Raw genomic sequence first — 113,036 nt, 5'->3', positions numbered from 1 at the left:
GGAAATGGAGGTGAGTGTGGATGGCAAACTGAACAAGCTATCGTTTGGGCAGCAAAAAAAGTTTGTGATAGCCTTTGCACTGGCCTGCAATACGCGGGTGCTATTAATGGATGAACCTACGAATGGCCTGGATATTCCTTCCAAAGCACAGTTTCGTAAGCTTATCGCTTCGGTTATGAATGAAGATAGAATCATCTTTATTTCTACCCACCAGATACGCGATTTAGAAAATATGATTGATAAGGTGATGATTGTAGATAACGGCAATTTGCTGTTGCATTCTTCTATTGCTGATATTGCCGAAAAGCTTTGTTTTAAAACGGTTGCCGCAATACCAACAAATGTAAAAGTACTCTATGCAGAAAAAATGCTGCGAGGCACTTCGGTTATTATAGAGAACGTAGATGGCGAAGATTCTGCGCTCAACCTGGAACACCTTTTTAACGGCATCACCGAGAACCCCACCATGGCCAAACAATTATTCCCAATTAAATAAACTCACCAATCATGAACGATACGTTTAATTTAACACGCTTTGGCCTGCTGCTAAAAAAATCTGTTTTAGAGCGCGCTATGCAAATTATTGGATTAATGGTTTTTGTACTTTGCTTTACGCTTATGGCATATTCCATTTTTTTATACATTGGTGGCTGGGGCATGGCACAAAACCTTTCCTTTATTTGGGGCTTTGTAGGTGGCGGCACATTTATGGCATCTATTGTGTTTAGTTATTTTAATACTAATGCCGGAGGTTCGGCATATTTAACCTTCCCGGCATCCGCTCTGGAAAAATGGCTTTGCGGCGTGTTGATTACAGGCGTGTTTTTCTGCCTGATATTTTTTAGTTTTTACCGGCTTATCGACTATTGCTTTGTAACCGCCTACCACAACGGGCTCGACCGCAGCAGCCCGCTTTACCAGCGAATGTACAACTCGGTGAATCTATTCTCTTTCGAGGGCAATATCGTGAGGCAATCAACTATCCTGTTTGTTAATTTTGCCGGTGCTATGCTGGTAGGGTCACTTTATTTTAATAAAGTAGCTATCGTAAAAGTTGCACTGGTTGTATGCGGAGTAATTGCTGTGGTTTACTTTTTAAACCTGGCCGTAGCAGGTATTCTATTCAACAATATTGATATCGCCTTTCCTTACTATACCGTACTGATAAAAGTAGGTTCGGAAGTTGGCAATGTCGAACTGCCACCACGCGCGGGTGCCGTTGCCGACGCATTTTTACAGTACATTTTACCGGCAACCTTATGGATAACAGCCTATATAAGGCTACGAGAAAAAGAAATTTAGAAATGGAGTTTAGAGAAAACCAGGCGATATACTTACAAATAGCCGAATATGTGTGCGAACAATTGTTGCTTAAACTATGGGCGCCCGGAGGCAAAATAATAAGCATCCGCGATTTAGCAATACTGATGGAAGTAAACCCTAATACGGTTCAGCGTGCCTACGATTTTCTGCAACAACGCGAAATCATCGCCAACAAACGCGGGGTTGGCTATTTTGTAGAAGACAGCGCTATTGAAAAAGTGATAGGTTTTCGTAAAGAACAATTTATAGAAACGGAACTACCGGTACTTTTTAGAAACATGTACCTGCTTAACCTCCCTCCCGATGATATAGCGGAGCGGTACAAAAAATTTATTGAACAAAACTTTAACAATACTAACCATGAAAAATAAAACCACCTTAAAATTGAGTACCATTATATTGGCATCAACTTTTACATTGATGATTTTGGGGGTATTTGCCTCTAATCTTGCATTTAAGAATGTGTACGATAAGGTAGATAAAAGCGATTTGTATTGGAATTATAACAAAGTTTTAGAACAGCCTTTTAAACATTTAAAGATCGAAGGCGGCAATATCACCCAAATAAGGTTTGAACAAAACAAACACGCATCGGTAAGGGTACTTAACTACTGGCGCGAATATCAAAAAGACGTAACCTTTAAGGCCTTTGTAAAAAACGATACGCTTCACCTCATCTTCCCCAACAAGTATAAAAACCCGGGACTTAAAGACTGGATGCAAAACAGGGTACTTGTACGCCTGGCTTCGCCGGAATTATTATCTATTGATGGCAGCGACACCAATTTTGAACTACAGAAACTAAAACAAGCAAACATCAGTATAAACCTAAAAGGAAAATCGCGCCTGGAGGTAGAGAGTTACAACCACAATTTTGATACGCTGAATGTAACACAGGCAGATTCGAGCCAGGTTATATTCGAAATGGCGCCCGAATTAAAGGGCACCCAAACCATGAACTTTAAATATGTCGCCGCTAACCTTAAAGACTACACCTTACTGGATATTGGTCATGCCTATGCGGGCAAGCTAAATTTAAGTTTGGCAGATAGCTCGGCCATTATACTTTCGGGGAAATCTTTAAAAGCCATGCATCAATAAAAACTCACACGCGCTTGTTTAAACTAATTTTTTAGTTTAACTTTATTTAACATTTGTGTATTGCCCTTTGGTGTATTTTAGCTCAGCCTGAATATACTGGGAATTAAGGCAATACTACATCAACCAAACACCAAGCGCCATGTTAAAAAGCCACCTGAAAATTGCTGCTAAAAGCCTCCTTAAAAACCGGAACGTAACGCTCATCAATATTTTCGGCTTAGCGTTGGGCCTTGCCACTTGCCTGCTTATTATTTTTTATGTGGTTGATGAATTGAGCTACGACCGTTTCAACACCAATGCCAACCGCATCTACCGCGTAAACACCGATATCAACTTCGGCGGTAACGCCAGTTCTTATGCCATCGGGCCACCTCCGTTAGCTACAGAAGCCGCCAAAAACATCCCCGAAGTGGAAAAAGCCACGAGGCTTTTGATAGCTACGGAAATCCGGTTTAAAAAAGGAGGGGAAAACATCAGCGAAACAAAGGTTGGCTATGCAGATAGTACCCTGTTTGATGTTTTTACGCTGCCGATGCTTAGCGGTAATCCCAAGACCGCGTTAAAAGAGCCGCATACTATGATAATAACCAGGCAGGCGGCCATGAAATATTTCAACAGCATCGATGCAATTGGCAAGTCTATCGCTATCGTAAACGAAAACGCCGACTATAAAGTAACCGGCGTGATTGAAGACATGCCGAAGCAATCGCACTTCAATTTCGATTACCTGCTATCAATGGCCACCCTGGAGGGCAGTCGCGGTAATGTTTGGAACAGCTTTATTTATAGCACTTACCTTTTAGCAAAACCCGGTACCACACAGGCTACGTTAAGCAAAAAACTCGATGCCTTATTTCAAAGCCATTTTGAAAAACAACCCGGTTTTAATAAAGATGCTTTCGCCAAAAACGGCAATTATGTACGGGTGGACGTAACGCCACTTACTGATATTCACCTGCTATCCAACCGGCAGTACGAGCTAGGTGCAAACAGCAGCGTAACTTACGTTTATATCTTTTCGGCGATAGCCTTATTTATACTGCTGATAGCATGCATCAACTTTATGAACCTTTCTACCGCGCGTTCGGCAAACAGGGCGCGCGAGGTTGGCGTGCGTAAAGTTTTAGGCTCTCCGCGCAAGTATTTAATCATCCAATTCCTTGCCGAATCGGTGATGATTACGCTCGTTTCGGCAATTATAGCGGTGCTGGCAGCCTGGGCATTATTGCCATTGTTCAATCAGGTAGCAGGGAAAGAACTCAGTATCTCTTTGCAAACCATCAGCTGGCTTTTCCCGGCTTTGCTATTGATTGTTTTGGTGGTGGGGGTTTTGGCAGGTGCCTATCCGGCGTTTTATCTCTCGGCATTTCAGCCTATCACCGTATTAAAGGGCAAGCTTTCTGCAGGATTCAAAGGAGGAGGCTTCCGCAACTTTCTGGTGGTGCTACAATTTTCGGTATCTATATTTTTAATTATCGGCACCATCGTCATCTATAACCAACTCCATTATATCCAGCAAAAGGACCTCGGCTTCGATCGTAGCCACGTAATGGTTGTTAAAAACACCACCGGCCTTACTAATGCGCAAACCCTTAAACAGCAGGTACAACAAATTGCCGGTGTAAGCAGCGCCTCGTTAAGCGGCTTTTTGCCCACCGGTAGTTTGCGCCAGCCTAACTCGGTCTTCACCAGTAAAGTCCCTAATTCCAGAAACTCTTTGTTTACCGAAATCTGGCCTGTTGACGAAGACTACCTGCCTACTATGGGCATGAAACTTTCGCAAGGGCGCAATTTCCAGAAAGGCAATATCACTGATTCTTTAGGCGTCATCATCAACCAAACCGCCGCGAACATGCTGGGCTTCACAGGCGATGTTTCCAGCAAAAAACTCTATTATATCCCCGAAGGGCAAACTGATAACGCCATCAAAGAGTATCACGTAATCGGGGTGGTTAAAGATTTCAATTTTAAATCCCTGCGGGATAACATAACCCCCGTGGTGATGATGCTGGAGAACAACAGCGGTGCGCTGAGCATCAAAATGGAGGGTGCCGACGTTAAACCATTCATCCCTAAAATAGAGGCCGCCTGGAACCAGTTATCGCCCAACCAGCATTTCGAGTACTCGTTTATGGATGAGGATTTCAACGCCGCTTATCGTACCGAGCAACGCACAGGCACGCTGTTCCTGGTTTTTACCAGCCTTGCCGTCATCATAGCCAGCCTTGGTTTGTTTAGCCTTGCGGCTTACGCTGCCGAACAGCGCAATAAAGAAATTGGCATCCGAAAAGTGTTGGGTGCAAGCGTATCGGCCATTGTAGGGATGCTTAGTAAAGATTTTATCAAACTTGTCGTAATTTCATTTATCATAGCCGCGCCGCTTGCCTGGCTTGCGATGCATAAATGGTTAGAGGGCTTTGCGTACAGGCAAAACATGCAGTGGTGGGTGGTAGCCGTTTCGGGCGTTGGCGCAGTCGTCATTGCCTTTGCAACCATCAGTACGCAATCATTCAAGGCAGCTATAGCAAACCCCGCGAAGAGTTTGAAGAGCGAATAGTTATTGGCAATCGATTAATATTTAACCGCCGGAAATTCACTTTTTAAAGTTTAAATTTTTTTATTAAACCCACCGAAAGTACCATTTAAAGGCTAATTTTAAGGTATAATTTCCTTCGATGAAAAACTGCCTAAGCCTGTTATTTGCCTTTTTTCTATTCAATTGCGCTGCCTTTGCTCAAACGCAAAAACCATCCGATAACTTCGAATTGCATGGAACTTTATCCCATTCAAAAACGCGGGTTTTGTGGCTGAGGTATCGTCTATCTAACGAAAAACAAGTAGCATTTAAGGCACTTGTAAAGAAAGGTTCATTTACTTTTAAAGGATATATACCCAGCCCGCTTTACGCTGAATTTTACTTTGATTATCTTCCACAACCGAATAGGGGGCTTGGTCTAAATCCGATTTTTTTGAGTTCCGGGAAAATGTCTGTCTCGTTGGTGGAAAACGAGGCTGAGAAAACCAAAATTACAGGTTCAGCAATGCAGGATGATTGGGACAAACTCCAACTCCAAAAAGCCCCTTTGCAAAAAGAAGTGAATCTCAATGACTGGAATAAAATTCAAGCCGAGGAAAAACAAATTGATTACAAATTCATCGTAGCACATCCGAACTCTTACCTGAGTCCTTATTTAATTGACTACTATTTTGATGGGCAGGAGCTACGCCTCGACTCTGCAAGTAATTTTTATAAATCTCTTACCGCCGAAGTGAAAAGTAGCTTTGCAGCCAAAATATTAGCAGCTAAAATTTCAAAACATCAAGCGTCGGCAGCCGGCGGAATAGCACCACTTTTTTCCATTAAAGATATCCACGGTAAAATTCTTTCCCTAAAATCATTCAGGGATAAAAATTATGTTTTGGTTTATTTTTGGGCAAGCTGGTGCTTTTACAAAGGTAATGAAAGCGCGTTTTTGAAATCTTGCTATTCCAGATACCATACTCAAGGCTTGGAAATAGTTGGAATTTCACAAGATATATTTATGAAGGAATGGAAAAACAAAGTCCATAGTAAAGGTTTGGGAAGCTGGTATAATATTAGAACTATACCTGGTGGCGGCAGACTCGAGGAAACATACAACATAAAAAGTATGCCACCTATGGTACTTGTTCTAATTGATAAAGAGGGAAAAATCATGGGCCGCTATTTTGGCGAACACCCGGATTGGATTCACAAAACCGACAACGAGGGCACTCTTGACGATTTGGATAGAATGCTTGCAAAAACATTTGGATTGTAAATTGATTAAAGCGCGATATCGGAAGTTCAGTAAAAAAACTCAAACGACATGAAAGCCATCATCATCACCCGCCCCGGCGGCCCTGAAGTATTACAGCTTGCCGACCGCCCCACTCCCACTTACTCCGCGAACGAGGTACTGATAAAAGTGATGGCCGCGGGCATAAACAGACCAGACGTATTTCAGCGGAAAGGAAACTACCCACCGCCTGATGGTGCCCCAAAAGATATCCCCGGGCTTGAAATTGCCGGCATTGTTGCGCAAGTTGGTGCCGGAGTTTCCCGTTGGAAAGTTGGCGATAAAGTTTGCGCTTTGGTTATTGGCGGCGCCTATGCTGAATATTGCCCCGCGCCAGAAGGGCAATGCCTGCCTATACCCGCTAATTTGACGTTTGCCGAAGCTGCCTCCCTTCCAGAAACATTCTTTACCGTTTGGAGCAATGTATTCGACCGTGCCGGCCTGCAGCCTGGCGAAAGCCTGCTGGTGCATGGCGGCAGCAGTGGGATAGGCGTTACGGCCATACAAATGGCAAAAGCATTGGGCAGTACCGTTTATGTTACCGCGGGCAGTGATGAGAAATGCAAATTCTGTGAAGACCAGGGTGCAGATAAAGCCATCAATTACAAATCAGAAGATTTTGCTGATGCCTTACAGCAGCTGTCCAATAGCAAAGGCGTAGATGTGATACTGGATATGATAGGCGGCGATTACACACCGAAGAACATCAGCTCCCTGGCAAACGATGGCCGGCTGGTGATGATAAACGCCATGAAAGGCAGCAAGGTAGAAATAAACCTATCTGAAGTAATGCGCAAGCGCCTGGTGATAACCGGCTCGATGCTACGCTCGCGCGAGGTAACATTTAAGACCGCCATTGCCCAAAAGCTGGAGGAACACGTTTGGCCGCTACTGGCATCCGGCCAAATAAAACCAATTATCTATAAAACATTCCCCGCCGATGAAGCTGCCAAAGCCCATGAACTGATGGAAAGCAGCGAACATATGGGGAAGATAGTAATCAGTTGGCTGTAGCAGATTTGGTTGGCAGTGGGCAGTTTGCAGTTGGCACATATTACTGCCCACTGCAAACTGATAACTGCAAACTGGCTACGGGAACTTAACCCCATTATAAGCCGATACATTCGCTTTAGGGATGCTCGATCCGTATTGCTTATTGATGGCCTTAATAAATTCGTTGGCTACTATGGCATAGCCCCTCGGCGTTAAATGCACACCATCCAGCGAGAAAATGCCACCGCTGATAAAGTTGGAGTTCACGCTTACACCATCTATCACCATGCCGTTTGCCTTCAAATTATTCAGGAAGGTAAAGGCATCAAATACCGCAAGGCCTTTAGATGCCGCTGACGCCTTGATGGTTTTATTGTAATCGTCTACGTAATCTTTGGTCAAGGTTATTTCATTTGCATCCAGCACATACTGGTTCTCAATTGGTGCGTATGGCGTTAAACCGTAAGGTACGTTACCTACGCCGGGTACGGCTACAGGCTGGCCAATTTTAGTTGTAGGAAAAGTGAGTACTACCAAATCTGCGGCGGTTGCGGCACGCGGCGCATAGGTAGTAGTTGCGATATCAGCACTGCTGCGGGCATTAATGTACAAAGCTGCAACAGAAGGGTTTGCTTTTTGCACGCCAGCCAAAATTGCGCCAACAGTTACGGTAGTAAAGTATGGCACCGAAGTAACATCAGGTATAGTTGCTACTGCACCCTTTGCGCCACCTGCGGTAAGTTTACCTATCGAAAGGTTGTATAGCCCGGCAAATTGATCTTTAGGGGTAAGTGCATCTGCTGCGCCGCCGCTTGTCGCGTAACCTAAAGCATCGTTATTACCCAGCCAATCGGTAAAAAAGGTAAAGGGTTTGGCGGTAACAAAATCAATGTAGGCGGTTGTATTGGTACCTGCATTACCCGCAAGCATACGTTCGTAATAGCCGTTTAGGTTACCATAAGGCGCATAGGTTATCTGCTGTAGTTTAATGCCCGGTACGCCGTAGTTGTTAATTTCGCCGCTGTATTTGGTGTACAATATCACCGTACCGAAACCCGGTATAGTGGCTGTACCCCTTACTGCCAGGTTAGTAGTAACCGGCGCAGTAATGGGCGAGCCGGTTGCCGTAAAGCCAGTTAGTTTTACATAGCCCGAGCCGTTAGCCTGGTCGGTAGTGAATAGTGGTTGCGTAAAAGCGCCGCCGCCCACCTGCGCCATTTGTTTGGCTATGATGCTTGGGTAAGAGTTTAGCTGCCCTTCCAGATAAAGGCCGCCATCGGCATAGCCCGCGGTGAGGGAGTTACCTACCGAGATGTAACGCGAAAAATCTGCTGTACCCGCAGTTAATGCAGGGGTTTCAACGGTGGGTTTGCAGGATGCCAGCAACAGCAAGCCGGCAGATATGTATAGGTAATTTTTTATCGATTTCATGTGCTTAAATACTATAGGTTACCAATGATAAGAAAGGGCTACGCCGGGGATATACACATTGCTGTGGAAGGTGCCGGATAACTGTGTTTCGATATTGGTTTGGGTGCGGGTAAACAGGTGTTCAAACTCAAAAGAAAGGTCGATATCCAAACGTTTGGCCAGCTTATAGCCAATGCCGCCGGTTAAGTAGTAACGGTTGGCATCAGGTACTTCGGGAGTTACGTAGCCATCCTTAACAGGTGTTGCCGCATAGCCGCCGCCAAAGCGCAGGGCCAGTTTATCGGTGTATTTATATTCGGCACCGGTGCGCAGGGCAAAGGCGTTTTTATAGTTACGTGGCGAATAAGTATCTGCCAGCGCAGATGTATTAGAAGCATAGTCAAAAGCAAGCGCCTGGTAGCTACTCCAACCTACAAAATTCGCATCAAACGCTACGGTCCATTTATTTGTTGGATAAAAGCCCAGGCCTAATGATAAAGTAGACGGTAACGGTATACCCGCGTTAAACGTATTGGGCTGCGGAAAACTTGCGGCTAAGGATGTAGGTACTGTAAAAATGGCATCGCCGTTTTTCACTTTGGTATCCACCTTAGAACGGAAATCCAACCCCGCGGTAAACGTTTTGGTTTTCAGGAAGATGCCCGCGTTCCAGCCATAGCCTTTGCCGGTACCTTCTAATTTGGCCTGGCCCGGATTGCCGCTGGCATCGGCCAGAGGTATTGCCCTGCGCAAGTCAACACTGGCATGGTTGTAAACAAAGCCCGCGCCTACACTTAAGGCATTGGTTAATTTATAACTGAGCGTTGGCTGAAAGAATATCGCCTTTAGGTTGAGACTTTGGACCGCATACTTGCCAACCCAATCGGTACCCCAATCGGTAAGGCCACCGAAAGGTGTATAAATACCCATGCCGAATTTCCAGCGGGCATCTTTTGGGCCCCATACGCCATAAGCCTGTATAGGCGTGGCTACACGGTCTTTAGTAAAATACTTGTCGTTGGTGCCTGTTGGATTGAAACCCGATTTAAACCACAAAGGGCTTATGCCTGCCGATACGGAGTTTTGCGGCAGCATGGCAATAGCGCCCGGGTTAAAGAAAACAGAGGCTCCATCCTGCAGCAGCCCGGTGCCGGTATGGCCCATACCTATTTGTTTCTGGCCGCCCAGGTTTACCTGGAAACCCTGCGAATAAGCAAAAACAGGGGCACACCACATCAATAGCAGTAATAGTTTTTTCATTAATTAAGATTTAGCGTACAGAAAAATATGGTTTATAATTGGGTTTCAAAACTACAGAAATTGTATTAATAAAAACACCAAAAAAATCTTAGCATAACTATTTAAATATTTGGCAATAAACCTTAACTTTGCGCCTCTGAAATAGTGCCTTTACTTGAAAATAAAGGTTCTGTTTCATGTTAAATTTCTTTATAACACCAGGTAATATATGCCAAACATTGGAAAAATATCAAGGATCATCGGTCCGGTAGTTGACGTAAGTTTCGCTAATGACGCACATCTTCCTAAGATTTACGATGCGCTTGAGATCACTAAGGACAACGGACAAAAAATCATTTTAGAGGTTCAGCAGCACTTAGGCGAAGATCGTGTGCGCGCAATAGCGATGGACTCTACCGACGGTTTACTGCGCGGTATGAATGTTTTAGACACCGAAGCTGCAATCAAAATGCCGGTTGGCGATGCCATTAAAGGCCGTGTATTTAACGTAGTTGGTGATGCTATCGATGGTATCCCTAACCTTGACAAAACCAATGGCCGCTCTATCCACAACACGCCTCCACGTTTTGAGGATCTGTCAACCGAAACTGAAGCCCTTTTTACAGGTATCAAAGTTATCGATTTGTTAGAGCCTTATGTAAAAGGTGGTAAAATTGGTTTGTTTGGTGGTGCTGGTGTAGGCAAAACAGTATTAATTCAGGAACTGATCAACAACATCGCGAAAGCTTATGCAGGTTTATCTGTATTTGCTGGTGTAGGTGAGCGTACCCGTGAAGGTAACGACTTACTGCGCGAGATGCTTGAATCGGGCATTATAAAATATGGTGATGCATTTATGCACTCGATGGAAGCTGGCGGCTGGGATTTGACAAAGATCGACGCTGAAGCTTTGAAAGAATCAAAAGCAACCTTCGTTTTCGGCCAAATGAACGAGCCTCCCGGTGCACGTGCACGTGTGGCATTATCAGGTCTAACCCTTGCAGAGTACTTCCGCGATGGTGACGAAGAAGGCAAAGGCCGCGATATCCTTTTCTTTATCGATAACATCTTCCGCTTTACCCAGGCAGGTTCTGAGGTATCGGCACTATTAGGTCGTATGCCATCTGCAGTAGGTTACCAGCCAACGCTGGCAACAGAGATGGGTACCATGCAGGAGCGTATCACTTCAACAAAACGTGGTTCTATCACATCTGTACAGGCCGTTTACGTACCTGCGGATGACTTGACTGACCCTGCACCGGCAACAACATTTGCCCACTTAGATGCTACAACCGTACTTTCGCGTAAAATTGCCGAGTTGGGTATATACCCTGCGGTAGATCCACTGGATTCTACCTCACGTATCCTTAGCGCAGCTATATTAGGCGACGAACACTACAACACTGCTCAACGCGTTAAAGAAACCCTACAGCGTTACAAAGAGCTTCAGGATATCATCGCCATCTTAGGTATGGACGAGCTTTCCGAAGAAGATAAATTAACCGTATCTCGTGCACGCCGTGTTCAGCGTTTCCTTTCACAGCCATTCTTCGTGGCAGAGCAGTTCACTGGTTTACAAGGTGTATTGGTTGATATTAAAGATACCATCAAAGGTTTCAACATGATTATGGATGGCGAAGTAGATGAATACCCTGAGGCAGCATTCAACCTGGTGGGCAGTATCGAAGACGCTATTGAAAAAGGCAAGAAATTATTGGCAGAAGCTAATAATTAATAGAATCAAGAAATAAGAATCAAGAATCAGGACAGGAAAAAATCTTGTATCTTGATTCTTGGCTCTTTAATCTAACGCAACATGACATTAGAAATCCTTACTCCTGATAAAAAAGTTTTCGAAGGCGAAGCTACTTCGGTAATTCTACCTGGTACTTTAGGCTCTTTCGAGATCCTGAATAACCACGCGCCTATCATCTCTACCCTTAACGATGGCAAACTTGTGGTAAGGGAAGGCGGTAAAGAAGATACCTTTTTTATTAAAGGCGGCGTAGTAGAAGCTTTAAACAATAAAGTAACTGTACTGGCAGAAGGCATTACCCACAAGTAATCGTTTTTTGTACTGATATTGAAAAGGCCCGGACAGCGATGTTCGGGCCTTTTTTTGTGGGGTGCTTTTTGTGCTATGCTCAAAAAAAAGTAGATTTGTTTAAAGGGGATAGAGTTATGACTACATTAACCATGCGGCAAAAATTAATGAGTTATCTGGCGGATGCCGAGGACAACAAAGTAAAAGCTATTTATACTTTATTAGAAAGAGATATCGATGAAGAGGATGCCGTTCTATTATCTGAAGAACAATTCGACATTTTAGAGCATGAGCAAGAATTACATTTAACAGGCAAATCCAAATCTTACACCCGAGACGAGGCTATGCAAATAATTAGAAGGCAACGAGAACTGTAATGCCTCAATTGATTATTAAACCCCGGGCAATCCAAATGGCTCAGGAGGCATACGATTGGTACGAAGAACAGCAACAAGGATTAGGCGAATTATTTTTAAAGGAATTGCAGCGCTGTTTCGATAAAATTGAAGACTGGCCATTGTTATATGCAAAAATCAAAAAAGACTTTCGTCAGATAGTTTTACATACCTTCCCTTATGTTATTGTATTTGAAATTATGGAGGGTGACGTAATAGTTTACGCAGTCTTTCATACCAGCCGAAGTCCCCGCAAAAAATTCAGAAGATAGTTTGTCAACGACGATATTTCATTAATGATGCCATCTCTGCCTATCAGCTGGTATGGTCACACACAATCTTCCACTCACCCTTTATCTTCCTGAACCATAACGTAAAATACCCGCCGGGTGCGTCCTTTTCGCGTTTAAGGCTCCAGGCGCCCATTACAAAGGCATCGTTCTTGCCTAGCAGTTCTATCTTATCCAACCGGAAGGTAAGTTCGCCCATGGCGGCCTTATCGGGGTAGCCTTTTTTATAATTATCCAGCGTAACCTGCCAGCCGTAAGCCGGCCCGCGCTTGCCGATAAACATCAGCGAATCAGACTTCCAGTAGCCTTGCATAAAGCCTTCCAGATCGCCTTTGCTCCAGGCGATTTGCTGGTCGGCCATTAGTTTTACGATAGCCTGCCTGTCTTTATTCTGAGCGAAACAGAAACAAGAGGCAAGGATAAGGAGACAAGAGAGAAGATATCTTTTCATTCAACTAATATAAACACGATTTAAGGATTTTCTTGATTAACACGATTGAAAAAAAATCCTGCTATCTTTTTTCTGAACCATGATTTGCCTGATTAAAGGATATCCTGATGTAGCGGAATAATCCTATAATCCTTCAATCAAGTAAATCACGGTTCAGATAATTAAAAAATCTTGTCAAATCCTTAAATCCCTTAATCCTGTCCGTTCTTCCCAAACAAAAAAATCCTGTCAAATCCATAAATCTTTCAATCGTGTCAAATTTTATTAGCTTTATGCTTTAATCTTTCAGCTCAAAAACCAATTTATGAACAAACAAATCTTGTGCTTCGGCGAAGTTTTATGGGATGCCTTTGGCGATGTTAAAAAGGCTGGCGGCGCGCCTATGAACGTGGCACGCCACCTTGTGCAGCAGGGCAACAATGTATTGTTTGCCAGCAGCGTAGGCACCGATGCCTCTGGCAATGAACTTACGACCTTCCTGCAAGAGAACGGCCTTTTCAGCGAATTGATTCAGCGCGACGAAAAACTACCTACCTGCGAAGTAACGGTACAGCTAGACGAAAACAATACGGCCACTTATATCATACCTCAGCCGGTCTCCTGGGATAATATAGGCTTTACCGAACCTTTAGAGGCAGCCTCTAAAAAAGTAGGTGCGATTGTTTTTGGCAGCCTGGCTTGCCGCGAGCAGGCTTCTTTCGAAACGCTGCTCAACGTGCTCGATGAAAGCGACGCGCTTAAAATATTCGACGTGAACCTGCGCCCGCCTCATTTTACCATGAGTACCATAGAAACCCTGGCCGCACGTGCTGATGTAATAAAGATGAACGAGGAAGAAGCCGAACTGCTTATTCACGGCAGCAGCGGCGATCTGAAACAAAAGATAGAGGAGTTCCAAAGCAAGTTCCACACCAAAATTATCTGTGTAACCCGCGGCGAGCATGGTGCCATCATTTGGAATGATTACCAGTATTACGAGCACCCCGGCTGCAAAGTTTGCGTGGTAGATACCGTTGGGGCGGGCGATTCGTTCCTGGCAACGTTTATTACGGGCTTGCTTAACGGTACCCCCATGCAAGCCCTGCTGGAAAAATCATGCGCGGTAGGCGCGTATGTAACCACCCAGCGTGGCGCCAACCCGGTTTATAATGTTGAGGAGGTAGTAGCTCAGTTTTCTTGATACGGAGTACTGGTTCTTTTTTACTTTGATTTTCAATTAGTTATATACCTATTTAAAAAATAATTATAATGTCTATAGGAATTATAGATTTTATAATTATTTTTGTGATGTAATCGTTCTTTAAAAATACTTATCCAGAAAGACAGAGGGAAAGGCCCTATGATGTCTTAGCAACCTGTACCGGCTTCGCGCGTGGTGTAAGGTGCTAATTCCTGCTCCGCCAACGCGGAGACAGATAAGCTGATTTAAAAGAATAAAGGTATCCCCAACGATGTCCTTATCTTGCCGACGGCTCCCCTTTCTCCCACAAATTTTATTGGATAAGTTTTGACTATTGATTAACCTATAGCGTTATATTGCTATACAAAATATTAAAATTAAAACTTACAACTATGAGCTTACGAATTGGCGATGAAGCCCCAAACTTTAAGGCACAAACATCCCTTGGCGACATTGATTTTTACGAATACCTGGGCGATAGCTGGGGCGTATTATTCTCTCATCCTGCAGATTACACCCCTGTTTGCACCACCGAACTCGGTAAAACTGCCTCCCTTAAGGATGAGTTCGAGAAGCGTAACGTGAAGGTTATTGCGTTGAGCACGGATAACACCGAATCGCACAAAGGGTGGATAAAAGATATCAACGAAACCCAGGGCGTGGAAGTCACTTTCCCAATCATCGGCGACGAGAGCCGCGAGATATCCCAGGCTTATGACATGATACACCCCAACGCTTCGCTTACGGCTACCGTGCGCTCGTTGTTCATCATCGGCCCCGATAAAAAGATAAAACTGATCATCAGCTACCCGGCATCTACCGGCCGCAATTTCCAGGAGATACTGCGCGTGATAGATTCATTGCAGCTTACCGCTTACCACAGCGTAGCCACCCCGGCCGATTGGCAAGACGGCGAACAGGTGGTGGTACTGCCATCTATTAAAACAGAAGATATCCCCGCTAAGTTCCCTAAGGGCTTTGTAGAGGTAAAACCATACTTGCGCTTAACGCCGCAACCGAATAAATAACAAGAAAAGCATAAAGTCGCGTGGCCGAGAGGATAGGTGTGGGTCTGCAAAACCTTTAACGGTAGTTCGAATCTACCCGCGGCGTCTAAAAAAGTGGATAAATAATTAGTTTTCATTAGCGACAGGCAAGCAAGCCTGTCGCTTTTTTTGTATCGCCCTATTTGATTTACAGCAGGCAATACCTCACCTTTAAGGCATCAGTAAACCCAACACATGGCAATAGAAATACGCAAAGCAAGGCCTGCAGATTACGACGGCATCTGGGAGATATTCTCCACCGTAATAAAATCCGGTGATACTTACGCGTTCGACCCGGCAACAACACGCGAAGGCATGATGGAATACTGGCTTACGCCCGGTATGGAAACCTTTGCAGCGGTTGAAGATGGCAAGGTGATAGGCACCTACTACCTTAAACCCAACCAGGTTGGCCTGGGCAACCATACCGGCAACTGCGGCTATATGGTGCATCCCGGTGCACGGGGCAAGGGTCTGGGCGCCATGCTTTGCGGACATTCTATAGCAACGGCAAAGGCAGCCGGGTACCTGGGTATCCAGTTCAACTTCGTGGTTTCAACCAATGCAACCGCCGTTAAGCTGTGGCAAAAACTGGGGTTCACCATCATCGGCACTACGCCAAACGGTTTCCGGCATCAGCAATTAGGTTTGGTAGATACCTATATCATGTATCAGGCGCTATAAGCTACTATGTAAGGCGTGTTAAAAATATCGAAGACCGAATTTTGAACACCGAATAATGAAGTAAAGCTTCCAAAACTTCGGCGTTGGATATTCAAAATTCACTATTCGAAATTAAATTGCTGTTTGAATTTCGACCGATTAAACTCCGTTCTTCCTTACGCACCAGGTAGTCATACAGCGCAGGTTTTGCACGTTGGTGGTTTTAATAGGTTCAAATAACGCGCCGCCCAGCAAATGGGTGTACTCCAGTAATATCTGCTCGTTTACCAGGAAGCGTTCGCTGCCATCGGGCAGCAGGTAACGGCTGTTGCCCAAAGGGGTAACCAGCACTTCTATGCCTATATCCGATGCCAGACGGGCAAACAGGTAGCCCCCTGGTTTCAGCACCCTCCACATGGAGCGCAACATGGCATCGAATTGGTTGCTATCCTGCGCGAAATGCAAAACCGCACTGCAGATAACGAGGTCAAAAGCAGCGTCTGCAAAAGGCATATCCTCTGCCGGGCAGCAGGTAAAATTTCCTGCGGGATGATTGGGTGCCAGCATTGCCGATAAAGCCTGTGCATCTACTAGGGCGTCCGGGTTTGGGTCGATACCGTAAACCTCGTAACCATTCTGCAAAAAGTAAACGATATTGCGCCCGCCGCCGCAGCCAACATCCAGCACCTTATGGCAGTCGTCAAACCGGCCTTTCAGTAGCTGGTCGAACAGGTAGATATCGATATTACCGTATAGTTGTTGCAGGTTGTTTTGCATAGGGTAAAGGTAGTGTTTGTCTGAACCAGAATGATGTGCAGATTTCAGATTTCAAATGTGCAGATGAAACTTCACCACCGCATTGCTGATGTTCACAATCAAGGGACCATCAGAATTTGCACATCTGAAATCTGTACATCTGCACATTTAGCCGCTCATTTTTATTATTTTCGTACCCGCACATGCGCAATTAATAAAATGGACTATCAATTTAAGGATATAGAGAAAAAGTGGCAGCAGTTTTGGGCCGATAACCACACCTTTAAGGCCGAAAATAAAACCGACAAACCCAAGTACTACGTGCTGGATATGTTCCCTTACCCAAGTGGTGCGGGCCTGCATGTTGGTCACCCGCTGGGCTATATAGCTTCTGATATTTTTGCGCGTTACAAGCGCCTGAAAGGCTTTAACGTATTGCATCCCATGGGGTACGATAGCTTTGGCCTGCCGGCCGAGCAATACGCCATACAAACCGGACAACACCCTGCGGTGACTACCGAGGATAACATTGCCACCTACCGCCGCCAGCTTGACCAGATAGGGTTCTCCTTCGACTGGAGCCGAGAGGTGCGCACCAGTGAAGCCGGTTACTATAAATGGACGCAGTGGATATTTATGCAGCTGTTCAACAGCTGGTATAACAAGGATGCCGATAAAGCGGTATCGATAACTGATTTGGTCGCTCATTTTGAAAGCAAAGGCAGCGCCGGCATCAACGCCGTGTGCGATGAAGAGATACTGAGCTTTACCGCCGAAGAGTGGAAAGCCTTTACTGAACAGGAGCAACAAGCCGAATTGTTGAAATACCGCCTTACCTACCTGCGCGAAAGTACCGTAAACTGGTGTGCCGCCCTGGGTACCGTATTGGCTAACGACGAGGTAAAAGACGGCTTTAGCGAGCGCGGCGGCTACCCTGTTGAGCAAAAGAAAATGATGCAGTGGAGTATGCGCATTACCGCATACGCCCAGCGCCTATTGGATGGTTTAGATACCATTGACTGGCCGGAACCGCTAAAAGAAATGCAGCGTAACTGGATAGGCAAGAGTGTGGGCGCGAGCGTGAAGTTCCCATTGGATAAATCTACGCACCTTGCGGGTTTAAGCGCTGACTATATTGAAGTATTCACCACCAGGGTTGATACTGTTTTCGGGGTAACTTTTATGGCCATAGCACCAGAGCATGAATTGGTTGCTGCTTTGACCACACCCGAGCAGAAAAACGATATAGAAGCATACATTGCCAAAACCAAAAAGAAAAGCGAGCTTGACCGTATGGCCGATACCAAAACCGTATCGGGCGCATTTACGGGCAGCTACGTGCTGAACCCGCTGAATGGCGAGAAGATACAATTGTGGATTGCCGATTACGTGCTTGCCGGTTACGGTACAGGAGCCGTAATGGCGGTACCAAGTGGCGACCAGCGCGATTATTTGTTTGCCAAGCACTTTGATTTGCCGATAGTGCCGATTATCGATATACAAAACATAGAAACTGAAGCCGACCCGACCAAGGAAGGCAAATACATCAATTCGGAATTCATGAACGGTTTGGATTACAAGGCAGGTACTGCCGCGGTAATTGCCAAACTGGAAGAAATTGGCGCGGGTAAAGCCAAAGTAAACTTCAGGATGCGGGATGCTATTTTTGGCCGCCAACGCTACTGGGGAGAGCCGGTACCGGTTTACTTTAAAGATGGCTTGCCATACTTAATCGATGAAAGCGAATTGCCATTGATATTGCCCGAGATAGATAAATACCTGCCAACTGAGACGGGCGAACCGCCATTGGCGCGTGCCACCGGCTGGAGCTACAAGAATCAAGAATCAAGAGACAAGAAACAAGAAGAAGGCTTTTCTTACGAGCTAAGCACCATGCCTGGTTGGGCGGGCAGCAGCTGGTATTGGTACCGCTACATGGATGCCAATAACAGCGAAGAATTTGCATCTCAAGAAGCTATCGAATACTGGAAAGCTGTCGATTTGTACATTGGCGGTAGCGAACATGCCACCGGGCACTTGCTGTACAGCCGTTTCTGGAACAAGTTTTTGAAGGATATCGGCAAAACGCCCGAAGAAGAGCCGTTCAAAAAACTGATTAATCAGGGGATGATACAGGGACGGAGTAACTTTGTGTATCGTTTATTTTTACAGTCTGGCGAGGAGTTGGAAAGGAATTTCGATGAAATAAATAAAGGCAAGCCGCTATTTGTATCCGCTAAATATGCAAACGAGATATTATCGACAAAAATTTTACCAATTGGTTATACAAAAGAAACCAGTTTCAAGGATATTTTAATTGGACAACTTGGCAAAGACGCGCTAAGTGAACATGTTGTTGACAATTCGTTATTTGTACAAAAACTACATGTTGATGTAAACATAGTTAATAACGAAGTCTTAAATATTGAAGCTTTTAAAAAGTGGCGCCCGGAATATGCGGAGGCAGACTTTGTTTTAGAAGACGGCAAATACATCTGCGGTTGGGAAGTCGAAAAGATGTCGAAATCCAAGTACAATGTAGTTAACCCAGATGACCTGATTGAACGCTACGGTGCAGACACCCTGCGCATGTACGAAATGTTCCTGGGCCCACTGGAGCAAAGCAAGCCATGGAATACCAACGGCATCGAAGGCGTGTTTAAATTCCTGCGTAAATTCTGGAGGCTTTTCCATGATGCGGATTGGAACTTTAACGTAAGCAACGCCGAGCCAAGCAAAGCAGAGCTGAAATCGCTGCACAAGATCATCCAGAAAGTGGAGCAGGATGTGGAGCGTTTCTCGTTCAATACTTCTGTTTCCAGTTTTATGATAGCGGTAAACGAATTAACAGAATTGAAATGTAACAAACGCGCCATCCTGCAAGATCTGGTGATTACGCTGGAGCCATACGCACCCCATATTTGCGAGGAGCTTTGGGTATTGCTGGGTAATGAGGCCGGCACCATATCCTACGCCACCTATCCTAAATTCAACCCGGCTTATTTGGTAGAGGATGAGTTTAGCTACCCTATCTCTATCAACGGTAAAATGAAAACCAATATCGCGTTATCATTAAGCCTCGGTAACGATGAGATAGAGGCCACCATCCGTGCCCATGCCGATGTATTGAAGTACCTGGATGGCAAAGAGCCCAAAAAGGTAATCGTGGTAAAAGGCAGGATAGTAAATATTGTGGCGTAATACGTCTGAACTCGAATTTGTTGAATTTGGTGAATTGACAGAATTAAAGGCATTCTGTTAATTCGGCAAATTCCCCTAAAATTCGAGTTCAGACAAATTCCATTTCAGACAAATATTATACAGCCCCGTAACCGTTTGCATCAGCAGCGATTACGGGGCTTTTTTATTCTTCTGTTCAAAAGCCTATCGCACCGCCAAGATTGGTAAACCCACTCCTGGCCACAACCTTTCGGTTTCGGCTAAAAACTGATCAAATTAAATACCACCAGCATCACATACTGCAGCACCAGCACCCCATCCAGGTAAAAGAAATAGTAGTACTCGTTGCGCTCCCATTTAGCGCGAAAGATGAGCCAGCCCGTAAGAATGGCCGTAGTTGTAAGCGCAAAGAAATCGGTGCTGAAGCCATTATTGCGGAACATGAATAGCAGTACTACATAGCCGGTAAGCAATACCTGGCAAAACAGGTAGGCATTCCGTTCGCCCCAGGCAACGGGGATTGTTTTAAGTCCCGATTGCCTGTCGTGAAACAAATCGCGGATATCGAAGGGCACCGTTAGCGCGCCGATAAACAGGGAACGCTTGGCAATCAATACCATGGTATCGCGCAGGGATACATCGGCAAGGTGCAGGTTTTCAGCTTCAAGTATGGGCAGCAATACGCAGCTCAGTGCCCATACCAAAGTTATTAGGAAGGGTTTTAAACCCGGGATATTGCGCAAGCCAAACTTATGCTCGCCTATAGTGAAAAGCGGGATGCTATAGCAAAACGATAGTATGGAAAGGAATACCAGCAATATGCGGGCTTCCATCGATAACAGGAAGAACAATGGGATAAGCGACAGCAGCGATACGATGGTGAAGGTTACCATGAGCCGGTAATGTGCAAAGAACCAACGTACGCGCCTGTAGGGAGAAGCCTCGGGCTTGGCGGGCTTGGTAAGCAATATGCTGAAATTGTAGATGCCTAATGTAGAGGTAAACAATAGCCAGGCCACGGCCGGTATAGGTTTTGACCCAATGAGGTGGAAGGTTACCATAGCCTGCGCCACAGCACAAAGCGACATGAACAGGTTACTGAACAGGATGAAATCGAATACCGAACGGGCAAAGTTTTTCATTGGCAACCACTGTGGCTCGGCCCTGAGGTAATTTTAGGCTTTTAGAGATGGGTCGGCTCCGGCTTTTAATGTAAAAATAGTAATCTCCGGCAATATTCCAATCCGCCCGGGATAGCCTAAAAAGCCGTAACCCACGTTCACGTAAATCTGCTGATGCGCTTCGCGGTAGAGGCCTGCCCATTCGGTGTACACATATTCTATCGGGCTCCACTGGAAATCGGGCGTACGCACGCCAAACTGCATACCATGGGTATGGCCGCTGAACATGGCATCTATCTGTGGATACTTAGGTATTACCTCGGCCCGCCAGTGCGAAGGGTCGTGCGAGAGCAGCAGTTTTACGGGCAAATCGTCGGTATCTACTACGGCCTTATCCATGCGCCCGTATTTGGGGAAGCGGCTCATCTCGCCCCAATTGCCTATGCCCAAAATGCCTATTTCTGCGTTCCCCACCTTTAAGCGGCGGTTTACGTCGACTAGTAAATCCCAGCCCAGTTCTTTATGGGCGGCTACCATATCGGCATTATTTTTAGCTTTATCGGCAGGCGTCGGCCATTTGCCATAGTCGCCATAATCGTGGTTACCTAAAATGGAGTACACGCCCAGCGGGGCACGTACTTTGTTAAATACGTCTATATAGTGTTTAACCTCCCATGTCTGGCCGTTCACCAAATCGCCGGTAAAAAATATCACATCTGCTTTTTGTTTAAGCAGCATTTCTACGCCGGCTTTCATTTGCCATTTGCTATGGAAACTGCCCGAGTGGATGTCTGATATCTGCCCTATACGCATACCATCAAAAGCTTTGGGTAGGTTGGGCAGGTAAAGATCTATGTTTTGCACCTGATAATCGTACAGGCCTTTGCTCATGTTGTGCTTAATGCCGTACAAGGGTATAGCGCCGGCAAGCAGGCCCGCTTTCATCAAAAACTCCGACCGCGGGATAGATTTGAATGTAGGTTCTTCTGCAGCAACAGTAGCTTCATTAGTTGCAGTGGCGGTAGCAGTATTGGGGGAAGAGGTAGCAGTTGCCGCGGCGGTAGCAGTATCCTGTTTTTTGTTTTTACGGATGAGGTAAACGACAAATCTGCGTACATCATCTACCAAAATAAACAGAACGTAAAATATCTTGAAGATAAATGTAATGAAAAACAGGAACAACAAGGCACCGCGTAGGCCCACGCCACCCATTTGCACATATATTGCCGAAAACAGCCCCGTTATTAAAAATATCGAGGAGCCCCAGTAAAAACGGTTAAACCACTTTTTATGGATGAACTTCTTTTTATTGAAAGCCGTTTGCAGGCCACGCAGGATATAGTAATCTATAGCCAGCAGCACGATGATGAGCAGTATGGTAATTGCAGGTCCCTGCATTATGTATTAAGCTGGTGAAACGTTTTTGTTAGTAGCGGTCGTCGTCGATATCCATATCGTCGTCGGGCTGTAAGTTAAACAAGCTATTGAACATATCCGAGAAAGCAAAGCCATTATCTAAAAATCCCTTGTTCAGTTGCGAAAACTCAGCCAGCCCATGCAGTATAAACTCCTGTAACAGTAATGATTGGTTCTCGCTTAAACGCGGGTGGAATTTCTTCACGATTTCCTTTAGGCCCGGTACAGCGTTCAGTAATTTTTTGTATTCCTGCGCGGGTAGGCCATCTACCAGGGCTATGCTGTTGCCATCGCCAAACCAATTGATGATTTCGGCATAGGGGTTGGGTGCTTTTGCTTTCTTGGCTTTCTCCGGATCGGGGAAGAACTGCAGCAATAGGGTTTTGATGGCTTTACCAATCAGGATATTAGCCACTTTCCCCGGGCCTTCAAGCTCGCCTTCGTAAACCAGTTCTATTTTACCGGTGATGGCGGGGATAACGCCCAGGAAATCGGAGATGCGTACGAAGGTTGATTTTTCCCCATTGATAATCATCCTGCGCTCGGCGTTGCTGATGAGGTTTTCGTAAGCCGATATCGTTAAACGTGCGGATACGCCCGATTTTTTATCGATGTATTCTGATGCGCGTGCCTCAAATGCAATCTGCTCTACCAAATCCTTTACTAAACCATCAGCTTCGATATTGCTGCGCTGCTCTTTAGTGAGCATAGCTTCCTGCTGGGTTATCTTCCGCGATATTTCTACCGTGCGCGGGTAGTGGGTGAGTATCTGGCTCTCTATACGGTCCTTGAGCGGCGTAACGATGGAACCACGATTGGTATAATCTTCGGGGTTAGCAGTGAATACGAATTGCAAATCCAAAGGTAGGCGCAGCTTAAAGCCACGTATCTGTATATCCCGCTCCTGCAAAATATTGAACAGCGATACCTGGATGCGTGCTTGCAAATCGGGCAATTCGTTTATCACGAAGATGCCACGGTGCGCACGCGGTATCAAACCAAAGTGGATAACGCGCTCATCCGAGTAAGTCAGCTTCATAGTGGCAGCCTTTATCGGGTCAACATCGCCAATTAAATCAGCAACGGTAACATCCGGCGTAGCCAGCTTTTCGGTATAGCGTTCGCTGCGGTGTACCCAGGCAATAGGGGTATCATCGCCATGGGCTTCGATGGTGTTGTGACCATACCAACTGATAGGCGCCAATGGATCGTCGAACAATTCGGAGCCTGCTATATAAGGCACGTACTCATCCAAAAGGTTCACCAACAACCGCGCAATACGCGTTTTTGCCTGCCCACGCAAACCCAGCAGCAATATGTTATGGCGAGAGAGGATAGCCGTCTGCAGATCGGGGATAACGGTATCCTCAAAACCAACGATACCTTCAAAACCGCCTTCTTTATTTTGTAATTGGGTAATCAGGTTAGCCCGCAACTCATCTTTTACCGACCGGCTCACATAGCCCGTTTGCTTAAGCTGACCAAGTGTTGTTATATCTTTTTTACTCATGCTTCTTTTTTATTGTCACCGATTGCACCGATTTAATTGATTTCACCGATAACACCGATTATTTTTTATATCACCGATTACATTGATTAAAATGATTTCACCGATGGCTTTTATTTATTTCTTTTATCCTGATTCTTGCAGCGCTGCTTCTCAAAAACTCCCCCTTCAGGGGGTTGGGGGGCTCGCGCCTAACGTACGTTCTTCCTTCTGTTCTTCGCGTAATCCTCAAAAATGTATTCGCCTAAATTGTTCAGCGAGCTGTAGAAAGCTTTGCCGCCGTTAGTTTCGGTAAACTTACGCACAAACTGTTGCAGGTAAGGGTCCTTGGCTATCATAAACGTGGTGATCGGTATTTTGAGCCTCTTGCATTGCGCCGCCATGTTCAGCGTTTTGTTCACTACTTTCCTATCCAGCCCGATGCTGTTTTTATAATATTTGGTGCCTTCCTTTAAGCAGGTAGGCTTGCCATCGGTTATCATAAAAATCTGCTTGTTGCTCGTTTTACGGCGGCGAAGCATATCGGTGGCCAGTTCCAGCCCGGCGTAGGTGTTGGTATGGTAGGGGCCAACTTGTAAGTAAGGCAAATCCTGCAAGGTAATGGGCCAGGCATCATTGCCGAACACCACAATGTCTAGAGTATCCTTGGGATATTTGGTGCGGATAAGCTCGGCCAGGGCCATCGCTACCTTTTTTGCCGGGGTAATACGGTCCTCGCCGTACAAGATCATCGAGTGCGAAATATCGATCATCAGCACCGTAGAGGTAAGGGTTTTATAGTCCATCTCCTCCACTTCCAGATCTCGCTCGGTCATCATGAAATCGCTACCGATGCCGTGGTTTACCTGCGCATTCTGGATAGACTGCGTCATGTCTATCTGGTCCAAACTGTCGCCAAACTCAAATTCGCGGCGCTCAGCGTTTTTTTCATCGCCCTGCCCGCTTTGCGGAGAGCGGTGGTTGCCCTTGCCCGATTTCTTCAGCTTTCCGAAGATTTCTTCCAGGGCCGATTGCCTGATGCTTTGCTCTGTTTTGGCGGTGATGTTGAAATCGCCGCTCTGGTTGTCCTCATTCAGATAGCCTTTTTGCTTCAGCTCGTCAATGAAATCGCCCATGCCATACTCATCGTTGGTGAGGTTGTATTGCTTGTCGAGCTCGTTAAGCCAGGCCAAAGCTTCGCCGGCATCACCTGCGGTATAGTTAAGCAACTCTAAAAATAACTTCAGTAATTCTTCAAATCCGCCTTTGGGGATTTGGTTGGGTGTGAACTTCGTAAATCCGTAACCGCGCATGTTGTACCCTTTCTTAGCATAAAGTAACGGATTATTTCATTCAAAAGTTTGGGTGAACAGGCATTTAAACTCAATTGTTATGCTGATATGACAAACACATGTTGGTAAGTGTAATGCCACACTGATGATGTGCAGGCATAATGAGCCGAAAAACGCTCTCTCACTGAAAGCAAGCTATTTATTAAAATTAAGGGCATTCTTAAGGCTTTTATGAAACAGCCCAAAAAATGCCCGAAAAGTAAAAAAAGGATCATAAGAAGCGAAAAAAAAGCAGATTCTCGAAAGTTTTTTGTCCGAAGGACTTCTATGGAGAAACTTTAAGCCTGCTTTTGCGCTGCGTGATTTTCCGAATTTCTATAAAATAAAAACCGGACAAAACACGCTGCCCCAAAAGCAACCCAATAACTATGCATCACAGCCTATTTTCCGTTCAGTTTTTTAATAAGGTCAACCTCTTCCTGGCGGTAAGGCGTGCCATCTTTCCTAAAGATATCGTGAAACCATTCTTTCGGCTCGCTACCATCCGGGATAGGGTTATCCCAGGCGTATATGGTGTTGGTTTTACCCATCACAAAGCCCCAGTTCAGCGCGCCTACATTCTGCTTTTTCAGCATAGGCATTACGTTGGCAAATTTGCTACCCCGCGTACGCGCCATGTATTCGGTACAAATAAGGGGCTTGCCGTGACTTTTCAGCAACTGTATCGTTTTAAGGTGCGAGTTCTCGTCGCTATAATCGTGGTAGGTAATCACATCCGAGTTCAGGGCCTGGTAGGCGTTCAGCTTCTCGTAGCTCCAATCCCACAATCCGGCAGATATGGGCTGGTCGGGGTTAACCTCACGGGCCCAGGCAAACACTTTCACAAGCAAAGGCATCGAGGCTTCGCGCTTGCCAGAGTTGCCGGGCTCATTGAATAAATCCCAAAGCAGTATGCGCTTATCGTGTTTAAAGGTGGTCAGTACGTCTTTTACGTAGGCTTCCAGTTCGGGGAATATGCCTGCGTCTTTAATCCGGTTACCTGGGTCCTGCAACCATCCGGAATTGTGGACCCCTGTTTTTGGGGCAGGCTGCTTGCCAATTTTGGCATCAGCGTTCCAGCAATCGTCAAAAAACACAAACATGGTTTGTATGTGGTGCTTACTGGCAATGGCCAGGTACTGATCCATTCGCTTTTTAAAACCGGGTTTATCCTGCTTCCAGGCGAGGCTGTGCAAAAATACCCGCATGGTGTTGAAGCCAAGGCCTTCGGCATAGCCAAGTTCCCTATCTATGGTAGCCGCATCGAAGGTATCGGCCTGCCACATTTCCAACTGATTGATAGCCGTGCTGGGGATAAAATCGCTGCCGCTCATCCACTTGTGCTGCGCATACCAGGCATTGGCCTTAGCAGGTGCCCATATTTTGCCGGCGGGTGCTTTTTGCGCGAAAGCAGTAGCAGAAGTAATTGCGGCAATAATTATCGCCGAAAGAAATGCATAGTGTGTCTTTTTCATAAAATATAATTGGCAGCGATAAATATATAGCTTTAGTTGAGGGTTAACTTAGCATTATAGTCTCATTTTTAAAATCGATACAAATGCGCGAATTAAAACGCAGCGGCCCGCTGCTATTGCGTGTGTGCTGCTGCTTTTTAAGTCGGTTAATAATTATGCGGTAAATCAACCGTTGAGCAATGCACTGTCGCATATATAGCCAAATAATAATTACAACCCTTATCACTTTTCGCCGTATAAGCCCCTTACATACTTTTTAAAGTATGTTTGTTTTTAATGCTATAATGCTAACAATAAGGCTTATAAATTATGATATAATTGATAATTTAGCAGCCCTTTAAGTATCGTGCCAATTAAAGTAAAGCTATATTCCATAAAAATATTGCAACAATGCGGAGTTGTATAGGTTAATAAGGGACTTTTTTGGGCATGTTTATTCGTATTGACGCTATTGATTTTAACAGAACAGAGAACTAAGTACAGATGAGTTTTTTTGAGCATCATAATTTCTTTGGAGAAAACCCCGCTCATCTGGCGCGTTTAATAAATAATATTAATACCGGCGTATGGGAGTATAACACCGTTACCAAAAAAGCAAAATGGTCTGACGGGTTCTACGCTATTTTGGGATACGCCCCCGGCGAAATCGAATGCTCGTACCACAACTTCTTCGAAAATCTCCTTTACTACCACGATAAGCAAACCTTTTTAAAGGCGACTCATTACACAGGCCCCGGCGCTACCCCTATTGCACATATCCGGTTGCTCACCAAAGCAGGGGGCTACCAATGGTTCGAAACCTCGGCCTTGAAACATGATGATGGCGACGGTCAGTTTGTGTACGGCGTGCTTAATAACATCAACAACTATAAAATTGCAGAATTTAAGGCAGCACAAGCCGAATTCATGTGCTCGGAAACCGGTCGTATTGCGCGTGTAGGTGGCTGGGAGATAGACGCACCCTCCATGACCCTGCATCTATCGCGTGAGATATACAATATCTATGAGCTTTATGGCGACGTTCAATTAGACATAGAAGAAGCCATAAGTTTCATTGAACCACAGTACCGCCCTGTAGTTACCAAAGCTGTTGAAGATGCCATTAACCTAAGCAAGCCTTTCGATTTAGAAGTGCTTTTCAAATCAGCCAAAAACAATGTTATTTGGGTGCGAACCAAAGGCTTACCTATTATTGATAATTATGGCAATTGCATTGCGATAAGGGGAATATTTCAGGATATAGACATTATCAAAAAAAGCGGGCTCAGCATGCAATCATCCATTAACCTGTTGGATGACCAAAACAAACGGCTGCAGAACTTCGCCTACATTGTATCGCATAACCTGCGCTCGCATGCCGGCAACCTGAAGTTTATGGTGAACCTGTTCGAAGAAACCAAACTGGAGAACGATAAGCAGGAGATTTTTTCGCACATCAAAACCATCAGTGATAGCCTAAGCGCCACTATGGGCCATCTGGATGAGATAGTGAAGATACAATCTGAAATTGGCAAGGAGCGTAAATTGGTAACCTTCCGTACCATCTTTGATAACGTTAAAGCCATATTAAGAGCCAATATTGATGCCACAGCTGCACAAATAAACGCTGATTTCAGCGATGCACCGCAGGTGAATTATATACCTGCTTATCTGGAAAGCATTTTCCAGAACCTGCTTACAAACGCCATTAAATACAAACATCCCGACCGCCCCCCTGTAGTAAACTGCTACACACAAAGAGACGATAAACACACTTACCTGATATTTGAAGATAACGGGATTGGGATTGACCTTAAACGATATGGCGACCAGCTGTTTGGCATGTACCGCACCTTCCATCAAAATAAAGATGCCAAAGGCATCGGCCTTTTTATTACCCGTAACCAGATTGAGGCCCTCGGCGGCACCATAGACATAGACAGCACCGTAAATGTTGGCACAAAATTTACAATGAAGCTGATATAAAACTTATATAATTAATGATTTTTGAACGACAAATGGTGACAGCCTGTATAATTGATGATGATGATATTTTCATTTACGGCTTCAAAAAATTCATAGAGATAAAGGGCGTTTTTGCCCACATTCTTAATTTTAGCAACGGTAAAGAGGCTATAGAGTACCTAAAAAATCCAAACTACGCCGGCAACCTGCCTGACGTGATATTTGTAGATATCAATATGCCGGTAATGGATGGCTGGGAGTTCACTCAAAACTTCGAGGAAATAAAGCCCCTCTTCGGGAAAAAAATATCCGTATACGCAATAAGCTCATCGGTAGACATTAAAGATATTAACCGAGCCAAAAATAATCCGGTAATAAAAGATTATATCCTCAAACCAATAAGCGAATCGCACGTTGCAGATATCATCAACTCTTACCAGCCCAGGCCGGGTTTTGGCGGCTTAAACTAACTTGTTTCGGGCATGCCCCCGCCCGAACAAAAAAAAGACGCGGATTTAGCGCGTCTTGGTAAAGTTATGCAAAGAAAGCGCGCAGGCGCTTGCTAGTGAGCCAGTTTATTCGATGTAGCTTTCCAGTATCTTAAAACCAGTGGTGGTGGCAAGTTCTACCCTCTCTATAGTTTTTGGTAACAGTATGCATTCGCCCATCTTTACAGGGTATGCGGCTCCATCGTGCGTAATGGTGTATTCGCCTGCCACGCAAACGTGTATCACGAATGAATCGAGGAAGGAGTAATCTTTGGTTACCCCCTCGGTAAAATCCATAATATTGGTAGTGAAGTACGGGCAGCTAACAACGTGTACGGTTTCGTCTATCTGTGGGGTGTAAAGCGTTTTGTACTCATCGTAATGCTTATAGTCTATGGCTGCTAAGGCTTCCTGCGTGTGCAGTTCGCGTTTGTTACCCCGATCATCAACTCTATCAAAATCGTAAATACGATAGGTGATATCAGATGTTTGCTGTATTTCGGCTATCAACAGGCCTTTGCCAATAGTATGCACGCGCCCTGCAGGCAAAAAGTAAACATCGCCGGCGGCAACATTTTCCTTGTTCAATATATCCATAATGTGGCCGCCGTTTAAGGCATCCACATATTCCTGTTCGGTCATTTCGCGGTTAAAGCCGGTGATGAGCGTACTGCCCGGGTCGGCCTCTATCACGTACCACATCTCGGTTTTACCGAAAGAGTTGTGGCGTTCTTTGGCCAATTCGTCGTTAGGGTGCACCTGCACGCTCAGGTCATCGTTGGCATCAATAAACTTAACCAGCAGCGGGAAGATGTTGCCGAAATGCGCATACACCTTATCGCCCACCAACTGGCCCTGGTATTGCTCCAGCAAAGTGGCCAGCGATTGGCCTTCCAGCGCACCGCCATCTACTACAGATACATCGGACTTTACGCCCGATATTTCCCAGGTTTCGCCGCAATTGGGCAGATCGCCGATATCTTTATGCAGATAGGTTTGTATTTTGTGGCCACCCCAAATTTTGTCTTTGTAGATGGTTTTGAATTTTAGCGGATATAATGCTGACATGGGTATGCTTTGTTAGTGGCGGCTAAGTTAAAGATTTTGATGAAGCCCCAAATAACGTTTTTCTAAAAATGAATACCACTACCGCCATTAAGGCCGTGTGGACGTAAATAAAATCTGCTATTCCTAAAAAGTGGGCCTGAGGGAGCACTCCGGCTTCAATTACCTTACCCAACAAAATAAATTCATACAGCATCATGATAATTAAAGGCAAAACGCAAAATGCCGCTAAAACCCCAACGCGATGTTTGTTAGCCAGCCTTTTATAAACCATGTATAACGGCGGAAAAGCAAGAGAGAAAACCAGTACAAAACCAAGCGCCTTAATAAACCAAATAGGCTGGACTGCAAGCAGCGCCTTTAATACTGTAGTTTCATCGCCGCCGCCAAGTGCCGCGGTAAGCACGCGGGCAAACGCTACGTTACCTACCACCAATAAGAACGCGGCCGGCCAAAGCCTTTTGTTATCAGTACGTAACATAAAAAATCCTATCCACATGCATACATAACTAAACACAGGACCAAATATAGTAGGCACATATGCGTAAGTAGAGTTTTCGCACCCTACGCTCAAGGTCCATAAATTAAAATCGCGTTGGATACCTGGCTGGCCACAAACAAAATAGGCAGCAGTTAAATGGGCCGTTTCATGCAGTTGCCCGAACACAAAAACAAAGGCCATAAAGGCGAGGCAATATTGCCAGGTAAAAGGAATTTTCATGGCGGTGAGACGCGGGAAGTGGTGCGGAGGTTACAAGTTACAGATTAAGGCATCGCCAGAATTTCTAACTGTTTGCAAACCTTTTTACAAAGTAGATTATCTAGTTCGGTATGCCTGCCAACAGCTGATTGTTTCTGATTAGCAGGATTGATATAAATAGTGTGGTTACCACCTTCGCGTAACACATAGCAGCCGTTCCTTTCAAGGTGCTTTATTAAAGCAGAACGCTTCATCAGGTTAGTTCGAGTTCTTCTATAATTACCTTTTTACCTATATACTCTTTTTCAGTAATTTCCTTATTCGTGTCCATGATAAGCCTTAGGGCATCTAATAAATTATCCCTCAGCTCTTCTAACGTTTTGCCCTGAGAAATAGCAGCCGGTACCTCCTCTATCTGGCCAACATACCATCCGTTTTCGCCCTGCTCAATAATCGCTGTAAACTTCATAATCAAATATAAAAATTTACAAACAAAAAAGCCCACCCTTTTTTCAAGGATGGGCTTCCAAATATTAAAAGCGACTGATTATTTAGCCAGCTTCTTTTTCAAGTTCTCGTCAATGGCTTCCAAAAACTCTTCGGTGTACAGGTAATCGGTACCGTGTTCAACCTTTGGTTTTATAGTGATAGCCAAATCCTTGGTCATTTTGCCGCTTTCTACGGTTTCAATACAAACTGCTTCTAAGGCTTTACAGAAATCTATCAGTTCCTGATTGCTGTCCAATATACCGCGAAACTCTAAACCACGTGTCCATGCAAAAATAGAGGCAATTGGGTTGGTAGATGTTGGGCGACCAGCCTGGTGCTCGCGGTAGTGGCGGGTTACGGTACCGTGTGCAGCTTCTGCTTCCATCACGGTGCCGTCAGGAGTAACCAAGGTAGACGTCATCAAACCTAATGAACCGAAACCTTGCGCAACGGTATCTGATTGTACGTCGCCATCGTAGTTTTTACACGCCCATACAAAGTTACCGTGCCATTTAAGGGCCGATGCAACCATGTCATCGATAAGGCGGTGCTCGTAAGTAATGCCTGCTTCGGTAAATTTGGTTTTGTAATCTGCCTGGTAGATCTCTTCGAAGATATCTTTGAAACGGCCATCGTATTTTTTCAGGATGGTGTTTTTGGTAGACAGGTATAAAGGCCAGCCTTTCATTAGCGCTTGGTTAAAGCAAGCGTGGGCAAAGCCGATGATAGATTCATCGGTGTTGTACATGGTTAAAGCCACGCCATCGCCTTTGAAGTTAAACACCTCGAACGATTGCTCGGGACTGCCATCCTCTGGCGTAAACTTAACAGTAAGCTTCCCTTTACCTTTGGTAACAAAATCTGTAGCGCGGTACTGATCGCCAAATGCGTGGCGGCCAATGCATATTGGGGCAGTCCAGTTAGGCACCAAACGTGGCACGTTGCTCATCACAATAGGCTCGCGGAAAACGGTACCATCTAATATATTACGGATAGTGCCGTTAGGCGATTTCCACATCTGTTTAAGGCCAAACTCTTTTACCCGGTCTTCATCGGGGGTAATGGTTGCGCATTTTATGCCTACACCATATTGTTTAATGGCGTTTGCGGCATCAATGGTAACCTGGTCATCTGTCTCGTCGCGATACTCGATACCCAGATCGTAGTATTTTATATCCACATCCAGATAAGGGATAATCAATTTATCTTTTATGAATTTCCAGATGATGCGTGTCATTTCATCACCATCCAGCTCAACTACCGGGTTTTGTACTTTAATTTTAGACATACCTTACTATGGTTATTATTTTGATTTAACGGTTTCAAACTTACATAAAATTTTATTTGTAAATTTTCACAATACCGCCATAATTTTAAAAAATACGGGGTATGTAGGAGCCTCGGTTAAATTATTCGCAATTGCCTGCGGTAAAAATTCGTTTTCCCTATAAGCAAACAATAAAATAAATAGCGTATTTTAACAGCGGCAATTAATTTGGTGGCAGCGTTGCCATTTAAATTGCAGCCGCTAATTTTATAAAAAATTTATTATCCGCTATTTTACCTTAGCACTGCTGTTATATTATGATGAAGTTGCTTTTCAAACCAACATTTTTTACGCTTTTATTAACCTCTTTCGCGCTAATATCTAAAGCTCAAATTGGCTACGATTATGCCCAATACGATTTTGGCTTGGGTGGCTCGCTCAATAAGGTTTATGGCGATGCCGAAACCATTAAGAACAAAGCGGGCATAAATGTTGGCTTTACCTACAATGCTACACCGTTTGTAAATTATATTGTAGAGATACAGTCAGGCAACTTAGAGGGAGGCGATATACAAACAAAATCGGGTAGGTATTTCAAAAATAGCTACACTGCTTTTTTATTCAGGGGACAATTACAAGCCGGCGAATTGATAGATTATTCGCGCAGCGGTTTTATGAACGCAATTAAAAACCTTTACATATCGGGCGGGCTGGGTTATATCATCAACGATATTAAGGCTGTCAACCGCGTATCCGAAATCACGCCAGGTTTTTTTACCGATGGCCTGGATAAAAGCAACGAACTGCTGTTGCCATTGAGGTTAGGCTACGAACTTAAATTCTTTAACCAATATAACGAGCCTTCGTTTAAGATTGACCTTGGCGCATCGTACATACACGATTTTGGCGACAATATGGACGGCTTTGCCGCCGGCACGGGCAAAGATTTACTAATACAATACAGCGTATCATTTAAATTTGCCTTAGGCGGCGTTACTTCATACCGCAAACAGATACGTTATTAATCCCTGCTTTGTAATCAATGGCTTTTTGGCAGGGTTTTTAGTGTATAATAATGTACAAAACAGAAACCTATGATACCCAACAACGAGAACAACGGATTAAAAACTGACCCTGAATACAGGGAAGACGATCTGGAGAACAACGCAGAGGATACCGCCGATAGCGACGACCTTAATTTTAACGAAGCGGAAGACAGCTTTGAATACGATGTAAAAGGCGACGACCCGGATTACGACCACCCAGACCCTTACGACACAGCCGTTAAAAACGGCGACGATATCAACTCCAGCTACGATGAGGCAAACCCTTACGATACCAAGGGTGAGTATGATGCCGTACGATCTATAGAGACGGATGCCGATAGCCTTGGTATGCATATAGATAGCGGCAAAATAGTAGAACTTAGCCCGCTAGATACCAAGCTTGCCCATACCCCCGAAGATGACCGCGACGACCTCGACGAAGAAGGTTACCCTAAGAACGATAAGTAGGCAGGGGAAAGTTGGAGAAGCTATAAAGGTTGGAATTGTTCAAAAATTGCCAATTCAAAAATCTAATATATATAACAAAAGGGATGGTTCTGATGAGCCATCCCTTTTGTTATATATGCTAACTGCTGGTAATTGGTAAATTCAGTTCGTGGAATTCGTGTCAATCTAATCAAAGTCTAAATTAAATTTGTTCTTCAAATCAATTAGCTGAGGGTTTTTGGCAGCCATGTGCTGAAATTTCTCCAGCGAGGTGTAAGGTTTGCGCACTACGGTTGTTTCTTCTACACGGGCGTTTACCTCTATATCAAAGTTGCGCAGCGTGGTGCGCAAAAAATTAAGCAAGTTGGGTCGTTCTTCCCTAAAATCCTTTTCCTGTACTTTATTGGATACAAGCACCTCAAAATTGCCGGGCGAAAGCACCCTGGGGGTGACGGATGTAAAAATATTATACAAACTGGCCGATTTACCCTCCGCTTTCAGCTTCGCGCCATGGTTAGTCCATAGCTGCAAGAACTCGTCGATGGTAAAGGGTTCTTTGTCCTCGCCTTTTAAGTAAGGGTCTTCTTCTATCGCCAGTGCCTCTTCTACCTGTTTACCCAACTCTCTGAAATTGGGTATTTTGGTGGTTGTACCGCCCGATTGCAAATTGGCCATCAAAGACATCTTAGGTTTTCCGGCCAGCGTTACAGGTTCTTCAGGTGCAGCGGTAAATGCTGGCTTAGCAGTTTCCTGCGGCGGCGTACGGTTAAATACAGCGGAGTTATTGCGTAGCAAAGGCACCTCATCGGTGTTTGCAGGCGGTAAAGTATCGTTTTTTGTTACTGTATCAGGTTTTTTTTTTAGCTCCCCTTGCGGGGCAGCTACTGTCTGTGGCATCGGCGCGGTGGCCAGGCTAAATACCGAGAGCAGGTGGCACATCTTCAACAACGCCAGTTCTACCTGCAAGCGTTGGTTTTTACTTTGTTTATAAGCTATATCACACTGGTTGGCAATATTCATGGCCGAGAGCAGGAAAGACACAGATGCCGCCTGCGATTGCTGCAGATAACGCGCCTTTATCGTCTCACTCACCTCAAGCAGTTTGATAGTAGAGGTATCCTTGCCTACCAATAGATTACGGAAATGCTCGGAAAGGCCGGATATAAAATGGGCACCATCAAATCCTTTAGATAATATTTCGTCAAACAGCAGCAACGTTTGAGCATTATCCTCGCCTAGTAGCCTATCGGTTATGCTAAAGTAGTAATCATAATCAAGTATGTTGAGGTTATCAATAACTGAGCGATAGGTAACGTTGCCGCCGCTGAAGCTCACGATTTGATCGAACATGGAGAGCGCATCCCGCAAGCCGCCATCGGCCTTTTGAGCGATAATGTGCAAGCCGTCGTTTTCGTAGCTGATGCTTTCTTTTTGGGCAATATTAGCCAGATGACCGGCCATATCCTCTACCCTGATACGGTTAAAATCGAATATTTGGCAGCGCGAAAGAATGGTGGGCAGTATCTTATGCTTCTCGGTAGTGGCTAATATAAATATAGCGTAATTAGGTGGTTCTTCCAGCGTTTTCAGGAAAGCGTTGAACGCAGCCTGCGAAAGCATGTGCACCTCATCTATAATATATACCTTATACCTGGCAGCTTGGGGCGGTATACGCACCTGCTCTATCAAACTGCGGATATCATCAACCGAGTTGTTTGATGCGGCATCCAGTTCATGAACGTTAAAGGAGTTACCGTTGGTAAAAGCCCGGCAGCTATCGCAGGTACCGCAGGCCTCGCCATTGGGCTGCAGGTTGGTGCAGTTGATGGTTTTGGCCAGGATACGCGCACAGGTAGTTTTGCCCACACCCCTTGGCCCACAGAACAAAAATGCCTGCGCCAGCTGATTATTCTTGATGGCGTTTTTGAGTGTATTGGTTATATGTTGCTGACCAACAACCGTTTCAAACGTAGCCGGGCGGTATTTGCGTGCCGAAACAATAAAATTATCCACAGGTATAAAGGTAGCAAGAATTGGGCATTAAAAAACAGAGAAATTCACTTTCTACAGGTGCGGCCGGTGGAGTATTTGTTTTCAAACGCTTATCTTTGAAAATAACATTTGCCAACGAGATGCAGCTATCCGATTTAGATATCAACAAAACTTATACCTACGCCGACTACCTTAAGTGGACGTTTGATGAGCGATTGGAACTGATTAAGGGTAAAATATTTAAAATGAGCCCTGCGCCAGGTTCTGTACATCAAATTATTTTTGGTGCGGTATTTAATTCCTTATACAATCACTTAAAAGGCAAACCGTGCAAAGTTTTTTCAGCACCTTTTGACGTTCGATTGAAGAAACGCTTTTCAGATAATAAGGATATTACCACCGTGGTTCAGCCCGATGTTTGCGTGGTTTGCGACCCTGCGAAAATAGATATCCGCGGATGCTTGGGTGCCCCGGATATTATGGTTGAGATACTATCCCCGGGCAATAACAAAAAAGAACTCCAAAATAAATATGAAGTGTATGAAGAAGCGGGGTATCTGAATATTGGATTATCCATCCAGAAGAAAAAACATTTCTGAAATATAGCCTTGTCGACGGTAAATATCAGGCATCAAGACTACTCACAATAGGCGATGAGATAACAACGCCGATATTGCCGGGTTTTGTTTTAACGCTTGATGAGGTTTTTGCCGAAGTTTAATTTAAACCACTGACTGATAACACTAAATAATTCGAAGCAAATTCTTATCTATAAGTATATTAAAACAACGTTACTTTTGTCATAAACACCATCCTCCTATTTTAATGAAACCTGTTGTCGCTCCCAAAACCCAAACCAGTACCAAGCGGTCTAAAACTTACATAAAATACGAAAAACTTCTGGCCGATATTGAGCGGCAAAAGCAATTCAAAATAAATTTAGAAGAAGCTTTGCACAAGGCCTTCAGCAAAGTGAATACCGAACTTTCACCGCTAATAAAACAGAGCCACTTACTTAAGCGAGATTACATTATACGACTGGACGAGCTTGCCTTGGAAATTGGCATAGGCAAGATTAACCGCGAATGGATTGAACCTTACATGGCCGATGAATTGGAAGAATTGCTTGATATTTTTGGCCACGAGGACACCCTGTTGTCGAAACTATATGAAAAATACGCGAACGTTTCTATAGACGATGTAGCTGAAGACGAAGACGTTATAGCGATGGCTAACTCGTTAAGCGAGATACTTGGCTTTGAGGTGGATCCAAAGGAAATATTAGAAAAAGGACAAACAGCCTATTTCGAACAATACCGCGATCAAATTTTCGAAAGCTTAAACAACCGTCAGCGCGATTTTTCAGATGCCGAAGAAGAACACAGCACGCAGAAAAAACAGAAAGCGGGTAGTGCCAAAAAAACGGATGAAACCGCACAACTTGCAAAAGATGCCCGCAAGATATACATGGGGCTAGTCAAAAAGTTCCATCCGGATCTAGAAATAAACGCCGACATAAGGGACGAAAAAAACGAGATTATTAAACTGGTAACCAAAGCCTACCAGGAAAACGATTTTTTTGGCTTATTAAAACTCCATATCACTTACATGGAAGACAACGAAATAGGAGCCGAAGCAAATGCCGACGACATGCTAAAAAGGTACAATAAGTTACTGCAAAAACAACTCCGTGAACTAACGAACGCTATAGGCGAAATACATTTTTCCAGCGAAGCTATCATTGCAGACTTTATTGACAAAAACGGCAAATTCAGTCCACAGAAATACGCCGCAAGACGTAAGGCTCTGGAAAAACAAATTGCAGCCATGCAGGCAGATTTGGCGGGGTCGAAAAAACGCCCCAAAGGATGGTTTAAAGATCAGGTGAGCATGATAAAAGATATTGTGCAGCAAAGCATGATGGAAGGAATGTTCCACAACATGTTTAGCGGGTTTAGATAAATCAAGCCAAAAAAATCTATTGCAAATCGTCGTCCGGCAAATGGTCATCATCTTCCGGGTCGGGTTCGCGCACATCATCGCCAACGCGTATTTGGTGCATTTCGTCCCGGTCTTCTACCTGGTCGTCAAAGTCTTCGTCCTCTTCATCGTACCAGTCGCCCTCTAAAACTTCGTCATCTTCTTCTATCGGGCCTTGCAAAAAAAGCCTGTCATACATAAACCCCAATGTGCCTGTGTGTTGGTATCTGCTTTCAGAAAATTCCATAATGAAATTATTTATAACATAGATACGCTTAAACAGGCTATTAGTTTTTTGAGGGCGTGTAATAAAGCGTTCACAAATGTTCATAACCTTTACCTCCTGTAATGTTCATAACCTTTACCTCCTGTTAATATCCGCGCAAACACGGAACGTATTGAAAGGAAGGCCAATAATCATCAAAATTACCTTAAGATATAACTTGCATTACGATATTATTCTCACTACATTTGCAGCCCCGTAATAGCGGGTATTTAATTAAAAATCAAAGTATAACAATGCAACAGTACGAAATCGTGATCGTTCTAACCCCGTTGTTGTCTACAGAAACAGCTGCTGAGGCTATTGCCAAATACAGCAAAGTTTTAACTGACAACGGAGCCGAAATTGTCCAGGAGGATAATTGGGGTTTGAAGAAACTTGCGTACCCTATTCAAAAGAAGACTACAGGGTACTATCACTTAACTGAATTCAAGGCTCCCGGTGAAGTAATTAACAAAGTGGAAGTTGAATTAAGGCGCGATGAGCGTGTTTTGCGCTTCCTTACCATTGCTCTGGATAAACATGCAGTAGCATACAACGAGAAAAAACGCAGCGGCGCATTCAACAAAAAGCCCGTAGCTAAAGTGGAGGAAAGCAAATAATGGCAAACGACCAAATTAAATACGTTACCGCTCCAAAGGTGGAGGATAACCGTAAGAAATACTGCCGTTTTAAAAAGAACGGCATCAAGTATATCGATTACAAAGACGCTAACTTTTTATTGAAATTCATTAACGATCAGGGTAAAGTATTACCACGCCGCTTAACCGGTACTTCGTTGAAATTTCAGCGTAAAGTGGCCCAAGCCGTTAAACGTGCACGCCACATTGGTTTATTACCTTACGTTACAGACTCATTAAAATAATCGGGAGGTTTACAAAATGGAAGTTATTTTAAAACAAGACGTTAAAAACCTGGGCGATAAAGACGATGTAGTAAACGTTAAACCAGGTTATGGCCGTAATTTCCTTATCCCTAAGGGTTATGCCATATTAGCCACAGAATCTGCACGTAAAGTATTGGCAGAGAACCTGAAACAGGCTCAATTCAAACAAGAGAAAATACGCAAAGACGCTGACGCTATCGCTGCACGCCTGGAAGGCATTAAGCTTACCATTGGTGCAAAAGCTGGCGAAACCGGCAAAATCTTCGGTGCTATCAATACCATACAGGTAGCTGATGCCTTGAAGAAAGAAGGTTTCGAAGTTGATCGTCGCCGTATTACTTTCGATCAGGAGCCAAAATTCATTGGCGAGTACGTAGCTAACGTAAACCTGCATAAAGAAGTAAAAGTTCAGGTACCTTTCGAAGTAGTAGCTGAGTAATTTTAATTTCGGACTTCTAAATTTCGATTTCGGAATTAGCGTTTAGAATTTAAAAAAAAGGTGTTTTGCTTAGGCAAAACACCTTTTCTGTTTTATAGCGTTTAGCATTTCGAATGGCACGTTCCCGAATCGTCAAATAGTAAAATTCCGAAATCGAAATCACGAAATCCGAAATTTTCATAGCTTTGCATCATAATGGCCCCTAATACCCGCTCTGCAAAAAGCAAACCTTCTAAATCTACATTCCGCAAACCGCAAACACGTTGGGGTGGGTTTGGCCGGTTGGCGTTCCGCATCGTAAAACTTTTATTTATAGCATTTGTAGGTCTAAGCTTATTCGGTGTTATCCTTTTCCGTTTTGTAAACCCGCCGTTTACCTGGCTAATGGTACAACGCGGTTTTGAACAGAAAGCCGCCGGCAAAGATTGGAAAGTAGACAAACAATGGGTTGATTTTGAAGACATTGCCGACCCAATGAAGCGCGCTGCCGTTGCCGCCGAGGACCAGACTTTCTTAGAAAATCACGGCTTCGATTTTAACGCCATACAAAAGGCTATCCAGAAAAACGCCAAAAGTAAAAAGCTTATCGGCGGCAGCACCATTACCCAGCAAACCGCTAAGAACGTTTTCCTGTACCCAGGGCGCTCGTTCGTACGCAAGGGCCTGGAGGCATGGTTCACGGTGCTGATAGAGGCATTCTGGAGCAAGAAGCGGATCATGGAGGTGTATTTAAACGTAATAGAGATGGGCGACGGTATCTACGGTATTGAAGCAGCCGCGCAGGCATACTTTCATAAACCGGCAGCGAAACTCAACGCACGCGAGGCAGCGGCCATAGCGGTGATATTCCCGAGCCCGCTCAGATGGTCGGCAACTGATCCCACTACATATTTAAAGCACCGGCAATACCTCATCAGGCAAAACATGCGCAGGCTTGGGCCGCTGGAGTTTTAAGACGGCATTACACAAAATTACCGGAGAAAAATCAGTGTTTTTCTTCAAAAATCTTAAAGAAATCAGAACCTGTCTTGGCTTTTCGTAGCTCATCAATGTCAGGTATTAATGCCAGTAAAACATCGGGGCCTAAGCGTATCTTTCCGCTCCAATTTTAGCATCTATATCAATTTCCCTAACAGTTGTGGTGACAGCATTTTGCTACTTATATTTCCAGTGCCTCGTCTTGCCCTCGCTTATCCATTCCAGCCCTTCCATTAAACGCTTCCCGCGGGTGGCGTCGCTCTTGGCATCTTCAAACCAACTGATGTATTCCTTCTTTTGCGACGGACTGAATTTTTCGAAGTGTTCTTTGGCTGCAGGGGTTTGGTCGAGCAGTTCGGCAAGGTAGGCTGGGGTATCCATCGCTACGGCTGCGGGTTTGGCGGCAACCTTTTTTACCGCTGCAGGTTTGGCTGCCTTTAACGTGCCCTTTTGCGCTATAGCCTGGCGGATGTACCAAATCAGAATATCGTCCTCGGGTATATCAGCTACGGTAAATAACTTGCCTATGTTGCCGGCTGCTTCACCACCTTCGGTATGAAGTATCTGGTGCGGGTCGGGCAGTTGGTCGGCTTTCCAGAAACCAAAGCCGGCATGCTGCTTAAAAGCCATCATAAAACAAAGCACCCCGTTATATTCAAAAAAAGGAGCGCTCCATTTCATGGTTTCGGTAATCTCGGGCGAGGCACGGTGCACCAGTTCGCGCAGGTGTTTTAAAATGGGTTTTGCAAAATCTGCCGATTTCTCGATGTAGGCATCTACGCGGCTATCATATTTTTCCATGATTTAAGGTTGATAGAAGTAAATGTATAAAAAGGTGGTCAAAGATAAATCGCCCGCAAATTATTTATAAGACAATAGCGTGTTTTAAACCAAGTTTCCGCGTGCTAGCCACCAATGATGGTGATGGCATCAAGCACCTGGTGGTGGGCTCATTTAATATCGCGGAACAGGAAGGAATAAATTATGACAGGACAATAGTTACGTAAATTGTAATTATCAGTTATTTGTACAATTCCTTTATCAAATCAATAAGATACTTTTTGTCTATACTACCCTCATCTTATTTATCGTAAAGTGTAACCATATTGATTTTTGTATTGGAATCAACTTGCGATACTAAGTAGGTAATTACCCTATATCCACCACTTTTACCTTTTCCTTTACTTTTGATTGCTAATCTTACTTTATAAAGGCCGCCGCCTAAATCCGCCCCCTTGTCTCGGGTTTTCTAAAAGACGTTGCTCCAATTCTTCCAAATCAGAGACAAATGAGACGTGGCGTTTCTTGAGATTTTTTGCCGCATTAATAAACACCCTCGAATAGACAATAATATTAGCTACTATATATCTTTTAGAGATAAAGGTTCCATATTACCTAATTCCATCTCTTTAAGTTCTCTTAAAGCCGTTGCTATTTCCAGCGTAAGGGGACTTACTTCTGGCTCCTTAATCACTTTGGCTTTGAACTTTTTCAGCATACCCAAAAACAGTTCGGTATCGCTATCTTTAATTTGTACTGTAAAAGTTGTCATAAACAAATTTAATAAATATTACGCCACCACCAAATCGCCAAACAGCTGCTTGTGCCAGCTGTCTTTAAAGGGCACTTCCCATTTGGTTTGCAAATCGGCGAGGGTTTGGGCCAGGTTGTTGAAAACGATGGTATCTGAAGTGATTTTTCCCTGCTTCAGCAGTTCTTCAAACTGATTGCGGGGTACAGATAATATTTCTTCGCCACTGCGGTAAGCAAGGTTAAACCTATCGAAGAGGTTGATGCCGAACTGCTGCTCCAGCTGTTTCATAAAGTTTACCGATTTATCTATCGAGCAGCCGCTTGCGCCGGCCTGGCTTTCATCAACAAACAAAATCAGGAAGCGATTGTACTTGATTTCGGCTTTGGCTTTCAATTGGTTGTTGTGTGCCGCCCAGCCGGTGGTGAAATTATCCAGTAGCACCTGTATTTGCAGGGTTTCGGCATCGGTTAATTTACGGTCGGACTGGTACACCCAAACCCGAGAATGTGAAGAAAATTCCATAAAGCAAATTTATTCAATTTATTTACTTGGGTGTATTGTTTGTTGTCATGCTAAGATCACTTCTACCAAAGATGAAAAAAGCATCCTTTATTGCTATAGCATTGCTGATCATACCCCTCCTATACGGCTTTGCGGGCTTTATGGATGAGCAGGCATGGGTAAGCTGGGGCAACAGGGTGCTTACGGAAGCGTACGACCCATCCGGCGAGCCGAACATAGCCCATTGGGAAATAGCCCTCACTACCGACCATTTTATCCGCATCCGCAAAACTTATCAACAGGGCAATCAGGCGTATTATTCCTTCAATATCAAGCGCATCAGGGCGATGAATTACCAGCGCACTACAGCTGATACTTTAGCTGATACCTTGCAGGTGCGCACCCTTACCGATGATATCATCATCCAAACCTTTGACGACCCTAACGGCGATTTAGATTCGGTGGCTACATCGCTCAAAATCCCGGTGGTTAAACTAAGCCCTGCCAGGCTGGATAGTTTGAAGGAAGCCTTTACGTTTTTGAAGAAGAAGGGGATGTGACCATCCTCACCACCATGTCATTTCGATGAGCAGTGGGGAGGAAAAAGCGGTGGGGCGAAGAGAAAACTTATACGCGCAGCCGACGACTGAGCACATCGAATATGCATTGTGGTAATCGATGTCGTTCATATAGGGCAGTCATAGCACGCCGTATAAGTTTTCTCTTTCGCGCATTCTCGCACTCACCCCACCCCTGCTCTATCGAAATGACATGGGTGGTTGGGTTGGTTGTAGGAAGAACTGCCTACCCGCCAACCTCATCATTCAAAAACCTCCACTCAGGGTTTATGGATTCTATCAGGGCTAACTTCTTTTCCCTCCGCCATTTCTTAACTTCTTTTTCCCTGGCGATGGCCTGTTCGACATGCGTGAAATGCTCATAATAAACCAGGCAGTAGCAATAGTATTTGCCGGCGAAGGAGTTGTTCGTGCCACGGTTTTCTTTATGTTGGAAAGCACGGATACCTACATCGTTCGTCATCCCAACGTATAACGTGGTTTTACCGGGATTGGTTGTGATGTACATGTAGTAATTATGGTTCCACATGAGGTGAATATACAAAATCGATAAATAAAACCCCATGTCATTTCGACGAACTGAAGCGTGGGGCCGTGAAAGGGCGTGAGGAGAAAACTTATACGCGCAGCCGGCAATTGAGCAAATCCGGTATGCAGAGCTGTAATGGATGTCATTCATTCAAGGCGGTCATAGCAAACCGTATAAGTTTTCTCTTTCGCACCTCAGCGCAATGCCCCACCCATGCTCTATCGAAATGACATTGGGGTTAATTTTTAGAGGTATCCCCTACAACCCGTTCGCCCGCACGGTGATCTCGGCAATATCTAGTACTTTTATTTCCTGCTCTTTATCCATGTGCTTTACGCCATCGCTCAGCATCGTCATGCAGAAGGGGCAGCCGGAAGCGATGACATCGGCTTTGGCCTCCAGTACATCAAGCATACGCTCGTCGTTGATATCTTTATTGCCTTTTTCGGGTTCTTTAAACATTTGGGCACCGCCCGCGCCGCAGCAAAGGCCATTGCTTTTGCAGCGTTTCATTTCTACCAGTTCGGCATCCAGTATCTCTAAAGCTGCGCGGGGAGCTTCGTAAACGCCATTGCCGCGGCCCAGGTAACAAGGATCGTGGAAGGTAATGCGGCGGCCCTTGAAGCTTTCGCCGCCTTCGGCTTTTAGCTTGCCTTCGTCAATAAGGCCCTGTATCAGTTGGGTATGGTGTATCACTTCGTATTTACCACCCAAACCAGGGTATTCGTTGGCAATAGTGTTGAAGCAATGCGGGCAGCCGGTTACTATCTTTTTTACCTCGTAGGCGTTCAATAACTCAATATTGGTCATGGCCTGCATCTGGAACAGGAACTCGTTGCCTGCGCGTTTTGCGGGGTCGCCGGTGCAGCTTTCTTCGGTACCCAATACGGCGTAACTGATGCCTGTATGCTGCAGTATCTTGCAAATATCGCGGGTTATTTTCTGCGCCCGCTCGTCGAAACTGCCTGCGCAGCCTACCCAAAAAAGTATCTCGGGCGTTTTGCCTTCGGCAACCATCTGGGCCATAGTAGGAACCACGAGGATTTCGGATTTCGGGTTCCCGATTTTGGATTTATTTAGGATTTCTTCCATCTTCTGTTTTAAAACGGCCTACTGCAAACCGATAAAGCTAAATGTTGGGCTCTTCTTCTTCGCGTATATCGGCAATAAACTCGTTGATGCTGGCGTAGCTGTTAAACTTTATGGCCGAATTGATGACGTTCAACTGGTTGAGGATATCCAGCGCGACCTGCAGCGCCTGGGCCTCCTGCCCTATCATCCTGGGATCCCAATTGGTGCCTATTAGCGTTTCGTTCTCTGCCATACCCACGCACCACTCCTCCAGGAAAAAAGCCAGCGGAATTTCCGTAGGCGTATAATCCTTCCAATCATCGCGCGCGCTGGCCTTGGCGTACGCCCGCTCCGACCAAAACGGAATCACATCCACGTCTTCATCCTCTGCCGAAGAGGAATTTGCCCAGCCTTTTTTATCCTTTAAGCCCCATACTAATTTAGAGGCCGCTACTTTCCCAATAAACAATTCGTAACCTTTTTCCATTTTAAAATTTCTATATCATTTTCTCATTTGCACATCTGAAATCTGCACATCTGCACATCATTTTTCAACCCAATTAAACCTGTCGGCCTGGCTGTATTTCCAGGGGGCACCGTTATTTTCCATATTGCCGAACATATTATTGAGGCTTGCCGGTGCCTGCGATTCTTCCATCACCACGTAGCGGCGCATCTCTGTAATAATCTCCAGCGGATTAATATTTACCGGGCAGGCCTCTACGCAGGCATTGCAGCTTGTACAGGCCCATAACTCCTCTCGGCTGATATAATCATCCAGCAGGGTTTTCTCGTCAGTATAATCCTTGCCATGCTTATCTATATTGTTGCCCACTTCGGTTAGCCTGTCGCGGGTATCCATCATAATTTTGCGGGGCGATAGCAGCTTGCCGGTGATATTTGCCGGGCAAACCGATGTGCACCTGCCGCATTCGGTACAGGTGTAGGCCTCCATCAGGTTTTTCCACGTGAGGTCGGTAACATCTTTCACACCGAAACGGCTCACCTCAGTGGCTTCGGGCACGAAGGATGGATCGAGCATGGCCTTCACCTCGTTGGTGACCGATGCCATATTGGTAAACTCGCCTTTCTTGTTCAGGTTTGAATAATAAACATTAGGAAAAGCCAACAGGATGTGGAAATGCTTGGAATAGGGCAAATAATTCAGGAAGGCCAAGATGCCCACGATATGGAACCACCAGCAACTGCGTTCAATAAATTCGAGTGCCGCTGCGCCCGCTGGCAGTAATGGCGCTATAAGGCCGCTCACCGGGAAATTGCCTGCGGTAACGTAATGGCCAATGTGTAAAGCCTGTAGTTTATAATCGGCCGCGTTCATGGTGAGGAAGGCCGTCATCAGGAGGATTTCGGTAATGAGGATGTAGTTGGCATCAGATTTTGGCCAAGCCGTCATCTCTGTGCCGCTAAAGCGCTTTAATCTGATGAGATGGCGCCTCGCCAGAAACACCACGCAAGCTACCAGCACCAGCAAAGCCAGCACCTCGAAACTGCCGATGAGCAGCCCGTATAAGCCGCCCAGCAGCTTAGCGAATACCCGGTGCGCACCGAAGATACCGTCGATCACAATCTCCAGCACCTCCAGGTTAATGATCACAAAACCCACGTAAATGAAGAAGTGCATCACCGCAGCCGTGGGTCGCTTAACCATTTTGGTTTGGCCGAGGGCTACTTTGGCCATGACGCGCCAGCGGGCGGCAGGGTTATCGCTCCTGTCGGTATCTTTACCCAACAAAATATTGCGCCGTACTTTGGCTACGTTTTTACCAAACAAGTAAGCGGCTGCCAGTAGTATGATGATGAAAATTACTTGTCCAATCATTATGCATGCATAGTATTAAAGGCTAAAGTATAAATTAGTTTTAATGTTTGTGATAAATGTTGAAAGGTTGTAATGTTGCAATGTTAAAAAAAGTTAGAGGGTTAGAAAAGGTTAAAAGCGTTAGAAAGGTTAGAAAAAGTTAAAAAGGTTGTAGATGTTGCGAAAAGGTTAGAAAGGTTGAAAAGCGTTTCAGAAGTCAAACAAGTCGTTAGACGTTTCCAATTTTGACGAATCCAAAAAAAAATAAAAAAAACAACCGCCTTTAATTCCCTGAAAACCAACTTTTCAACCTTCCAACTTTCCAACTTTCTAACCCTCTCCCCAATAAATTTGAAAAAAAACTTTACAGGAATAAAAAAAACGCTACATTTGCATTCCCGAAAAGAACGGTATCATAGCTCAGTCGGTAGAGCAAAGGACTGAAAATCCTTGTGTCGCTGGTTCGATCCCAGCTGATACCACAAAAATCGAAAAGCCTCTTAGATTGCTCTAAGAGGCTTTTTTGTTGGGGCAATTATTTTGTTCAAAATAGAATGCAGACGTTGTTGAAATACTTAACCTATCATTTTAATTTACTTTATACCCACGTATTTTTACTAATAATATTAGCAATATATTAAAAACTTCATTATCTTGCAGGCGCAGTATTGACACACTTAAAAGGGCCCAAGGAAAAAATATAATCCTTTGATTTTTTGCTCTTGCTGCAAATAGCACAATGGACGGATTACGATTTAATCAAAGAAAACAAGGAAATTTGTTACTTTAGAGCAGTCCCGGTAAAAGTTATTTTTGATCGATATTGAAAATTAGAAATACTTCTCAATAGAAAATTACAGATAAAATATGAAATCAACGCAATCTCTGACAGTTATAGATCTTTTTTGCGGAGCGGGCGGGCTTTCAGAAGGTTTTAGACAAGCTGGTTTTAAAGTTTTAGTCGGTCAAGACTATGACGACCGTGCAGGAGAAACTTTTTCGGCGACCCATCCGGAAGCGACATTTATTGGCGGCCCGATACAAAATGTTTCCCCACAAGATTTATTGAACGCGGCAAAAGTTAAGCATGGTGAAATTGATATCATTGTAGGTGGACCGCCCTGTCAAGGCTATTCAATAAACAATCATCAACGAGGATTGGAAGATCCACGATCTGGTCTGTTTCGCGAATACTTAAGGATTGTGGAAGGTATTAAGCCACGTTGGCTTGTAATAGAAAACGTAACTGGAATTACATCTATTGCCGGAGGTAGCATAGTAAAGGAATTAACAGAAGGTGTAGAAAACCTTGGCTATAAGGTAGAAAAGAAAGTACTTCGAGCAGAAGAGTATGGCGTGCCGCAAGAACGGCGCAGAATTGTTTTCATCGCGACACGTACAGACGCTCCTATATTATTTCCAAAGCCTACGCATGGTGCAGGCCTTCAACCTTTTGTTACCGTTTGGGACGCTATTTCTGATCTTCCGAAACTTGAAAACGGAGACAAGAATGTCACTTTACATTATGCTACCTCTCCGAAGAATAGCTATCAGGCACAATTGAGAGAAGCTAGTTATCAGCTTTATAATCACTCCGCATCTAAACTATCTTTAGTTAACGAGGAGAGAATGAAGCATATTCCGCCGGGCGGATCATGGCGTGACATTCCCATACATTTGCTCCCCGAAGGAATGAAAAAAGCGAAACGTAGCGATCATACCAAGCGTTATGGACGACCTAAAAAAACCGATTTGTCTTGCACCGTTTTAACCAAATGCGATGTTCATTGGGGCGCTTATATACACCCGGAACAAAATAGATCATTCACCGTGCGTGAGGCCGCTCGATTGCAGTCATTCCCCGATTTTTTTGATTTCAAAGGTAGTCGTACTGAGCAATACGTGCAGGTTGGAAATGCAGTACCTCCACTTTTGGCAAAGAAAATTGCAGAGAGTATTCTTTTAGCAGAGAAGTCGTTAACTAAAAGACCTATATCTCAATTAACACAAACTAAACTACCGCTTAATAAGGATTATGCCATTGCATTTTAACCCTGAGCTAATTATAGGGGAATTACTCGGTGAAAAGGCGTACAAAGGGATTGACCCATCTTCGAATAATTTCGAGTGTCCTTTTATTAAATCCCGTTGCACAAAGCGAAGCACTAACTTACCTAACGAACCTTATCCGGTTTGTAGTATATGGCGCAAAGGCGATGGGAACGCAGACCCAAAGCAGGACTTGATTTTCGTATGTCCAAAGCGTTTCTATGCCGTTGATTTTCTGACTGACGTAATAGATCATTGTTGGCCTGGCGAAAAACCCAAAAATGCAAGATTTGCGCCTGAAGTTAAAATGGCTGATTTTGGTAATGTAGACTTTGTAATTGCTGACGTTCAAGATGACGGTGAAGTGGGGAATTTTCTGTCAGTTGAATTGCAGGCTATAGATATCACTGGTTCTGTATTCAAAGCTTATCAAGCTTTGCGCGAGGGTAAGGATTTAGATAGAAGTCCTACATTTGGTTTAAATTGGGATAACGTTTACAAACGCTATGTTACACAACTCATAAGGAAAGGCTATTTTCACCACCATTGGAAATCTAAGATCGTTGCTGTAATTCCGGATCAGGTGTATAAATACATTACATCCCGTGCGGATTTTATGCGTTCAACCGATGTTAAAAACAACCCTCAAATAAATATAATTTTCATGACTTATCGGTTGGAAATTGACCCGAACCATTCAGGCAAATACAAGCCTACATTGGTAACGGTAGAAGGTACAAGCCATTCGAGTTTACAACATGCAATAATGTATAAGGATGCACCTTTAAAAGAAGCATTTTTCGCACAAATTAAAAAATCATTGGTTAGAGCAGTAGACTTGGCTGGCCTTATTAAGTTAGGTGAAATCCCATTAGACACAGGCATTTCAGAGGGAAATAATGACAATTGATAAATCGCATCAATCACTATTTTAGGTTGTAAAAATTATGAAATTTGTAAAGCCACCACAAAAACCAAACGCCCCTTAGAGAAATCTGAGAGGCGTTTTTGTTGGGGGCTAAGTGTTTGCATGCCATGCGCATCAATAATCATATCTTGATGTAGAATATTGCTCTTTATATGCAAAATGACGATAACTATTATCACCTTTTGCAGCTAATTCCTTGTCGACTTTATCGTCTTTTAAATTATAATGCCGTTTGTTTAAGAAGCCGACAGATCTTATAGTCGGGTGCTCAATTAACGGCGTCAAATCACCGTCGAGAATATTTGTATCAACAAACCTAAAATCGATCAAATTAGGGAAGTGTTTTAAGAATGACAGATTTTCTATTGGTCCGCAGGCGTTTAAGCAAAGAACCCTTAACCCTTTTAAACATAATAATTCATCGGTAAAGGTGAACTTTTTAGACTGACCAATATAAAGGTATTGAAGGCTCGCACTCAATTCCGATAATCCCAAATCGGTTTCAAGCTTCAAACAATGACGCAGTTCAAGTCTTTTTAGATTTACAAACTTGCCAACACCTTGAAGGTCTTTTAGATTTGCCGAATTGAGTTCCAGATAAGATAGCTTATCAGACCCGGGCAGGTTGTCAAATGCACTTTCCTTGTGCCTTAAATACCAAAGAATGGCATATTCAACCCTTGTAAAGCTTTCATCTATTTTAGGCTTTTCCTTTAAGTCCTGATTAAGGTAATTACCAGCTGCTAACTGTTCAAACCAAATCGTATTATATCGCCAATCCATGGTTTAAATATATCGCTTTAGTTGCTATTTGATTAATAGATTAAACCAATTACTTTACGAATTACAGACATATTCGTCCAGTGCAACCTTCAGTATTTATCAAGCTTTTTTGATATCAAAGCCCTGTAAATAAGATATCTTCCATTTACCACCTTCCTTTTTCACGCTGAATTTATAGGTGACGGTTCTCCAATCGGGTGATACGTCTTTAGGTAGGCTACCCCACGTCCAGTACATTCTTCCGCTTTCCTTGTTTAAATTAACTATATGCACCTCTACTAAATTAGCCGCTACGCTAAACGCATTGGCGCCGTCATATGGCACATCCTGGCAATCGCACCATGGGTCAACATCACTATCAAAAGCAAATGGAGGTATTTCTCCTGTTGAGAAAGGTGCAATCTCCTTATCTCTCATCTTCCCATCAAGCACTTGAATAATTTGGTTGTAGTTGTCGATAAATTCCTTCGAGAAAAAGCCGGTTATTCTTAAACTGTCATCAACTCCTTTTAATTTACCCAAGTCAAAGCCTGTAACCGTACTATCCCGTGGATTTATCACAAATGGAAGTAAATCAGGGACTTTTTTTCCTTCCTCCGCCCATACAAGCAGATTACGCATGAGTTTTTGAATCTCTTGTTTATCCTTTGTGGTATCAGCCGTTGCGGGTGCACTAACTTTCAAGATCGCTTTTGCTTGCTTTTCAGTTGCTTTCGGTTTGCTGTTTTCTTTACAGCCCAATAGGCAAACTACTAAAACTACGATGGAAATTCTCAGACAGGTCATACTGCAATTTTATAAGGTTTCGAGAAGCTAATATACCCTTCGAATTATAATCGACAATTGACTACAAGATAAATTTCCGGCGTTGATAAAACGCCCCATTTTCTTTCGATTTGCGAACATTTAAGAATATCCCTTTTGCTAAGGCTTTAGCCAGTGCGTTCCTATTTCAATATTGATCTAAAAACTCGTCGATTTGGTCCTCGCTATCAAGGTTCTGAATAGCATTTCCCAGTTTGATGTGGCCTTTGGCAATTGCGATAGCAGTAAGCGCTGCTGAAGCCGTACTTAGATCCCAATTTTCTGATAAAATGCTTGCAGCAATGCCCGATAATTCACTCAAAGTATTTTGATAGGTAGTGTAAAGGGCCTTGGGTATGGTTGGATTATCCTTATGGCGTTGTATTTCGATTAACGACACCAGGCCTAACACGTTCCAATCTATTATTCCATTCTCTTTTGCTATCCGAACCATATGTGGAACAGCATAGTACGAGGCAATTCCAACATCTCCCTGATGATGAAGTTCAACCCACAACTCTAGGTATATTTCTTGAGTTTGATAAACATTGCATGCCGCCTCCAATCTTTTTAATGCTTTTGAAGCATCATAGCAAACTCCTCTGTAACCACCCTCAAGCTCCTCCCAACGAGGATCGTTCAGCCCTAGAAATGGTTCATCTACTGTTTTTTTTGGGAAAAAATCGCCAAGTTTGAAAGTCATATAATAAATGATAAGATAGCATAAATATATAAAAGATTAGTTTGAACCTATTCATTATTAATCCCGACCCTCCTGGAAAACACTGACTGAGGGTAATTTGGGAGTTATAGCACCGCCATCACGAAAACCAAAACTCACACTTTGCTGTAATCGTGTAAATAACAAGAAGCTGCGAAATAATTCCCAAATCCGCTTTTATTTTTAGGGACTAATTACCCGCCTTGTTGTGATACAATGATAAGGCTTGCGTGAATCTTTATAAAAACATTCAATCCTTCTGTTAAGCAATAAAGGCTATATTTGAATAGCTACGCCATAAGGCTGCTAATCCCAATAACATTGGACATGTTCGAAATTCTGTTTTTACATCTTTTAAAAAAGGTTTCACTCTCCCACGAAGAACAAGATATCATCAAATCATTTTTCATTGTTAAAAAACTACGAAAAAGGCAATACCTGCTCCAGGCTGGCGACGTGTGTAAATATTTATGCTTTGTGGAAAAAGGCCTGTTGCGGTCATATAATGTAGATGACAAAGGCATTGAGCATATGAATATGTTTGCCTGGGAAGGCTGGTGGACCTCAGATATGTACAGTTTTTTTACCGGTGAAAAGGCGGTTATCAATATTGATGCGATAGAAGATACCGAGCTTTTAATGATAACGATGGAGGGTTTTGAAAAAATGACGCTGATAGTTCCGAAAATGGATAGGTACTTTCGCATTCTTTTTCAAAACAGTTTAATTACAAAAGAGCGCAGGCTTATTAGTTCCATAACGCACACCGCCGAAGAAAAATACACTAACCTGGTTGAAAGCAACCCCACACTGGTTCAACGGGTGCCGCAAAATCTGATTGCCTCGTATCTCGGGCTTGCTCCTGAAACTTTAAGCAGGATCAAGAAAAACATTGCCCTCCGCAAATAATGTCACTTGATCTGGATCAAGTGTGTTTTCTGATTTAGGTCAACTGCCGCTAATTTGCCAAGAGGTAATTTTGCGCATGTCAAATTCCAAAGTTCCAAGAATCCTCATCACCGGGGCAACCGGCCAGGTAGGCAGTAAAACGATTGATTTTCTGCTTGATAATAAAGACATAGCAATTATCGCCGCCGTACGCTCCCCCGAAAAAGCCGCTCCTTTTACAGCAAAAGGAATAGCAACCGTAATACTTGATTTTGATGATGAAAGCACGCATTTACCGGCATTACAAGGTATTGATCGCGTACTGATAGTTACGGGCTACACCGTTGACATGCTAAGGCAAAGTAAAGCGCTGTTAGATAATGCTAAGAAAGCAGGCGTTGGGCACGTGGTTCATTTAGGCGCATGTGGCCGGGATGATACCACCGTTGCGCATTGGGCCTGGCATCAGCTGATTGAACGATATATAGAATGGTGCGGTTTTTCTTATACCCATTTGCGCCCGGAGACATTTATGCAAAACATGTTAAGCTACGGTGGCAAGAAAGCCATTGAAAATGGGATAGTTCATGCCTATGTGGAAGGCGCCCGTTTGAGTTGGGTTGATGTGGAAGACGTGGCACAGGTGGCCGCTGTATCATTAGCACATCCCGAAATTCATGCAGGGCAAACCTACAGACTGGGGTACGATGCCGCAACGTTCGATGAGATAGCGGCGATGATGACGACTATTGTGGGTAAGCCGTTTCGGTATGAGCCGCTTGCTCCGGAAGTATTCTTACAAAACATGATCAATGCCGGTGCAGAAATGGCTTATATGGGCTGTGTATATGAGCATTGGAAACGCTATGCGGCAGGAACAATCCCGGGTGCAGATGATACGTTTGATAATTTCCCGGTAATCACCGGAAAACAGCCGACAGGACTAGCTGATTTTATTGAAAAGCATAAAACCGCATTCGATTACTAAGGCGCTCCCAGGGATCACAAAAACCTAAGGCTAAAGAACATTAAAAACAGCAGAGAAGCATACACCTCAAAAGCACTGTAATACAGATATTTTACTGCAGAAAACCCACGTGTAAAAACAAGTGGGTTTTCTATTTCAGGGCGAATTTTTTTAATTAATTTCGTTATGTGCGTCTGGCAGCCCTTTTATTTGTTCATGTGTAAAATAGGGTCATTCTTTTGTGCTTCCGGGTCAATAACCACGTTTTCTCCGGCGGTCATCAGCCATTTACCATTCTGTTTTACATACACAAGCAAGGCAATATTATCTCTGCCAGGCATTTTATGCCCATCGGGCGTGGTAAATTCGCTTACATAACTTTTTAAGTGCACCAATGCCGTTGTGGGGTTAATGATACGTACAAACACGCCTTTGTTGGTCATGGTGGTATGCTTAAATATATTGGTATGATAAAACTGTATCGCGTATTCAACCTCTTTCAGGTTCTTCCACCACATACCTACAATATTCACCCAGCTGCAGTCGGCAGTGCAAAAGGTCTGCATATCGCTATGGTCGTGCTTGTTCCAGCTGTTAACCAAGGCATCAACCTTTTTTTCAATTGCTTTAACATCAGCATTTTTTGTTTGTGCCTGCGCAGTTAAGCCAGATAAAATAATTCCGAATAGTACCATTGTGCGTTTCATGATGATAAGTTTTTTTTGGTAAAACTAGGCCATCACCACCGTTGCAAATAGTAAAAAAACGACATCTTATATCCGCATGTGTTCCTGTAAAAGTGCAGGCGCTTTGTTGATTTGTTTGGCAAGCGTACCGGGTAATACGCCTGCAAATTCTTTGAAGTCTTTGATCAGGTGCATCTGATCGTAATAACCACAAGTATAGGCTATATGGGTCCAGCTTAAGCTTGGCCGGCTTTCTTTTAACCGATAAGCTTTAGAAAACCGTACCAGTCTCGAAAAAATCTTTGGTGAATAGCCCATGATCTCTTTGGTGCGTCGTTCGTATTGCCTCAAACTGAGGCACGCTAATGAAGCTGAATTTTCTATGGTTATATGGCCTTGCAATTGAGCCTTCATTGCGCACTCCCAAGGCAGCAAATTCGAATGCTTAAGTTTCTTCATCATGTAACGTTCAACCACGTTTTTCATTTCAATTGCTGTCTGGGCCGCTTGCAGTTGTTCATTCACTTCGGCCATTTCGTACCCCAATAGCAGGGTGGCATCAAAGGGCTCATCATACAACTCGTGCATGGGCATTTTTAACAGCCTATGCATACCGCCCGGCATAAATGCTACCGAAACAATAACGTGGTGTGCACCCATAGCAATGTTAACCCTACTAACTTGCGGACCGATAATGACACTTGCCGGGAGCTTTTGAATATCATTATTGATATGCGCAGTAACGGCATCCCTTGGATAAAAATTGATGGTATGTTGCGGGGCAGGTGGAAAAGGGCTGAATTGGAGCGAGGCGTGATCAAACCTTGCCTCAACAACCATCATATGGCTGATGTAACCGCTCAATGCCGGATGAGGAGCAAAAAAAACCGGTGCCAGATTCATATACTAAAGTTAGGCACAAAATCTATAAAAGCGTTGGTGAACTCCAGATATATCAGGGGACTTTCATTTTTATCTTCTTCTATCCCGCATCATCCTATCGAAACCAAACTATACAAGGGTGGTTTGGCTTTGCTTCGTTGTATCACGTTCCGGGCTTCCAGATCGAGTTTTACGGTTTCGCCGTACCATTGCGCATTTCCCGAAAAATGGCCGTGTATATGCTGGTGAATCGCTTCCATCAGATCGGTATGGCTTAAGGGGCCTTTTTGTAGGATATCCAAAATAGCCGACCTGATCACTTCATATTTCTCCAGTGAAATAAGCTTGTTGATTTTATCAGCATCGGGATGCAGGGTTTGGATCTTGGTGTCTTTCATACTATTGAAAGTGGTTATAAATAAAACAGAAAGGTCGGCAAATAAGCAAACACTTGCAAATGAACGGATAAAGCGTTATAAACTGTGCCCGGATTGCCTGACGCGCAACACAAAGTTTTAGTGACAATAATTTCAAGATATTTTACCCTCTTTGTAATATTCCGCTCCTTACTGATACTTATTGTGAAAACAATGATATGAAGACTATATTAACCCAATCAGCCCAATTACGATCGGTAAAAATTAACCGCTTAGCGTATGCAGGCCTACTGTTTGCCGCAATTGTTTTCTTGATTTTGAAGGACTGGCAAAATGGTTTCTGTATGCTGGGGATAAGCCTGGTGGCTGATCCTTTCGACTACCGGGTTACCTGGGCAAAACGCCCGCTATGGCAACGGAGCTGGCTCATAGTACACCTCGCCATTTTATTTGCGGCGATGATTTACCTTTTAATATCCAAATTTTAATTGGGCGAGCAAGAGTTTCTAACGCAGGTAAAGCTATGCCACGGGCTCATCTTGAAATTGATAGGCCTGTATGCCTATTCTTTAAGCGACCGTAACGATTTATACCAGGAAATTTTGCTAAACGCCTGGAAAGGGCTCGGTAGGTTCCGCAAGGAGGCAAAGTTTAGCACCTGGCTGTACCAGGTAGCCATCAATACCATATTTACGGCCAACCGTAAGGCAAACGCCATCAGCTATTCTGATTGCATGGAAGATTTCATTATCCCGGTATTGCCACAAAGCGAGCAAAAGGAAGATGTACAACGGCTTTACGCCGCCATAAGGCGGCTGGCAGAGGTGGACCGCGTAGTAATAACCATGCACCTGGAGGGCTACGGCAACCCCGAAATTGCCGAAGTGCTGGGCATCAACGCAAATTATATAGGCGTAAAACTGCACCGGGTAAAAAACCAATTACAAACTATTTTAAGAAAAGAATAAGTCATGGATATAGAACAGGTGTGGAAAGGGCATATGGCCGAAACAAGCAGCTTGCCGGATATGCAAAGCATTGCGCAGCTAAAACCAGCTAATCAAAGCAATCCTTTAAAAAAGATGAAGAAGCTACTGGTAAAAAACATGGTTGGGGTAGCGTGTTGCATTGCATTCTATGTTATAATTATTTACTTTTTTAATTTTTGGCAAATCCGTGTTTTAATAGGTATCACACTGCTATTTACATTGTGGGCACTGGCAACAGCCTGGCAACTTTACCGCTCGGCTGACGACCAGGTATCGGCCACTAATTTACTGGACGAGCTAAAACGCAACCGGGACGCGCTCAACTTGTGGATGCGGATACAAATGCGGGTGTCGGTATTTATTTATCCTTTTAGCGCGGCGGGCGGGTATTTATGGGGTGGTGTACTGGGCTCGGGTAAAGATGTAGCGGCTTTTATGAGCAAACCAATAGCCGCCTGGGCATTAATAGCCTGTATTATCGTGCTAACGCCGCTTGGCTACCTCGCCGGCAAATGGATGTTTAAAAAGACGTTTGGAAAGGTTATTACACAACTCGACGAAAATATAGCAAGCCTTTCTGCTGATGCTGCCTGAGTTACACGCTGCAATCCAATAAAGAAAAAATTACCCCCTAAACTCAAGTTGCAAACAGGTATTATGGCTGGCTTTATTTTCAACACCGGTTTATTATGGGGGATGGATAATCGCCTCGACGTAGTATTGCCTTTCATATTGTTCGCCTCCATAATATTTGTAGCTGTTAACCTGGCCCTTAGCAAACCTGCATCTGCACCGCAAAAACATTGATGGCAATGCTAAGCAAAAGGCCGGGCGCATTCCGCCCGGCCTTTTGCCGAAAGATAAGCACTACCCGGCAGCATCAATTTACTATCCGTTTGTCTTTAGCGGCAAAGCGGGCATACACCAGCAGCGCACCTACGATCATTATGTTCCGGAAGATATTCAGCATATCATTCTTATCGGCAGCACGGGGGATGTGCACCAAAAATATCATCAGGAAAACGTAAAGCGCCATTAATAATGTGGCCAGCTTATCATACTTGCCAATAAGGCAGCTAATAATAAATGCAAGTATGCATACCCCCGTAAAATAATCCCAAAATAACGGGAAAGGTATCCAGGCCGGCACAAAAGCTGCGCCCATGTCTGCATTACCAAAATGAAGCTCCACGTATAGCAGGAAAGATAGCGGGAAAAGCCATGTCCCTATTTTTGTAAGTTGGTCTGTCATGGTTCTTCTTAATTTATGGGGAATGGAACCAATGGCCTGATTTCTACGCTGCTGTTAGGGTATTTTAGTATGGGGCAGGTTTTGCTCCATTCCTGCACTTCCTCAAGGCCTTCGGCCTTGCAAATAAGGTAACCGCTAACCATTACATTATCTGCCTCTTTATGCGCTGCGTTCTCCGCACCATACCTGAACACCAAATTCCCTGCAAATTCTACCGGTGCTGTAGAAATGAGCTTGCCCTGCATGGCAATGCCGCCTATCCATGCTTGCCATAGCGGCATATCGGCGGCCATGTCCTCCGTGGTGGTCAGGTAACCCTCGTCGCCCGCACTGTTCCTGAATAATAAAAGATACTCTTTCATGATGATCAATTTTAGTTTTTTTAACACCCTAAAATTCATCAAAGCAATGCGCAAAGGGCGTTGACAAAAGTCAACGTTTTTAAATTTTTGCTTTAAGGCGGCTAAAGGTTTCCTGAGAAATACCCAGGTAAGATGCGATGAGTTTGTTTGAAAGGCGGCTCATTAGTTTAGGGCGGTAATCCATCAGCCACTTGATCCTATCAAGCGCCGAAAGCGATACGAAGGTATTGATGCGGTAAACAGAATTGGCATAAGAGGCCTCGAGTATTTGCCTGTACACTTTATCAAACTGCGGCACGGTTTGCATCAACTGCTGAAAATTGGGGCGACTTACGGCTAAAAGCACACAAGGTTCAACCGCTTTGATGTTCTCGGCAGAAGGCTGGCCGCTGCCAAAGCTGGTGAGGTCGGCACACCAATTATCTTCGGTAACGATGTCCCGCGTGTTTTCGTTGATATCAGCATCATAAATAAAAACCTGCAAGCAGCCGGTGGCGATGTAATACACATAGGTGCAGCAATCTCCTTGCTTCAAAACCAGTTCGCCGCGCTTAAAGTGGCGCTCTTCAAAAGTAGCCAGTACCTTATCCAGGCCCTCAACATCATCGCCGAGCCGGTTTTGTATATGTTGCCGTAAAAGATGAATCATGCATTTTTAGGTGTTTTCAGTCTAATTATCTAACATGTTTTTTCTTATCCACCAGCGGCTCATCATCATACAAATCAATACCGCCAGCTCTTCAAATCTGCGCCTTTGGGTGCGCGCGTGGCAATTTCGCTTACCCATTTTTTGATAAACATTTGATGATAGCGCAGGCGGCTGATATAATTAGGTTGGGTATGGTCGCCGTTCCAGCAGTGTTCGGCGCGGTCGCCGTAATCTACCTGGCAGCCACAATCGGGGTTGCTTAGCTTCTTCAGCATGTCTTCAGCGGTGTAAACAGCGTTGTTGAGGTAATAACTATCCATATCGCCTACGTAGATTTGTATCTTCCCTTTTAGCTTGTTGCCTATTTTGGGCCAGTCGCGCTTGATGATGTGGGTAAGGTCGAAATTCTCCCGCCAGTAAGCCGCTACCGTGGTATCTATTGTGCCGGTGTACTTATCGTAGATGCGTTTGGGGTAACCATCCTTATCCATGGGCGAGAACACAGCTTCCCAAATGTCGAACTGGTCGCCGCTGCGGCTACGGGTACCCAGGGCAAGTTCGCGCTGGTTTATCTCCTGCAGCGTAGCAGATACGTGCCCCAAATAATCGCGCATGCCGGGGCGCGGCGTTTTCTTAAAATCGCTGGTGGGGAAATACGCATTCTTATCCTCGTAGATGTTCATGGTGGTGTAATGGTGAAAGTCCACCGGGTCGGGGCAGGCTGCGTAGCTGCCGTTGTATTCATCCGGGTAAAGAACCTGCACGGCCAGCGCTTCCCAACCGCCTGTAGAGCCGCCGTAAACAAACCTGGCCCAGCCCTTGCCAATACCTCTGAAACGTTTCTCTATCTCGGGTATCAATTCATAGGTTATCGCATCGCCATAAGGGCCCAGATTTGCCGAGTTTACGGCGTACGAATCGTCGTAGTATGGATTGGCGTGCTGTATCTCTACCGCCAGTACCCGCGGAAACTTAGCGCCCGTCCACTGCCTGTAAAAATCGTAGGCCTCCTGCTGCTCTATACGGTTATAGCCGGTGATATGGAAACGGGCGGAAGTATCGGGCTTTAGGTTAGCATCTGGCACCTCGGTTCGGAAACCCTCGAAATCGGCCGGAAAATGCCCGTGGAAAATAGCCAGCGGGTATTTCACCTTCGGGTGCTCGTCGAAACCACCAGGCAGTAAAATATTGGCACCGATGTACATCGGCCTACCCCAAAATTCCGTAAGCAGCTTGCTTTGTATGCGGATGTGTTTGATGTATTTGGTATCGGCGGGTTGCGCAATGGGCGGGATGATCTTATCGATAGTGAGCGCAATTTCATGATTAGCCATCGGGTTGATATGGAACTTTACCGGCTGCGAATAAATGTTGCCGGGCGCAATATTCCAGTGCTGGCCCTCGCCCCTATCCATCGGCAGCTTTACCGTTTGGCCTGTTTTAAGGTGAAAGGTTTCGTATTTGTGCAGCAATACCTGTACATAATAATCGCCGGCGGGCATATTTTTTAAACGCTCTACCGGGTAGCCAAAGGCCTGTACATCTACCAGTTGGCTGGTGCCCGGCTGCCAATTCTCCACATCTACACCAAAAACCTGCTGGGTTTGCGCGTTATCGGCTACCTGGAAACGGGGCTCGGCATTGTTATTGTTAGATAGCAGCAACAACAAACGACCATCAAGCACCGCCTCTTTCAAAGAAGGATCTATAGTAACCCTGAAGGTTTGGGCATGGGCTGAAACGGCGAAGAAAATTAACAAATAAAGCAGCTTTTTCATGATGGGAGGTTTTACCAAATATAATAAATACAACCCCTGTTAAACCTTCGGCCCTAAAAATATTCCTACTGATATAAACACCACAATAATATATGAAACGAATTCTATCTATCGTATGCCTGGCAATCGTTGTATTGACGGCATCATCCTGCCAAAAAGAAACCGTTGTTGCACCAAACAACAACCTAACCATCCAAACAAGCGTAAGCACCAATAACTGGATAACCCTCGATAACGGCAAAACCTGGAAACAATCTATCAGCGTACCCGAACTTGACAGTTACGCCAACGATAATGCCGGCGTACTGGTTTACCTATCGTTCACCAATGGTGTTTATGAGCAGATACCCGAGGTATTCAATGGCGTAAGTTATAGCTACATCCACGAGCGCGGTTTGCTTACCATTTACGCCCAGGCTTATAGCGGCAACCTAACCACTCCAAATCCCGGCAGTGGCAACGTAAAAATCGTATTGGTTGATTCGAACCCATGAGGCTCCACCAGCCTCCTAGCTATGGAGGCTTCTATATATACGTTCAATAATTTTCAAAATGAAAAAGGCACCGATTGGGTGCCTTTTTTGTGAGCCAGCCCCCTCTAATCTCCCCCGGTAGGGGAGACTTTTAAAAGCCGCTTATTCTTTAAGCCCTCCCTTTCAGGGAGGGTTTGGGTGGGGCTTATTTCTCCATCTGCTCTATCACAGACTGTGTTACGCCGGTGAAAGAGAAACCACCATCGTGGAACAGGTTCTGCATAGTAACCATACGGGTAAGGTCGCTAAACAGGGTTACTACGTAATCTGCGCATTGGTCAGCATCGGCATTGCCCAGCGGACTCATCTTTTCAGCGTAGTTTACGAAGCCATCAAAACCTTTAACACCGTTACCGGCTGTAGTGCGGGTTGGCGACTGCGAAATGGTATTCACACGTACGTGTTTTTTTACACCATACTGGTAGCCAAAATTGCGGGCAATGCTTTCCAGGTAAGCCTTGTTATCGGCCATGTCGTTATAATCAGGGAATACGCGCTGCGCCGCTATATATGTTAAGGCCAATATAGAACCCCACTCGTTAACAGCATCAAGCTTCATAGCTATCTGCATTACCCGGTGAAAGCTAAGTGCCGATATATCAAAACCCTTGTGGGTAAATTCGTAGTTGTTTTCGGTATAGTGAATGTTCTTGCGCACGTTTACGCTCATGCCAATCGAGTGCAGTATAAAATCAACACCGCCGCCAAAATGCTCCATACTTTTGGTAATCAGGTTGGTAACATCTTCGTTGCTGGTAACATCAGCAGGTATAACAGGGGCATTACATTCCTCTGCAAGTTTATTCAGTTCGCCCATGCGCAGTGCCAGCGGCGAGTTGGTTAAAACTATTTCGGCACCTTCGGCCACGCAGCGCTGAGCCACTTTCCAGGCTATCGACTGCTCGTTAAGCGCACCAAAAATAATCCCCTTTTTACCTTTTAATAAATTGTAAGCCATTGTTCGTTGGTTTTTATAATGTGGCAAAGTTATGTTTTTTTGTTGGAAAAGGTTATTAGAAGTTGGAGAGGTTAAAAAAGCTGGAAGGTTGGAAGGTTGGAAGGTTGGAAGGTTGGAAGGTTGGAAGGTTGGAAGGAACCGTCTCTATCGAACGTTGTTTTAATATTCTGAAAAATTGTTTTAATTCCTTGAAATTCGAGTTCAGAAAATGACAATTGCGATGCCTTCGGCCCGGGCTATCCGCTCATACTGCACAGGCCTTATCCACAGGCCGGTATCCGCTGCTATCCCCATCGCAGTTCTGAACCGTTGATTTTATTGATTAAGTGATTCCGTTGATTGTCTGAACCCTGATTTATAGGATTAAAAGATTTCTTGATTCTTATCCTCCTCAAAAATCAGGGATTCCTAAAATCATTGAATCAAGGTTCAAAAAAAAGAAACCCCTACCCAAACAGCCCGATTTTCACCCCTAAAAGTTCCCTTGCATTCTGCAATGCGCTCTCACCAGGCCTATCGCCGCTGAGCATTTTGGCAATCTCCAGCACACGCTCGTCGTCGCTTAGTTTTTTGATGCGGGTTTTGGTAGCTACGTCTGTATCGTCTTTATAAACAAAGTAATGGCTTTTGCCTTTGCCTGCTATTTGCGGCAAGTGGGTTATGGTAATTACCTGCAGATTTTGCGCCAGGCGCTCCATTACCTGCCCTACTTTATTGGCCACTTCGCCGCTTACCCCGGTATCAATCTCATCGAATATGATGGTAGGCAATGCGGTATATTCTGCAATGATCGATTTGATGCTGAGCATCAACCTGCTTAACTCGCCGCCCGAAGCCACCTTGCTCATATCCGCCAAAGCATGGCCCTTGTTCGCCGAAAACAGGAAGCGGATAACGTCGATACCATTAGGCCCAAGCACTACTCCACCTGCTCCCCCTTTAGGAGGCTGGGCGGCCTGCCCCTGCTCAATTTCCAATACAGAATTGTTCATACCCATTTCGGTAAGGTTGGCCAGCACCTTTTGGATGATAACCGGGATGGCCTTTTTGCGGTTGACTGATAGTTGGGCAGCCAGCTTTTCCAGTTCTTTTTGTGCCGAAGCTATTTGCTTTTGCAGCTTATCTATGGCCTCGTCGCCAAAAACAGCCTGCGCAATTTTTTCTGACAGGTCTGCCTGAATAGCGAGTAATTCCTCGTTGCTATTAACGCGATGCTTTTTCTGCAGGTTGTATAGCAAACTGAGGCGGGTGTTTACTTCTTCGGCACGGGCATCATTGGTGATGGTGCGCTGCTCAATAATTTCTATCTCGGCGGCTATATCCTTCAATTCTATCAGCGTGCTATTCAGCCGCTGGTGCAGTTCTTCCACCTCGTTATCGTATTTTTCAACGATAGACAATTGCTGCCCGGCTTCGCGCAGTTGGATAATCGCCGAGGTTTCGCCCTCGTGCATGAGGTAGTGTGCGCCCAGCAGGTTGCGTTTTATTTCCTCGGCGTTGTTAAGCGCGTAAAGTTCTTTCTCCAGGCCCTCCTGTTCATCGGCAGCTATGCCTGCTTTTTCCAGCTCATCAAACTGGAACTGGTAATAATCCAGGTCGGCTTTGGCTTTATCGCTTTGCTCTATCAGTTGCTGCAGGGCCGAGAGTGATTTGCGGTAGGCTTTGTATTTGGTTTGGTAAGCGGCCAGCAACTCGTGGTGGCCGGCCACGCCATCAACCACCAGCAACTGAAAATCAGGGTCGTTTATCTCCTGCGTGGCATGTTGCGAATGGATATCGATGAGCTTTTCGCCGAATTGCTTCAGCAAGGTAAGGTTAACCGGTGTATCGTTGATGAATGCCCGCGATTTGCCATCACTCGATATCTCGCGGCGCAAAACGGTATCGTCCTCATGGTCGAGGTCGTTATCTTCAAAAAAGGAGTTGAGGTGGAAGCCCGTTATTTTAAACGAACCTTCTATCACACATTTTTTTTGCTGGTTAAAAAAATAACGACTCTCGGCACGTTGCCCCAGTAAAAGCGACAAGGCACCCAGGATAATGGATTTACCCGCCCCGGTTTCGCCCGTAAGGATATTGAGGCCCTTATCGAACTTAATCTCGAGGTTATCAATCAGCGCGTAGTTTTGTATGGTTAGCTTTTGAAGCATAAAAAATACCTTTTTTTGGACGCACTAAATTACGAAAAGATACTTAGCTAGGCATGCTTACATGAAAATTACTAAAAAAAATAGCAATATGGTCAGATTTTTACCAGCCTAATACTTATTTCTTTGCCAGCCGTTTCATATACGCCCAGTTAAAGCCTATTACCACAATCAAAATCACCAGGCCGAAGAACTCACGACTTTCTTCTATCCATGGTTTTTCGGCTTTCATGGTTTGCACCATGCTTTCGTGGTTATGCTCGGTAACCCAATCAATAACGCCGGTTTTATCAAAAAACAAGTACGCTGCATAAGCTCCGTACACAATCAAACCGGCCAGATACGCCTTAGGGTAGAATTTCTTTTGCGATGCCAGGTAGCAAATGGCGGCACTGTACAGGTAAATAGGCGCCCAGATGTAAGGGTCGGGGTCGTTATACTGCAGGGCTGCAAAAACGATGAATATAAAAACGAATACCAAGTTGAAGATTTTCATGTTGTTTTGAAGGGCTTAATTCAAGTTTACGTTAATTCGGTGGCGATAAATTTCGGAAATTGAAGCTTATTTTCAGTAAAATTTGCAAACTATACAAAGTTTCCTTTTTTGCGATTTTCCCGAGCGCGCATGATTTAAAATTATGCGTATATTTGCTTTTATGAAAAGCAGATTAAATCTTACTATCGAAGAAAGCTTGTTGCAAAACATCAAGCAATATGCCCGTAAACAGCAAACGAGCGTTTCTGATTTGGTAGAAACTTACTTTAAAATCATCACCAAACCTGCAAAACAGGTAACCTTTATGGACCTGGTTGAAGAGCTTGGGCCACACAACATCGACCCAAAAGCTGATTTAAAGGAACTTTATTATCAAGACAAAAAACATGGCTTATAAAATTTTTTTAGATGCGAATGTTTTGCTTGATTATATCTTGAAACGAGAGCATCAGGAAGATGCAAAGGCAATTATAGAAATGGTTCAGGATGGCTATGTTGAAGGGTTTATAACTTCGTCGGTACTACACATTATCGGGTACTGGATAGCAAAAGCCTACGGAATAGAAAAAACCAAAACGTTGTTGTTAAATCTATTAACGAATGTAAAGGTTATTGATATAACACATGAGGTTGCTTTGATTGCGGTACACTCTAAAATAGATGATATTGAAGATGCACTACAATATTACACCGCTATACATCACAAATTAGATTACTTTATTTCCAGGGATAAGCAATTAAAAAAAGATGGCATCCCTACGTTGCAGGTTTACACGCCGCAAGAATTTATTAATAGAAGCCTTTAGCGATTTACCCCTCTCTCAACTTCTTCTTCTCCCGTAACATCATCCCATAATCCATCCTCCGCAAGGCGGCATTAACGGTGCTGGCTATCCTGTTGGCACGTGTTTCCTCCGTTTTGGCATCGTTTATCCATTTAATAAAATACCCCTGGTGCGATTTGGTGATGCTGTTGAAATAGTCCGCAGCCTCCGGCTCAAAGTCGAAACATTCCTGCAAATCCTCGGGAACTTCCCGCTTAAAATCAGCGTCAAATTCCAGGCGCACGCGCAGCATTGCACCCTTGCTTTTGCGGATGCCCTTACGCATTCCCTCGTTAAGCGGCAATATAAAAGTACCATCGCCATGCGGCAATAATGATTTGCCTGCAATGGCCAATTCATCCAAGAATCCGCGTACCCTAAACGAGCGTTTATCATTAGGTTTTAATAGCAAGGCACTGTCGGCAGGGATGACAATATAGGTCCAACCGGTTTTATCACCGTATTCACCAAACTGCAGGATGAGCGTATCAAAATCAACCATAGCCAAATATAGGGCATGCCGTCGGCAATTGTTAAATGTTTGTTAAATCAAATAATTTAACACTTATGGGTGTAACACTTCGATTGCCGATAGCATCTTATGAGTATAAAATCAACCACATAAATTGAAAATCATGAAAAACTTAAAATCAATCGTACTCGGCTTAGCCCTTTTATTGATATGCGGAGCCGTTAACGCAAAACCAACCAACGACAACGAAAGCCTTACCGCAAACCACGCCATAAATACCTATGTTGACGCCATTACCCGCGGCAAACTAAATGGGCTGAACGACGTGTTGGATCAGTCGGTAAAGTTTAGCATGCTGCGCGGCAAAAAAGTATTAAGCTTTGATAAAAAGCAAATGATGGAATTTTTCAAAGGCGATAAAAACGTAGAGCAGGCCTGCACCACCAGCACCGAAATTGTGGAAAGCAATGCCGATGTGAAATTGGTAAAGGTAGATATGAAATTCGACGGCTTTACCCGCAGCAATTATGTAACCGTGGCAAACACCGGCGATGGCTGGAAGATTACCAACGTGTACAGCGTTTTTAAATAATTTATTAGTTTAGTTTAGTGTTTAAGTGTGAGGCCTCCCCGAAGATTCGGAGAGGCTTTCTTATTTTACAAAAGGTTGCAAAACAGCCTGCCATTTATCGTAACCGGTTTTGTTGAGGTGCAGCAAGTCGCTCTCAAACAGGCTCGAATCGGGCTGCATGGTGGCGGGCTTCAATACTACCGATGCCACGTCGATATAATGACCTTTCCTTTTACCGGCCAAAAACGTCTTTATCTGTGCGTTGGCAATATTTACCTCGTTTAGATATTTGGCGCGACTTGGGCTGGGTTTAATAGCCATAAAATAAACCTCGGCCTTGGGCAGTTTACTGCTGATGATGGCCCAAAGTTTGGTAAACTCATCCGCCACGAAAGCACCCGATTTGCCTGCCGCAATATCATTCTCTCCAGCATACACGAAAATCTTCTTTGGCTGATAAGGAAGCAATATATAAGGCGTATAATAAGCCACCAGCTGCTCCAACGTGCACCCGCCCACCCCGCGCCGGATGATGGGTTTATCGCTAAAGCGCTGCTCCAGATCGGTCCATTTACGGATAGACGAACTGCCGATGAACAGGATGCCCCCCTTCGGCGGGAACTTGAGGCTGTCCTGATGCCTGAATTCTCGTATCTCGTTATCGAAAGGGAAACCTGTTTGCGCCCGGGCAATGCCGGTAGCGGCTAAAATAAAAAGTATTATGATCTTGATTTTCATACTGCTTGCGATAATCTATCCTCGAAAAACATGAAGGGCATCAGGCTATGTACGCCATCTATGGCCCAAACCGGGCCGCCTATGCAATACAACAACATTTTAAAAGGGCTGTTTTGCCGTTTTTCGCATTCGGCCATTACCTGCAGGCAGGCCCCACAGGAGGTTACAGGTTTTAAAAGTTCGAAATCGTCGGTTTTAGCGGTTACGGCCATAGCAACAATGGGGTCATCAGCGTGGCTGGTACCCCAATGGAACAGGGCCACACGCTCGGCGCACAGGCCGCTTGGATAGGCCACGTTCTCCTGATTGCTGGCATGGATCACCTTTCCGCTTTTTAACAGCAGCGCCGCGCCTACCCTGAATTTGGAATAAGGCGAATGTGAAGAGGCCAGCGCTTTTACAGCCTCCTGGCACAGGTTATGGTCTTCGGCGTTCAACTCCTCAACCGTATCGTATTCTTTAAATGAGATTTTTATTTCGTGTTTTGTCATCTTGGTAGCCCATCTGAAAAAGAGGGGGATACAAGATAAGAAAAAAAACTAAGGTTCAAATTATTGTCCGAAATAGTAATATATTTAAATCTGATATGAAAAACCTCAAACCATTCGCAATTGCCGCTATCGCACTGTTGCTATTTTCCTGCCAGTTTAATGGCACCTATGTAAACCGGGAAGAAGACAAAACCGCTGCAGAAAAAATAACCAAGCAATATTTCGAGCTGCTTAAAGCAAAAAAATACGATGAATCGTTCCCATTGTTCAGCGACAAGTTTTGGACGGTTACCTCGAAAGAAAAAGCCAAAGAAATATTCACAGCAACCAATAATAAACTTGGTGCATTGGTAGATATTAAATTAGACCATTGGGAAACGAGGAGAGTAGAAGGCACGAACCCTTCGGCGGAATATATTTTGTATTACCTGAATAAATATGAAAAATACGACGCCAAGGAAACGCTAAGCCTAACCCGAGAAGCCGACGGCAAAATAAAAATTATTGCTTTTAATATTAATTCAGAAGGCTTCTTTAAATAAAAAAAAACGAGGCACCTGCCATTGCCAGGCTTCACCTGCGAATCTAAAGGAAGAAAAATATATTATTCAAACCACGCCTTACCCTTTTCTAATCGGCAAAGCGTATCCGAAAAGGAATCACCAATATGAATATGGTCCGCACTATCTAAACCGATAAATGGGGAAATAACGATTCTGTACTGCTGATTATTGAATTCAATGCCAATAAATTCTCCACTGCCGTTGCTACCAATGGCTATCGTTTCGGAGAACGAGGATAAAATTTCATAATCTTTGTTTAGTTGCAGCAACTCGGCAACATCCCAAAGAACTACATATTCTAATCCGATAAAACCCTCAAACCTTTTATAATTCAAAACATAATACAGGTAGTCCGCAGGCAGTGGAAATCCAATTTCCCTTTGTATTAACTGAATATTTTCAGCAGGCGTAATCCTTTTTTCAAAATTATACCTGGCAAAAAGGGCATTCAGTTCCGTCATATCAAACTTTCTAACTCGCTACCGGTAATTCGCTGCTATCCAGATGCTCGGCTATCAGTGGATTTACGCTTTCGTCGTCTTTTTCTACCCGCAGGTTGTTTACGATGTGCATTTGCCGGGCCGGGGTGTTCTTGCCCATAAAGTATTCCAGCAGGGCCTTGATGTTGGCATCCTTCAGGAACACCGGATCCAACCGGATATCTTTGCCGATGAACAAGCCGAACTCATCGGGCGATATCTCACCCAAACCTTTGAATCGGGTTATCTCGGGCTTATTGCCCAGTTTGGCTATGGCGTTGCGGCGTTCTTCATCGCTGTAGCAGTAGATAGTCTCCTTTTTATTGCGCACGCGGAACAGCGGCGTTTGCAGGATAGATACGTGGCCTGCCTTCACCAAATCGGGGAAGAACTGCAAAAAGAAAGTCATCAGCAGCAGGCGGATGTGCATCCCGTCCACATCGGCATCGGTTGCGATCACGATATTGTTGTAGCGCAAGTTATCTATGCCGTCCTCAATATTCAGCGCGTGCTGCAGCAGGTTAAATTCCTCGTTCTCGTAAACCACCTTTTTTGTCAAGCCGAAACAGTTCAACGGCTTACCCTTTAAGCTGAACACCGCCTGGGTTTGCACATCGCGCGATTTGGTGATACTCCCGCTGGCCGAATCGCCCTCCGTGATGAACAAGGTGGTATCCTGCTTCCGCTCGTGGTTATCGTCGAAGTGCAGTTTGCAATCGCGCAGCTTACGGTTGTGCAATGATGCTTTCTTGGCGCGGTCGTTAGCCAGTTTCTTGATACCGGCTATGTCCTTGCGCTCACGTTCAGATTGCAGTATCCTTGCCTTCAAAGCATCGGCAGTAGCCTGGTTCTTGTGCAGGTAGTTGTCCAGTTCGCGTTTTACAAAATCGCCAATAAACGTACGTACCGATGGCCCATCCGGCCCCACATTCTGCGAGCCAAGCTTGGTTTTGGTTTGCGATTCGAAAACCGGCTCCTGCACTTTGATGGCAATGGCGGCAACAATGGATGCGCGTATATCTGCGGCATCGTAGTCCTTATCGTAATGTTCACGAACGGTTTTTACCACCGCCTCGCGGAAGGCAGCCTGGTGGGTACCGCCCTGCGTGGTGTTCTGCCCGTTTACGAAAGAGTAGTATTCTTCGCCATAAGATTGGCCGTGCGTCATGGCTATTTCAATGTCGTGCCCCTTCAGGTGAATGATGGGGTAACGCAGGTTCTCGGCATCAGCGTTGCGCACCAGCAAATCGTACAAGCCGCGCTCCGAAAGGTATTTTTTACCGTTGAAATTGATGGTAAGCCCCGAGTTCAGGAACACATAATTCCATATCATATTCTCCACGAATTCTGGGATGAAGCGATAGTGGCGGAAGATGGTATCATCGGGTATGAAGTTGATGGCCGTGCCGTTGCGCTGCGATGTCTCTTTTTCAGGTTCGTCGCGCGTAAGCTCGCCTTTCTCAAACTCGGCAATCTTGGTGCGCCCATCTCGGTAGCTTTGTACGGTAAAGAAGTTAGAAAGCGCGTTAACGGCTTTGGTACCTACGCCGTTCAAGCCTACCGATTTTTGGAAGGCTTTGCTATCGTACTTACCGCCGGTGTTTATCTTGGATACGCAATCGATAACCTTGCCCAGGGGGATACCACGACCAAAATCGCGCACGGAGACCTTATGCTCGCCCATGTTTATCTCGATGGTTCTGCCCGAGCCCATCACGAACTCATCTATCGAGTTATCTACGATTTCTTTCAGCAATACGTACACGCCATCGTCGTACGCCGAGCCGTCGCCCAGCTTACCGATGTACATACCGGGGCGTAAGCGTATATGTTCTTTCCAGTCGAGCGACCGGATACTGTCGTCATTATAATTACTCTCTGCCATAAATCTCCTTAAAAACCGGCGCGTAGCAGCACCGATTGCAAAAATAAACGTCCCGCATTTAAATCCGTATGAAAATGCGCTAACTTATCAACATTCGTATTACTATCGCTCGCAGATTGACTCAGCCCGAATGCGCTTCGCTATTCAACCCTCTCTAACTCCGTTAAAGAGGGTAAAGAAAAAAATATTGAAGCTACCATCTTTGCGGAGCAGGGAGGATGGTCGAGCGGAGCAAAGACCGGGCCTGCCTGTCGGCAGTCAGGTGCATCAACTCGCGTCGCGGACGTTTGCGGCATGTTTCAAACACTAAAGCCTGCTGTAATTCCTCTCCCCTACTTGAGGTTGAACTTGATGCAGTTGCTGGCCCTATCGATGTTCTTGAAAAACTCCGGGCCTTTATCATTGGTAAAACAAACGGCTATAATGGTGCCTGTATGGGCCTTCTGCAGGGTAATAAGCAAACCGTACTTATAATGTTTGGTAACGGCCATATTCTGCAGGTTGAGCAGGTAGCTGCGGCCGGCATCCGCGTGATAGCGTGCTAAATACGAGGGCGGGATGCTTCGCTGAAAGTAACCGCTTTTATCGCCGGTAAAGCCCATGGCCTCTGCAGTGCCCATGCCCTGGTATAAGGAATCGGGGTTGTCTTGCCCGCTTTCTTTGCTGCCTATATTGCGCAGATAGGATGCATAGTTTTCTTTTTGCGATTTTACCCGGAACCATATCTCGAACTCCTTGCCGGGCAATTCCATGGCATAATCGTAGGAGAAATCTTCATCATCGGGTGCGGGTATCTCCCTGAAGCCCTTCGGGAAGGTGAACACAGCGTTGGCGCGCCTGGCTATCTCCTTAAAATTCTTTAATTGCGGGCTATCGTATTCCAGCTTTTGGGCAACAGCAGTTTTTTTCTTGCCTATTAGGTGCTTTTTACCCTGTGCAATTGCGGGCGCAACGCAAAACAACAAGATGCCGGTAAGCAATATTTGTTTAATTTGCCTCAAAATAGTTTAATCAAGCAGGTAACACTAAAAATCAACAAACGAATTTAATCGAATTTAAGCAGTATTTACAATTTACCTATAATATAAATTTAAAAAATAAACGATTAGCTAAATGAGCATAAAGCCCAAATTGAGCCGTTTCGATCTCACCATGATTGTGATAAGCCTGGTAATAGGCATGGGTATTTTCGGCACGCCCAGCGATGTGGCGACAAGAGCGGGCAATACCCCAGTCTTTTTTGCCGCCTGGATTTTTGGCGGCCTGGTTACCCTTTGCGGCGCCCTTACCTTTGCCGAAATTGGTGCCCGCTACCCCACCACAGGTGGATTTTATAAAGTTTTTTCATATTGTTATCATCCCGCATTCGCTTTCATGATCAACTGGGTGCTGGTTATCAGCAACGCGGCATCCGTTGCGGCGGTGGCACTATTGGGTTCAGAATACATCAGCCCCTTGTTATTGCCACAAAGCCTGCAAAACAGCACCGGCACAAAAATTACCACTATTGCCATGGTGCTGCTGTTATATGTCATCAACTTTTTGGGGATTAAAATGAGTGCCCGTGCGCAAAACGTACTTGCTATTTTTAAGGTTGGGATGATTTTGCTGCTGTGTACCGCCATATTCCGGCACGATTATATTCCTTCAGAATGGGTAGCAACTCCTCATCAAGGTAGCTTGATCACCGCATTCGGACTCAGCCTCGTTCCTGTATTCTTTACCTATACGGGCTATGCGCAAACCATTAATTTTGGTGGCGATATCATCAACGCAAAAAAGAACATCCCCCGGGCTATTTTCATCGGGATAGGTATCGTTATTGCTTTATACCTAGCTATCAACTATGCATATTTTTCGGTACTAGGGTTAGGCGGTTTACAGCATACCCACACGCTGGCTGCGGCCATGTCGTCCGTTATTTTTGGTGCTACTGGTGCTAAGGTAACCTCAATACTTACTTTCGTATCAGTAGTGGCTTATGTAAACGTAAATATACTCTCCAGCCCCCGTGTTTATTATGCCATGGCCGAAGACGGCATTTTACCGGCAATATTTAAAAAAATCAACCCCAAAACACAGGTACAGGAATTTGGCATGAGCTTTTTTGTTGCGGCCATTTTGGTGATCCTATTTTTTGTGAGCTCATTTAGCGAGATGCTGAACTATGTAATGTTCTTCGAGATCATTGGCGTAACAGCGGCAGCGCTATCCATTTTTATCCTGCGAAAGAAAACCCGCGACCTGGATATCACCGGCATTTATACCATTAAATGGTTTCCACTGGTGCCGGTCGTTTTTATTATATCTTACTGCTTTGTTATCCTTAACATCTTCATCTCCTTTAAAGAGAGCCCTTACGCCGCGCTGTTTTGCCTGGCGGCTTATGCGCTGGGATTTGGGATTTACTATTTGAGCGTTAGGAACAAGCGGGAAGCGGCTTAAAGTGCATAAGGGTTTGCTATCGCTAAGCCCGAAATGACAGGTTCAATAGAAAACAATAGACTTTAAACATCTTCCGGCAACCGTCCATTAAAAAATCAATCAATACATTCGTATCAATTAAATATCTCTGTCCCATTCGTTACGGCATTTTTCTACTTGCTTATGTAACTCGTTAGCTGTTTCATCGCTAATGATTCCCCAAAAATCCGCCATTCCGCGTTTCTTTGGCTCTTCATCAATCAACTCATCAACGGCGTATACCAGCACTTCTAACTTTTTGCCAACATACTTTTCAGGCACAGATATACTGATATCTGTTTGCTGTGGGGTGATGCTCGTTTTAACCATCGCTATAATATAAATTATGAAGATAAGTAATTAAAAAATGGTTTGAATTGATGGCAAAGTAAAAATTAAATCTTCTTAAATTATTTTAAGAAGTATTTTGTTTTTTCAGATCAACTTTAGTAAGTTTGCATGGATGATGAATTTGATATCATTAAATATCGCGTACTTCTTTTCCTCGTTAAGGGAATTAAATTTTATAGTTAAATTGGTTGGTAAATCCCCGCTTCGGTGGGGATTTTTTTTTGCCAATTTTTTGAATGTTAAACACAAGCAAAATATATCTGAATTTTTATGGCAAGATTAAATTTACTGGAAGAGACACGTTATGAGAAGCTGCCGGTTAGCGTTTACGCCGACCAGAAAGCGGCATCGCTGGCGGTAGCGGCACGCATAGCGGCTTTGATTCGCGGCAAACAGGCTTTGGGCCAGCAAACCGTTTTAGGTTTAGCCACCGGCGTTACGCCTATTGGCGTTTATGCCGAGCTTATCCGCCTGCACAAGGAAGAAGGGCTATCTTTCAAGGATGTCATCACCTTCAACCTGGATGAGTACTACCCCATGAAGCCTGATGCTGCCCAGAGCTACGTCACTTTCATGAACGAGAACCTCTTCGACCATATCGATATCGACAAAAACCTGGTACATATCCCCGATGGTACCCTGGAACAGGAAGATGTTGCTGCTTTCTGTTTGGATTACGAACGCCAGCTGTCGGAACTCGGCGGCTTGGATTTGCAATTACTGGGTATTGGCCGTACCGGCCACATCGGTTTCAACGAGCCGGGTTCCGCCCCTAACTCGGGTACACGTTTGGTTACGCTTGATGATTTGACCCGCCGCGATGCTTCCCGTGATTTCGGTGGCAAGCAGAATGTGCCCACCAAAGCCATCACTATGGGGGTTGGTACCATCTTCAAGGCCCGCGAGATCATCCTGATGGCCTGGAGCGCTAAGAAAGCATCCATCATACGCAAAGCCGTAGAGGGCGAGATATCAGGAGACGTGCCTGCTACCTTCCTGCAGTTGTCCGACCATGTGGAGTTCGTGCTTGACGAAGGCGCAGCATCGGGTCTTACCCGCTTCGACACCCCATGGCTGGTAAAAGATTGTGTTTGGGACAATAACCTGAAGAAGAAAGCAGTGATCTGGTTATCCTGTGCCGTAGGCAAGCCGATACTGAAACTGACCGAAGAAGATTACAACAACCATGGCATGGCGCAATTAGCCGTAGAGCAAGGGCCGGTGTACGACATCAATATCGATATCTTCAACCAGATACAACATACCATCACCGGCTGGCCGGGCGGTAAGCCGGGTGCCGACGATAGCCAGCGCCCTGAGCGTGCCGAGCCGGCTCGCAAGCGCTCTATTGTGTTCTCCCCCCACCCTGATGATGATGTGATTAGCATGGGCGGTACTTTTATCCGCCTGGTAGACCAGGGGCATGATGTGCATGTAGCTTACCAAACATCGGGCAATACCGCCGTTTGGGATGATGATGTGCTAAGGTATGTCGAGTTCGCCATCGACTTCAAAGAAAGCGTGGGCGAGGATGCATCGGAACTGAAGAAATTGTATGGGGAGATGCGCCACTTCATCGAGAACAAATTGCCTAACCAGATTGATACCCAGGAAATACGCAACGTAAAAGGTTTCATCCGTAAAACGGAGGCCATAGCGGGCGCAAGGTTCGCGGGCGTGCCCGATAGCAACATCCATTTCCAGGCCCTGCCTTTTTACGAAACAGGCAAAACCAAGAAGAACGCTGTAGGCGAAGAGGATATTTTGTTAACTATGGAGCTTCTCCGCAAGGTAAAGCCGCACCAGGTATTCGCGGCAGGTGACTTTGCAGACCCGAATGGTACGCATATCGTATGCTTCAACGTCATCCTGGCTGCCCTGCAACGCTTAAAAGAAACCGAGGATTGGGTGCAAGATTGCTGGATGTGGCTGTACCGCGGGGCATGGCACGAGTTCGCTACCCACGAAATAGAAATGGCGGTGCCGCTTTCCCCTGCCGAGGTTTTGCGCAAGCGCGATGCCATCTTCAAGCATCAAAGCCAAAAAGACCGCCCCGTGTTCCCCGGCGACGATGCCCGCGAGTTTTGGGTGCGCGCCGAGGACCGCAACCGCGAGACTGCCGTAAACTACGACAAACTCGGCATGGCCGAATATGCGGCCATGGAGGCCTTTGTGAGGTATCATTACTAAGCAGCGTATAATTTAAAAACACAAAAAGGCGCGATTTGCGCCTTTTTGTGTTTTTCTCCAGATTTTGCTGTTCTCTTCTAATACATACCTCTTACAAAAATCAACAGTTCAACCATTACCTGTATTAAAGTGCAGATTACTAACGCCTTAACCACTTGCTCCTGCATCCTCCAAAAGGTATTCGATAATTCGTTCCCTGGGGTTAAAAGGGGCAAGTTGATCTAGCCCCATCTTTTTGATGGCTAGTTCAACCAGCTCCGGCTCGCCAGGCTCCTGCGCAAACTCCTCCTCTTCTGCAAAATACTTACCGGCATCAAGCATCGCCTTTAGGGGTATCAACCCTATCAACTCGCTGCCGGTTACACGTGTACCGTACGCAGCGGCTTTGCTGCAAACTTCAATAAAAGCCAGGTGTATAGGCGCAACCGCTATTTGGGTAAGGTTCATAGATACCTGTGCCATACCATATTCCTTGATGTACCAGCCTATCGCTTTTACACTCTTTAGGGTGCCTGTCAGCCTCTTGGGCTTGCCATCTTCATCGGTTATCACCTTGCCAGCTACCGGGTCGCCACTGCGCATTACCCGGCCAGACTCACGCACATCAAAAGCAATAGCATTGGCAACACTTACGCTATCGGTATCCAGGTTTACGTTGTAGGCTATCAACAAATCGCGGGCACCTATTACGGTGGCACCACGCTTTACATCGTTCTCTGCCGGGCCATAATCAGGCTTCCATTGAGGCTGTTTCATCTTTGTAAAAAAACCCTCATACTCCCCGGCGCGGATTACCGAAAGGTTACTCCGGCTTCGATCCGCCTGCGAATGCTCGTACAAGTAAACGGGGATACCCAACTCCTCACCTACGCGTATAGCCAGCTGCCGGGCGTATAGCATCGTCTCTTCCATAGTCATATTGGCGATTGGTATCAGCGGACAAACATCAGTGGCCCCCATCCTGGGGTGCTCGCCTTTCTGCTTGCTCATGTCAATTAGTTCGCCCGCTTTTTTTATCGCCAAAAACGCGGCCTGTATCACCGCCGATGGTTCACCCACAAAGGTTACTACGGTGCGGTTGGCAGCTTTGCCCGGGTCAATATTCAATAAAAAAACGCCATTGACCGATATAATCTCGTCCGTAATTTGTTTGATAATATCCAGGTTAACGCCTTCGCTAAAATTGGGTACGCATTCTATTAGTTTGTTCATTTGTTCACTAGTTCACTGGTGTCGGCTTGTTTGAGCGGCAAATTTGTTAAGCAAATCAACCGCATCAAAAACGCCTTTATAAATGAGCGATATGATATTTAATCGCGAATATACGTGCTTCAAAGAGCGCTTAAAGGGCGATAAATTAGCCGTGTTGTAAAATTCATGTTGAACAAATTTTAGTCATCTGCAAATATGTACTTTAGCATCATGACAAAAATAGCCCTTATCTTTTTAATATGCCTTATTGGGCAAACTGCCTTTGCTGCAGGCGATGAAATCATCAAAAAAAACGGTTATACGCTCATCGTATCAAGTAACGACGCGCATTTCGATAACGCCCTGAAAGAGAAACTCATCAACACCTTCTTTACCGTTTATCCGGGTATCGTAAAAGAATACAACAAGAAAAGTCTTAAGAAGGTTCGATTTTTTATCGATACCGCTTACCACGGCGTGGCCGCTACGGATAACGGCCGGGTCGTTTTCAGTTCGGCCTACATGACTGCCCACCCCGGCGACATTGATGTAGTTACGCATGAGGTGATGCACATTGTACAAGATTACGGCGATAGCAACGGCCCAGGCTGGCTCACCGAAGGCATTGCCGACTACGTGCGCAACGAGCACGGCATAGCTAACGAGGCGGCCAACTGGCGCCTACCTGCCTATAAAGCCACACAAAACTATGATAACGCCTACCGTGTAACTGCCCGCTTTTTGCTTTGGGTAGAAACCTATGTTAAAAAAGGCAGTGTGAAAAAGTTAGATGGCATTATGCGCAAGCATACTTATAATGATAATACCTGGAAGGATGTTACCGGGAAAAGTGTTGATGAGTTGTGGAAGGAATACGCAGTGGCGAGCCCCCCAGCCCCCTAAAGGGGGAGCTTTTCATTAGCCGTGTAGCTTGCCCTAAAAATTATTTTGTATCTTTATCATGCTTAATTTTTGTTTATGACCACAATGACACTTCAGGTTCCGGATGTTCTCGAAAAAGAGCATGACGAAACCGTCCGTTTTTTGGCGGCAAAATTATATGAGGCTGGTAAATTATCATTAGGCCAGGCAGCAGAAATGTGCGGTATGAGAAAGTGGGATTTTCCGGAGGTGCTTGCTCAATTCGATGTTCCATACTTCCAGTACACCGCTGAAGATGTAATCAATGAAGCCAATAGTATCCGCTAGGGCTGCTTTAGTTATTACGGATGCCAGTTGTCTAATTCTACTCGATAAGATTGGTCATCTTGATTTACTTCCCATATTATTTTCAAAAGTAATTACGACACCCGAAATAATTTCAGAGTACGGAAGCGCTGCACCTCATTGGATGCTAGTAATAACTGTTTTTAATAAAAAACTGCAAAGTCAATTTGCAGATATTGTTGATGCCGGAGAAGCCAGCGCGCTAGCTCTCGCACAAGAAATAACAAACGACTATGTGATAATCGATGATATGCAGGCGCGCAAATTGGCTGCAAAGCTTGGGTTAAATATTATAGGAACTTTAGGCATTTTGTTAAAAGCTAAACAAGCGGGATTGATAGCAGTACTGAAACCTGTACTTGAAAAAGTAGAAAAAACAAATTTCAGAACCACAAAAGCGCTAATTGAATCTATTTTACGATACGCGGGAGAATAGCATGAAGATGGCAAATCTCCTAACAAGAGAGGCTTTCCAAATGGAAAGCCTCTCTTGTTTATGCCATGGTGATCTTGTCGAACTTATCAACCACCTAGTGCAGCTGCACCGCTTACGATTTCGGTAAGCTCAGTGGTGATGGCTGCCTGGCGGGCCTGGTTGTATGAAAGTTTAAGAGCTTTCAACAAATCGCCGGCGTTTTCTGTTGCCTTATCCATTGCGGTCATACGTGCGCCGTGTTCAGATGCATTTGAATCTAATACTGCGCGGTATAACTGTATTTTAATGTTCTTTGGTATCAACTGCTCTACTATCTCTTCCTGCGAAGGTTCCAGTATATAGTCTACTTGTGCTTCAATCTTGCCTTTTACCTGTTCCTTTGGCTTAGCCTCAGATTTCGGTACAGGAAGCAATTGCTCAGTAATCAGGTATTGTACCGCTGCGTTACGGAAGTGATTGTACACCAATTCTACGCGGTCGTAGTCGCCATTTACAAAGCCCTGCATTATCGATTCGGTGATCTTCGATGCATTGATAAAGTTCAGATCCACGTACAGATCGTTATTGTTGCCAATAACGTTGTACTTACGGCGCTGGTAATATTCCTGGCTTTTTTTACCGATGGCTACGATAGATACATTGCCCGCCTTAAGCTGTTCGCTGTATTTCTCTGCGATGAGGTTATTGGCCGTTTTGATCACATTGGTGTTGAACGCACCAGCCAAACCACGGTTTGATGATACAACCACAACCAATACACGTACCGGCTCACGTTCCTGCAGGTATGGCGATGCGCCATCCTCTAAACTAGCCGATAGATTTGCCAACAAGTCTTTCAACTTATTAGCGTAGGGGCGCAATTGTACGATAGCATTGGTTGCTCTTTTCAGCTTTGCTGCCGAAACCATTTTCATGGCTTTGGTAATTTGCTGGGTAGAGCTTACTGATGATATCCTGTTCCTTACTTCTTTTAAATTAGCCATTCTTTTAAGATGTGCAAATTTTAGATGTGCAGATGTGCAGATGAATGCAGCATTACACGATTATTTAAATGTGCAAATTTCAGATATGCAGATGTGCAAATGATTGCAATGCTACACGTATATCAATATGCAGATGTATATTTCAGATGTGCACATAATTTGCACATCTGAAATCTGCACATCTGAAATTAATATTTCCCTGCCAGTTCTTTAGCTACCGTTTCCAGTACGCCGGTCAACTGGTCGTCGAATTTACCTGCTTTAAGGGCGGCCAACACTTCCGGGTGGCGTGCCTCTAACTGGCTGGTGTATTCGCTTTCGAATTCTTTGATTTTATTAACCGGTACGTTACGCATCAGGTTTTTAGTACCTAAGTAGATAATAGCAACCTGTTTCTCAACCGTTACCGGCGAGTACTGCGCCTGCTTTAAGATCTCTACGTTACGTGCACCTTTGTCAATTACGTTCTTGGTAGAAGCATCCAGATCGGAACCGAATTTAGAGAAAGCCTCTAACTCGCGGTATTGTGCCTGGTCAAGTTTCAACGTACCGGCAACTTTCTTCATCGATTTGATCTGCGCGTTACCGCCCACACGAGATACGGAAATACCTACGTTAATTGCGGGACGGATACCTGCCAGGAACAAGTTCGACTCCAGGAATATCTGGCCATCGGTAATCGAGATTACGTTGGTTGGGATATATGCTGATACGTCGCCTGCCTGTGTTTCGATAATTGGCAATGCAGTTAATGAACCACCACCTTTTACGATGTGTTTGATAGACTCCGGCAAATCGTTCATTTGCTGCGCGATGTTATCGTTAGCATTTACCTTTGCGGCACGCTCTAATAAACGGCTGTGCAGGTAAAAAACGTCACCAGGATAAGCCTCACGGCCCGGTGGGCGACGAAGCAATAAAGATACTTCGCGGTAAGCTACAGCCTGCTTAGAAAGGTCATCATAGATGATCAAAGCAGGGCGACCTGTATCGCGGAAGTACTCGCCAATTGCAGCACCTGCAAAAGGCGCAAAGAATTGCATGGTAGCAGAGTCAGAAGCATTGGCAGCAACAACAATTGAGTAAGGCATAGCACCGTTCTCTTCAAGCGTGCGTACAATGTTTGCAACGGTAGAGGCTTTTTGGCCGCAAGCTACATATATACAAGTTACCGGCTTACCGGCCTCGTAAAATTCTTTTTGGTTGATGATGGTATCGATGCAAACCGCAGTTTTACCTGTTTGGCGGTCACCAATAACCAACTCACGCTGGCCACGGCCAATAGGGATCATTGCATCGATAGCTTTGATACCTGTTTGTAGAGGCTCGGTTACCGGCTGGCGATAGATAACACCAGGAGCTTTACGCTCTAAAGGCATTTCGTACGTTTCGCCAAGGATAGGGCCTTTACCATCAATAGGGTTACCTAAAGTATCAACAACACGGCCAAGCATACCTTCACCTACGTTGATAGATGCAATACGATTGGTACGTTTTACGTTGTCGCCTTCTTTGATATCGTCAGACCTTCCCAGCAATACCACACCCACGTTATCTTCTTCAAGGTTCAAAACGATACCTTGCAAACCGTTATCAAATTCAACCAGCTCACCTGATTGTACTTTAGTTAGTCCGTAAACACGTGCAATACCGTCACCCACCTGGAGTACGGTACCCACTTCTTCTAATTCAGATTCTGACTTAAAGCCTGCTAACTGCTGGCGCAATATGGCCGATACTTCGTCTGGTCTTACCTCTACCATTTTTTGAATTTATTTTAGAGTTCTAATTTATTCTAATTTACTGCAACCTGTGCAAATTCTTTCTTCAATTTCTTTAAGCTGCTTAATACGCTGGTATCAACACGCCTGTCGCCTATGGTTAGTACAAAGCCGCCTATCAGTGCTTTATCAACCTCGGTATGTAACTTAATAGTACCACCAATCGCAGTCTGTATTTGGTTTGCCAATTCTGTTTTGTTAGCTTCAGACAGTGGCGTTGCAGAAACAACTTTAGCATAAGTAATGTGATTTTTCACATCATATAGTCCAATAAATTCCTGAGCTGTACCATATAACACAGCAGCACGACCTTTATTCACCATAATGTTGAGCAAAGCAATGCTTACTTTATTCATGCGTTTGCCGAATATCTCTGCCAAGATACTTACCTTTTTCGAATGTGAAATGATAGGGTTAGCCAAAACAGAATTCAGCTCCGGGCTTCCTTTCACAGTTTTATAAAAAAGGATCATATCATTCTTTACCTCCTCAAGCGCGTTTTGCTCCTGGGCAAGGTCAATCAATGCTTTTGCGTATCTTAATGCTACGGTTATTTCTGACATATCTTAGTTAATGGTGGGTGGTGAGTGGTGAGTGGTTTTAAAAGCCACCCTCTATTTACCATTCTCTACTCTCTACTACAATTTCACTTCTTTAAGCAAATCGGCAACTAATGCATCCTGTTTGCTGCTATCTTCAAACTGCTTGCGCAATACCTTTTCGGCTATCTCGAGCGATAAGCTCGCAACCTGATTTTTAACATCGGCCATTGCAATAGCTTTAAGGTTATTTATCTCTATGCGGGCAAGTTCTATCATACGTGCACCTTCTTTTTGTGCATTGTCTTTAGCGTCCGCTACAATCTGGTCCTTCAATACCTTAGCTTCTTTCAGTATCAGGTCGCGCTCGGCACGTGCTTGTTTCAAAAGGGCATCGTTCTCGTTAGTTAAACGGGCCATTTCATCTTTAGCAGCTTCGGCTTTCAACAATGCATCTTCAATTGAACGCTCGCGCTCGCTTATGGCACCCATAATAGGCTTCCAAGCAAATTTGGCAAGAATTATGAACAGGATAAAAAACGATACCGAGGTCCAAAATACTAAGCCGATCTCTGGGGTAACTAATTCCATTTCTATATAAAAGTTAAAAAGTCAATTCTTTAAAATAACCGTAGCTGCGGCCAATCGCAACAGCCTACGGTTAAGATTTTGCCGGGAGCAGATATTATCTTAAACCCAGGAATGATACAACCACACCGAACAAAGCAGCACCCTCGATAAGAGCGGCAGCGATGATCATTGCAGTTTGGATCTTTGAAGCAGCCTCTGGCTGGCGAGAAATACCTTCCATAGCTTTTCCACCTACCTGACCGATACCGATACCGGCACCAATTACTGCTAAACCTGCACCTAATGCAGCGATACTTCCAATCATTGTTTTAAAATTAAAGTGAATATATAATATATAGTTATTTGCAATTATTAGTGGTGATGTTCTTCAATAGCCGTACCGATGAACAACGCAGTAAGCAGGGTAAAGATAAACGCTTGCAACGCTGCCACAAGCAACTCAAGAACATCCATGAATACCACAAACGGTACCGAAACCAACGATACTGAAGCAGCCTTGAACACAAAGATGAGCGATATTAAGCTTAGTACGATGATGTGACCCGCAGTAATATTTGCGAATAAACGTATCATCAATGCAAAAGGCTTTGAGATAATACCCACCAGCTCTACCGGCCACATAATAGGATACAACCAAACAGGTACATCAGGCGCGAAAATATGTTTCCAGTAGTATTTATTCCCATTAATGTTAACCACAACCAGGGTGATAAAAGCCAGAACAAAAGTAACAGCTATATTACCCGTTAAATTAGCACCACCCGGGAAGAATGGAACTAAACCGATAAGGTTATTCACCCATATAAAGAAGAATACCGTAAGCAACAGGGGCATGAAACGTTCGTATTTATAACCAATGTTGGGGCGCGCAATATCATCACGAACAAACATAATAATCGGCTCGATAAACGACTGCAGGCCTTTTGGCGCTTTGCCTTCGCGCTTTTTATAAGCCGATGACACGCTCAGGAAGATAATGAAGATGATCAGCATAGACATCCACATACTTACTACGTTGCGGGTGATGGAAAAGTCTATCAGTTTTTTATTCAGGCTCAATACCGTGGCAGCTGGTAATAAATTATCAGTACCTTCAACTATAGCAACCTTATCTTTTACCAAACGATAAGTGTAATGTTTACCGGCAAAATCTTTATGCCCATGTTCGAAGTTTGCCGCAGAAAAAACTTCTAAACCCTTGTCGGTATAAAGTATTACAGGCAAGGCAATACTGGCGGTACCCCACAGGTGTATCGAGTGCGAATCGGCAATGTGTTCCAGTATAACTTCACTGGGGTTAAATGCTTCTTCATGTCCGCCTTCGGTGTGGGCAGGTTGTTCAGTTTCAGGGGCGTGTTCGGCCTGTGTAGCAAAGGTTTTACAAGTGCAAAAAGTCAAAAAAACGCCCAAAATAAGGCTTAGAGCAATTTTTTTTGATTTCAAAACGTGGCTAAAATGCATTGAATGAGTGTTTTTTACTTTCAATTTTGGTTGCGCAAGTTACGCAACAAAACATAAACTTCAAAGCCGGTATTTAGAAAATATAGATAAAAGAAGTTAGCTAAAAATGCGCCGTGCCCTATGTGTAGTTTTAACACAAAGATGAGTGCCAGCCCCATGCTCATCATCATCTTCACAATGGTAGCAATAAGGAAGGCCTGGGCATACATTTCGGGTTTTAAAAACCGCACTATTTGCATTCCCGTGAGTAACATAAAGGTAAGTACGCCAAAGAAGCCAAACAGCACCCAAAACTGCGGTATAAGCAGTGGTGCATAACCGCTATAAACCAGGCAAACGGGCAATAAGGCCAGCAGCACCAAAAAAATGCCTGTCTGTAAAAATGTTTTTAAAAACTTCACTTCCCTACCGTCCTTATAACTAAATAAAGTGAAGCAAAAACCCCGGCCAAAGACAACGCTGCGGTTACCCATTTAGTAGTATGCCCCGCACTTTCGTCAATTTTGTAGCCTGCAAAAGTAAATATACCTATAATGGCAATCATTTGAAAAGCAAGGCCCATGTATTTGGCATACGAACCGGCTTCTTTCGCACGTTTGTCTAATCTTTCTGGTTCATTTTTTGCCATGTCGCAAATTTATCAATCCTATTGCATACTATTTAGTATATTAGCGATGCTTTTTATAATACTTGGTTAGCGAGCAAATAACAAAGATTGACTGCGAAAATAATTTCTCGCAAAGCCGCCAAGGCGCAAAAGGAAGAAAAGGAACTGTTGCGTTTTTGTGGGAAAATCAAACTCTAACTGCATTATTATGGGGTTTATTCGTTATAACCGGGAGGATATTGATACTTTAATGAAATCTAAACCATTAACAAAAACCGACGTTAAGTTCCTTAAAGAGTTAAGGCAATCTGTAAAGGAAGTTAACCTATTCAAAGTCGGTAAACTCAATGGCAAACCGCTGGATACCTTGCTGAAACAATTATAATCCACCTATAAACATCATCTCTTGAGGCGCACATCTACCTGTATTTTATCAAAACAACGCATCCTTGCCTTATTTGCGCTTGTACTTATTATCGCGGGCTGTTCGCTCGAAAAGAAGAGTGCAGTTAACCGTGCGCTGCAAAACCTTACCGCGCATTATAATATCCTGTTCAACGCACGCCAGATACTACAGCAAAAACAGGAAGGCTACGCAACTGCCTTTGTAGATAACTACGCCGAACTGCTGGCCGTTTACCAGGATACCGTTGCCGGCGGCGGTGCACCCGATAAGGATTTGGATGCCGCCAAACAAAAGGCCAACGCCATTATCAGCATAAAAGAACAAAGCCATTACATACCCGATGCCTATTTGGTGCTGGGTAAGGCCAATTACCTCAACAATAACTATTTCGATGCGGTGGAGTATTTCAATTACGTTGTACTTACCGCCCGGCCCAAACAAACCCAGCTAAAGCAGGAAGCTTTGATGTGGAAAGCGCGCGCACTGCTATACCTTAATAAAATAGCCGAAGCGAAACTGGTCATTGATACTGCTATCCAAAACATCAATCCTAAGAAAAGCGTACCAGCAGATGTTTACGCTACCCTGTTACAGTACAATATAGCTATACAAGAATATCCCGTCGCCGAAGAAGCTGCCACAAACGCCATCAAGTACAGCCACGGCAACCTGCAACGCATGCGCTGGACCTTCATATTGGGCCAGCTGCAGGAACTGAACGGTAGACCCGCCGATGCCGCCGCCAGCTACGCCAGGGTAGCCAAAAGCAACGTCACCTTTGATATGGCCTTCAATGCCGATCTTAACCGCATCCGCATCGAAGACAACCGCAATGGGGTAAAGATAAGCCGACTAGACCGACTGCGCTCGCTACTGAAAAATCAAAACAACGCTGATTTTACCGACCAGATTTATTACCAGATAGCCCAGCTGCAATACGCCGAACACCAAACAGACGAAGCCATAAAAAGCTATAAACAATCTACCAGCTACAGTCAGCGCAACCAAAACCAAAAAGGCCTGTCGTACCTGCGGCTGGCTGATATCTACTTTAAAGACGAAGCCGATTACACCTTGGCCAAAACCTATTATGATAGTACCCTGGCTACCCTGCCGCCGACTTATCCGGGTTACATCACCATACAAAAAAAAGCAGATAACCTGCAACTGCTTACAGATAACCTGAAAACCATAGCCCGCGAGGATACCCTGCAGATGCTGGCTGCCCTGGACGAGCCCGACCGTATAAAACGAATTGACGAGATGGCTAAACACCAGGCCATACAAAAACAAACAGCAGCTGCTGCCCCTTTGGTAAATAACGGCGCGAACAATTCCCTTGTCGATCCCTTTACCGATACGCCCTCGCCGCAGGCCAGCGTACCCAATGGTGGTAACTTTTATTTTTACAATACCAATGCGGTAAGCCAGGGTTTCAGCGATTTCAAGCGCGTTTGGGGTAACCGTAAACTGGAAGATAATTGGCGGCGCAGCAACCGCCAAGGCAGCGATCTTACCACCAATACCCTCAACACCGCAAAAAACGTAGATGTAAACGCCCTGCCCGATTCTATGCAGCGCAGCCCCGCCGAGGTGGAAGCAAATAATTTTAAGCAGGATCTGCTGCAAAATCTACCATTAACGCCGCTTCAACTGGCGCAATCTAACATCAAACGGTATGATGCCTACCTGGCTATAGCCAATTTTTACCGCGACGTGCTGGATGATAAAAAGGAGGCCGCAGCAGCTTATGAAACGATATTGGCGCTCTTCCCCAATAATGATAGCAAGGCGGCCATCTATTATAACCTGTATCGTTTGTACAGCGAAAGCAATGTAGCCTTATCTGATAAGTACAAGGCCTTGGTGTTGAAGGAATACCCGGAAACGGCTTTCGCCAAAACCATCCTCGATCCTGATTACGGCAAGCGTCTTAACGATGCCGATACAGGCTTCGGCGTGCTGTACAACCAGGTTTACGACCTTTACGCCGCCAAAAAATACGCTGAGGTAATTACCTCGACCGATGGTTTATTGAAAACTTATCCTAATAACAAGTATGCATCGCAATTGGCTTACTTAAGAGCCTTTGCTGCGGGCCATCAGGAAAAGTTGGACCCGTTTAAGGCCGAACTGCAGCAAATAGCTTCAAAATACCCCGACGACCAACTGATAACGCCGCTGATAAAACAGCACCTGGCCTACACTGATGCCAACCAAACGGAACTGGCTGCCCGCACCTTCGTGATAACGGATAAAGACATTAGCGAGGGGCTTTTTACTATACCTATTGTTTATCAGCAGGAAAGCCCCTACCGCAAGCCCTATACAGGAGGCCCTATTACTATAGTGCCCGATGTGCGCAAGCCCGAGAAAAAACCGGTTGTGGCCCCGGTGGTAGTCGCCAAGCCGTTGCCGCCCACGGTTAAGAAACCGGATACCCTTGCAAAGATCGCTGTGCAGCAACCTGTTAAAGAGCCGGTAACTGCGCAACCAAAAGCCGATACAGTAAAGGCTCAGCCGGAAATTACCTTAGCCGCTCCCCCCATACAGCCGCCAACAACGCCGGTTGCGCTACCGGTTGTTAAAAAGCCATCAATTTTTAGCCTGCGCGATAGTACGCATTACTTCTTCGCGGTAAATGTGGCTTCGGGTACAACTAACTTGTCTTCCTCACGTTTTGGTTTTGGGCAATTCAATAGGGTGCAGTATCAGGGCCCAGCTATCAACCACAAGTTAAAAAGTGTGGGCAACGATAACCAGTTGATATATGTTGGCGGTTTTGCCAGCCTGGAAAAAGTTAAGCAATATGCACGCAGCATTGTACCACTGTTGCCCAATATTATGAAGGTGCCGCAGGATAAATACAGCTTTTTTATTATTACCGAAGAAAATCTGGATAAATTAGCCGACTCAAAAACATTGGATAGCTATATAGAATTCTATCAGCAAAACTATTAAGGTAAAATGATTATCACCAACAATAACCGCAACAATAAAAACAAGCTTACCACACAGGATATAAAGCGTTACAACTGGTATATATGGCGTTTTGTTATCGGCTGTTTCGCCATGTTCGTTATCCTGATATTGCTTGTGGCGTTCCAGGTGTTCGGTCCGCTACCGTCTTTCCGCGAATTAGAGAACCCCAAGAGCGATCAGGCTTCGCAGGTAATTTCTTCAGATAGCCAGGTAATAGGCAACTATTATGTAAAAAACCGCACCAGCGTTACCTATAAGCAGTTATCGCCAAACGTTATCAACGCCCTGGTTGCTACAGAAGACGCCCGCTTTTACGAGCATTCGGGTATCGACTTCAAACGCACGTTCAGCATCATATTGTATAACCTCATCGGCAAAAAGCAGGGCGGCAGTACCATTACGCAGCAATTAGCGCTCAACCTTTTTTCAGAACGTTCGCACAATCCGGTTAAACGTATCATCCAAAAACTGCAGGAATGGATAACCGCCGTAAAACTCGAGCGCAACTACACCAAGGAAGAAATCATCACCCTGTACATGAATACAGTAGATTTTGGCGCTTACAATACTTATGGCATCAGCGCAGCATCGCGCACCTATTTCAATACCACGCCAGATAAGCTTACACCAGATCAGGCTGCACTGTTGATGGGCATGATCAACGGTCCCGGCATTTACAGCCCGATCAATCACCCCGATAATGCGCTCAAACGCCGCAATTTCGTACTGCGCCGTATGTACGAAGAAAATTATCTGAGCCAGGGACAGGCTGAAGAATTCAAGAGTAAACCACTTGGCCTATCCTTTAAAATAACCGACCATAATGAGGGTATGGCTACCTACTTCAGGGCCGTATTGAAAAAAGAGGTGCAGAAGATATTAGTAGAGAAATCTATCCTGAAACCGGATGGCGTTACCCCTTACGACCTGGACCGCGACGGTTTGAAGATATACACCACCATCAATGCCACCATGCAGCAATATGCCGAAGATGCGCAACAGGAATATATGCGCAATCTGCAAAACCAGTTTAACACACACTGGAAAGGCATAAACAAGTATAAAGCGATCCCAACTTTTGCGAGTTTGCTAGATAAAGGCATGCATCGGTCTGACCGATACCTGAGCCTAAAGCAGCAAAATAAAACAGATGAAGAGATAAGGGAAGACTTCAACACACCTGCCAAAATGAATATCTTCACCTGGCATGGCGATATCGATACATTAATGAAACCTATCGACTCCATTGTTTATTGCAAAATGATGCTGCGCAACGCCTTGATGAGTATGGACCCTACCACAGGCTACATCAAAGCATGGGTAGGCGGTACCAACTTCGAGCACTTTAAATACGACCAGGTAAAAATGGGCACGCGGCAGGTAGGATCAACGGCTAAGCCATTTACCTACACAGTAGCTATAGAAAACGGCTTTTCGCCTTGCATGCAGGTAAACAACGTGCCAATCACCATAACCGGTTACGGTGCAGATTGGTCGCCGCGATCTTCGCCATCAGAAACCGTACCGGGGGTTATTACTTTGCGCACAGCATTGGCCCGGTCGCAAAACTGGGTTACAGCTTATGTAATGAACGAGGTAAAGCCACAGCCTGTGGCTGATCTGATAAAAAAGATGGGCATAACCAGCAATGTGCCCCCCTATCCTTCTATATGCCTGGGTACCTTTGATGCATCGGTTTTTGATATGACGGGAGCTTACAGCGCCTTCGCCAACGAGGGCGTTTGGACGGAGCCCACCTTTTTGCTGCGTATAGAAGATAAAAACGGCAACGTACTTTATAACAATACACCGCGCGTGGTGCAGGCCTTAAACCCACAGACTGCATATGTAATGACCTATATGCTTAAGGGTGTTATACAGGAAGGCACGGGCTATCGTTTAAGAAGAGATTATCATATGATGAACCCTATAGGCGGCAAAACCGGCACCACTAACGATAATTCTGACGGCTGGTTCATTGGCATAACGCCGCAGTTGGTTACCGGCGTATGGACAGGCTGTGAAGACCGCGACGTGCACTTCCGCAGCACACGGCTGGGCGAAGGTGCCAACACCGCTTTGCCTATATTTGCAGGCTACATGAAACGCGTTTACGCCAATAATAAACTTGGCATAAAAACCAATGTAGATTTCGTTCCGCCAAAAACCGGCGCAGCCATCACCTTAGATTGCGGTGCTTATAGCCAACAGCAAAAAGGAACCAACGAGGTAGATAAGAAGTTAGATTTTTAAGTTTGCAGTAGGCAGTTTACAGTTAGCAGGAAATTCAGTTTTGCAACTGCAAACTGCCCACCGCAAACTGCAAACTGAGCGCCATGGACAAATTCGATTACCGCGAAGCTTTAAAAAACATACCGCACAAACCCGGGGTTTACCAGTACTGGGATGTTGCGGACGAGCTGATATACATTGGCAAAGCTAAAGACCTGCGCAATCGTGTAGGTTCGTACTTTAATAAGGACACCCAGATAAATGCCAAAACGCGGGTGCTGGTATCCAAAATACGTAAAATAACTTTTACCATAGTTGATACCGAGGTTGATGCCTGGCTGCTGGAGAACAGCATGATCAAAAAACATCAGCCGCGCTACAATGTAATGCTGAAGGATGATAAAACCTACCCCTGGATCATCATTAAGAACGAGAATTACCCCCGCATCTACTGGACACGCCGTATCATACGCGATGGCTCAAAATACCTCGGCCCTTACGCTTCGGTGAGCATGATGCACACCATACTGGGGTTGATAAAGGAGACTTACCCCCTGCGTACCTGTAGCCTTAACCTTACCCGCCAAAACATTGAGAAGGGCAAATTTAAGGTTTGCCTGGAATACCAATTAGGCAACTGCAAAGGCCCCTGCCAGGATTATCAATCTGAAGCGGATTACGATAACAGCATCAACGAAATTAAAGATATCCTTAGCGGCAAAATAGGCACCGTAGTGCGCAATTTAAAAGCCGACCTGGAAAAAGCCGTAAGCGAACTGAACTTTGAGCACGCGCACCGGCTTAAACGCAAATCGGAATTACTGGAGAACTACCAAAGTAAGTCTACCGTAGTAAACTCCTCTATTACGGATGTGGACGTATTCAGCATTGCATCCGAGGAGAAATACGCCTTTGTAAACTACCTTAAGGTGATGAACGGTACCATCACCCAAACCCAAACTATCGAACTAAAAAAACGGCTGGACGAAACCGACGAGGAACTGCTCACCATCGCCATTACCGAGTTTCGCAGCCGGTACGAAAGCGATTCGAAAGAGATTATTGTTCCATTTGAAATAGACGTGGAAGACTCTAAAATTAAATTCACCGTACCTAAGCTGGGCGAGAAACGCAAACTGCTGGACCTATCGCAAAAGAACGTGATGTTCTTTAAGAAAGAGAAGATAGATCAGTACGAAAAGCTGAATCCTGATGTGCGCACAGACCGGTTGATGGAACTTATGATGAAGGAACTGCGCATGAACCGGCAGCCCCGCCATATCGAATGTTTTGATAACTCCAACTTCCAGGGCAAATACCCGGTATCGGCTATTGTGGTGTTTAAAGATGGTAAACCATCTAAGAAAGACTACCGCCACTTTAATGTTAAAACCGTGGTTGGTCCGGATGATTTTGCTACCATGGAAGAAGCTGTACACCGGCGCTACCGCCGCCTGCTTGACGAAGGCACCGAACTACCGCAGCTAATTATCATCGATGGTGGCAAGGGCCAGCTATCTTCGGCCATGAAGAGCCTGAAGTTGCTGGGGATAGAAAAGCAGGTTACTGTTATTGGCATTGCCAAAAGGCTCGAAGAACTCTTTTACCCTGGCGACCAGTACCCTATGTACCTGGATAAACGCTCGGAAACGCTGAAAATAATACAGCAGCTGCGCGATGAGGCCCACCGCTTCGGTATAACCTTCCACCGTAAAAAACGCGACAAGGGCACCCTGGCCACCGAACTGGAACTGATAGAGGGCATAGGCAAAACTACCGCCGAAAAGCTTCTGAAATACTTTAAATCTGTAAAAAAGATACGAGAAGCCAACGAAGAAATCCTGCAGGAAGTAGTGAACCTTAAGCAAGCGAAAGCTATTACCCAATATTTTAATCCCGCTGTGAGTGATATTGGTGCCTAAGTTTGCGTAACTTAACACTATGTTAAGGCACCTGGGTACCAAACGCACATATGCGCATAATTTCAAACTAGCCTCCCTTTTAGGGATCACGGCCGACTTTGTTAACGCAGCAGGGTTTTTAGCCTTCGGTGTATTAACTACAAACGTTACCGGGCACGCCGCGTTGTTTGCAGAGCGCATTGCGCTGCACGACTGGAAGACCGCCCGCGTTGTGGCGTTATGGATGTTTTTATTTTTGGCAGGAGCTTTTATTACCGGCGTAATTGTTTCGCGCGTTGGCCGTAATCAACGGTATTCTTACGTTATACCTATTTTAATAGAAATCCTGATTTTAACAGTAGTTGCAACCGGCGGTTTCCGCTACGATGGCAGCTTAATAGCGAAAGAGCTTTTCGCCGGAAGCTTATTATTTGCCATGGGCCTGCAAAATGCCCTTGTTTCGATGGTATCCGGTTCTGTTGTAAGAACTACGCATCTTACCGGCACATTTACCGATCTGGGTATTGACCTTGCGACCATCCTGAAAAAAAGCGATACAGACAGAACCGTTATCAAAATCAGGATAAAGTTACGGGTAGCTATTATCCTCTTTTTCATGACCGGGGCACTCGGCGGGGCGTACCTTTTTGGCTATTTCAGGTTCTATTCATTTTTTATCCCCTGCGCGCTTTTGTTATTCACGCTCGTATATGATGTTTTCAGGATAAAGGTTGCCCGCTATTACCGGCAGTTGCAAAATCACTACAGGCAAACCGGGCAAAACGAATAGTGCCAAAAATTACAGAGACAAATGAAAAAGCCCCTGCAAGTAATGCTTGCAAGGGCTTATATATTTTACATCGGCAACTAATCTCTAATCACCAACCTCCAGTCTCTAAATTAATATTGCCACAAGTTAAGTTCCCAATCCATCAATTTCTTTTTGATATTTTCAGATTCGTACAGCTTATCTATTCCTTGTGCATAATCGCGGATACGCTCGTCTTTGTCGTTAGATTGTTTTACGATGTAACTGGTAAACAAGCGTTTCATAAATACGTCGTCGAAGCTTAAGCCTGTAGCATCGTTGTTACGGCTAACGGCTTCTTTAACGGCCAATACCTGCCTGGCATCAGGGAAGTATATCCAGAATGCGGGTTGGTATTCGTTGTTGACAACTCCGGAAACTTTTAATTTAACCAATGGCGCTATGCCAATAATGCGTGGCTCGAAAATAGAACGTTGCCTATCGAACACCCAATCTTCCTTAATGCGGAACTTGATCAGGCTATCAGCCAAAAACTCGCCCGGAACTTCATGTGAGCCTGTTTTGTCGCCTGTTTTTGGGTCGATGATATCAACTACGGTGGGCGAAGCAAGCTTGCCGTGTGCCTGTACCGCAGTCAAGGGCTTAGAAAAGCCATCGCCGTTAGGATCTTCTACCGTACCACCTGTAGGGTCAAATGCGGTAAGCTCTCCATTATCTATAGCCGCCAGCAAGATATCAATAAGGCGTTGTTTTGGCGAATTGAGATATTGGTTCATCTTCTCGCGCATATCAATTTCACGCCAAATACGTTTTGCAAAAGCCACGTCAGATTCGCGGAGGTTGGCATAAGGGGTAACCTTTGCGCTCAGGATGTTGGTTTTTTTGTAGTAACCATCCAGCGGCCTGTCAAAAGGCTTCACCGGGCCGCCTGTCACTTTCCTGGTGGTATCCAGCACAGATGGTTGTTGCGCCGCGGCACCACCATTGGCACCCGCGCCTGCGGTAAGCGTATTATTTGGTTTACGGCCTGCGGCAGGCTTTTTTGTACTAGTCGTTTTGGCCTGCACTTTTTTCTTAGCTGCGGGTTTCTTTTTGGATTGCGCAAATGATAAGCTGCAAAGCAGGCAAAGCGCGATAACTAAAAATCTTGTTTTCATCTTCTAATCCTTAATTAGCCGTTAATACTATTGCGTCCAGGCCGCGTTGCGTTCCGTCTGGCCCAACAGCCAAAATATTTTGTATTACTACCGTAGTGCCCGGTGTTACGCTATTCATTGCGGTACGCATCTGCGCTGTCAACTCCGCACTTGTTGAAGTATAGCTAACAACATCCTGGCGCGGTTTAAGTATAATCAACGTAAACCTGGTTACTTCAAATTTTGCATCGAACTCGAATTTCTCCAGTTTGGCAAATACTCTATCCTGTGATCTTAAGTTAGCAGCGCCGGTGCTTCCGCCGCTGCGGCCCGCAAACTGCGGCTTTGGGTCTGGTATACGTTTTACACGGAATAAAGTTGAGCCTAAAAGCTGGCTTTTCCCGGGTGCTAGTTCGCCGGAAACCGAAACGGTTGCTTCGCCTTCAGAGCTAACTGTGGCGGTGTACTTTCCACCGCTTCCGCTAATGCTGCCACTAGAGATACTCACATGCAATTTCTCTTTAGGGATACCGGGAGCCGAAACCGAAATTGGGTTTGGCACGCCAATGTATAGCACGTTCATCTTATCAGGAGATACCACCGCCGATGGGCGTGCTACCTGGTAAGTTTGTGTTGGCGTATCGTATGTTTTTGTGGTGCCATCGGCCTGTTTAACTGTTACGTGACCAATCCAGGTAAAAACACCTTCGGCACCGGTGTTTACCGAATATTTACCCCGGCCATCAGATACTTGCAGATTAGAACCGTTTGCAGTTATGGTTGGTGTTGATTTAGAATCGGATGCTGTTAAAAAAACCTCCGCCGTGTACGGCTGACCTGCTATCACATAGCTTGATGGTGCAACAGCAACAGCACTAAATTTATCCAGATTAACTACGGCCTGATCTACCTCACCTAATATCTTTTTAACAATCTCATTCTCTGCGTTCTTAGTATCCGCCTTAATTTTTGCAAGGGTAGTCAATGTAGCGCCTAATGGTATACCATCGCCAAAGTAGGCTTGCTGCCATGTTTTTTTGCCATCCCTTCCTTTTGGCGGATCTTCTGCTGTAAGCGATAAATTAACACCTGTACGTTCTTTATCTGTAAGCAATGCTAGTAATTGGTTGCGGGTAGCATCTATTCTGTTACGCAGTTTGTCAGCGTTGCCATTGGCAATCATTACTCGCGGAGATATATCCAGATTGTCTCTGCCATCAACGTCCTGTATTTCGGGATTAATACCGCCGCCTTCTTTTATCAGTTGTGCAGTTAACCCATCTATATAATCAGTTAAATCGGTAGCCAACTTGCTAGCTTTTTTTGCTTTGTCGTAAACAGGCTGCGCTCTTTCCTTTTGCTCTTTTAGCTTTGTTTTCTCGAACGCTGAGTATGTATTATCTATACCTGTGGTTACATTCTTGGTAGACGTATTTAAACTATTCGTGATATTTTTGAATGCATCCAGCAAGCTATCCGGCACGTTTAAGGCAATTAGCCCTAAAAGCACCAGGTATAGTATACCTATCATTCGCTGTCTTGGGGTTTCTTTACCTCCGGCCATGCTCTTTTATGTATCTTATTAGGTAATATTAATAATATTGATTAACCACGTGGCTGGTTCATGGCGCTAAGCATGTTGCCGTAAACAGAATTAAGCGATGCGAGGTTCTTAGCCAAACGCCCAACCTCGTCTTTAAACTGACGCGAATCGTCTAAAGATTCGTTGAAATTGTTCATGGTTGAAGAAAGGTTCTTATAAAAGCTGTTCATGGCTTTAAGATGCGCGCTGGAATCCTGCAATTCCAGTTCATAAACGCCATTAAGTTCGGCAAGGTTCTTTGCCAGTTTATTCACCTGATCATGGTACGATTTAGAATCCGTGTTGGATGCAGCCATCTCTGATAAGTTGGCCGATGCTTTATCAAAAGCAATGCTTAAATTATCGTAGCTGGCAGTTGCTGCTTTAACTTTATTGGTAAAAGCAACTGTAGCTTCGCCTGCATCGGTTACGCGGGATATAGCGTGTACTTTATCTCCGAAATTTCTTAATCCTTCGCCCAGGCTGCTGATCAACTCGGGGCCTATCTTGGCATCTGTCATCATCTTATCCAACGCAGCAGTATTAGAAAAACCAGTGTTTGCCAAAACTGGTTTTGCAGATGATTTCGGCAACTCGCCGGAAAAATTTTCGTCAAGTTCGGGGTAAACGCGTACCCAATCGATATCTTTATCTTCGCGTTGAAAACCTAGCATAAAGAAAAGCAGAGCCTCTGCCGATAAACCGACAGTAATGAATTCAGTTGCGAATTTCCAGTGCTGTATCTTAAACAAAAGACCTATGATAACCACGGTAGCTCCCCATGACACGATATTACCTATTCCGTAAGGTTTTTTCTTCCCAGCCATAAATTTTTAGTAAAGTAAATTTTAATGATTTTTATAGTTTTTTATTAGCGCTTATCCCTGATATCGCGACCCAAATAATGAGACACGCAACGGAATCCGATGTAAGATTTAGCAGTATCCTGGTATTCGTAAGTACGGGTGGAGTTCTGTAGGAAGTAACCGATATCTTTCCAAGAACCGCCGCGTACAACCTTCCGTTTCAACACTTCCGGATCGTTTGGTTTGGCTTCGTAATTAAACGTAGGGGAAAGATCATGTACAAATGTGGTAGCAGATTCATCATAAGCCGACATCGTCCACTCGGCTACGTTACCTGCCATATTATATAAGCCGAAATCGTTGGGGAAATACGAGCGTACGTTTACTGTGTAAGCACCGCCGTCGTCGGTATAGTTACCACGGCCCGGTTTAAAGTTGGCCATTAGGCATCCTTTTGCGTTTTTAATGTAAGGGCCGCCCCAAGGGTAATCGGTACCTATCCTGCCGCCACGGGCAGCGTATTCAAATTCGCCATCTGTAGGCAGTTCAAATGGTAGATTAGCATCCTCGCCACGAGCGTGCTTAGCACCTTCGCTAAGGCGGGTACGCCATGCCGTAAAGGCCCTTGCCTGGCGCCAGCTAACACCTACTACAGGGTAGTTACGGTATGCCGGGTGCGAAAAATAACCCTCAACCATCGGCTCGTTGGCAGCGTAAGAAAAATCGCTCAACCAAACCAGCGTATCAGGATAAATTGGTACGGTATCGCGAAGGATGAAATCCGAGCGTTTTTTTGTTTTGTCGTTTTTGTAATTGGCAGCATCACGAAGCACTACCATGGAGAAGTTATATTTCAGCAAGCGTACATCGATCTCGTTACGATCGAAAACGCGGTCATCGCCCTGGTAATACAGACCTTGCAGCTTCTGAGCATTGGTGGATGCATTTTTTCCGCGCCTGCTAAAGATAGGATTACTGCGTACATAGGCCCAGTTAATGTATTTTTTACCGTTTGGATCGGCAGCGATGCCCTTTTTAGGCTGTAGATAATATTTTTGATCGTTAAGATAGTTGGTTATCGCTATAGAATCGCGTACCCAAAGCACAAATTGCTTGTATTTGGTATTAGATAACTCGGTTTCGTCCATAAAAAACGGAGAAATGGTAACCTGTTTGGTTTGTGAGGTTTGCGAAAAGGTAACATCCTGATCTGTTTGGCCCATAAGGAAAGTACCGCCTTTAATATACACCATATTCAGCGGCGTTGTTGCCCTGAAAGCGCGCTGGCGTACGCCAACAACCTCGCCATTGCCGGCACCGCCGGTACTACATCCTGCTAAAACGGAACCCGCTAAAACTACTATCAGAAAGTATAATTGCTTCATTTTTTATTAAAAATCGTTTACCTGCTATGAATTCAATGCATCGCAACGCACCTCCGAATATATTAAATATACTTCATTACAATGCAAAAATGTTTTAATTAACCAAGATAAGGCCGCTTAAAATTACAAATCGGCAAAAATCAGTTAATTATTTACGCGTGAATTAACAAGCCGCAACATCTATTTAATTGATAAATATTAGGGTGTTATACGCAGTAGTTCAATTTTTGTTGCGAAGGGTGTATGGATTAAATAAAATTATTTATTTACTTGTTTTACATACTGTTCTATAGCCATCGTCATGGATGGGGCGGCCGGGGTTGGCGCGGGGATATCAAGTATTAAGCCTGCCGCCAGCACCGCTTTGTGGGTAGTTGCCCCAAAAGCGGCAATGCGGGTGTTGTTTTGCTTAAAATCGGGGAAGTTTTGATAAAGCGACTGGATACTCGACGGGCTGAAGAACGCTATCACGTCGTAAAACACTTCGGCCAGATCGCTAAGATCGCTGCATACGGTACGGAACAGCACCGCAGGTGTAAAGTTATAGCCGTTATCCAGCAAAAACTTTTGTGTTTCTTCGGCGGCTACATCTGAACATGGGTAAAGGAATTTCTCGCCCGAGTGTTTCTTAAGCACCTCGGCCAGGTCGGCAGCGGTTTGCTTGCCAAAGAATATCTTGCGCTTACGGTATTGAATATACTTTTGCAGGTAAAGGGCAATGGTTTCTGAAAGGCAAAAGTATTTCATTTCTACCGGCACCTCGAAACGCATTTCCTCGCAAATGCGGAAAAAGTGGTCGGCAGAATTACGGCTGGTGAAGATAACGGCAGTAAAATCGGCCAGGTTTATCTTCTCCTTACGAAAATCTTTTGCTGGCACGCCTTCAACATGAATAAACGACCGGAAGTCGATCTTTAAATTCAGCTTTTTAGCCAGTTCAGCGTACGGATTTTTATCATTTTCAGGTTTTGGCAGCGTAACCAATATGCTCTTAACCTTTTTCTTTCTGTCTTCCAATGCTATACGTTATAAAACTAACTACTTGAAACCTATATTAAGTGCCTTTACCAGTATTAAAATCGGGCAAATTTCGAGGGCACAAAGATACGTAAATAAATAAAATTTATGAAATCGAAAATTTGAAATAATACCCACGCTGCTTCGCAGATACTGCCATATAAAAATTATCACGGTTAATAATAGTGTAATGGCCAACAGGTAAGGGAAAAACTTATCGGCAATTAGGCTAAAACACAAGGCCACAGGCAAAAACACAAACGTGATATTAAAATACGTTAACGATAGTGCTTTGATATACTCACTTACCACCTTATTGATATCGAAAACAAAGCCCAGAAATTTCAACACCAGAAATTTTACCGCGAATAAGCTTATTATGACTGCTGATAAGGCACCGAATAACTGGATACCGCTTATAGGATAATAAACTTTATAGTAGCCTGTGGTAAGTAAATACAAAAATATACCTAAAGTAAACCCAAAGAGCAGGAACAAGCCGATGAACGTCCAGGCGTTTATAGGGCTATCCTCCTTGCCGGCCTGGGTATTGGTTCGTTTGTAGTAGAAGGCCAAAAACACGTTGCTCATATCTTTTGCCGAATAAATATTAAGCACTGGTATGAACAAAATAAGCACCACGATAACGGCAATAACCCAAGGATCGCGCGAGGGCCGTACATGGCCATAGCCTTTTATACTGGGTTTGGTTTTAGAGGCCGATGCCAGATCGAGGTAATGGTTGCCGCTATAAACGGCGCTTCTTAATATACTATCTACAAATAAGTTGGTGCTGTTGCTATCCGGCCGACGCAGGTACACCATAGCAAGCGAATCGCCTACGATTTTTTCTTCCAGCGCCATGGCGTGGGCTACAGAATCGAGCACCGTCATGGGGCGTGGCATGCGTATATAATGTTGCGGGGTATCAGCGGGTGCGCCGGTGCTGTCCTGCTGCGCAAAAACGGCGGTACATCCGGCAAAAAACAGTAATATCGTACAAATAAACCTGCGCATGATATATCGCCCTGTTAAGGCGGTGCAAATTTACCTTATTAATTGGTGCTTATGCAAAGGTTATGTTAAATGTTTAAACAATTAAGCTTAGCATACTTGCCTAAACGTTAAACTGGCGCAGGTGATGGTCAATGTGTTTATAGGCGAGTTGGCCAATTTGCTGATGTGTCATTTTGCCAAAGAAAGGGTGCACGAAACCATGTATAGGATTTGCGGCATTGTAGTTTACAAGCTCCATGAATTTAGCTTTCTCTGCGGCGATATCCCCGGATGCATCCTGTACTATCGTCTCCGGTGCCGAGGGTGAGTTTCGCCTGATAGGCTCCTCATCTTTCAGCACGGCCTTTAATATTAGTTTGCCTATTATACGGCCAATAAATATCCGCTTAGCCTGCAAAGTGCCGTTTGCTAACTCTTCCCAACGCCGCAGGTGTTTAATCATTTGATAGGCGTTCATTTTACCCCATTGGGCAGGGCTGTGTTCATGCACGCTACTTACGCGTTTTATAAGCCCGTCTCGGGTTGCTTTATCAAGTGTGGTCTTCATTGGTTATTTGCGGTTTAATTAGATTTATAAAGCTACAGCTTAGCAGCTGGTGCTGTACGTGGTAATACGACAAATAAAGGGGCTAAATGCGGCAAAATATTTTTTTTTACGGCGATGGTTTTAGATGCAGGCTTATTACCTTGCGTAACGCTAATTTACTTATTGCTAAATCGTTTGTAGCCAGCGGTTATGGGTTTGCCTTACGGAACGCGAATCATAATTGAAATGAGCTACCCAACACCATTAACATGAATATCGGCATTTTTACGTACGGCACCCGGGGCGATGTACAACCATATATAGCCTTGGCGCTTGGGCTGATGCAAAAGGGGCACCAGGTAATGATAGCCGCACCTGAAAACTTCAAAGAACTCGTAGAGGAGTACGGGATAAACTTTCATGCGCTATACGGCAACGCAGAAACCATGATGAATTCGGCCGAAGGGCAATGCGTTTTACAAACGGAGAACACCATTAAACTGATGCAGTACTTTTTTAAGGTATTGCATGATATCAGGGTGCCGTTGCGCGAAAGCTACAAAGCAGGCTTCTACAAGGTGGATTGTATTATAGCCAACGCAGCCACGCTGCCCATCACTAGCGCCCTTGCCGAGAAACAAGGCAAAAAAATAGCGCTCACTTATTTTATGCCCCCGGTAGTGCCTACAACCGAGTTGCCGCTGGGCGATTTCGATTTCCTGAATTTCCCCTGGTACAATAAGTTGACTTATAAACTGGCGCATCTCTTTTTCTGGAAATTTGTGAAACAGGAAACCAACGAGTGGAGGCGGGAATTGGGCCTGCCGATCTTGAAGGAAAACCTGTTAACCCATGTAGAGAAGCAAAAGCCACTCGATTTGTATTGCATCAGTCCTGCGCTTATCCCCCAGCCCAAAGACTGGGAAAGCCACCATAAGATAACCGGCTTCTTAACCGTGCCGGAGCGCGTGCCCATAATTGCGGATGATGAATCGGTTATGGAGCTAAACAATTGGCTGCAACAAGGGGCTCCACCCGTTTACATGGGTTTTGGCAGCAACGGGGTAGGCAATACTGAAAAGTTCGTGGCCATAATAAACCAAATACTGAGCAGCACTACAGAGCGGATATTGTTTTGCAAGGGCTGGTCGGTTTTTGGCGATTTGCCCCGACACCCCAACCTATTTGTGGCCAAGTATGTGAATCACGCACAGATATTGCCAAAATGCAAAGCGGGCATATTCCATGGTGGCGCGGGCACGCTTGCGGCGATGTTAAGGTATAACCTGCCGGTAATCATCATCTCCTTTTACACCGACCAACCCACTTGGGGCAAGATTATCGAGCGCAAGCAATTAGGGGTACATATCCCGGTGAAAAAGCTAACTACAGATAAGCTCATATCGGCTATAGGCAAAGTTCAATCTGCAGCAATAAGAGCCAACGTGGAGATGATTAGCCAGCAGATAAGGAATGAGGATGGGCTTAAAAGAGCGGTGGAAGAGATGGAAGTCTTTTTTGGGAAATATAACCAAGCATGAGCTTCATCAGCTATCCAGAAATGCCGACAGGACCATGCCAGTCAATTTTCTTAACCTTACCCCTTGTAGTTATTTAATATCTATTTTATAAATATTGATGATAATAAAAGCCGAAAAGTAAACCTGACAAGTAAATTCCCAAAAGCCTTATACCCGAACACAAATGTTCACTTACGCAAGTTGATGTAAAAAATACGCAACATTAGCCATGTGTCTGAAAATCAATGCGCAATAAAATAATTTCACTTTTGCAATATTTTATTGATTTCTCAACCTAAATACTACGTCAATCTGGTGAAAAAATATTTTCGTAAATTCGTTTCACCAACATTTTTTTAAGCGAATTCAAGTATTGCTATGATTAATAGTGAAAATAAAAGAATTGAAGAAGTTAACCAGTTTTTACCACTCGACTTCACCAGTAATTCAGAATTTCAAACTTTGGTAGATCTGGCTGCGAAACTTTGCGAAACACCTGTGGCTATACTGACCCTTTTGGGAGAACATCATAATTACTTAAAAGTGAGATCGGGTGTTGAATTTGAAGTAATGCCGAGGGAAACCTCGTTTTGTCAATACGCCGTTGAACAAGAAGGCGTATTTATTATACCCGATGCAACCGAAGATGCAAGATTTGACAACAACCCGCTTGTACATGATGATCCAAAGGTTAGATTTTATGCCGGCGCACCTTTAATAACAAGCAACGGTTCAAAACTAGGTACGTTATGCCTGTTTGATTTGAAACCTAATAATTTGACCGACTTACAGCAGGATGTTTTACGGTTGCTAAGTAAACAGGCCATAACCTTTATGGAGTTGGAACTGGGGCGCGAGGAACTCAAAAGAGAGATAGTGGAGAAAGATGAAAGAAACCAATCTTTGATCAAAATTGCCAGTTTGCAGTCACATCAGATCAGGCAACCGTTAACTTCTATTATGGGCCTGGTAAACCTTGTAAAAGATGGCCATTATGAAGTGGACGATGAATGGTTGAAATTATTTTCAAGCGCTACTGAAAACTTTGATTCGATAATTCAAACCATTGTAGCTGAAACGTTTGCAGAGAAAGACCTGAAGTCTATTCGTTTTTACAAAATGGTTGAGGAGATTGATGATTGTGCCATTCTGCTTCTTGATAAAGAAGGGCATATTGAGAATTGGAACAAGGGAGCAAAGAAAATTAAAGGGTACAAAGCAAGAGAAGTAATTGGCAAACACTTTAGCATTTTCTACACGGATTACGACCAGGAAAACAACCGCCCACAGCGACTTATTGATGAAGCAGAAAAAAATGGCGTTGCCAGAGACGAAGGCTGGCGCGTTAGAAAAAACGGTGAACCTTTTTGGGGAAGTATCGCTATTACGGCGATATATGATAACGACAAAAATGTAATAGGTTTTACCAAATTCACCAGAGATCTTACGGATATAACTGATATACGCGAGTCGCTGAGTGCTTCAGCAGAGCTGAATAAATACCTTATTGAGCAAACCAATAAAGTTGCACGAGTGGGCGGCTGGGAACTTGACCTGATAAAAAACGAATTGACCTGGACATCAACCACCAAAAAAATTCATGGAGTAGACCAGGATTACGTTCCCGATTTAGGCAATGCGATTAATTTTTACAAGGAAGGGTATAGCAGAAATAAAATTTCAGAAGCGGTTACGCTTGCAATTGTTGAGGGCCAGCCCTGGGATATTGAACTTCAACTGATAAATAGCCAGGGGAAAGAGTTATGGGTTAGAACCACAGGGAAATCGAACTTTAAAGATGGAAATTGCACAAAGGTTTACGGCACCTTTCAGGATATAGATGCAATCAAGCTTCCCAAATAACAAATGGCAATAGAGCTGATGCTGTGTTCGTATATAAGGGTTATTTAAGCGTTTCTATAAAGACTTAACAGGCTATAAAACAGACATTTAAAATAGGTTTCGTGATGCTCTGTCCGCAATAAAAGCCCCAACTTAATCGGTGCCCGCGTAAGCTTCATTCATCTTTTTAACGAATGCTACTACCCTATAAACTGCGCCTTTTTCATACTATTGGCTTCCTCAAAAATTGACACTAAAACATCCAATTTCATAGGTTTTGATATATAACTATCCATACCCGCACTTATGCAAATATCCCGGTCTTCTGAAAGGGCATTTGCCGTCATTGCAACAATATATGGCTGCAGAATGTTAAGTTTCCGAATGCTTTTTGTGGCTTCCAATCCATCCATTTCCGGCATTTGAATATCCATCAATATCACGTCGAACGATTTTTCACCTATCTTCTGCAACGCCTCAAGCCCGTTGTTCGTAACATCTGCATTGTATCCCAATTTAGCCAGGATGCGTTCGATCAATTTCTGGTTAATAGAGTTATCTTCGGCTATCAAGATGGTCATTGGATGTACTAAAGCGAAACCGGAATCAAGAGCGTTACGCTGCTTTTCCTCAACCTTTTCAATTTTTGTGCGGTCTCCAAGCTCGGCACAAATACTCTTTAGGAGCTGATTTTGTTTAGCCGGCTTTATCAATATCGCCGAAAACAATCCGGGATATTTTTTCCTGCTCGTATCAACTATTGAACTCAATAGAATTACCGGAACGGGATTCGGTCCGTTTTTTATGGCCAGGGCTAAACCCGCGCCATCCATTCCGGGCATTTCCATATCAGAAATTACAAGGTTAAACCCCTTATCTGATGACAAAATGCCCAATGCCTTTTTTGCGGACGAACAAGTTACCGTTGTAAGGTTCCATTGCTCCATCTGTGCTTTTAAAATAATGAGATTGGTTTTATTGTCATCAACCAGCAAAACCCTTTTACCGTTCAGGTTAGATACGCCTGGTAACAATAGTGGCGTTGCGGATTGTTTATTGCTTTTTTTGGCTCTGATAGTAAAGTTGAAGGTCGAACCTTCGCCAAGACTGCTCTCTACCCATAAATCTCCGCCCATTAATTTCACTAGCCGTTCGCTGATGATGAGCCCTAAACCGGTGCCGCCGTATTTACGTGTAGTAGATGAGTCTACTTGTGAAAATGCTTTAAACAAACTCGAGAGTTTATCGCCCGGTATGCCTATTCCGGTATCCTTCACACTGAAGCCGATCTCGAGTTCACTGTCAGAAATTGGCTTAGAAAGAAATATCTTAATAAACACCTCGCCCTTGGCGGTAAACTTTAACGCATTATTAATAAGGTTAATGATCACCTGTTTAAGGCGCAGGCTGTCTCCTATCAAATTGCCGGGAAGGCTATAATCGATCTCGTAAACTAATTCAAGGCCTTGTTCGGCTGCTTTAGGTGAGAACATGTCCATTATTTCCTCAGTACTTTGGCGCAAATCAAAATCTTCTTCTTCAATGTCCATTTTCCCTGATTCTATTTTAGAAAAGTCGAGGATATCATTAATCACATTCATCAGGCTCTCGCCGCAGTTTATAATCGTTTCCGTATATTCATGCTGCTCATCGCTCAAATCTGTTTCTGCAAGCAGGGAGGCCATACCAATAACGCCGTTCATTAGTGTTCTTATTTCATGGCTCATTGTTGCAAGAAAAACACTTTTAGCCAGGTTTGCTTTATCTGCTTCCCGGCGTGCAAGCTGCTCCTGGTTCTTTTGTTCCTCTAATTCTTCTGATTGCGCCTGTAGTTCTTCGTTTACTGCCTGCAGTTCATCAGATTGACGCATCACTTCTTCTGTCCGCTCCTTTACTTCGCGCTCTAATAATACCTTTTGATTAATAATACTATTAACCCGAAAACGGTATATACCGTAAACAAAGCCTGCAATTACAATAACCAACAGCGATCTAAACCACCAGGTTAGCCAATATGGAGGAACAATAATGACATTTAAGCTTAAAATATGCGGTGACCATACCCCTGCGCTATTTTGGCTTTTTACTTTAAAAACATAATTGCCGGGTGGAATATTGGTATACACAGCTGTGTTTTTATCCTCAACATAATTCCAACCTTTATCAAAGTCTTCCATTATGTACGCATATCTCTTCTTGTCCGGCGACAAGTAATCTAAAGAAGCGTATTCAAGTGATATTACCGATTGATCATGAGACAATGTTATCGATCTGGTTTCAGAAATATCTTGTTTTAACGGAGAAGGATCCATGTTGTTTTCCGCGACCTGCACGTTTCTATTAAACAGCTGAAAGTTTGTTAAAACCATGGGAGGGTCATAAGGCACCTGTAATATCTGATCTGGAGTAAAGGAGTTAAAGCCATTTACCCCACCAAAATAAAAAATACCACTACGGCTTTTAACAGCCGAATGGGCTTTAAACTCGTCGGCCTGCAGGCCATCTTCAGTTGTAAAGTTTTTAAATTTTTTTGTTTGCGGGTTATACATCGAAATCCCCTTATTGGTACTTATCCATAAATGCCCTTTATTATCTTCCAGAATGGCTTGTGTGTAATCGTTTGGCAAACCATCATTCGTTTTAAAAACTGTGAAACGCCGGGTTGTTGGATCAAAAAAGTTCAACCCGCCCAATGTGCATACCCAAATATTACCAAGATGATCCTCAAGCAGGTTAAGGATGGTGTTATTACTGATGGCGTTATTTTTGTTATCATCGTGCATAAACCGGGTGAAACTGTTCGTTTTCGGGTCGAAAAGATTTAGCCCCGCATCATTGGTACCCACCCATAAGTTCCCTTTACTATCGCTCAGTAGCGAGTTTATCCTGTTGCTGCTAAGACTTTTAGTGTCGTTCGCATTGTTTTTGTGATGTATAAAGCTATTTGATTTTGGGTCATACAAATCAAGCCCGTCGCCAAATGTTCCAATCCATATCTTTCTATCGCGGCTAAGTGTAATAGCGTAAATATTATCTCCGGCAAGGCTAGTAGCGTTGGATGGATCATGTTTGAAAGACCTAAAGATGCCGGTTTGAGGGTTCATTACGCTAATACCGTTGCCCCAGGTGCCAATCCATAGATTCTTTTGCGCGTCTTCTTTAATATCTAATACATTATCGCCGCTTATGCTGCTTTTATTGGATTCCTGATGTTTGTATGTAGTAAACTTACCCGTTTTTACGTTGAACAGGTTCAGGCCACCGCCATCTGTCCCCACCCAAAGGTTGTTTCTGCTATCTTCAAAAAGGCAGAGAACAAAATCATTAGAAAGGCTACTTGCCGACGAATTATGCTTGTAAAGCGCAAAGTTGCTTTTTGCTTTTTTATACAAACTTATGCCGCCGCCAAAAGACCCCAACCACATATTGCCCACATTATCTTTTGATACCACGTCAACGGAATTGCCGCTTAAGCTGCTGTTATCTATATCATCCCGGGAATAGTTGCCAAAATCCCCGCTCAAAAAATTGTAAATGCTTAAGCCTCCGTTTTCAGTCCCTATCCACAAATTGTGGTCAGCATCACTGGCAATGCTCTGTACACTGTTGCCCGCCAGTGACCTAACGTTGCCGGGATCGTTTTTAAAATGCCTGAACGTACCTAACTCACTGTTAAAAAGGTTCAACCCGTCCTTCCGCGTACCAATCCATAACCGGTGATCCTTATCTTCAAAAATAGAAGTAACCAAGTTGCCCGAAAGCGATGCACTGACGTTTTCGAGGTGTTTGAAATTTGTAAAGCTATTTTTTTTACGATCAAATAAACTCAGTCCGCTATTAACCGTTCCAATCCAGATATTATTCCTGCTGTCTTTATAAATTGCCGATATGTCATTATCGCTAATGCTGCCCTGATGATGGCTATCGTACAAATAATGTATCCAGCGGCCGGTTTTGGGGTCAAACAAATCCAAACCCTTTTTTACTGTACCTACCCAAATTTTCCCGGAACTTTCGAAAACAATTTTATTCACAAAACTGCTTGAAATACTATTCCTGTTTTTTTCATTATGGATATAACGGTGGAAACGATTGGTTTTCCTGTCCAACCTGTTTAGCCCGCCGCCGGCTGTTGCTACCCATATATTTCCACTACTGTCTTCAGCTATATCCCTGATGTTACTGTTGCCAATACTCGTAGTATCCTTAACATCATTTCTGAATATCTTAAACTTATAGCCGTCATATCTGTTTAATCCATCTTCGGTACCAATCCAAATAAACCCACGGCTATCCTGTAATATACAGTTTGGCGTTAGCTCAGAAAGGCCGTTTGCAGTCCCCATATGGTCAAAATGCAATTGCCGAGTTTGGGCTAATAAACTGAAAGAAATTGTCAGCAAAAAGATAGTTAAGGAGTATTTTGGAGGTATCGGCATCAAAAATCCGCTCATTTATTTGTTTCAATAGTAATTAGGAATAAACTTCTCAATAGTAGCTTATTGATTGAACTATTCATCATTATTTTATCAATTTCGTTATACGTAAGCTACTTTTTTTTGTTTTGAAACTTGTGGAGTTAAATTCGCTCTCTCAACAAAGCTTAGCTTACCTTTGCCCCCATGGCAGGCATCTACTTACATATCCCTTTCTGCAAACAAGCCTGCCATTACTGCGATTTCCATTTCAGTACTTCGCTGAAGTATAAGGACGAAATGCTACAGGCCTTGCGCAAAGAAATTGCCCTGCAAAAAGATTACCTGGCCGGCGAAACCATCGAAACCATTTACTTTGGCGGCGGCACGCCATCTGTACTGGCTCCCGACGAAATAACCAGGCTAATAGATGCCATTACCGGCATACACACCGTAGCCGCCAATGCGGAGGTTACCCTCGAGGCTAATCCCGACGACCTCGACGGCCAAAAGCTCAGCGGCCTGCGGGCTACGCCTGTCAACAGGTTCAGCATTGGTATACAATCTTTTTATGATGAGGATCTGCAGTGGATGAACCGTGTGCATCGCGCGGCCGAAGCAGAAGCATCGGTAATGCGGGCCCAGGATGCTGGCTTCGAAAACATCACTATCGACCTGATTTACGGCTATCCCCTGCTCACGGATGCAAAGTGGAAGCATAATCTCAGCAAGGCTTTCGATCTGCAGGTTCCGCATATCTCGGCCTATAGCATGACGGTGGAACCCCAGACAGCTCTGTCCGCTTTCATCAGCAAAAAAAAGCAGCCGCCCATGAGCGAGCAGCAAAGCGCCGAACAGTTTACCATCATGACCGATGCGATGGAGCTCAAAGGTTTCGAACAATACGAAATATCCAACTTCTGCAAGCCGGGGCACTACTCGCGCCACAATTCCAACTACTGGCGGGGCGTAAAATACCTGGGGCTTGGCCCATCGGCGCACTCCTTTAACGGCGACACCCGGCAATGGAATATCGCCAATAACGCCCGCTACATGGCTGCAGTTTTGCAGGAACGTAAACTGCCCGCAGAAGTGGAACAGCTTAGCGAAGAAAACCGGCTAAACGAATACATCATGACCGCCCTGCGCACCGCCTGGGGTTTGGATACCAACAAGCTCGAAGCCATTGCCGCGGGCTCGGCTGATATCCTGCTAAAGGCAGCGGAACCCTACTTTACCGACGGGCAAATACAACAAACGGGCAGCATCATCACCCTCACCCAAAAGGGCAAACTGTATGCAGACAACATAGCCGCCGGGCTATTTTTCTGAAGCGCGAGTACGTAATTTACAGACACGACAGATTGAATTTTGTTAACCGTTTTTGGTGTAACAACATTGGCGCAAAACTAAATCCGGGCCTCGTGTTACGGCGTATCTTCTCATGAATTAACTTATAAAAACAGTACATCTCATGAAAAAAATGATTATCGCGGCTCTTGCATTAGCAACTATAGCAATTGCCCCAAAAACTTATGCACAAACTAAAATGGTGGGCGGTGCGGCCATGTACCCAACCAAAAACATCGTAGAGAATGCGGTAAACTCTAAAGACCATACCACGCTTGTTGCCGCTGTAAAAGCTGCCGGCCTGGTAGAAACACTACAATCAGCAGGCCCGTTCACCGTGTTTGCGCCAACCAATGAGGCTTTTGACAAACTGCCTGCCGGTACAGTAGAAACTTTGGTTAAGCCCGAAAACAAGGCTACCCTAACCAAAATATTAACCTACCACGTTGTGGCCGGCAAAGTAAGCGCTGCAGACCTGCTGGCAAAAATTAAAGCTGGCGGCGGCAAAGCCGAACTGAAGACCGTAAGCGGTGGCACCCTTACCGCTATGGTAAAAGGCAAAAAGATTTACCTGGTTGACGAAAAAGGTGGCCAAAGCTGGGTAACCATTGCCGACGTTAACCAAAGCAACGGCGTTATACACGTAGTGAACACCGTGTTGATGCCAAACTAATTGATAAGTGAGTGGTGAATAGAGAATGGTGAGTGGCTGTAAAGTCGCTCACCATTTTTTTGTATTAAACAGTATGATGAAGAAGCAAATTCTGGTTTTGGTTGATGCTATCAACTTTAAATTTTTTTTGCATTCGGCAACAGGAAGTCCCGTTTTTACTAAATTCATTACGTAAATAGCCGCATTATTTCGTTATTTTGTAAATTCGGGTATTAGTTACGGCCTAATGGTAACTGTTAAACTATCCGATTGGTTAAGATATGAGTTTTAAGCTAAGCCCAATTGATACGGTTGATACCATATCTCCCGAAGACTTCCGCGAAAAATACCTGACGCCGCGCCGCCCCCTGGTGATAAAAGGCCTTACCAAAAACTGGCCCGCCCGCGAGAAGTGGACACCCGAATACCTCAAGGAAGTAGTGGGCAATAAAGTGGTGCCGCTGTACGATAACTCCAAGGCCGACCCTTCTAAACCAATCAATTCATCGGCGAAGGAAATGCCTTTCAACGAGTATATCGATTTGATACGCAGCACCCCCACCGAACTGCGCATCTTCTTTTTCAATATATTTAAACAGGCCCCGCAATTGTTAGACGATATTGTTTTGCCGAAAGATTTGATGGGTGGCTTTTTGGAAAGCATGCCTGCAATGTTCTTCGGCGGTTCTAATTCGGTTACCTTTTTGCATTACGATATCGATTTGCCGCACATCTTCCACACCCACTTCGGCGGGCGCAAGCATGTGATACTGTTCGAAAATAAGTGGAAACGCCGCCTGTATTGCATACCCAATGCTACCTATGCTTTGGAAGATTATGATGTACAAAACCCGGATGTAAAGAAATTCCCCGCGCTTAATGGCGTAGAAGGCATAGAAGTGTTTCTGGAGCATGGCGACACCCTGTTTATGCCCACCGGCTACTGGCACTGGATGAAGTATATAGATGGTTCGTACTCGCTTAGTCTGCGCGCCTGGGATGCCAGCATTACCCGCAAAGCAGCCAGCCTTTATAACCTGGCCATAAAAGGCGGGGTGGATAGCTTGCTGAAGATGGCTTTTAAAGGTAAATACGCCAAATACCGCGAAGCACTGGCCATTAAATGGGCCGAGAAAGAACTGGCTGAAGGGAAACCGTTATAGTAGTAAACAAAACGTCATCCTTGTTTCAGGCCCCCATCATAAAAGTGACCACAATGCTAACCGAGCTTTCAGATTTGACAACTTTTTAAAAGTTGTCAAATCTTCACCCATCATAAAAGTAACCACTATACATAAACCGCATTTCTACTGCGCCGTTGCGCATTGCAGCTTAGCCTACACGCTAAACTCTTGCTTAGCCAGCTGGCTTACTACTTCGTTGCGGCTTTTGCCATCTATCAGCATCAGAAATTCTACCGGGCCACCTTCTGCGCCACAGCCCATACATTTAAAGTAATTGCTTTGCGCAATGATCATCAGTGAGGTTGTTTCATCGTTATGAAAGGGGCAGCGGCCTTTGAGTGCTTTGCGGCTTTGCTGTAAAAGAATATGTTTAGAAGCGATTTCGACTAGGTCCATAGCCTGCAAACTTAAACACTGTGGTTTTGCCCTGCAATGGGTGTGGATAAGTTGAGGGGAAACGCCGTTAAAAAAGCAGAAAGCTATTTTCGAGGTTTGTCGTTAACGTTGCGGCGATAACACCGCCGGCAGGCTAATCAGGAAATACTTGTTTATTGTTCTAATTATTCCATATTTTTTATTACAATTGATCATGACCTCCCATCAAATTAAGATATTGGATAAGATGAAAGATTAAAAATATGGAGCACTTAGCTTCGATTTTGCATTTAATCTAAGTAATGAATCTGAAAGGGGTGCTATTTTAATAGGAACTGCCAAAGTTGAAATCTATTTGGAAAAATTGATTGATGTCATCCTCCCCTCGAAAACGAAAGCTTATAAAAGCAGACTTACAAATTATCCAGGCCCTTTAAGTTCGCTGTCAGGTAAGATAGAGCTTCTATATGCTTTTAGAATCATTGATGAACAAGTGTATCAATCGCTAAATGCTTTACGAAAAATAAGAAATGATGCCGCACATAGCGCCAACATTTTTTCGTTAAATGGGCTGAAAGACCAATTGGAAAAAGTATACAATTTTGAGTATGGGTTTCCGGAAGCAACCCAGCAAGTGGCATATGACAATTTAATCGCATGGAAACATCATCTAATTAAAGGAAGCTTTGAAAAGTCCAAGTTTACAGACTACGATTGGAGAACAATATGGGATGAGAATTATCCTGAGCCATTAGAAAATGAAACAATTGCAAGTCAATTTATAATCTGGAAATTGGCCTACGGGCTCACCTTTTTGTGTCTAAAAATAGAAGTTGTTACCGATGAAATAGCGAATTTTTGTTCAACCGCTGGTACCTGGATTCAACTCTCGTTATAAGTCATTAGATTCTTGGCATAAATTTAAACCCTTGAGAATGAAAAAAAACCAAGTAATTAAGAATAACTTATTCCGCATTTTTTCACAAAATTTTGAATATGTCAATGAGAATAATGGACAGCTTAAATTCGTTCCTTATATCGCAAATACTTACATGTGTCCGTTGGTTTTGAGGCGTTTCTTGAAAAGGATTTG

The 113,036-nt window shown here is 44.5% G+C and carries 117 protein-coding genes, 2 tRNA genes, 1 pseudogene and 1 riboswitch (2 of these 121 running past the window's edge); of the genes and pseudogenes, 58 read left to right on the top strand and 62 right to left on the bottom strand.

Annotation, left to right across the window (positions count from 1 at the left end; translation table 11 throughout):
• The 7 genes from E2R66_RS01330 to E2R66_RS01300 form a co-directional block, all read left to right on the top strand.
• A protein-coding gene (locus E2R66_RS01330; RefSeq protein ID WP_133229613.1) for an ABC transporter ATP-binding protein crosses the window boundary here: on the top strand, positions 1-496 show its 3' portion. Its footprint begins 344 nt before the window's first position; only the last 496 of its 840 coding nucleotides appear in the window; its start codon lies beyond the left edge, outside the window; the stop codon is at positions 494-496.
• An 11-nt stretch (positions 497-507) separates the two neighbouring features.
• The gene (locus E2R66_RS01325; protein ID WP_133229615.1) at positions 508-1,302 is read left to right on the top strand and encodes a hypothetical protein; all 795 of its coding nucleotides are present in this window, start codon (positions 508-510) and stop codon (positions 1,300-1,302) included.
• A gap of 2 nt (positions 1,303-1,304) precedes the next feature.
• On the top strand, positions 1,305-1,694 hold the full coding sequence (locus E2R66_RS01320; protein WP_133229617.1) for a GntR family transcriptional regulator: 390 nt from the start codon (positions 1,305-1,307) through the stop codon (positions 1,692-1,694).
• Positions 1,684-2,424: a hypothetical protein gene (locus E2R66_RS01315; RefSeq protein ID WP_133229619.1), complete on the top strand. Its 741-nt coding sequence runs from the start codon at positions 1,684-1,686 to the stop codon at positions 2,422-2,424. The genes E2R66_RS01320 and E2R66_RS01315 overlap by 11 nt, the downstream gene beginning before the upstream one ends.
• A 139-nt stretch (positions 2,425-2,563) precedes the next feature.
• Complete coding sequence (locus E2R66_RS01310; protein WP_133229621.1) at positions 2,564-4,981, top strand: ABC transporter permease; 2,418 nt, start codon at positions 2,564-2,566, stop codon at positions 4,979-4,981.
• 118 nt (positions 4,982-5,099) lie between these two features.
• Positions 5,100-6,224 (top strand): TlpA disulfide reductase family protein, encoded by a 1,125-nt coding sequence (locus tag E2R66_RS01305; RefSeq protein WP_133229623.1) that lies wholly within the window; start codon positions 5,100-5,102, stop codon positions 6,222-6,224.
• A gap of 48 nt (positions 6,225-6,272) precedes the next feature.
• Positions 6,273-7,256: an NAD(P)H-quinone oxidoreductase gene (locus E2R66_RS01300; protein ID WP_133229625.1), complete on the top strand. Its 984-nt coding sequence runs from the start codon at positions 6,273-6,275 to the stop codon at positions 7,254-7,256.
• Positions 7,257-7,331: 75 nt separating this feature from the next.
• On the opposite strand, the gene E2R66_RS01295 is transcribed toward E2R66_RS01300, so the two are convergent.
• The gene (locus E2R66_RS01295; RefSeq protein ID WP_133229627.1) at positions 7,332-8,666 is read right to left on the bottom strand and encodes an SGNH/GDSL hydrolase family protein; all 1,335 of its coding nucleotides are present in this window, start codon (positions 8,664-8,666) and stop codon (positions 7,332-7,334) included.
• Positions 8,667-8,684: 18 nt separating this feature from the next.
• Positions 8,685-9,905: an OmpP1/FadL family transporter gene (locus E2R66_RS01290; protein ID WP_133229629.1), complete on the bottom strand. Its 1,221-nt coding sequence runs from the start codon at positions 9,903-9,905 to the stop codon at positions 8,685-8,687.
• 208 nt (positions 9,906-10,113) lie between these two features.
• Here E2R66_RS01290 and atpD point away from each other — a divergent pair, with 208 nt between their 5' ends.
• From atpD to E2R66_RS01270, 4 genes are all read left to right on the top strand, one after another.
• Positions 10,114-11,619: a F0F1 ATP synthase subunit beta gene (gene atpD / locus E2R66_RS01285; RefSeq protein ID WP_133229631.1), complete on the top strand. Its 1,506-nt coding sequence runs from the start codon at positions 10,114-10,116 to the stop codon at positions 11,617-11,619.
• An 81-nt stretch (positions 11,620-11,700) separates the two neighbouring features.
• Positions 11,701-11,949, top strand: coding sequence for an ATP synthase F1 subunit epsilon (gene atpC / locus E2R66_RS01280; RefSeq protein WP_133229633.1), 249 nt, complete (start codon positions 11,701-11,703; stop codon positions 11,947-11,949).
• Between the two features lie 116 nt (positions 11,950-12,065).
• The gene (locus E2R66_RS01275; RefSeq protein ID WP_133229635.1) at positions 12,066-12,305 is read left to right on the top strand and encodes a hypothetical protein; all 240 of its coding nucleotides are present in this window, start codon (positions 12,066-12,068) and stop codon (positions 12,303-12,305) included.
• The gene (locus tag E2R66_RS01270) at positions 12,305-12,595 is read left to right on the top strand and encodes a type II toxin-antitoxin system RelE/ParE family toxin (protein WP_133229637.1); all 291 of its coding nucleotides are present in this window, start codon (positions 12,305-12,307) and stop codon (positions 12,593-12,595) included. Before E2R66_RS01275 ends, E2R66_RS01270 begins: the two co-directional genes overlap by 1 nt.
• Before the next feature lie 43 nt (positions 12,596-12,638).
• Here E2R66_RS01270 and E2R66_RS01265 read toward each other — a convergent pair whose 3' ends face one another.
• Positions 12,639-13,064: a YybH family protein gene (locus tag E2R66_RS01265; RefSeq protein ID WP_133229639.1), complete on the bottom strand. Its 426-nt coding sequence runs from the start codon at positions 13,062-13,064 to the stop codon at positions 12,639-12,641.
• A 304-nt stretch (positions 13,065-13,368) separates the two neighbouring features.
• Between E2R66_RS01265 and E2R66_RS01260 the strand changes: the two genes are divergently transcribed.
• The 4 genes from E2R66_RS01260 to E2R66_RS01250 all read left to right on the top strand — a co-directional run bounded on the left by E2R66_RS01260 (position 13,369) and on the right by E2R66_RS01250 (position 15,974).
• A complete protein-coding gene (locus tag E2R66_RS01260; RefSeq protein ID WP_133229641.1) occupies positions 13,369-14,244 on the top strand; it encodes a carbohydrate kinase family protein in 876 nt (291 codons plus the stop codon).
• Between the two features lie 127 nt (positions 14,245-14,371).
• A riboswitch (SAM riboswitch) is annotated at positions 14,372-14,486 on the top strand.
• A gap of 150 nt (positions 14,487-14,636) precedes the next feature.
• Positions 14,637-15,272, top strand: a complete 636-nt coding sequence (locus E2R66_RS01255; protein WP_133229643.1) for a peroxiredoxin — start codon at positions 14,637-14,639, stop codon at positions 15,270-15,272.
• Between the two features lie 14 nt (positions 15,273-15,286).
• Positions 15,287-15,357 (top strand) — tRNA-Cys (locus E2R66_RS28240).
• A 128-nt stretch (positions 15,358-15,485) separates the two neighbouring features.
• Positions 15,486-15,974, top strand: a complete 489-nt coding sequence (locus E2R66_RS01250; protein ID WP_133229645.1) for a GNAT family N-acetyltransferase — start codon at positions 15,486-15,488, stop codon at positions 15,972-15,974.
• A 138-nt stretch (positions 15,975-16,112) separates the two neighbouring features.
• On the opposite strand, the gene E2R66_RS01245 is transcribed toward E2R66_RS01250, so the two are convergent.
• Positions 16,113-16,730 (bottom strand): class I SAM-dependent methyltransferase, encoded by a 618-nt coding sequence (locus E2R66_RS01245; protein WP_133229647.1) that lies wholly within the window; start codon positions 16,728-16,730, stop codon positions 16,113-16,115.
• 198 nt (positions 16,731-16,928) lie between these two features.
• On the opposite strand from E2R66_RS01245, the gene E2R66_RS01240 reads away from it, so the two are divergent.
• Entirely contained in the window at positions 16,929-19,910 is a 2,982-nt protein-coding gene (locus E2R66_RS01240; protein ID WP_133229649.1) for a leucine--tRNA ligase, read from the top strand.
• A gap of 239 nt (positions 19,911-20,149) precedes the next feature.
• Here the strand turns inward: E2R66_RS01240 and E2R66_RS01235 are convergent, their stop codons facing one another.
• The 5 genes from E2R66_RS01235 to E2R66_RS01215 form a co-directional block, all read right to left on the bottom strand.
• Positions 20,150-21,031 (bottom strand): UbiA prenyltransferase family protein, encoded by an 882-nt coding sequence (locus tag E2R66_RS01235; RefSeq protein ID WP_240049201.1) that lies wholly within the window; start codon positions 21,029-21,031, stop codon positions 20,150-20,152.
• A gap of 33 nt (positions 21,032-21,064) precedes the next feature.
• A complete protein-coding gene (locus tag E2R66_RS01230; protein ID WP_192901935.1) occupies positions 21,065-22,408 on the bottom strand; it encodes a metallophosphoesterase in 1,344 nt (447 codons plus the stop codon).
• Between the two features lie 28 nt (positions 22,409-22,436).
• Positions 22,437-23,936: a sigma 54-interacting transcriptional regulator gene (locus E2R66_RS01225; protein ID WP_133229651.1), complete on the bottom strand. Its 1,500-nt coding sequence runs from the start codon at positions 23,934-23,936 to the stop codon at positions 22,437-22,439.
• A gap of 188 nt (positions 23,937-24,124) precedes the next feature.
• Positions 24,125-25,225, bottom strand: a complete 1,101-nt coding sequence (locus E2R66_RS01220; RefSeq protein ID WP_133229653.1) for a vWA domain-containing protein — start codon at positions 25,223-25,225, stop codon at positions 24,125-24,127.
• Between the two features lie 419 nt (positions 25,226-25,644).
• On the bottom strand, positions 25,645-26,718 hold the full coding sequence (locus E2R66_RS01215) for a glycoside hydrolase 5 family protein (protein ID WP_133229655.1): 1,074 nt from the start codon (positions 26,716-26,718) through the stop codon (positions 25,645-25,647).
• 483 nt (positions 26,719-27,201) lie between these two features.
• Between E2R66_RS01215 and E2R66_RS01210 the strand changes: the two genes are divergently transcribed.
• Complete coding sequence (locus tag E2R66_RS01210) at positions 27,202-28,683, top strand: PAS domain-containing sensor histidine kinase (protein WP_133229657.1); 1,482 nt, start codon at positions 27,202-27,204, stop codon at positions 28,681-28,683.
• 14 nt (positions 28,684-28,697) lie between these two features.
• A complete protein-coding gene (locus tag E2R66_RS01205; protein ID WP_133229659.1) occupies positions 28,698-29,132 on the top strand; it encodes a response regulator in 435 nt (144 codons plus the stop codon).
• Between the two features lie 105 nt (positions 29,133-29,237).
• Here E2R66_RS01205 and E2R66_RS01200 read toward each other — a convergent pair whose 3' ends face one another.
• From E2R66_RS01200 to E2R66_RS01180, 5 genes are all read right to left on the bottom strand, one after another.
• Positions 29,238-30,218, bottom strand: coding sequence for a type I phosphomannose isomerase catalytic subunit (locus E2R66_RS01200; protein ID WP_133229661.1), 981 nt, complete (start codon positions 30,216-30,218; stop codon positions 29,238-29,240).
• 22 nt (positions 30,219-30,240) lie between these two features.
• Positions 30,241-30,936 carry a hypothetical protein gene (locus E2R66_RS01195; protein WP_133229663.1) on the bottom strand — a complete coding sequence of 232 codons (696 nt, stop codon included), beginning with the start codon at positions 30,934-30,936 and terminating at the stop codon, positions 30,241-30,243.
• Between the two features lie 44 nt (positions 30,937-30,980).
• A complete protein-coding gene (locus E2R66_RS01190; protein WP_133229665.1) occupies positions 30,981-31,169 on the bottom strand; it encodes a type II toxin-antitoxin system HicA family toxin in 189 nt (62 codons plus the stop codon).
• The gene (locus E2R66_RS01185; protein WP_133229667.1) at positions 31,169-31,384 is read right to left on the bottom strand and encodes a type II toxin-antitoxin system HicB family antitoxin; all 216 of its coding nucleotides are present in this window, start codon (positions 31,382-31,384) and stop codon (positions 31,169-31,171) included. The genes E2R66_RS01190 and E2R66_RS01185 overlap by 1 nt, the downstream gene beginning before the upstream one ends.
• Before the next feature lie 78 nt (positions 31,385-31,462).
• Positions 31,463-32,692 carry an NADP-dependent isocitrate dehydrogenase gene (locus tag E2R66_RS01180; protein ID WP_133229669.1) on the bottom strand — a complete coding sequence of 410 codons (1,230 nt, stop codon included), beginning with the start codon at positions 32,690-32,692 and terminating at the stop codon, positions 31,463-31,465.
• Positions 32,693-32,988: 296 nt separating this feature from the next.
• Between E2R66_RS01180 and E2R66_RS01175 the strand changes: the two genes are divergently transcribed.
• Both E2R66_RS01175 and E2R66_RS01170 read left to right on the top strand, forming a co-directional pair.
• A complete protein-coding gene (locus E2R66_RS01175) occupies positions 32,989-33,696 on the top strand; it encodes a hypothetical protein (RefSeq protein WP_133229671.1) in 708 nt (235 codons plus the stop codon).
• A gap of 69 nt (positions 33,697-33,765) precedes the next feature.
• The gene (locus E2R66_RS01170) at positions 33,766-34,185 is read left to right on the top strand and encodes a hypothetical protein (RefSeq protein WP_133229673.1); all 420 of its coding nucleotides are present in this window, start codon (positions 33,766-33,768) and stop codon (positions 34,183-34,185) included.
• A gap of 165 nt (positions 34,186-34,350) precedes the next feature.
• Here E2R66_RS01170 and E2R66_RS01165 read toward each other — a convergent pair whose 3' ends face one another.
• Positions 34,351-36,177 carry a DNA polymerase III subunit gamma/tau gene (locus tag E2R66_RS01165; RefSeq protein ID WP_133229675.1) on the bottom strand — a complete coding sequence of 609 codons (1,827 nt, stop codon included), beginning with the start codon at positions 36,175-36,177 and terminating at the stop codon, positions 34,351-34,353.
• A gap of 119 nt (positions 36,178-36,296) precedes the next feature.
• On the opposite strand from E2R66_RS01165, the pseudogene E2R66_RS01160 reads away from it, so the two are divergent.
• A pseudogene (locus E2R66_RS01160) lies at positions 36,297-36,877 on the top strand (Uma2 family endonuclease).
• A 104-nt stretch (positions 36,878-36,981) separates the two neighbouring features.
• Positions 36,982-38,118 (top strand): hypothetical protein, encoded by a 1,137-nt coding sequence (locus E2R66_RS01155; protein ID WP_133229677.1) that lies wholly within the window; start codon positions 36,982-36,984, stop codon positions 38,116-38,118.
• Between the two features lie 16 nt (positions 38,119-38,134).
• Here the strand turns inward: E2R66_RS01155 and E2R66_RS01150 are convergent, their stop codons facing one another.
• Complete coding sequence (locus E2R66_RS01150; protein WP_133229679.1) at positions 38,135-38,383, bottom strand: hypothetical protein; 249 nt, start codon at positions 38,381-38,383, stop codon at positions 38,135-38,137.
• 272 nt (positions 38,384-38,655) lie between these two features.
• Here E2R66_RS01150 and rpsF point away from each other — a divergent pair, with 272 nt between their 5' ends.
• From rpsF to mtgA, 4 genes are all read left to right on the top strand, one after another.
• Positions 38,656-39,021, top strand: a complete 366-nt coding sequence (gene rpsF / locus E2R66_RS01145; protein ID WP_133229681.1) for a 30S ribosomal protein S6 — start codon at positions 38,656-38,658, stop codon at positions 39,019-39,021.
• Positions 39,021-39,284 carry a 30S ribosomal protein S18 gene (rpsR, locus tag E2R66_RS01140; protein ID WP_067054791.1) on the top strand — a complete coding sequence of 88 codons (264 nt, stop codon included), beginning with the start codon at positions 39,021-39,023 and terminating at the stop codon, positions 39,282-39,284. The genes rpsF and rpsR overlap by 1 nt, the downstream gene beginning before the upstream one ends.
• Before the next feature lie 16 nt (positions 39,285-39,300).
• A complete protein-coding gene (rplI, locus tag E2R66_RS01135; protein WP_133229683.1) occupies positions 39,301-39,744 on the top strand; it encodes a 50S ribosomal protein L9 in 444 nt (147 codons plus the stop codon).
• A gap of 195 nt (positions 39,745-39,939) precedes the next feature.
• Positions 39,940-40,698 carry a monofunctional biosynthetic peptidoglycan transglycosylase gene (gene mtgA, locus E2R66_RS01130; RefSeq protein WP_133229685.1) on the top strand — a complete coding sequence of 253 codons (759 nt, stop codon included), beginning with the start codon at positions 39,940-39,942 and terminating at the stop codon, positions 40,696-40,698.
• A 201-nt stretch (positions 40,699-40,899) separates the two neighbouring features.
• Here mtgA and E2R66_RS01125 read toward each other — a convergent pair whose 3' ends face one another.
• The 4 genes from E2R66_RS01125 to E2R66_RS01110 all read right to left on the bottom strand — a co-directional run bounded on the left by E2R66_RS01125 (position 40,900) and on the right by E2R66_RS01110 (position 42,778).
• A complete protein-coding gene (locus E2R66_RS01125; RefSeq protein WP_133229687.1) occupies positions 40,900-41,523 on the bottom strand; it encodes a DUF1801 domain-containing protein in 624 nt (207 codons plus the stop codon).
• Positions 41,524-41,803: 280 nt separating this feature from the next.
• On the bottom strand, positions 41,804-41,914 hold the full coding sequence (locus E2R66_RS29230; RefSeq protein WP_394347167.1) for a hypothetical protein: 111 nt from the start codon (positions 41,912-41,914) through the stop codon (positions 41,804-41,806).
• Between the two features lie 168 nt (positions 41,915-42,082).
• Complete coding sequence (locus tag E2R66_RS01115) at positions 42,083-42,274, bottom strand: hypothetical protein (RefSeq protein ID WP_133229689.1); 192 nt, start codon at positions 42,272-42,274, stop codon at positions 42,083-42,085.
• Positions 42,275-42,292: 18 nt separating this feature from the next.
• Positions 42,293-42,778: an ABC transporter ATPase gene (locus tag E2R66_RS01110; protein WP_133229691.1), complete on the bottom strand. Its 486-nt coding sequence runs from the start codon at positions 42,776-42,778 to the stop codon at positions 42,293-42,295.
• Positions 42,779-42,849: 71 nt separating this feature from the next.
• Between E2R66_RS01110 and E2R66_RS01105 the strand changes: the two genes are divergently transcribed.
• Complete coding sequence (locus E2R66_RS01105; protein WP_133229693.1) at positions 42,850-43,317, top strand: hypothetical protein; 468 nt, start codon at positions 42,850-42,852, stop codon at positions 43,315-43,317.
• Between the two features lie 244 nt (positions 43,318-43,561).
• Here the strand turns inward: E2R66_RS01105 and E2R66_RS01100 are convergent, their stop codons facing one another.
• From E2R66_RS01100 to E2R66_RS01085, 4 genes are all read right to left on the bottom strand, one after another.
• The gene (locus E2R66_RS01100) at positions 43,562-43,864 is read right to left on the bottom strand and encodes a GIY-YIG nuclease family protein (protein WP_133229695.1); all 303 of its coding nucleotides are present in this window, start codon (positions 43,862-43,864) and stop codon (positions 43,562-43,564) included.
• A gap of 258 nt (positions 43,865-44,122) precedes the next feature.
• A complete protein-coding gene (locus E2R66_RS01095) occupies positions 44,123-44,956 on the bottom strand; it encodes a (Fe-S)-binding protein (RefSeq protein ID WP_133229697.1) in 834 nt (277 codons plus the stop codon).
• 37 nt (positions 44,957-44,993) lie between these two features.
• A complete protein-coding gene (locus E2R66_RS01090; protein WP_133229699.1) occupies positions 44,994-45,422 on the bottom strand; it encodes a DUF2750 domain-containing protein in 429 nt (142 codons plus the stop codon).
• A 57-nt stretch (positions 45,423-45,479) separates the two neighbouring features.
• Positions 45,480-46,775 (bottom strand): (Fe-S)-binding protein, encoded by a 1,296-nt coding sequence (locus E2R66_RS01085; protein ID WP_133229701.1) that lies wholly within the window; start codon positions 46,773-46,775, stop codon positions 45,480-45,482.
• A gap of 388 nt (positions 46,776-47,163) precedes the next feature.
• Here E2R66_RS01085 and E2R66_RS01080 point away from each other — a divergent pair.
• The 3 genes from E2R66_RS01080 (at position 47,164) to E2R66_RS01070 (ending at position 49,713) form a co-directional block, all read left to right on the top strand.
• Positions 47,164-47,236: transfer RNA gene (locus E2R66_RS01080), tRNA-Phe, on the top strand.
• A 385-nt stretch (positions 47,237-47,621) separates the two neighbouring features.
• Positions 47,622-48,806, top strand: coding sequence for a DNA cytosine methyltransferase (locus E2R66_RS01075; protein ID WP_133229703.1), 1,185 nt, complete (start codon positions 47,622-47,624; stop codon positions 48,804-48,806).
• A complete protein-coding gene (locus E2R66_RS01070) occupies positions 48,790-49,713 on the top strand; it encodes a NotI family restriction endonuclease (protein WP_133229705.1) in 924 nt (307 codons plus the stop codon). Before E2R66_RS01075 ends, E2R66_RS01070 begins: the two co-directional genes overlap by 17 nt.
• Positions 49,714-49,845: 132 nt before the next feature.
• Here E2R66_RS01070 and E2R66_RS01065 read toward each other — a convergent pair whose 3' ends face one another.
• The 3 genes from E2R66_RS01065 to E2R66_RS01055 form a co-directional block, all read right to left on the bottom strand.
• Positions 49,846-50,514, bottom strand: coding sequence for a hypothetical protein (locus tag E2R66_RS01065; protein WP_133229707.1), 669 nt, complete (start codon positions 50,512-50,514; stop codon positions 49,846-49,848).
• A 99-nt stretch (positions 50,515-50,613) separates the two neighbouring features.
• Positions 50,614-51,300, bottom strand: a complete 687-nt coding sequence (locus E2R66_RS01060; protein WP_133229709.1) for a hypothetical protein — start codon at positions 51,298-51,300, stop codon at positions 50,614-50,616.
• A gap of 166 nt (positions 51,301-51,466) precedes the next feature.
• Positions 51,467-52,021 (bottom strand): hypothetical protein, encoded by a 555-nt coding sequence (locus tag E2R66_RS01055; RefSeq protein WP_133229711.1) that lies wholly within the window; start codon positions 52,019-52,021, stop codon positions 51,467-51,469.
• Positions 52,022-52,366: 345 nt separating this feature from the next.
• Between E2R66_RS01055 and E2R66_RS01050 the strand changes: the two genes are divergently transcribed.
• A complete protein-coding gene (locus E2R66_RS01050) occupies positions 52,367-52,948 on the top strand; it encodes a Crp/Fnr family transcriptional regulator (RefSeq protein WP_133229713.1) in 582 nt (193 codons plus the stop codon).
• Positions 52,949-53,024: 76 nt separating this feature from the next.
• Entirely contained in the window at positions 53,025-53,915 is an 891-nt protein-coding gene (locus E2R66_RS01045; RefSeq protein WP_133229715.1) for an SDR family oxidoreductase, read from the top strand.
• Positions 53,916-54,100: 185 nt separating this feature from the next.
• Here the strand turns inward: E2R66_RS01045 and E2R66_RS01040 are convergent, their stop codons facing one another.
• The 3 genes from E2R66_RS01040 to E2R66_RS01030 form a co-directional block, all read right to left on the bottom strand.
• A complete protein-coding gene (locus E2R66_RS01040; RefSeq protein ID WP_133229716.1) occupies positions 54,101-54,601 on the bottom strand; it encodes an SgcJ/EcaC family oxidoreductase in 501 nt (166 codons plus the stop codon).
• 66 nt (positions 54,602-54,667) lie between these two features.
• Complete coding sequence (locus tag E2R66_RS01035) at positions 54,668-55,483, bottom strand: AraC family transcriptional regulator (protein WP_133229718.1); 816 nt, start codon at positions 55,481-55,483, stop codon at positions 54,668-54,670.
• A gap of 89 nt (positions 55,484-55,572) precedes the next feature.
• Positions 55,573-55,860 (bottom strand): DUF6958 family protein, encoded by a 288-nt coding sequence (locus E2R66_RS01030; RefSeq protein ID WP_133229720.1) that lies wholly within the window; start codon positions 55,858-55,860, stop codon positions 55,573-55,575.
• Between the two features lie 197 nt (positions 55,861-56,057).
• On the opposite strand from E2R66_RS01030, the gene E2R66_RS01025 reads away from it, so the two are divergent.
• The 4 genes from E2R66_RS01025 to E2R66_RS28235 all read left to right on the top strand — a co-directional run bounded on the left by E2R66_RS01025 (position 56,058) and on the right by E2R66_RS28235 (position 57,635).
• Entirely contained in the window at positions 56,058-56,327 is a 270-nt protein-coding gene (locus tag E2R66_RS01025) for a hypothetical protein (protein WP_133229722.1), read from the top strand.
• Complete coding sequence (locus tag E2R66_RS01020) at positions 56,328-56,807, top strand: RNA polymerase sigma factor (RefSeq protein WP_133229724.1); 480 nt, start codon at positions 56,328-56,330, stop codon at positions 56,805-56,807.
• 3 nt (positions 56,808-56,810) lie between these two features.
• On the top strand, positions 56,811-57,422 hold the full coding sequence (locus E2R66_RS01015; protein ID WP_133229726.1) for a hypothetical protein: 612 nt from the start codon (positions 56,811-56,813) through the stop codon (positions 57,420-57,422).
• Positions 57,423-57,485: 63 nt separating this feature from the next.
• The gene (locus E2R66_RS28235) at positions 57,486-57,635 is read left to right on the top strand and encodes a hypothetical protein (protein ID WP_158288308.1); all 150 of its coding nucleotides are present in this window, start codon (positions 57,486-57,488) and stop codon (positions 57,633-57,635) included.
• Positions 57,636-57,708: 73 nt separating this feature from the next.
• On the opposite strand, the gene E2R66_RS01010 is transcribed toward E2R66_RS28235, so the two are convergent.
• The 4 genes from E2R66_RS01010 to E2R66_RS00995 form a co-directional block, all read right to left on the bottom strand.
• The gene (locus tag E2R66_RS01010) at positions 57,709-58,080 is read right to left on the bottom strand and encodes a DoxX family protein (protein WP_133229728.1); all 372 of its coding nucleotides are present in this window, start codon (positions 58,078-58,080) and stop codon (positions 57,709-57,711) included.
• Between the two features lie 8 nt (positions 58,081-58,088).
• Positions 58,089-58,442, bottom strand: coding sequence for a YciI family protein (locus tag E2R66_RS01005; protein WP_133229730.1), 354 nt, complete (start codon positions 58,440-58,442; stop codon positions 58,089-58,091).
• A gap of 79 nt (positions 58,443-58,521) precedes the next feature.
• Positions 58,522-59,091, bottom strand: coding sequence for a Crp/Fnr family transcriptional regulator (locus tag E2R66_RS01000; RefSeq protein ID WP_133229732.1), 570 nt, complete (start codon positions 59,089-59,091; stop codon positions 58,522-58,524).
• A 74-nt stretch (positions 59,092-59,165) separates the two neighbouring features.
• A complete protein-coding gene (locus tag E2R66_RS00995; RefSeq protein ID WP_133229734.1) occupies positions 59,166-60,869 on the bottom strand; it encodes a hypothetical protein in 1,704 nt (567 codons plus the stop codon).
• Positions 60,870-60,961: 92 nt separating this feature from the next.
• On the opposite strand from E2R66_RS00995, the gene E2R66_RS00990 reads away from it, so the two are divergent.
• On the top strand, positions 60,962-61,363 hold the full coding sequence (locus E2R66_RS00990) for a hypothetical protein (RefSeq protein ID WP_133229736.1): 402 nt from the start codon (positions 60,962-60,964) through the stop codon (positions 61,361-61,363).
• A gap of 184 nt (positions 61,364-61,547) precedes the next feature.
• On the opposite strand, the gene E2R66_RS00985 is transcribed toward E2R66_RS00990, so the two are convergent.
• The 3 genes from E2R66_RS00985 to E2R66_RS00975 form a co-directional block, all read right to left on the bottom strand.
• Positions 61,548-62,360 (bottom strand): enoyl-ACP reductase FabI, encoded by an 813-nt coding sequence (locus E2R66_RS00985; protein ID WP_133229738.1) that lies wholly within the window; start codon positions 62,358-62,360, stop codon positions 61,548-61,550.
• A 446-nt stretch (positions 62,361-62,806) separates the two neighbouring features.
• A complete protein-coding gene (gene recN / locus E2R66_RS00980) occupies positions 62,807-64,510 on the bottom strand; it encodes a DNA repair protein RecN (RefSeq protein ID WP_133229740.1) in 1,704 nt (567 codons plus the stop codon).
• Positions 64,511-64,625: 115 nt separating this feature from the next.
• A complete protein-coding gene (locus E2R66_RS00975) occupies positions 64,626-65,003 on the bottom strand; it encodes a transmembrane 220 family protein (RefSeq protein WP_133229742.1) in 378 nt (125 codons plus the stop codon).
• Between the two features lie 160 nt (positions 65,004-65,163).
• Between E2R66_RS00975 and E2R66_RS00970 the strand changes: the two genes are divergently transcribed.
• Both E2R66_RS00970 and E2R66_RS00965 read left to right on the top strand, forming a co-directional pair.
• A complete protein-coding gene (locus E2R66_RS00970) occupies positions 65,164-65,400 on the top strand; it encodes a DUF6364 family protein (RefSeq protein WP_133229744.1) in 237 nt (78 codons plus the stop codon).
• A complete protein-coding gene (locus E2R66_RS00965) occupies positions 65,390-65,809 on the top strand; it encodes a type II toxin-antitoxin system VapC family toxin (protein WP_133229746.1) in 420 nt (139 codons plus the stop codon). The genes E2R66_RS00970 and E2R66_RS00965 overlap by 11 nt, the downstream gene beginning before the upstream one ends.
• A 4-nt stretch (positions 65,810-65,813) precedes the next feature.
• Here the strand turns inward: E2R66_RS00965 and E2R66_RS00960 are convergent, their stop codons facing one another.
• Positions 65,814-66,329 (bottom strand): YdeI/OmpD-associated family protein, encoded by a 516-nt coding sequence (locus E2R66_RS00960; protein ID WP_133229748.1) that lies wholly within the window; start codon positions 66,327-66,329, stop codon positions 65,814-65,816.
• 133 nt (positions 66,330-66,462) lie between these two features.
• On the opposite strand from E2R66_RS00960, the gene E2R66_RS00955 reads away from it, so the two are divergent.
• Positions 66,463-66,891, top strand: a complete 429-nt coding sequence (locus tag E2R66_RS00955; RefSeq protein WP_133229750.1) for a nuclear transport factor 2 family protein — start codon at positions 66,463-66,465, stop codon at positions 66,889-66,891.
• A gap of 60 nt (positions 66,892-66,951) precedes the next feature.
• Here E2R66_RS00955 and E2R66_RS00950 read toward each other — a convergent pair whose 3' ends face one another.
• Both E2R66_RS00950 and E2R66_RS00945 read right to left on the bottom strand, forming a co-directional pair.
• The gene (locus E2R66_RS00950) at positions 66,952-67,608 is read right to left on the bottom strand and encodes a GDSL-type esterase/lipase family protein (protein ID WP_133229752.1); all 657 of its coding nucleotides are present in this window, start codon (positions 67,606-67,608) and stop codon (positions 66,952-66,954) included.
• On the bottom strand, positions 67,605-68,099 hold the full coding sequence (locus E2R66_RS00945) for a cytidine deaminase (protein ID WP_133229754.1): 495 nt from the start codon (positions 68,097-68,099) through the stop codon (positions 67,605-67,607). The genes E2R66_RS00950 and E2R66_RS00945 overlap by 4 nt, the downstream gene beginning before the upstream one ends.
• Before the next feature lie 95 nt (positions 68,100-68,194).
• Here E2R66_RS00945 and E2R66_RS00940 point away from each other — a divergent pair, with 95 nt between their 5' ends.
• Positions 68,195-68,641 carry a DUF4019 domain-containing protein gene (locus E2R66_RS00940; protein WP_133229756.1) on the top strand — a complete coding sequence of 149 codons (447 nt, stop codon included), beginning with the start codon at positions 68,195-68,197 and terminating at the stop codon, positions 68,639-68,641.
• Between the two features lie 62 nt (positions 68,642-68,703).
• Here E2R66_RS00940 and E2R66_RS00935 read toward each other — a convergent pair whose 3' ends face one another.
• The 3 genes from E2R66_RS00935 to E2R66_RS00925 all read right to left on the bottom strand — a co-directional run bounded on the left by E2R66_RS00935 (position 68,704) and on the right by E2R66_RS00925 (position 72,027).
• Positions 68,704-69,123, bottom strand: coding sequence for an SMI1/KNR4 family protein (locus E2R66_RS00935; RefSeq protein WP_133229758.1), 420 nt, complete (start codon positions 69,121-69,123; stop codon positions 68,704-68,706).
• 10 nt (positions 69,124-69,133) lie between these two features.
• Positions 69,134-71,026, bottom strand: coding sequence for a DNA topoisomerase IV subunit B (locus tag E2R66_RS00930; protein WP_133229760.1), 1,893 nt, complete (start codon positions 71,024-71,026; stop codon positions 69,134-69,136).
• Positions 71,027-71,358: 332 nt separating this feature from the next.
• Complete coding sequence (locus tag E2R66_RS00925) at positions 71,359-72,027, bottom strand: hypothetical protein (protein WP_133229762.1); 669 nt, start codon at positions 72,025-72,027, stop codon at positions 71,359-71,361.
• Between the two features lie 112 nt (positions 72,028-72,139).
• On the opposite strand from E2R66_RS00925, the gene E2R66_RS00920 reads away from it, so the two are divergent.
• Positions 72,140-73,471, top strand: a complete 1,332-nt coding sequence (locus tag E2R66_RS00920; RefSeq protein ID WP_133229764.1) for an APC family permease — start codon at positions 72,140-72,142, stop codon at positions 73,469-73,471.
• A 117-nt stretch (positions 73,472-73,588) separates the two neighbouring features.
• Here E2R66_RS00920 and E2R66_RS00915 read toward each other — a convergent pair whose 3' ends face one another.
• Complete coding sequence (locus tag E2R66_RS00915) at positions 73,589-73,819, bottom strand: hypothetical protein (RefSeq protein ID WP_133229766.1); 231 nt, start codon at positions 73,817-73,819, stop codon at positions 73,589-73,591.
• Between the two features lie 291 nt (positions 73,820-74,110).
• Here E2R66_RS00915 and E2R66_RS00910 point away from each other — a divergent pair, with 291 nt between their 5' ends.
• Positions 74,111-76,030 (top strand): glucosamine-6-phosphate deaminase, encoded by a 1,920-nt coding sequence (locus tag E2R66_RS00910; RefSeq protein WP_134737896.1) that lies wholly within the window; start codon positions 74,111-74,113, stop codon positions 76,028-76,030.
• Between the two features lie 147 nt (positions 76,031-76,177).
• Here E2R66_RS00910 and ftcD read toward each other — a convergent pair whose 3' ends face one another.
• Positions 76,178-77,242 carry a glutamate formimidoyltransferase gene (gene ftcD / locus E2R66_RS00905; RefSeq protein ID WP_133230455.1) on the bottom strand — a complete coding sequence of 355 codons (1,065 nt, stop codon included), beginning with the start codon at positions 77,240-77,242 and terminating at the stop codon, positions 76,178-76,180.
• Positions 77,243-77,452: 210 nt separating this feature from the next.
• Here ftcD and E2R66_RS00900 point away from each other — a divergent pair, with 210 nt between their 5' ends.
• The 3 genes from E2R66_RS00900 to E2R66_RS00890 all read left to right on the top strand — a co-directional run bounded on the left by E2R66_RS00900 (position 77,453) and on the right by E2R66_RS00890 (position 78,884).
• A complete protein-coding gene (locus E2R66_RS00900) occupies positions 77,453-78,124 on the top strand; it encodes a basic secretory family protein (RefSeq protein WP_240049199.1) in 672 nt (223 codons plus the stop codon).
• A 75-nt stretch (positions 78,125-78,199) separates the two neighbouring features.
• The gene (locus E2R66_RS00895) at positions 78,200-78,430 is read left to right on the top strand and encodes a UPF0175 family protein (protein ID WP_133230451.1); all 231 of its coding nucleotides are present in this window, start codon (positions 78,200-78,202) and stop codon (positions 78,428-78,430) included.
• Entirely contained in the window at positions 78,408-78,884 is a 477-nt protein-coding gene (locus E2R66_RS00890; RefSeq protein ID WP_133230449.1) for a DUF3368 domain-containing protein, read from the top strand. The genes E2R66_RS00895 and E2R66_RS00890 overlap by 23 nt, the downstream gene beginning before the upstream one ends.
• Before the next feature lie 86 nt (positions 78,885-78,970).
• Here E2R66_RS00890 and atpG read toward each other — a convergent pair whose 3' ends face one another.
• The 8 genes from atpG to E2R66_RS00850 form a co-directional block, all read right to left on the bottom strand.
• Positions 78,971-79,867 (bottom strand): ATP synthase F1 subunit gamma, encoded by an 897-nt coding sequence (gene atpG / locus E2R66_RS00885; protein WP_133230447.1) that lies wholly within the window; start codon positions 79,865-79,867, stop codon positions 78,971-78,973.
• Positions 79,868-80,055: 188 nt separating this feature from the next.
• Positions 80,056-81,630, bottom strand: coding sequence for a F0F1 ATP synthase subunit alpha (atpA, locus tag E2R66_RS00880; protein ID WP_133230445.1), 1,575 nt, complete (start codon positions 81,628-81,630; stop codon positions 80,056-80,058).
• 32 nt (positions 81,631-81,662) lie between these two features.
• On the bottom strand, positions 81,663-82,211 hold the full coding sequence (gene atpH, locus E2R66_RS00875; protein ID WP_133230443.1) for an ATP synthase F1 subunit delta: 549 nt from the start codon (positions 82,209-82,211) through the stop codon (positions 81,663-81,665).
• Positions 82,212-82,286: 75 nt separating this feature from the next.
• Positions 82,287-82,778, bottom strand: coding sequence for a F0F1 ATP synthase subunit B (gene atpF, locus E2R66_RS00870; RefSeq protein ID WP_133230441.1), 492 nt, complete (start codon positions 82,776-82,778; stop codon positions 82,287-82,289).
• Positions 82,779-82,872: 94 nt separating this feature from the next.
• Positions 82,873-83,082 (bottom strand): ATP synthase F0 subunit C, encoded by a 210-nt coding sequence (gene atpE / locus E2R66_RS00865; protein ID WP_091171878.1) that lies wholly within the window; start codon positions 83,080-83,082, stop codon positions 82,873-82,875.
• Positions 83,083-83,129: 47 nt separating this feature from the next.
• Positions 83,130-84,239: a F0F1 ATP synthase subunit A gene (gene atpB / locus E2R66_RS00860; protein WP_133230439.1), complete on the bottom strand. Its 1,110-nt coding sequence runs from the start codon at positions 84,237-84,239 to the stop codon at positions 83,130-83,132.
• Between the two features lie 20 nt (positions 84,240-84,259).
• Positions 84,260-84,640, bottom strand: a complete 381-nt coding sequence (locus E2R66_RS00855) for a hypothetical protein (protein ID WP_133230437.1) — start codon at positions 84,638-84,640, stop codon at positions 84,260-84,262.
• Positions 84,637-84,867: an AtpZ/AtpI family protein gene (locus E2R66_RS00850; RefSeq protein ID WP_133230435.1), complete on the bottom strand. Its 231-nt coding sequence runs from the start codon at positions 84,865-84,867 to the stop codon at positions 84,637-84,639. Before E2R66_RS00850 ends, E2R66_RS00855 begins: the two co-directional genes overlap by 4 nt.
• Before the next feature lie 229 nt (positions 84,868-85,096).
• Between E2R66_RS00850 and E2R66_RS29070 the strand changes: the two genes are divergently transcribed.
• The 5 genes from E2R66_RS29070 to E2R66_RS00830 all read left to right on the top strand — a co-directional run bounded on the left by E2R66_RS29070 (position 85,097) and on the right by E2R66_RS00830 (position 93,157).
• Entirely contained in the window at positions 85,097-85,231 is a 135-nt protein-coding gene (locus E2R66_RS29070) for a hypothetical protein (protein WP_262710281.1), read from the top strand.
• A 21-nt stretch (positions 85,232-85,252) separates the two neighbouring features.
• On the top strand, positions 85,253-88,213 hold the full coding sequence (porW, locus tag E2R66_RS00845) for a type IX secretion system periplasmic lipoprotein PorW/SprE (protein ID WP_133230433.1): 2,961 nt from the start codon (positions 85,253-85,255) through the stop codon (positions 88,211-88,213).
• A 6-nt stretch (positions 88,214-88,219) separates the two neighbouring features.
• Positions 88,220-90,487, top strand: a complete 2,268-nt coding sequence (locus E2R66_RS00840; protein WP_133230431.1) for a penicillin-binding protein 1A — start codon at positions 88,220-88,222, stop codon at positions 90,485-90,487.
• A gap of 83 nt (positions 90,488-90,570) precedes the next feature.
• Positions 90,571-92,388 (top strand): excinuclease ABC subunit UvrC, encoded by a 1,818-nt coding sequence (gene uvrC / locus E2R66_RS00835; RefSeq protein ID WP_133230429.1) that lies wholly within the window; start codon positions 90,571-90,573, stop codon positions 92,386-92,388.
• A 19-nt stretch (positions 92,389-92,407) separates the two neighbouring features.
• On the top strand, positions 92,408-93,157 hold the full coding sequence (locus E2R66_RS00830) for a YoaK family protein (RefSeq protein WP_133230427.1): 750 nt from the start codon (positions 92,408-92,410) through the stop codon (positions 93,155-93,157).
• A gap of 110 nt (positions 93,158-93,267) precedes the next feature.
• On the opposite strand, the gene porN is transcribed toward E2R66_RS00830, so the two are convergent.
• The 7 genes from porN to E2R66_RS00795 all read right to left on the bottom strand — a co-directional run bounded on the left by porN (position 93,268) and on the right by E2R66_RS00795 (position 100,626).
• A complete protein-coding gene (gene porN / locus E2R66_RS00825; RefSeq protein ID WP_133230425.1) occupies positions 93,268-94,293 on the bottom strand; it encodes a type IX secretion system ring subunit PorN/GldN in 1,026 nt (341 codons plus the stop codon).
• 10 nt (positions 94,294-94,303) lie between these two features.
• On the bottom strand, positions 94,304-95,836 hold the full coding sequence (porM, locus tag E2R66_RS00820) for a type IX secretion system motor protein PorM/GldM (protein ID WP_133230423.1): 1,533 nt from the start codon (positions 95,834-95,836) through the stop codon (positions 94,304-94,306).
• Between the two features lie 41 nt (positions 95,837-95,877).
• Positions 95,878-96,681 (bottom strand): type IX secretion system motor protein PorL/GldL, encoded by an 804-nt coding sequence (porL, locus tag E2R66_RS00815; protein WP_133230421.1) that lies wholly within the window; start codon positions 96,679-96,681, stop codon positions 95,878-95,880.
• 44 nt (positions 96,682-96,725) lie between these two features.
• Positions 96,726-98,045 carry a T9SS ring complex lipoprotein PorK/GldK gene (porK, locus tag E2R66_RS00810; protein ID WP_133230419.1) on the bottom strand — a complete coding sequence of 440 codons (1,320 nt, stop codon included), beginning with the start codon at positions 98,043-98,045 and terminating at the stop codon, positions 96,726-96,728.
• Positions 98,046-98,303: 258 nt separating this feature from the next.
• The gene (locus E2R66_RS00805) at positions 98,304-99,068 is read right to left on the bottom strand and encodes a uroporphyrinogen-III synthase (RefSeq protein ID WP_133230417.1); all 765 of its coding nucleotides are present in this window, start codon (positions 99,066-99,068) and stop codon (positions 98,304-98,306) included.
• Between the two features lie 15 nt (positions 99,069-99,083).
• Positions 99,084-100,079 (bottom strand): DUF4271 domain-containing protein, encoded by a 996-nt coding sequence (locus tag E2R66_RS00800; protein ID WP_133230415.1) that lies wholly within the window; start codon positions 100,077-100,079, stop codon positions 99,084-99,086.
• Between the two features lie 100 nt (positions 100,080-100,179).
• Entirely contained in the window at positions 100,180-100,626 is a 447-nt protein-coding gene (locus E2R66_RS00795) for a DUF1569 domain-containing protein (protein ID WP_133230413.1), read from the bottom strand.
• A gap of 248 nt (positions 100,627-100,874) precedes the next feature.
• Here E2R66_RS00795 and E2R66_RS00790 point away from each other — a divergent pair, with 248 nt between their 5' ends.
• Together E2R66_RS00790 and E2R66_RS00780 are read left to right on the top strand one after the other, a co-directional pair.
• Positions 100,875-102,146 carry a glycosyltransferase gene (locus E2R66_RS00790; RefSeq protein WP_133230411.1) on the top strand — a complete coding sequence of 424 codons (1,272 nt, stop codon included), beginning with the start codon at positions 100,875-100,877 and terminating at the stop codon, positions 102,144-102,146.
• Positions 102,147-102,503: 357 nt separating this feature from the next.
• Complete coding sequence (locus tag E2R66_RS00780; RefSeq protein WP_133230409.1) at positions 102,504-103,988, top strand: PAS domain S-box protein; 1,485 nt, start codon at positions 102,504-102,506, stop codon at positions 103,986-103,988.
• Between the two features lie 179 nt (positions 103,989-104,167).
• Here E2R66_RS00780 and E2R66_RS00775 read toward each other — a convergent pair whose 3' ends face one another.
• Positions 104,168-108,313: a hybrid sensor histidine kinase/response regulator gene (locus E2R66_RS00775; protein ID WP_158288307.1), complete on the bottom strand. Its 4,146-nt coding sequence runs from the start codon at positions 108,311-108,313 to the stop codon at positions 104,168-104,170.
• A 276-nt stretch (positions 108,314-108,589) separates the two neighbouring features.
• On the opposite strand from E2R66_RS00775, the gene hemW reads away from it, so the two are divergent.
• From hemW to E2R66_RS00760, 3 genes are all read left to right on the top strand, one after another.
• Entirely contained in the window at positions 108,590-109,714 is a 1,125-nt protein-coding gene (gene hemW, locus E2R66_RS00770) for a radical SAM family heme chaperone HemW (RefSeq protein ID WP_133230405.1), read from the top strand.
• Positions 109,715-109,856: 142 nt separating this feature from the next.
• Positions 109,857-110,405 carry a fasciclin domain-containing protein gene (locus E2R66_RS00765; RefSeq protein ID WP_133230403.1) on the top strand — a complete coding sequence of 183 codons (549 nt, stop codon included), beginning with the start codon at positions 109,857-109,859 and terminating at the stop codon, positions 110,403-110,405.
• Between the two features lie 260 nt (positions 110,406-110,665).
• Positions 110,666-111,547, top strand: a complete 882-nt coding sequence (locus E2R66_RS00760) for a cupin-like domain-containing protein (RefSeq protein ID WP_133230401.1) — start codon at positions 110,666-110,668, stop codon at positions 111,545-111,547.
• A gap of 174 nt (positions 111,548-111,721) precedes the next feature.
• Here E2R66_RS00760 and E2R66_RS00755 read toward each other — a convergent pair whose 3' ends face one another.
• Positions 111,722-111,964 (bottom strand): CHC2 zinc finger domain-containing protein, encoded by a 243-nt coding sequence (locus E2R66_RS00755; RefSeq protein WP_133230399.1) that lies wholly within the window; start codon positions 111,962-111,964, stop codon positions 111,722-111,724.
• Positions 111,965-112,298: 334 nt separating this feature from the next.
• On the opposite strand from E2R66_RS00755, the gene E2R66_RS00750 reads away from it, so the two are divergent.
• The gene (locus tag E2R66_RS00750; RefSeq protein WP_158288306.1) at positions 112,299-112,841 is read left to right on the top strand and encodes a DUF4145 domain-containing protein; all 543 of its coding nucleotides are present in this window, start codon (positions 112,299-112,301) and stop codon (positions 112,839-112,841) included.
• Positions 112,842-112,997: 156 nt separating this feature from the next.
• Positions 112,998-113,036, top strand: partial view of an HNH endonuclease gene (locus tag E2R66_RS00745; protein ID WP_158288305.1) — the start only. Its footprint extends 834 nt past the window's final position; 39 of the gene's 873 nt are visible here — the first part of the coding sequence; the start codon lies at positions 112,998-113,000; its stop codon lies beyond the right edge, outside the window.

Source organism: Mucilaginibacter psychrotolerans, assembly GCF_004519315.1.
GTDB lineage: Bacteria > Bacteroidota > Bacteroidia > Sphingobacteriales > Sphingobacteriaceae > Mucilaginibacter > Mucilaginibacter psychrotolerans.
The sequence above is the reverse complement of the archived record's forward strand: the minus strand, read 5'-3'. Positions and strand labels throughout refer to the sequence as shown.

Excerpts from the sequence above, each read along its gene's own strand:
- E2R66_RS01325 (WP_133229615.1), top strand. The coding sequence starts at position 508 with ATGAACGATACGTTTAATTTAACACGCTTTGGCCTGCTGCTAAAAAAA.
- E2R66_RS01320 (WP_133229617.1), top strand. The coding sequence starts at position 1,305 with ATGGAGTTTAGAGAAAACCAGGCGATATACTTACAAATAGCCGAATAT.
- E2R66_RS01315 (WP_133229619.1), top strand. The coding sequence starts at position 1,684 with ATGAAAAATAAAACCACCTTAAAATTGAGTACCATTATATTGGCATCA.
- E2R66_RS01310 (WP_133229621.1), top strand. The coding sequence starts at position 2,564 with ATGTTAAAAAGCCACCTGAAAATTGCTGCTAAAAGCCTCCTTAAAAAC.
- E2R66_RS01305 (WP_133229623.1), top strand. The coding sequence starts at position 5,100 with ATGAAAAACTGCCTAAGCCTGTTATTTGCCTTTTTTCTATTCAATTGC.
- E2R66_RS01300 (WP_133229625.1), top strand. The coding sequence starts at position 6,273 with ATGAAAGCCATCATCATCACCCGCCCCGGCGGCCCTGAAGTATTACAG.
- E2R66_RS01295 (WP_133229627.1), bottom strand. The coding sequence starts at position 8,666 with ATGAAATCGATAAAAAATTACCTATACATATCTGCCGGCTTGCTGTTG.
- E2R66_RS01290 (WP_133229629.1), bottom strand. The coding sequence starts at position 9,905 with ATGAAAAAACTATTACTGCTATTGATGTGGTGTGCCCCTGTTTTTGCT.
- atpD (WP_133229631.1), top strand. The coding sequence starts at position 10,114 with ATGCCAAACATTGGAAAAATATCAAGGATCATCGGTCCGGTAGTTGAC.
- atpC (WP_133229633.1), top strand. The coding sequence starts at position 11,701 with ATGACATTAGAAATCCTTACTCCTGATAAAAAAGTTTTCGAAGGCGAA.
- E2R66_RS01275 (WP_133229635.1), top strand. The coding sequence starts at position 12,066 with ATGACTACATTAACCATGCGGCAAAAATTAATGAGTTATCTGGCGGAT.
- E2R66_RS01270 (WP_133229637.1), top strand. The coding sequence starts at position 12,305 with ATGCCTCAATTGATTATTAAACCCCGGGCAATCCAAATGGCTCAGGAG.
- E2R66_RS01265 (WP_133229639.1), bottom strand. The coding sequence starts at position 13,064 with ATGAAAAGATATCTTCTCTCTTGTCTCCTTATCCTTGCCTCTTGTTTC.
- E2R66_RS01260 (WP_133229641.1), top strand. The coding sequence starts at position 13,369 with ATGAACAAACAAATCTTGTGCTTCGGCGAAGTTTTATGGGATGCCTTT.
- E2R66_RS01255 (WP_133229643.1), top strand. The coding sequence starts at position 14,637 with ATGAGCTTACGAATTGGCGATGAAGCCCCAAACTTTAAGGCACAAACA.
- E2R66_RS01250 (WP_133229645.1), top strand. The coding sequence starts at position 15,486 with ATGGCAATAGAAATACGCAAAGCAAGGCCTGCAGATTACGACGGCATC.
- E2R66_RS01245 (WP_133229647.1), bottom strand. The coding sequence starts at position 16,730 with ATGCAAAACAACCTGCAACAACTATACGGTAATATCGATATCTACCTG.
- E2R66_RS01240 (WP_133229649.1), top strand. The coding sequence starts at position 16,929 with ATGGACTATCAATTTAAGGATATAGAGAAAAAGTGGCAGCAGTTTTGG.
- E2R66_RS01235 (WP_240049201.1), bottom strand. The coding sequence starts at position 21,031 with ATGAAAAACTTTGCCCGTTCGGTATTCGATTTCATCCTGTTCAGTAAC.
- E2R66_RS01230 (WP_192901935.1), bottom strand. The coding sequence starts at position 22,408 with ATGCAGGGACCTGCAATTACCATACTGCTCATCATCGTGCTGCTGGCT.
- E2R66_RS01225 (WP_133229651.1), bottom strand. The coding sequence starts at position 23,936 with ATGAGTAAAAAAGATATAACAACACTTGGTCAGCTTAAGCAAACGGGC.
- E2R66_RS01220 (WP_133229653.1), bottom strand. The coding sequence starts at position 25,225 with ATGCGCGGTTACGGATTTACGAAGTTCACACCCAACCAAATCCCCAAA.
- E2R66_RS01215 (WP_133229655.1), bottom strand. The coding sequence starts at position 26,718 with ATGAAAAAGACACACTATGCATTTCTTTCGGCGATAATTATTGCCGCA.
- E2R66_RS01210 (WP_133229657.1), top strand. The coding sequence starts at position 27,202 with ATGAGTTTTTTTGAGCATCATAATTTCTTTGGAGAAAACCCCGCTCAT.
- E2R66_RS01205 (WP_133229659.1), top strand. The coding sequence starts at position 28,698 with ATGATTTTTGAACGACAAATGGTGACAGCCTGTATAATTGATGATGAT.
- E2R66_RS01200 (WP_133229661.1), bottom strand. The coding sequence starts at position 30,218 with ATGTCAGCATTATATCCGCTAAAATTCAAAACCATCTACAAAGACAAA.
- E2R66_RS01195 (WP_133229663.1), bottom strand. The coding sequence starts at position 30,936 with ATGAAAATTCCTTTTACCTGGCAATATTGCCTCGCCTTTATGGCCTTT.
- E2R66_RS01190 (WP_133229665.1), bottom strand. The coding sequence starts at position 31,169 with ATGAAGCGTTCTGCTTTAATAAAGCACCTTGAAAGGAACGGCTGCTAT.
- E2R66_RS01185 (WP_133229667.1), bottom strand. The coding sequence starts at position 31,384 with ATGAAGTTTACAGCGATTATTGAGCAGGGCGAAAACGGATGGTATGTT.
- E2R66_RS01180 (WP_133229669.1), bottom strand. The coding sequence starts at position 32,692 with ATGTCTAAAATTAAAGTACAAAACCCGGTAGTTGAGCTGGATGGTGAT.
- E2R66_RS01175 (WP_133229671.1), top strand. The coding sequence starts at position 32,989 with ATGATGAAGTTGCTTTTCAAACCAACATTTTTTACGCTTTTATTAACC.
- E2R66_RS01170 (WP_133229673.1), top strand. The coding sequence starts at position 33,766 with ATGATACCCAACAACGAGAACAACGGATTAAAAACTGACCCTGAATAC.
- E2R66_RS01155 (WP_133229677.1), top strand. The coding sequence starts at position 36,982 with ATGAAACCTGTTGTCGCTCCCAAAACCCAAACCAGTACCAAGCGGTCT.
- E2R66_RS01150 (WP_133229679.1), bottom strand. The coding sequence starts at position 38,383 with ATGGAATTTTCTGAAAGCAGATACCAACACACAGGCACATTGGGGTTT.
- rpsF (WP_133229681.1), top strand. The coding sequence starts at position 38,656 with ATGCAACAGTACGAAATCGTGATCGTTCTAACCCCGTTGTTGTCTACA.
- rpsR (WP_067054791.1), top strand. The coding sequence starts at position 39,021 with ATGGCAAACGACCAAATTAAATACGTTACCGCTCCAAAGGTGGAGGAT.
- rplI (WP_133229683.1), top strand. The coding sequence starts at position 39,301 with ATGGAAGTTATTTTAAAACAAGACGTTAAAAACCTGGGCGATAAAGAC.
- mtgA (WP_133229685.1), top strand. The coding sequence starts at position 39,940 with ATGGCCCCTAATACCCGCTCTGCAAAAAGCAAACCTTCTAAATCTACA.
- E2R66_RS01125 (WP_133229687.1), bottom strand. The coding sequence starts at position 41,523 with ATGGAAAAATATGATAGCCGCGTAGATGCCTACATCGAGAAATCGGCA.
- E2R66_RS01115 (WP_133229689.1), bottom strand. The coding sequence starts at position 42,274 with ATGACAACTTTTACAGTACAAATTAAAGATAGCGATACCGAACTGTTT.
- E2R66_RS01110 (WP_133229691.1), bottom strand. The coding sequence starts at position 42,778 with ATGGAATTTTCTTCACATTCTCGGGTTTGGGTGTACCAGTCCGACCGT.
- E2R66_RS01105 (WP_133229693.1), top strand. The coding sequence starts at position 42,850 with ATGAAAAAAGCATCCTTTATTGCTATAGCATTGCTGATCATACCCCTC.
- E2R66_RS01100 (WP_133229695.1), bottom strand. The coding sequence starts at position 43,864 with ATGTGGAACCATAATTACTACATGTACATCACAACCAATCCCGGTAAA.
- E2R66_RS01095 (WP_133229697.1), bottom strand. The coding sequence starts at position 44,956 with ATGGAAGAAATCCTAAATAAATCCAAAATCGGGAACCCGAAATCCGAA.
- E2R66_RS01090 (WP_133229699.1), bottom strand. The coding sequence starts at position 45,422 with ATGGAAAAAGGTTACGAATTGTTTATTGGGAAAGTAGCGGCCTCTAAA.
- E2R66_RS01085 (WP_133229701.1), bottom strand. The coding sequence starts at position 46,775 with ATGATTGGACAAGTAATTTTCATCATCATACTACTGGCAGCCGCTTAC.
- E2R66_RS01075 (WP_133229703.1), top strand. The coding sequence starts at position 47,622 with ATGAAATCAACGCAATCTCTGACAGTTATAGATCTTTTTTGCGGAGCG.
- E2R66_RS01070 (WP_133229705.1), top strand. The coding sequence starts at position 48,790 with ATGCCATTGCATTTTAACCCTGAGCTAATTATAGGGGAATTACTCGGT.
- E2R66_RS01065 (WP_133229707.1), bottom strand. The coding sequence starts at position 50,514 with ATGGATTGGCGATATAATACGATTTGGTTTGAACAGTTAGCAGCTGGT.
- E2R66_RS01060 (WP_133229709.1), bottom strand. The coding sequence starts at position 51,300 with ATGACCTGTCTGAGAATTTCCATCGTAGTTTTAGTAGTTTGCCTATTG.
- E2R66_RS01055 (WP_133229711.1), bottom strand. The coding sequence starts at position 52,021 with ATGACTTTCAAACTTGGCGATTTTTTCCCAAAAAAAACAGTAGATGAA.
- E2R66_RS01050 (WP_133229713.1), top strand. The coding sequence starts at position 52,367 with ATGTTCGAAATTCTGTTTTTACATCTTTTAAAAAAGGTTTCACTCTCC.
- E2R66_RS01045 (WP_133229715.1), top strand. The coding sequence starts at position 53,025 with ATGTCAAATTCCAAAGTTCCAAGAATCCTCATCACCGGGGCAACCGGC.
- E2R66_RS01040 (WP_133229716.1), bottom strand. The coding sequence starts at position 54,601 with ATGAAACGCACAATGGTACTATTCGGAATTATTTTATCTGGCTTAACT.
- E2R66_RS01035 (WP_133229718.1), bottom strand. The coding sequence starts at position 55,483 with ATGAATCTGGCACCGGTTTTTTTTGCTCCTCATCCGGCATTGAGCGGT.
- E2R66_RS01030 (WP_133229720.1), bottom strand. The coding sequence starts at position 55,860 with ATGAAAGACACCAAGATCCAAACCCTGCATCCCGATGCTGATAAAATC.
- E2R66_RS01025 (WP_133229722.1), top strand. The coding sequence starts at position 56,058 with ATGAAGACTATATTAACCCAATCAGCCCAATTACGATCGGTAAAAATT.
- E2R66_RS01015 (WP_133229726.1), top strand. The coding sequence starts at position 56,811 with ATGGATATAGAACAGGTGTGGAAAGGGCATATGGCCGAAACAAGCAGC.
- E2R66_RS28235 (WP_158288308.1), top strand. The coding sequence starts at position 57,486 with ATGGCTGGCTTTATTTTCAACACCGGTTTATTATGGGGGATGGATAAT.
- E2R66_RS01010 (WP_133229728.1), bottom strand. The coding sequence starts at position 58,080 with ATGACAGACCAACTTACAAAAATAGGGACATGGCTTTTCCCGCTATCT.
- E2R66_RS01005 (WP_133229730.1), bottom strand. The coding sequence starts at position 58,442 with ATGAAAGAGTATCTTTTATTATTCAGGAACAGTGCGGGCGACGAGGGT.
- E2R66_RS01000 (WP_133229732.1), bottom strand. The coding sequence starts at position 59,091 with ATGATTCATCTTTTACGGCAACATATACAAAACCGGCTCGGCGATGAT.
- E2R66_RS00995 (WP_133229734.1), bottom strand. The coding sequence starts at position 60,869 with ATGAAAAAGCTGCTTTATTTGTTAATTTTCTTCGCCGTTTCAGCCCAT.
- E2R66_RS00990 (WP_133229736.1), top strand. The coding sequence starts at position 60,962 with ATGAAACGAATTCTATCTATCGTATGCCTGGCAATCGTTGTATTGACG.
- E2R66_RS00985 (WP_133229738.1), bottom strand. The coding sequence starts at position 62,360 with ATGGCTTACAATTTATTAAAAGGTAAAAAGGGGATTATTTTTGGTGCG.
- recN (WP_133229740.1), bottom strand. The coding sequence starts at position 64,510 with ATGCTTCAAAAGCTAACCATACAAAACTACGCGCTGATTGATAACCTC.
- E2R66_RS00975 (WP_133229742.1), bottom strand. The coding sequence starts at position 65,003 with ATGAAAATCTTCAACTTGGTATTCGTTTTTATATTCATCGTTTTTGCA.
- E2R66_RS00970 (WP_133229744.1), top strand. The coding sequence starts at position 65,164 with ATGAAAAGCAGATTAAATCTTACTATCGAAGAAAGCTTGTTGCAAAAC.
- E2R66_RS00965 (WP_133229746.1), top strand. The coding sequence starts at position 65,390 with ATGGCTTATAAAATTTTTTTAGATGCGAATGTTTTGCTTGATTATATC.
- E2R66_RS00960 (WP_133229748.1), bottom strand. The coding sequence starts at position 66,329 with ATGGTTGATTTTGATACGCTCATCCTGCAGTTTGGTGAATACGGTGAT.
- E2R66_RS00955 (WP_133229750.1), top strand. The coding sequence starts at position 66,463 with ATGAAAAACTTAAAATCAATCGTACTCGGCTTAGCCCTTTTATTGATA.
- E2R66_RS00950 (WP_133229752.1), bottom strand. The coding sequence starts at position 67,608 with ATGAAAATCAAGATCATAATACTTTTTATTTTAGCCGCTACCGGCATT.
- E2R66_RS00945 (WP_133229754.1), bottom strand. The coding sequence starts at position 68,099 with ATGACAAAACACGAAATAAAAATCTCATTTAAAGAATACGATACGGTT.
- E2R66_RS00940 (WP_133229756.1), top strand. The coding sequence starts at position 68,195 with ATGAAAAACCTCAAACCATTCGCAATTGCCGCTATCGCACTGTTGCTA.
- E2R66_RS00935 (WP_133229758.1), bottom strand. The coding sequence starts at position 69,123 with ATGACGGAACTGAATGCCCTTTTTGCCAGGTATAATTTTGAAAAAAGG.
- E2R66_RS00930 (WP_133229760.1), bottom strand. The coding sequence starts at position 71,026 with ATGGCAGAGAGTAATTATAATGACGACAGTATCCGGTCGCTCGACTGG.
- E2R66_RS00920 (WP_133229764.1), top strand. The coding sequence starts at position 72,140 with ATGAGCATAAAGCCCAAATTGAGCCGTTTCGATCTCACCATGATTGTG.
- E2R66_RS00915 (WP_133229766.1), bottom strand. The coding sequence starts at position 73,819 with ATGGTTAAAACGAGCATCACCCCACAGCAAACAGATATCAGTATATCT.
- E2R66_RS00910 (WP_134737896.1), top strand. The coding sequence starts at position 74,111 with ATGGCAAGATTAAATTTACTGGAAGAGACACGTTATGAGAAGCTGCCG.
- ftcD (WP_133230455.1), bottom strand. The coding sequence starts at position 77,242 with ATGAACAAACTAATAGAATGCGTACCCAATTTTAGCGAAGGCGTTAAC.
- E2R66_RS00900 (WP_240049199.1), top strand. The coding sequence starts at position 77,453 with ATGACAAAAATAGCCCTTATCTTTTTAATATGCCTTATTGGGCAAACT.
- E2R66_RS00895 (WP_133230451.1), top strand. The coding sequence starts at position 78,200 with ATGACCACAATGACACTTCAGGTTCCGGATGTTCTCGAAAAAGAGCAT.
- E2R66_RS00890 (WP_133230449.1), top strand. The coding sequence starts at position 78,408 with ATGAAGCCAATAGTATCCGCTAGGGCTGCTTTAGTTATTACGGATGCC.
- atpG (WP_133230447.1), bottom strand. The coding sequence starts at position 79,867 with ATGGCTAATTTAAAAGAAGTAAGGAACAGGATATCATCAGTAAGCTCT.
- atpA (WP_133230445.1), bottom strand. The coding sequence starts at position 81,630 with ATGGTAGAGGTAAGACCAGACGAAGTATCGGCCATATTGCGCCAGCAG.
- atpH (WP_133230443.1), bottom strand. The coding sequence starts at position 82,211 with ATGTCAGAAATAACCGTAGCATTAAGATACGCAAAAGCATTGATTGAC.
- atpF (WP_133230441.1), bottom strand. The coding sequence starts at position 82,778 with ATGGAATTAGTTACCCCAGAGATCGGCTTAGTATTTTGGACCTCGGTA.
- atpE (WP_091171878.1), bottom strand. The coding sequence starts at position 83,082 with ATGATTGGAAGTATCGCTGCATTAGGTGCAGGTTTAGCAGTAATTGGT.
- atpB (WP_133230439.1), bottom strand. The coding sequence starts at position 84,239 with ATGCATTTTAGCCACGTTTTGAAATCAAAAAAAATTGCTCTAAGCCTT.
- E2R66_RS00850 (WP_133230435.1), bottom strand. The coding sequence starts at position 84,867 with ATGGCAAAAAATGAACCAGAAAGATTAGACAAACGTGCGAAAGAAGCC.
- E2R66_RS29070 (WP_262710281.1), top strand. The coding sequence starts at position 85,097 with ATGAAATCTAAACCATTAACAAAAACCGACGTTAAGTTCCTTAAAGAG.
- E2R66_RS00840 (WP_133230431.1), top strand. The coding sequence starts at position 88,220 with ATGATTATCACCAACAATAACCGCAACAATAAAAACAAGCTTACCACA.
- uvrC (WP_133230429.1), top strand. The coding sequence starts at position 90,571 with ATGGACAAATTCGATTACCGCGAAGCTTTAAAAAACATACCGCACAAA.
- E2R66_RS00830 (WP_133230427.1), top strand. The coding sequence starts at position 92,408 with ATGTTAAGGCACCTGGGTACCAAACGCACATATGCGCATAATTTCAAA.
- porN (WP_133230425.1), bottom strand. The coding sequence starts at position 94,293 with ATGAAAACAAGATTTTTAGTTATCGCGCTTTGCCTGCTTTGCAGCTTA.
- porM (WP_133230423.1), bottom strand. The coding sequence starts at position 95,836 with ATGGCCGGAGGTAAAGAAACCCCAAGACAGCGAATGATAGGTATACTA.
- porL (WP_133230421.1), bottom strand. The coding sequence starts at position 96,681 with ATGGCTGGGAAGAAAAAACCTTACGGAATAGGTAATATCGTGTCATGG.
- porK (WP_133230419.1), bottom strand. The coding sequence starts at position 98,045 with ATGAAGCAATTATACTTTCTGATAGTAGTTTTAGCGGGTTCCGTTTTA.
- E2R66_RS00800 (WP_133230415.1), bottom strand. The coding sequence starts at position 100,079 with ATGCGCAGGTTTATTTGTACGATATTACTGTTTTTTGCCGGATGTACC.
- E2R66_RS00795 (WP_133230413.1), bottom strand. The coding sequence starts at position 100,626 with ATGAAGACCACACTTGATAAAGCAACCCGAGACGGGCTTATAAAACGC.
- E2R66_RS00790 (WP_133230411.1), top strand. The coding sequence starts at position 100,875 with ATGAATATCGGCATTTTTACGTACGGCACCCGGGGCGATGTACAACCA.
- E2R66_RS00780 (WP_133230409.1), top strand. The coding sequence starts at position 102,504 with ATGATTAATAGTGAAAATAAAAGAATTGAAGAAGTTAACCAGTTTTTA.
- E2R66_RS00775 (WP_158288307.1), bottom strand. The coding sequence starts at position 108,313 with ATGGGGACTGCAAACGGCCTTTCTGAGCTAACGCCAAACTGTATATTA.
- hemW (WP_133230405.1), top strand. The coding sequence starts at position 108,590 with ATGGCAGGCATCTACTTACATATCCCTTTCTGCAAACAAGCCTGCCAT.
- E2R66_RS00765 (WP_133230403.1), top strand. The coding sequence starts at position 109,857 with ATGAAAAAAATGATTATCGCGGCTCTTGCATTAGCAACTATAGCAATT.
- E2R66_RS00760 (WP_133230401.1), top strand. The coding sequence starts at position 110,666 with ATGAGTTTTAAGCTAAGCCCAATTGATACGGTTGATACCATATCTCCC.
- E2R66_RS00755 (WP_133230399.1), bottom strand. The coding sequence starts at position 111,964 with ATGGACCTAGTCGAAATCGCTTCTAAACATATTCTTTTACAGCAAAGC.